We start from the raw sequence: 115343 nt of genomic DNA, 5'->3' as shown, positions 1-115343 counted from the left end.
TCTGGTACATGGCGACCTGGGCGTTGCGCGTGCGCGGCGACAGCGCCCCCAGCACCACGGCGGCGCCGCCGCGCTGGCGCCGGATCAGCTCGGCGATGGCATAGACCTCCTCGGACGAGAAGGCGACGATCGCCGTGCGCCGCGGCAGGCGCGTGAGCTTCTTCTCGCCGGCGAAGAAGAGCTGCGACAGGCGTGGGCGGGAGACGACGTTGACGCCGGGAATGAGCCTCTCGACGATCGGCTTCATGGTGGCCGAGCCGAGCAGCAGCGTCTCGGCCGAGCCGCGCCGGTTGAGGATGCGGTCGGTGAAGACATGGCCGCGCTCGAGGTCGGCCGCGATCTGGATCTCGTCGAGCGCCACGAAGGGCACGTCGAGATCGCGCGGCATGGCCTCGGCCGTCGCCACCCAGTAGCGCGCCCGGTCGGGCTTGATCTTTTCCTCGCCGGTGACCAGCGCCACGAATTCGGCGCCGACCCGCGCCACCAGCTTGCCGTAGACCTCGCGCGCCAGCAGGCGCAGCGGCAAGCCGATGATGCCGGCGCCGTGGCCGAGCAATCTCTCGATCGCCAGATGGGTCTTTCCGGTATTGGTCGGTCCCAGCACCGCCGTCACGCCGCGAGCGCGCATCGGAGGGGGCAGTATGGAAGGCAGCGTCAATGGCGTTTTCTCGGGCGCTTTCTCGGCGATCGTCGCGGGCTTCGTGTCTGCGTTCCCGAACAGGCCGGGCCGCCCGGCCGGGGAACATCATGCGGATCTTCGCCGGACACCCCGCCCCGCGACCTCAAGGAAAGGCCCGCCGGCACGGCCTCGCCTTCTCGCTGGTACCAGACGCCGGGGCGCCTGTCTCGCAATGAAGCATGATATGGCGCCTGGGGGCGCAGAAATTAACCCCTCGAACGAGAATTGAACGGAGCGTGGCCGAATCGGCGCTCGCCCCATCTTCGCGCTCCGTTCTCCCGGCTGCTGCGCAGGGCCTTGGCGGCGGAGGCTCGGCGCATGGCCCCCTTGCAGGCTCGGGACTTCCTGCGGAAAGGCCGCGAGGGGCAGGGTCAGGACTGCCCTGCTCGACCAGGGCCTGTCGTCTCGCTTGCCGCCCTGCCATTCCCTCCCCGCAAGGGAGAGGGAAGGCGGCACGCGTCGCGTTCGTATCGTAAGCTCAACGCATAGGAGACCGGCTGGTTATTGGCGGATGATGCGCCGGTCGCCATGCATCGGGCCGCCGCGACGGTCGTCGCGGTGCCAGCCGCCATGCCAGCCCCGGTCGTGACGATAGCCGTCACCACGCCAGCCGCCGCCATAATAGGCCCGCGGGCGGCGGTCAGGCACGCAGCGCCCCCACGGATTGGGATGACGGCCCGGGCCGCAGCCCCAGCGGACATCCTGAACGAGGGCGTGGCCGCCCTGCTGCGGCGCGGCGGCAGGCATGGCGGAGGACGCTTCGGCCGTCACAAGCAAGCCTGTCGCAGCGAAGAGCACGGCGCAGGCCAGTCGGAATGGGGAGTTCATGTCATATCCTTCTCGAACGCCGATGCCGGAGACCGCCCGGACCGGCGCCCTTGCAGACCTGCCGGCCAATCGTGCTTCCCTCAAGCCGCGGCGCGGAGGTTTGTTCCCTCCCACCCCGCGGTCCCGTTATGGGGCGGCAGGCGGCGCAGCGCGCTCCCCTATCTTAATACCGCGAACGTGGAGGGAACGAAACGCGCCCGAATCGGAAGCCGGCCTCCTCGATCCGTCCGGACGCGGCCGGCGGCGGCGCCGTCCCGAAATGACACGCACCGGGATACCGTCGGCAAAGACCTCGAACGCGGCCGGAACGAAGGGCGCCCGAATCGGCTTTCGCGTTGCGATCCTGCTTTGTTCCGGAACAGCGACGAGCGCGCGCGACGGGGCTCAGGGCTTCTTGTCGATCCTGAGCAGCCGGCCCCTGACCTCGGCCAGTTCGACCGAGATGCGCTTCACCCGCGCCCGCAGGACGGCGGCGACGCGCAGGGCGTTGTCGGGATATTCCTCGAGGGTCCGGCGGAAGATCTGGCGCGACAGGCGCAGCAGCGTCGTCGCCTCGCGGGCGACCGCCGTCGCCGGACGCCTCGTCTCGGTGAACAGCGCCATTTCGCCGATCAGGCCACCGGGCCCGATGACGGCGAGGACGAAATCGTTGTCGATCAGCGCGACGGAGCCGGTCGCCACCACGAAGCTGTATTCGGACAGGTCATCCTTGCGGAACAGCGTATCGCCGGTGCGCAGGTTCCGCATCTCGGACGAGAAGGCGAGCAGGCGAAGGGCATCGCGGTCCATGTCGCGGAACAGGGCGACACGCGACAGCAGAGCCATATCGTCTTCGAGCGCCATTCAAGGCCCTTATGGATTGGCCCGGCCCGCATCGAACGACGATCAGGGTACGAGCTTGTAACCGCCGCCCTCCGTGACGAGAAGCGTGGCGTTGGAAGGATCCCGCTCGATCTTCTGGCGTAAACGATAAATATGCGTTTCCAACGTGTGGGTGGTGACACCTGAATTATAGCCCCAGACCTCCTGGAGCAGCACATCGCGCTGCACCGCCTTCTGGCCGGAGCGGTAGAGATAGCGCAGGATCGAGGTTTCCTTCTCCGTCAGGCGCACCTTCGAGCCCTTCTCCGTCAGCAGCAGCTTGGAGGCCGGCTTGAACACGAAGGGGCCGATGTTGAAGACGGCGTCCTCGCTGGTCTCGTGCTGGCGCAGATGGGCGCGCACCCGGGCGAGCAGCACCGCGAAGCGGAAGGGCTTGACGATATAGTCGTTGGCGCCCGCCTCCAGGCCCAGGATGGTGTCGGCATCCGAATCGTGGCCGGTCAGCATGATGATCGGCGATTTGAAGCCGTTCTTGCGCAGGAGCTTGACAGCCTCGCGGCCGTCCATGTCGGGCAGGCCGACATCCATGATGATGAGGTCGAGATGGTCGCCCTTCGCCGCCTGGACGGCTCGGCTGGCCGATTCAGCCTGCACGATCTCGAATTCGTCATAGAGCGCCAACTGCTCCGCGAGAGCCTGGCGAAGCTCGTTTTCGTCGTCGACGATCAGAATTTTGCGACTGCCGGACATGACAATCCCCAAAGGCAAGGAAAAACGAAAGGAATATACGAGACGGGACGCTTTGCGAGCAGCAGCACGTAGACCATTATGGAAGCATGCGCCATGATTTGTGAGATGCGCGCCGGCGCTTTCGACAGGGAAATTGCCGATTTTGAAGCGGAATATCAGTCTAATTCGCGTTCACGCCGGCCCCGGCGACAGAACGAAGGGGCGGTTGAGCGCCGGAAGCGTCTCCTTCGCCTGCGTGCTCGGGCGCGGCGGCATCCTCGCCGCCAAGCGGGAGGGCGACGGCGGCACCCCCCGCGGCCGCCTGCCGCTGCGATGCCTGCTGCAGCGGACCGACCGGGGGCGGCGCATCCCGAGCCTGCTGCCCTTCCGCGCCATCCGCCCCGAGGACGCCTGGTGCGACGACGTCGCCGACCGGCGCTACAACCGGCTGATCCGGCGCGCGCCCGGCGAGCCCGCCGAGGAGCGCCTGATGCGGGCGGACCGGCTCTACGACATCGTGGTGCCGCTCGGCTGGAATGACGGCCCGATCGTCAGGGGGCGCGGCAGCGCCATCTTCTGGCACGTCGCCCGCGGCAACGGCGCGCCCACCGCCGGCTGCGTCGCCGTGGCGCCCGAGGTGTTCCGCAAGGTGCTGCCGCGGCTGTCGCGGCACGCGGTGATGGTGATCGGGTAGCGGGATGAGGTGAAGCCCCCCGGGACCGCAGGCTTCCAGCCCATAAGCGCTAACTTTAGATTGTTAAACGTGACGTTTGGGCCTTCCCTCCCCCTTGCGGGGAGGGAATAGAAGGGTGGGGATCAGGACAACAATCTCATCGGTCGAGACTATGTCTCGCCCCCCATCCCTTACCCCCCGACATTTCCGCAGGAAATGCGGAGTCCGCAAGGGGGAAGGGAGACCCGAGCGTTGCACCCGTCTAAGTTAAGTGAGCGCCTATGGGCTTCCAGCCTGCATCTTCCGAAGCGTCGAGGTTCCAAGAGCAGGCTGGAAGCCTGCGGTCCCAGCAAGGCCCCTCACCGCGTGCCGAAGATGGCGCTGCCCACCCGCACATGGGTGGCGCCAAGCTCGATGGCCGTCTCGAAATCGCCGGACATGCCCATCGAGAGCAGCGCCAGGCCGTTGCGCGCGGCGATCTTGGCCAGCAGGGCGAAATGCGGCCCGGGTGACTGGTCGGCCGGCGGGATGCACATCAGGCCCCTTATGTCGAGGCCGTGCTCGTCCCGGCAGGCGGCGATGAAGGCGTCGGCCTCCTGCGGCGCGACGCCGGCCTTCTGCGCCTCCTCGCCGGTGTTGACCTGCACGAACAGCAGCGGCGCCCGCCTTTGCCGCGCGATCTCCTTGGCCAGCGCCTGGGCGATCGAGGGGCGGTCGACGGTGTGGATCGCATCGAACAGGGCCACCGCCTCCTTCGCCTTGTTGGACTGCAGCGGCCCGATCAGATGGAGCTCGACATCCGGATGGCTCTCCCTCAGCCCCGGCCATTTGCCCTGCGCCTCCTGCACCCGGTTCTCGCCGAACACGCGCTGGCCGGCCGCCAGCACCGGCTCGATCGCCTCCGGCCCGAAGGTCTTGGACACGGCGACCAGCGTCACCGAGCCGGGCGGGCGCAGCGCGTCGGCCTCGGCGCGGGCGATGGCATGGCGGATATCGGCAAGGCGGGAGGGGGCATCGGACGGGGCAGCGGACATGGCGGGCCTTCCTGGACAAATCACGGTCGCGGCCCCACCTGCGAAGGCCGGCCGGCAGCGTTGTCTATCAGAACCACGCCCCGGCGTGATAGAAGCCGGAACGCCCGCTTCGGGAAAACGGCTCGGCATCAGGAGACCGCAACGATGATCCATTCCATGGCTGCCCGGGGCGCCGCGTCCCTCCTCCTGCTCACCGGGCTCGCCGGCGCGCCCGCCGCCGCGCTCGACCTCGGCCCCCGCATCGTGCCGGTGAAGATCCTCGGCCTCCAACTGCCGATCCCGCTCACCGTCTCGCTCGACATGCATACCGAGGCCGACCGCGTGGCGGTCGACCTCAAGGCCACCGGCAACCTCGCCGCGCTGCAGGCGCATGCGCTGGAGATCGCCCGCCGCCTTCCCCTGCCCGAGGACACCTGCCGCCACAAGGGCGTCAATCTGGTGATCAACTCCATCGACGACGCCCATATCGGCGCCGTCGGCGACACCGCGGTGATCGACATGTCCGGCCACGCCACCGCCTGGGCCTGCGCCAAGGTGCTGGGCGCCAAGGTCAAGACCAAGCTCGTCGCCGACACCGTCTCGATCACCCTGCCGGTGGAACTCTACACGCCGACGCCCCGCCAGGTCGCCCTGCGCGTCAAGGGCGAGGCGACCATCCGCACCGGCAATCCCGACACCCAGGAGGCCGCCGCCGCCATCCTCGGCGACCTCAACGCCCGCCTGACGGCCGCCATCGCCAAGGCCCTCGATTCGGAGAAGGCGCAGGCCGCGGTGCCCGACATCCCCGGCCTCGACGTGACCATCGACAAGGCCGTCTTCGCCGAGGACCATGGCGACCTGCATGTGAACGCCCATGTCGAGGGCCAGGCGACGAGCGAGGCGGTGAACGGGCTGCTGGAGATGATGAGCAAGAAGGGCGGCTGAGGCCTATTCGCCGGAAAGCGCGGCGAAAAGGCCCGGCCGGGGACGGGCGGCAGCGCCCATAAGCGCCGACGTCAGGCCGTCAAACGCGACGCTTGGGCCGCCCTCCCCCTTGCGGGGAGGGAATAGAAGGGTGGGGGTCGAGACAACGATCTCATCGGTGGAGACTTGTGTCTCGCCCCCCATCCCTACCCCCCGACATTTCCGCAGGAAATGCGGAGCCCGCAAGGCGGAAGGGAGACCCTGGCGTCGCATTCGTCACCGTTAAGTGAGCGCCTATGGCGCCGGCGCTTGTGCTGCGGCGAGATGCGGCACCGGGCCGGAACGCCTCGACAGGATCGACGGCTTGCCCCACAGTCGCACCGGTAACTCATCGACCGGGAGGAGCGGACATGGCCGAGCAGGGACCCTGGGAATCGTTTGTCGACGGCCTCGGAAGCGACACGGAATTCGCGCCGGCTGCCTCGGAAGCCGAGATCGCCGCCGCCGAGAAGGCGCTCGGCGTGCGCTTTCCGGCCGAGCTGCGTTCTCTGCTGCTCGAAGGCGACGGCCTTCAGGACGAGGACGGCGCCGGCGCCATCTGGTCCGCCGAGGACATCGCCGAGCAGAACCTGTCCTTCCGCCGCGAGGAAGGGTTCCGCGAACTCTACATGCCCTTCGACAATCTGCTGTTCTTCGCCGATGACGGCACCGGCGACCAGTTCGCCTTCGGCATCACCGCGGACGGCAAGATCGGCAAGAGCGACATCTATCGCTGGGACCACGAAACCGACGGCCGCGAATGGTTCGCCGGCGACCTCAGGCAGTATTTGGAGTTTCGGCTGGATCCTTCTTATTACGAAGAGGAGGAGGAGTGAGGGGGGCTTGAGAGGGGGGAGGCCGAGGGCACAAGCCCGCCGCCTCGACATGTGCATCGACCGCGCCGCCCTAGCCGGGGATGACGGCCTCTTGAGGGCGGAACGTAGAGATGCCGGCGCTCCACCCATACGCGGCCATTGGACAAATTACTTGATGCGGACGTCGCCAGCACGACGCTGAAGGTGGCGGTTGCGCCAGTTGCAGACATTGGCTTGGCGCTCAGCAGCGGACCTTATTGAAACGGCGCACCGCTATCGCTCCCGCCCCGCAGCGGGCATTTGATGGACCCGGCTCTTTCAGTTCACCCAGCGGTCGATCTTCACCCCTTGCGTGACGCCGAACCGCGGGCTATAAACTGAACCAAATGGTTCAGTTTTCGACAGATCGCCTTGATTCCTCCTTTGCAGCGCTCTCGGACGCCACTCGACGCGGCGTTCTGGAGCAACTGGGGAGCGGAGATGCTTCGATCACGGAGCTCGCCGAGAAGTTCCACATGACCCTCACCGGCATGAAGAAGCATGTCGGCGTCTTGGAGCAGGCGGGGCTGGTTACGACGCAAAAGGTCGGGCGCGTGCGGACCTGCAGGCTCGGCCTGCGCGGGCTCGGTGAAGAGGCGGCCTGGATCGAAGGCCGCCGCCAGATCTGGAACGCACGCTTCGACGCGCTGGACGATGTCGTCGAGGCCTTGATACGGAAGGAGAAAGCCGATGGGCGACAGAGCGAGTAACGGCCGCACGGCGGTCGAACGGAGGTCCGAGCGCGAACTCGTCGTGACGCGAACCTTCAACGGCGCGGTTCGCCTCGTATTCGACGCATGGACCAAGCCCGAATTGTTCAAGCTATGGTGGGCGCCGAAGTCGAGCGGCGTGCCTCTGCTGTCCTGCGAAATGGACGTCCGCACCGGGGGGAGCTATCGCATCGCATTCGGACACGATGCCTCGAAGTCCATGGCCTTCTTCGGCAAGTATCTCGAAGTGTCGCCGCCCTCGCGCCTCGTCTGGACCAATGACGAGGGCGAAGACGGAGCCGTCACCACGGTGACCTTCGAGGACGTGGACGGCAGGACGCGGCTGGTCCTGCAAGAACTCTATCCTTCGAAGGAAGCGCTCGACCAGGCTTTCGTCGGCATGGAAGACGCGATGCCCGAGCAGTTCGAGCAGTTGGATGAACTTCTCGTCACCCTGGGCGCGAGCGTGTGACAGCCCCGCCTTGAACGCAATCGGCCTTGAGTCGAACAGGGACGAACCAGGGGAATTGGCGCAGCGTGACCGCTTCCTGAAATCCGCTGTTCGAGGCCGGTTTGATTTTCGCTTTCCACCCAGACCGGCTGGAGGAGGCAGGCATTGTTTTCGCTACGGGAGAGAGCGTGTATGAGCCGATGGTCTGTGAGAGTAGCAGCGATCATGCGACGACCATCGATACTAAATTAAACCTTTCAGCTGTCAAGTGGACAGCAGCGCCGCAACTGAAATCGCCGCGATTGATTATGGATCGACACGAGTTACGACACTATCGACCGCCGTAAGGCCAACATTCAACTGGCTTCTGTTCACCTTCACTTCCGGGTCATTGTGGACCGAATAGTAGTCCTGCCGCATTTTGGAGAGCGGCGTCCCATGATGGGCTGCCACAACCCCAGCCGTATTGAAGTCACGCAGCTCTCCTACATACATAGCGAGAAACTCATCTCGGTTTGAAGCTTGGTGAGCTCGCGGTGAGAATCTATTTGGATTAAGCTTATATTCCGAATATAGCTGATCTGCGGTTGCTTCCGAGAATGCCGCGAAAGCGGCTGCAGCCCCCTTAAATTGTGTGAACCTGTTTCCAATTGCCATATGAACTTGAGGAATCTGCATGCCTCTTTGTGCGGCTTTTGCAGCAAAGGTATAGTTTCCGAAGAATGGGTGCGGTGGATTAGTACCGTGCAGCAGCGCGAATAATGCTTTAACTGCAACCCGTGATGAGTCGTCAGCATTTACTGGAACAAGTATCCGGCTAGCCCCACAGATTGCCAATTCCGTATAGATTGCAAATGATGGATTAGTGTCAAAAAAAACTGTCCACTGCTGATCAAGACCATCAACCATGCGCTTGAAAATCTGATGGACCCATGCCCAGGGGTCGGCAAGGCCAGGAAACGGAGTTCGGCTCGCTTCGTCGTTGATCGCTGGCGCCATCAATTCGAGATTACCATCTCCACTCAGAAGGTATAAATTAGCCGATATTTTGTCATTGATAGCAGACACTTGAACAGAATATCTAGAGAGTACAGGTGTAGATCTATTAAGTATCGCGTCACTTAGATATCCAACTACACTCTTCGGCGTCGCCAACGAACAAAGCTGCAAAAGCTCACTTTCGCCCGCGACACCACCACCAAGCAACAACATAGAACTATTTGCTTGGGGACACATGTCCACGACTAGAACGTTACGACGCGGGTGTAGCTCCGCAAAACGAGACGCTATATGAAATGTTATGGTACTTTTTCCCGTTCCGCCTTTGTTGTTCCAAATTGCGTATGCTTGCATCGCACCAACTCCCAGAATTTATTTATCTCGCCGAATCTTAGAAAATTCAGAGCAGCGCATCTTATGTAAATCCGCGAGAGAAGAAAGACCATACCTGATGACGTGAGAGCAAGGTGTCGAATCGCCGGGACGGGCGGAGCAAGGCCGCCATGTTGCCGCAAAAGAGGTTCGATCAATGCGAATGGCAGCGATCGGCGCTCAAACGTGAGCTTACCGCCCACTCTCCGCATCATTCCGACAGTGCCGACTGTCGCTTTACAACAGTCGAACTAGCATCCCCCATTTCCGCCTAGCGTTCCACCCCTTCCCCCGCTAAAAGCAGGCCTTCCCTAGCCTGTTCCTGTTCCGGGCCTGCCCGGAGCCAGCCTTACCCGAGTCGTTTTCATGACCACCGAGCGCTACAACGCCCGCGATGCCGAGCCCCGATGGCAGAAGATCTGGGCCGACGGAGCGATCTTCGCCACCAGCAACGAGGATCCGCGCCCGCGCTATTACGTGCTCGAGATGTTCCCCTACCCGTCGGGCCGCATCCATATGGGCCATGTGCGCAACTACACCATGGGCGACGTGGTGGCGCGCTACCGCCGGGCGCGGGGCTACAACGTGCTGCATCCGATGGGCTGGGACGCCTTCGGCATGCCGGCCGAGAATGCGGCGATGCAGAACAAGTCGCATCCCGCCCAATGGACCTATGCCAATATCGACAGCATGCGTGCCCAGCTGAAATCGATGGGCCTGTCGCTGGACTGGAGCCGCGAGATCGCCACCTGCGATCCCTCCTATTACAAGCACCAGCAGGCGATGTTCCTCGACTTCCTGAAGGCCGGCCTCGTCGAGCGCAAGGTGTCCAAGGTCAATTGGGACCCGGTCGACCACACCGTGCTCGCCAATGAGCAGGTGATCGACGGGCGCGGCTGGCGCTCGGGCGCGCTGGTCGAGCAACGCGAGCTGGTGCAGTGGTTCTTCAAGATCACCGACTATGCGCAGGACCTGCTCGACGCCCTCGACACGCTCGACCGCTGGCCCGAGAAGGTCCGGCTGATGCAGAAGAACTGGATCGGCCGGTCCGAGGGCCTGCAGATCCGCTTCGCGCTCGATGCAGCCACCGCGCCGACCGGGACGAGCGAGCTCGTGATCTACACGACGCGGCCGGACACGCTGTTCGGCGCCAAGTTCATGGCGATCGCGCCCGACCACCCGCTCGCCCGGGCGGCGGCGGCCGACAATCCGGCGCTCGCCGCCTTCATCGAGGAGGTGCAGCGCACCGGCACCTCGGCGGCGGCGATCGAGACGGCGGAGAAGAAGGGCTTCGACACCGGCATCCGCGCCCTGCATCCCTTCGATCCCAGCTGGAAGCTGCCGGTCTACGTCGCCAATTTCGTGCTGATGGAATATGGCACCGGCGCCATCTTCGGCTGCCCGGCGCATGACCAGCGCGACCTCGACTTCGTCAACGCCTACGGCCTCGGCAACACGCCGGTGGTGTGCCCGCCCGGGCAGGACCCGGCGACCTTCGTGATCGCCGAGACCGCCTATGACGGCGACGGGCTGATGATCAATTCCCGCTTCCTCGACGGCATGACCATCGCCGCCGCCAAGGAGGAGGTCGCCCGCCGGCTGGAAGGCGAGATCCGCGGCAACATGCCTGCCGCCGAGCGCAAGGTGAATTTCCGCCTGCGCGACTGGGGCATCTCGCGCCAGCGCTATTGGGGCTGCCCGATCCCGGTGATCCATTGCGCCGATTGCGGCGTGGTGCCGGTGCCCAAGGAAGACCTGCCGGTGAAGCTGCCGGACGACGTCACCTTCGACAAGCCGGGCAACCCGCTCGACCGCCATCCGACCTGGCGCAACGTCACCTGCCCGCAATGCGGCGGCGAGGCGCGGCGCGAGACCGACACCATGGACACCTTCGTCGATTCGTCCTGGTATTTCGCCCGCTTCACCGACCCCTGGGCCGAGAACGCGCCGACCATCCGCCGGGAAGTCGACGAATGGCTGCCGGTCGACCAGTATATCGGCGGCATCGAGCATGCGATCCTGCATCTGCTCTACAGCCGCTTCTTCGTGCGGGCGATGAAGAAGACCGGCCATGTCGGCCTGGACGAGCCCTTCAAGGGCCTGTTCACCCAGGGCATGGTGGTGCACGAGACCTACAAGGCCGCTGATGGCGAATGGGTGGCGCCGGCCGAGGTGCGCATCGAGGGCGACGGCGACCAGCGCCGCGCCTTCAACAGCCTCACGGGCGCGCCGGTCGAGATCGGCTCGATCGAGAAGATGTCGAAGTCCAAGCGCAATGTCGTCGACCCCGACGACATCATCGCCGATTACGGCGCCGACACTGCGCGCTGGTTCATGCTCTCCGATTCGCCGCCCGAGCGCGACGTGATCTGGAGCGAGGACGGCGTGCAGGGCGCCGGCCGCTTCGTGCAGCGCATCTGGCGCCTCGTCAACGACATCGCCGAGCATGGCCGCTCGGCCGACGGCGACGGCGCCGGGGAGGACGAAGCCCTCGGCGTGCGCAAGGCCGCCCACCGCGCTCTGGCGGCGGTGGAGGGCGACATCGAGCGCCTCGCCTTCAACCGCTGCGTCGCCCATGTCTACACGCTCGCCAACGCTCTCGGCCGCGTGCTCGACGGCTATCGCGACGGCAAGGCGGCGCCGGCGCCAGTGGCGGCGGCCCTGCAGGAGGCCGGGCTCATCCTGGTGCAGCTCATCGCGCCGATGATGCCGCATCTGGCCGAGGAATGCTGGTCGTCGCTGGGCGGGCAGGGCCTCGTCGCCGAGGCGGCGTGGCCGAAGGCCGAACCCGCCCTGCTGGAGGACGACAGCGTCACCCTGCCGGTGCAGATCAACGGCAAGAAGCGCGCCGAGGTGACGGTGCCGAAATCGGCATCGCCAAAGGAAGTCGAAGCTGCCACACTCGCCAGCGAAGCGGTGCAGCGCGCCCTCGAGGGCCGCGCGCCGAAGAAGCTCATCGTCGTGCCAGGAAGGATTGTGAATGTCGTCGCCTGACCAGACCGCGCGCCGCACGGCCCTGCTCGCCCTCGCCCTCCTGCCGGCGCTGATGCTGGGCGGCTGCTTCCGGCCGATGTACGCCACCACCGAGGGCGCCGTCGCGCCGGGGCTGAGCAACAAGCTCGCCTCGATCACCATCGACCAGACGGATGACCGCACCACGCAGATCATCCGCAACAAGCTGTCCTTCTACCTGACGGGCGGCGGCGAGGTGCCGGCGCCGCGCTACAAGCTCACCCTCGTCGCATCCGCCTTCGCCGACACCGCGCTCGTCAATTCTTTCACCTCCACGCCGGAGGTCGACACCGCGACCGTCACCTGCGACTTCACGCTCCGCGACGCGGCGACGGGCAAGGTGCTGTTCAAGGCGAAGGGCAACGCGCGCAAATCCTATGACCGCGGCCTGCAGCGCTACGCCGCGGTGCGCGCCGAGAAGGATGCCGAGGCCGCCGCCGCCGACGTGCTGGCCGACCAGATCCGCACGCGCCTGGCGATCTTCCTCGCCGACCATCCGCAGGGCGCGCCGACCGCCGCGCAATGACGACGATCGAGCGGCGCTCCGTCGACGCCTTTGTCCGCAAGCCCGACGCGCATTTCGTCGTGATCCTCGTCTACGGCCCGGATACCGGGCTGGTCAGCGAGCGCGTGCGCGCGCTGGTCGCCGCCTCGGTCGACGATGCCGAGGATCCGTTCCAGCTCGTGCGCCTCGACGGCGACGAGGTTAGCGGCGATCCCGCGCGCCTCGCCGACGAAGCCTTCACCATCCCGCTGTTCGGCGGCCGGCGGGCCGTGCGGCTACGCGCGGGCTCGCGCAACCTGGTGCCGGCGCTCGAACCCATCCTCGCCGATCCGCCGCCCGCCTGCCGGGTGGTGATCGAGGCCGGCGACCTCAAGAAATCCAACCCGCTCGTCTCGCTGGTGGAGAAATCCCGCGCCGGCGCGGCGATCGCCTGCTTCAGCGACGAGAGCGGCAATATCGGCCAGATCATCGCCGAGGAAGTGGCGAGCGCCGGGCTCACCATCGCGCCGGAGGCCCGCGATATGCTGGCGGGCCTGCTCGGCGGCGACCGGCTGGCGACGCGCAGCGAGCTGCGCAAGCTGACGCTCTACGCCCATGGCGCCGGGCGCATCGAGCCGCAGGATGTGGAAGCGGTGGTCGGCGACGCCAGCGCGCTGGTGACGGACGAGATCATCGACGCCGCTTTCTCCGGGCGCACGGAGGCCCTGGACGCCATCCTGGCCAAGGCCTGGAGCGAGGGCGTCAACGCCTCGGTGCTGGCCGGCACGGCGCTGCGGCATGCCTTGCTGCTGCATCGCCTGCGCGGCGAGGTCGAGAAGGGGCGCCCGGCCGCCGGCGTGGTCGACAGCGCGGGCGGACAGATCTATTTCCGCCGCAAGGCCGGCGTCACCGCACAATTGACGGCGCTCGGCATGGAGCGGCTCGACCGCATCGTCGCCGAATTGTCGGATGCGGTGCTGGAGGCGCGGCGCAACGCCATGCTCGCCGAAGCCCTCGTCTCGCGCGCCCTCATGCGCATCGCCCTGGTGGCGCGGGCGCGCAGGCGATAGGCCGGGACGATCCGCCCGCGTTCGAGAGGGGGGCGGGAGGGGCAATCTCCGATCGCCCGCCTTGGAACGCATCGTCTGGCGGATGGCCAGAAGTCGATCGAAGATCGACCCTCCGAGACTTCGGACCGTCGCCGGGCTGGCCCGCCGCTCCACCCTCCCCTGGAGGGGGAGGGTCGGCCTGAAAGGCCGGGGTGGGGTGAACAGGCGCGACCGGCGAGGTCGGCGCGCGCGATTCCTGCGAAGGAGTCACCCCACCCCGACGCTTCGCGTCGACCCCTCGGCGATATTCGCAAAGCGAATATCGCCGGACCTCAAGGGGAGGGTGGGCGCGTTCATGCCGGCACAACTTGCCGCAAATGGATGGGCGATCTCCTATCGCCCATCTTGGAAATGCCGCGCCCGCCGGAGAGGAAGAAGGTCGATCGGAGATCGGCCCCCTCCCCGCCGCTATTTCAGGATGCGGGTCTGGTCGATGTAGAAGATGCGGTCCGGCGGGCGCGAGGTGGTGTCGAGGCTGGTGATCGTCACCGTGGTGTCGTAGCCCTGCGCGTCGGTGATGGTCCATTGGCGCAGCGTGAAGCTCGGGGCGGGAAAGCTCAGCTGGATGCGGGCGGAGCCGCCGATGGAGGATTTCTCCTCCAGCACCACGCTGACGCCGGCCTGCTCGCGCCCGAGCGCGATCACCCGCGAATCCTGGATGAGGTCGATGCTGTCGGCCAGCAGGAAGCGCAGCGGCGTCTGGCTGATCAGATAGAGGTCCTGCGTGTTCAGCTTGCGGTTGCGCACGGCGACCGAGGTGCCGTCGGCCAGCAATTGCAGCGGCGACGGCGGATCATAGTCGAAGCGCATCCGGCCCGGCTTGGACACCCAGAACGAGCCGGTGATGCGCTGGCCATCGGCGCCGATCTGCACGAACTTGCCGGACATCACCCGGATCGAATTGAAATATTTGTCGATCTGGTCGAGCGTCGCCTTGTCGGCGGGGCTGATCGCCCGCGGATTGACCGGATGGACGTCGACCTCGAGCGGCTGGCCGCCGGAAACGAATTCGGGCGGGGGGGGCACGTCGCCGCCGGTGGGGGCGGCCGGGGCGGGGGCCGGGGCCGCGAGCTGCGCGGGAGCCGCGACCGCCGCGGACTGCGCCGGCGCCGCGATGGGCGGGCGCTTGGGCGGCTCGGGGGGCTCGGCCGGTGCATTCTGCGCGAAAGCCGGACCGGCCATGGCGACGAGCCCGAACAAGGCGAAAGCGGTCCGAATATCAAGCATTGCAAACTCCGGTTTGGCCGGCCGCCCGCGGGACGGCCGCCTCCTGCTCGGCGGGACGGGCTCTCCCGCCGAACCGAGCCTCCTATCGCGCCTCTATGGCCTTTTGGCGGCCTCGCGGCGCCGGGGCGGCGCCCTCACATATGGATGGCGCGCCCGAGGACGGCAAGCGCCGCCTCCTTGACCGCTTCCGACATGGTCGGATGGGCATGGCAGGTACGGCCGAGATCCTCCGACGAACCGCCGAACTCCATGAGCACCACGCCCTCATGGATCATCTCGCCGGCACCGGCGCCGACGATATGGACGCCGAGCACCCGGTCCGTCGCGGCATCGGCGAGGATCTTGACGAAGCCCTCGGTGGTGCGGTTCGCCCTGGCACGGCCATTGGCGGTGAAGGGGAACTTGCCGGCCTTGTAGCTCACGCCGGCCGCCTTCAACTCCTCCTCCGTCCTGCCGACCGAGGCGATCTCCGGATAGGTGTAGACCACCGCCGGAATGGTGTCGTAGTTCACATGGCCATGCTCGCCGGCGATGATCTCGGCGCAGGCGACGCCCTCGTCCTCGCCCTTGTGGGCCAGCATCGGGCCCCGGACGACGTCGCCGATGGCGTAGATGCCGGGCACGCCGGTCTGGAAGCGGTCGTCGATGACCACCCGCCCGCGCTCGGTGGCGACGCCCGCGCCCTCCAGGCCGAGGCCGTCGGTAAAGGGACGGCGGCCGGTGGCGACGAGCACGATGTCGGCGGCGATCGTCTCCTTGTCGCCGCCCGCCACCGGCTCGACCGAGACGACCGCACCGGCGGCGCTCGTCTCCACGCCGGTGACCTTGGTAGCGAGCTTGAACTCGATGCCCTGGCGGGCGAACAGGCGCTGCGCCTGCTTGGCCACCTCGCCGTCCATGCCGGGCAGGATGCGGTCGAGGAACTCCACCACCGTCACCTCGGCGCCGAGCCGGCGCCAGACCGAACCGAGCTCCAGGCCGATGACGCCCGCGCCGATCACCACCAGCTTCTTGGGAACGGCGGGAAGCTCAAGCGCGCCGGTGGACGACACCACCGTCTTCTCGTCGATGGTCACGCCCGGCAGCTGGGCGACGTCCGACCCGGTCGCGATCACGATCGACTTGGCCTCGACCAACTGGGTCGACCCGTCGTCGGCGGTGACCTCGACCTTGCCGGCGCCGAGGATCCTGCCGGTGCCCCGATAGGCGGTGATCTTGTTCTTCTTGAACAGGAAGGCGACGCCCTGGACGTTGGAATCGACCGTCTCCTGCCTGTGCTTCATCATCTGCGCGAGGTTGAGCACCGGCGCCGGCACGTCGATGCCGAAATGCGCGAAGCCGTGGCCGGCCTCCTCGAACAGTTCGGAAGCGTGGAGCAGCGCCTTGGAGGGGATGCAGCCGATGTTCAGGCAGGTTCCGCCATAGGTGGCGCGCTTTTCGACCACGGCCACATTCAGGCCGAGTTGCGCCGCGCGGATGGCGCAGACATAGCCGCCGGGGCCGGTTCCGATAACGATGACGTCGTGGGCCATGGAAAGCTCGCTTGTGGTATTGGCGGACAAGGACGGCCGGAGGACCGGGCTCGCGGATCGGGCCCGGGGCGGGGAGCGCCGGTCGCCGGCCCTCCCTCTTCCGGCGGGATATCAGGCGGCGCGGATCACAGATCCAGCACCAGGCGCGCCGGGTCTTCCAGGCTTTCCTTCACCCGCACGAGGAAGGTCACCGCCTCCTTGCCGTCGATCATGCGGTGGTCATAGGACAGAGCGAGATACATCATCGGACGGATGACGATCTGCCCGCCCACCACCATCGGCCGCTCCTGGATCTTGTGCATGCCGAGGATCGCCGATTGCGGCGCGTTGAGGATCGGCGTCGACATCAGCGAGCCGTAGACGCCGCCGTTCGAGATGGTGAAGGTGCCGCCCTGCATCTCCTCGATCTTGAGCTGGCCGTCGCGGGCGCGCTTGCCGAAATCGGAGATGGTCTTCTCGATGCCGGCAAGGCCCAGCGCGTCGGCATCGCGGATGACCGGGACGACGAGGCCCTTCTCGGTGCCGACGGCGACGCCGATATGGTAGAAATTCTTGTAGATGATGTCCTGCCCGTCGAGCTCGGCATTGACCGCCGGCATTTCCTTGAGGGCCTGGACGCAGGCGCGCACGAAGAAGGACATGAAGCCGAGCTTCACGCCGTGCTTCTTCTCGAACAGGTCCTTGTACTGGTTGCGCAGCGCCATGACGCTGCTCATGTCGACCTCGTTGAAGGTCGTCAGCATCGCGGCATTGGTCTGCGCCTCCTTGAGGCGGCGCGCGATGGTCTGGCGCAGCTTGGTCATGCGCACCCGCTCCTCGCGGGCCGCATCCGCCGCCGGCGAGGACACGCGGGGCGCCGAAGCGACGGGCGCCGGGGCCGCCGCGACGGGCGCAGGCGCGGCCGGCTTCGGTGCCTCGCCGGGGGCTTCGGCGGCCAGCACGTCGCCCTTGAGGACCTGGCCGCGGCGGCCGCTCCCCTCGATCTGCGCCGGGTCGAGCCCGCGGTCGGCGGCGATCTTGGCGGCAGCCGGCGAGGGCGGCATGGCCGAAGGCGCCGCGGCGGGCGCGGCGGCAGCAGGAGCCGCAGGCGCGGGAGCCCGGGCCGGCGCGGCCTGGGGCGCGGCGGCCTGCGGCGCCGCCGCCTGTCCGCCGGCGGTGATCGAGCCGAGCACGGCGCCGACGCCGACCGTATCGCCGGTCTTGGCGAGGATGTCGCCGAGCACGCCGGCGGCCGGCGCATTGACTTCGAGCGTCACCTTGTCGGTCTCAAGTTCCACCACCGGCTCGTCCACCTTGACGGCGTCGCCGGGCTTCTTGAACCATTTGCCGATGGTCGCTTCCGTAACCGACTCGCCGAGGGTTGGTACCTTGATTTCCGTCGCCATTGCATAGCGCCCCGGGGGGCGTCCTCTCTCGAAGGCTCGCGTTGCTTGTGTCTGCCGGCGGACGCTTGCCTGAGCCTGTTGGAAACCGCGCCGCCGATCATCATACTCGTCCGTCGAGACTCACCCGGGGACGAGGGAGGCGCCCGGCGGCCCCTCCTCCGTCCGCCCGATCCTTTTGCCCACCACCGCCTGCATCATGGGCATGATCTCATAGGTGAACCCCATGGCTGCGGTAATGGCCGGATCGGCCGCCGTGATCGCTCTCATCCTGTATTCGTCCTCGACCTCGAAGATGCCCAGGCCCCACGGTCCCCTCGGGTCGCCGACCGGCCCGAACAACAGGGCAGCGCCCTCCTCGCTCAACCGGCGCAGATAGGCGCTGTGCTGCTCCATCACCGCCCGCTCCGACTCCGTCATGTCGAAGGCGAAGCTCGGGCGGGGAGGATTGAGCTTGCAAACGAAGAAAGCCATCGCGTCTCCTTCAGATCGTCAGAGCTTCATCCGTGAAAGCCTGCAACTGGGCCAAATGCTTCGACATCAAGCCGGTGGCGGTGGCCGCCGAGGCCGGCCGTCCGGCATAGGCGGCGCGCTTGGCCTTGGTGCCGGCCTGCCCGAGCACCCATTCCAGATAGGGCTCGACGAAGGACCAGGCGCCCATGTTCTTCGGCTCCTCCTGGCACCACACCACGTCGGCGTTGCGGAAGCGCGAAAGCTCGGAAACCAGCGATTTCAGCGGGAAGGGATAGAGCTGTTCCACCCGCAGCAGATAGATGTCGTCGAGGCCGCGCTTCTCGCGCTCGTCGAGAAGGTCGTAATAGACCTTGCCCGAACACAGGACGACGCGGCGGATCTTCTCGTCCGAGACCAGCTTGGTCGGTGAGGTGCCGTATTGGGCGTCGTCCCAGAGGATGCGGTGGAAGGTGGTGTCCGCCCCGAATTCGGCGAGCTTCGACACCGCCCGCTTGTGGCGCAGCAGCGACTTCGGCGTCATCAGGATCAGCGGCTTGCGGATGTCGCGCTTGAGCTGGCGGCGCAGGATGTGGAAATAATTCGCCGGCGTCGTGCAGTTCGCCACCTGCATGTTGTCCTCGGCGCACATCTGCAGGAAGCGCTCGAGGCGGGCGGAGGAATGCTCCGGCCCCTGGCCCTCATAGCCGTGCGGCAGCAGGCAGACGAGGCCCGACAGGCGCAGCCATTTGCGTTCGCCCGACGAGATGAACTGGTCGAACACCACCTGCGCGCCGTTGGCGAAGTCGCCGAACTGGGCTTCCCACAGCGTGAGCGCCTTGGGCTCGGCGAGCGAATAGCCATATTCGAAGCCGAGCACCGCCTCTTCGGAGAGCATCGAGTTGATGACCTCGTAGCGGCCCTGCCCCTGGCGGATGTTCTTCAGCGGCGTGTAGCGCTTCTCGGTTTCCTGGTCGATCAGCACGGAATGGCGCTGGGAGAAGGTGCCGCGCTCGCAGTCCTGGCCGGACAGGCGCACGCGATAGCCCTCGTCGCACAGGCTGCCGAAGGCGAGCGCCTCGGCGGTCGCCCAGTCGAGGCCCTCGCCGGTCTCGATCATCCGGCGCCGCGTGTCGAGGAAGCGCTGGATGGTCTTGTGGAGGTGGAACCCCTCGGGCACCGTCGTGAGCCCGGTGCCGATGCTCGTCAGCCTGGCGACGTCGACGCCGGTGGCGCCGCGGCGGGGATCGTCGCTGGCGTCGGCGCCGGCCGCCTTCAGGCCCGCCCATTGGCCGTCGAGCCAGTCGGCCTTGTTGGGCCGGTAGCTCTGGCCGGCCTCGTATTCGGCCTCCAGATGGGCGCGCCAGTCGGCCTTCATCTTCTCGACCTCGTCGCGGGTGACGACGCCGGCGGTGATGAGCCTTTCGGAATAGATCTCGACCACGCCGGGATGCTGGCGGATGGTCCGGTACATCAAAGGCTGGGTGAAGCCCGGCTCGTCGCCCTCGTTATGGCCGAAGCGGCGATAGCAGAACATGTCCACCACCACCGGCTTGTGGAAGGTCTGCCGGAATTCTGTCGCCACCTTGGCGGCGAACACCACCGCCTCCGGATCGTCGCCGTTGACGTGGAAGATCGGCGCCTCGATCATCTTCGCCACATCCGAAGGATAGGGCGAGGAGCGCGAATAGCGCGGATTGGTGGTGAAGCCGATCTGGTTGTTGATGATGAAATGCATCGAGCCGCCGGTGCGGTGGCCCTTGAGGCCGGACAGGCCCAGGCACTCGGCCACCACGCCCTGGCCGGCAAAGGCCGCATCGCCATGGATGAGCAGCGGCATCACCGTCGAGCGGGCATTGGTGTCGTCGTGCTGGTCCTGCTTGGCCCGCACCTTGCCGAGCACGACGGGATCGACGATCTCGAGATGGGAGGGATTGGCGGTCAGCGACAGATGCACCCGGTTGCCGTCGAACTCGCGGTCCGACGAGGCGCCGAGATGATATTTGACGTCGCCCGAGCCCTCCACGTCGTCCGGCGTGTAGGAGCCGCCCTTGAACTCGTGGAAGATGGCCCGGTGGGGCTTGCCCATGACCTGCGCGAGCACGTTGAGACGGCCGCGATGGGCCATGCCGAGCACGATGTCCTGCACGCCGAGCGCGCCGCCGCGCTTGATGATCTGCTCCAGCGCGGGAATGGCGGATTCAGACCCGTCCAGGCCGAAGCGCTTGGTGCCGGTATATTTGACGTCGATGAACTTCTCGAAGCCTTCGGCCTCGATCAGCTTGTTGAGGATGGCGCGCTTGCCCTCGCGGGTGAAGGAGATCTCCTTGTCGGCGCCTTCGATGCGCTGCTGGATCCACGACTTCTGCGCCGGATCGGAAATATGCATGAACTCGACGCCGAGCGTCGAGCAATAGGTCCGCGTCAGGATGGCGACGATCTCGCGGATGCTGGCGAATTCCAGCCCGAGCACGTGATCGATGAAGATCTTGCGGTCGAGGTCGCCCTCGCTGAAGCCATAGGTCGAGGGATGGAGTTCCTCGTGGTCGCGCGGCGCCTGCAGGCCGAGCGGGTCGAGGGCGGCGAACAGATGGCCGCGCATGCGGAAGGCGCGGATCAGCATGATGGCGCGCACGGAATCGCGCGTGGCCTGGAGGACGGCGTCGGGCGCGATGGCCGCGCCCTGGGCTTCCGCCTTCGCCTTGATCTTCTCGCCGACCTTCTTTTCGATCAGTCCCCAATTGCCGTCCAGGGCCGAGACGAGTTCGCCATTGGCCGCGATCGGCCAGTTGGGCCTGGCCCAGCTGGCACCCCGGGCATTCTTCGCGACAACCGCCTTGTCGTCGGCCAGACCGGCGAAGAACGCCGCCCACTCGCCGTTCACGGAAGCCGGATTGTCCTCATAGCGGGCATAAAGGTCTTCCAGATAGGCGGCATCGCCGCCATAGCTGAAAGACCGTTCACTCACGTCGTCCTGACGATCCATCGTCTCATTCCTTCGGATCTGAAACCGGAGCCGGAGCTCCGGGTCGGCATCAGCCCCTCAACAGTTCGGCCAGCGTCTTGCCCAGGCGCGCCGGCGACGGCGACACCCGGACCCCGGCAGCCTCGAGCGCCGCGATCTTCGAGGCCGCATCGCCCTTGCCGCCGGAGATGATGGCGCCGGCATGGCCCATGCGCCGCCCCGGAGGGGCGGTGCGGCCGGCGACGAAGCCCACGGTGGGCTTGCTGCGGCCGCGCTTGGCTTCATCCTTGAGGAACTGGGCCGCGTCTTCTTCGGCCGAGCCGCCGATCTCGCCGATCATGACGATCGACTCGGTCGCCGGGTCCGCCAGGAACAGTTCCAAGATGTCGATGAACTCCGTACCCTTGACCGGATCGCCGCCGATGCCGACGGCCGTCGTCTGGCCAAGGCCCTCGTTCGAGGTCTGGAATACTGCTTCATAGGTAAGTGTTCCCGAGCGGGAAACAATGCCGACCGAACCCTTGCGGAAGATATTGCCGGGCATAATGCCGATCTTGCATTCGTCCGAGGTCATCACGCCGGGGCAGTTGGGGCCGATCAGGCGCGATTTGGAGCCCGAGAGCGAGCGCTTGACCTTGATCATGTCGGCCACCGGGATGCCCTCGGTGATGCAGACGATCAGCGGGATCTCGGCGTCGATCGCCTCGCAGATCGCATCCGCGGCGCCCGGCGGCGGCACATAGATCACCGAGGCATCGGCGCCGGTCTTCGCCCGGGCCTCGGCGACGGTGTCGAACACCGGCAGGCCGAGATGCTGCGAGCCGCCCTTGCCCGGCGAGGTGCCACCGACCATCAGCGTCCCGTATTTGATCGCCTGCTCGGAATGGAAGGTGCCGTTCTTGCCGGTGAAGCCCTGGCAGATGACGCGGGTCTGTTTGTTGATCAGGATGGACATCAGTGGGATTCCCGCACGGCCTTGACAATCTTCTGGGCGGCGTCGTCGAGGTCATCGGCGGCGATCACATTGAGACCGGATTCGCGGATGATCGTCTTGCCGAGTTCGACATTGGTGCCTTCGAGCCGCACCACCAGCGGGATGCTCAACCCGACATCCTGCACGGCTGCGATCACGCCTTCGGCGATGACGTCGCATTTCATGATGCCGCCGAAGATGTTGACCAGGATGCCCTTCACATTGTGGTCGGCGGTGATGATCTTGAACGCCGCCGTCACCTTCTCCTTGTTGGCGCCGCCGCCGACATCGAGGAAGTTCGCCGGCTCCTCGCCGTAGAGCTTGATGATGTCGAGCGTCGCCATGGCGAGGCCGGCGCCGTTGACCATGCAGCCGATCGAGCCTTCGAGCGCGATATAGGAGAGGTCGTAGCGGGACGCCTCGATCTCCTTGGGGTCCTCCTCGGTCTCGTCGCGCAGCGACACGATCTCGGGATGGCGGTAGAGCGCGTTGGAATCGAAGCTCATCTTGGCGTCGAGGCAGCGCAGCTGCCCGTCGGTGGAGAGGATCAGCGGGTTGATCTCGAGCAGCGCCATGTCCTTGGCGACGAAGGCGTTGTAGAGCCGGGTGGTGAGGTTCACCGCCTGCTTGGCGAGATCCCCGGACAGGCCGAGCGCCTTGGCCACGGCCATGCCGTGATGGGGCATCACCCCGGTGGCCGGATCGACCGAGAAGGTGACGATCTTCTCGGGCGTCTCATGGGCCACCTTCTCGATGTCCATGCCGCCTTCGGTGGAGACGACGAAGGCGACGCGGCTCGTCTCGCGATCGACCAGGACGGAGAGATAGAACTCCTTCTGGATGTTCGAGCCGTCCTCGATATAGAGGCGGTTGACCTGCTTGCCCACCGGGCCGGTCTGCGCCGTCACCAGCGTGTTGCCGAGCATTTCGACCGCGTTGGCCCGAACCTCGTCGACCGACTTGGCGAGGCGCACGCCGCCCTTGGCGTCGGCCGGCAGTTCCTTGAACTTGCCCTTGCCGCGTCCGCCGGCATGGATCTGCGACTTGACCACATAGAGCGGCCCGGGCAGTTCGCGGGCGGCCTTGACCGCCTCCTCGACCGTGAAGGCGGCGACGCCGCGCGACACCGGCAGGCCGAATTCCTTCAGCACGGCCTTGGCCTGGTATTCATGAATGTTCATCGGTAGGGGCTCCGCCGGGAGGAGGGGGTATCGAAACGCTCAGGCGAGCGAGGGGGCGAGGTTCTTGCAGGCGTCGACGAGCGACTTCACCGCATTGACCGACTTCTCGAACCCGGCGCGCTCGTCCTTGTCGAGCTGGATCTCGACGATGCGCTCGACCCCCTTCTCGCCGATCACGACGGGAACGCCGACATAGAGGTCCTTCACGCCATATTGGCCGTTGAGATAGGCGGCGCAGGGCAGGACGCGCTTCTTGTCCTTGAGATAGCTCTCGGCCATCACGATCGCCGAGGCGGCGGGCGCGTAGAAGGCGGAGCCGGTCTTGAGCAGGTTGACGATCTCGGCACCGCCGTCGCGGGTGCGCTGCACGATCTCGGCGAGGCGCGCCTCCGTCAGCCAGCCCATCTTGATCAGGTCGGTCAGCGGGATGCCGGCGACGGTCGAATAGCGCACCGACGGCACCATCGTATCGCCATGCCCGCCCAACACGAAGGCGGTGACATCCTCCACCGAGACCTTGAACTCGTCGGCGAGGAAATGGCGGAAGCGCGAGGAATCGAGCACGCCGGCCATGCCGACGACCCGGTGCGGCGGCAGGCCGGAGGATTTCTGCAGCGCCCACACCATGGCGTCGAGCGGGTTGGTGATGCAGATGACGAACGCGTCCTTGGCATATTTGGCGATGCCGGCGCCGACCTGCTCCATCACCTTGAGGTTGATGGTGAGAAGATCGTCGCGGCTCATGCCGGGCTTGCGCGGCACGCCCGCGGTGACGATGACGACGTCGGCACCCTCGATGCCCGCATAGGTCTGGGTGCCCGCGAGCTTGGCGTCGAAGCCGTCGACCGGCGAGGCCTCGGCAATGTCCAGGGCCTTGCCCTGCGGTACGCCTTCCATCACGTCGAACAGCACGATGTCGCCAAGTTCCTTCAGACCGGCCAGAAGCGCCAGTGTGCCACCGATCTGTCCCGCCCCGATGAGCGCGATCTTGTTCCGTGCCATAACGTAATGTCCCTGAGATTATCGCCAAAGGTGAGGTCGTCCGTCATCCGATAGCCCCTTTGCCGATGGGGTTCAAGCCAAAGGCAATTTGGCCCCGAGACCGGAGCCGGCAAGGCGCGGCGGCTCGTTTGCCGCCGCGATTATATCTTTTAGGATCAGATATTTAGGCCAAACCTTCTTTCGCTGCACCGCAGCGAAAGCGTGCCTTTTTCGTGGTTACATCTTTCATATTATGTAACATGTAACACACTTTGCGGTGTTCCGCAGGCCGGCTTCGGCGGATCGCTCCGGCCCGCCCGGCGAGGCTCTCCTCTGCGCGAGGCCGTAGCGGCACCGCGTTTCACGCCCTTCCGTCCGCCTCCCCGGCGGCGTCAGGCGAGATAGTCGTGCACGACCTCGCCGAGGCCGAGCGTCAGGTCGGCGACGATATGGGCCCCCGACACGACGCGGCGGACCGGCAGCAGCGCCACCGGCGCCAAGGCATGATGGAAGAGCTCGAGCGCGGCCGGCCCCTCCCACGCTCCCTTGACCGTGACCTCTTCGAGGTAATAGCGCACCAGCTCGCAGATGCGCGGCGTGCAGTCGACATGGGGGATGATCTTGAGCAGGAAGCTCGGCGTCTCCATCGCCGCCTTCACCGCCGCGGTGTCGAGGGCATGGTGCTTGTAGCCCATCGAGCCGGTCGCCACCCTGACGTCGCCGTAATGCAGCGTGCCGAGCAGCACGTCCTTGGCGGCGGCGAGCGTCGGCTGCGCGAGCTTCTTCGGAAAGCCCCAGATCTCGCGGCCGCCGGCGATGGGCGCGTCGTCATCGAGATACATGGAATGGACATAGCCGCCGCGGACGCCGTCGAGCGTCACCGGAATCACCTGGCCCGATTCGGTGTAATTGCCGAAGCCGGTCGAGTCCGGCATGCGGATGAACTCGTATTTGACCAGCGGCTCCTCGACCCGGAGCGGTTCCGGCACCACCGCGCGCAGCGCCTCGATATCGGTCTCGTAGGTGATGATCATATATTCGCGGTTGACGAAGCGATAAGGCCCGCGCGGATAGCTCGGGCTGGTCAAGGGCATGGCGAAGGCTTGTTTGGTAACGGCGGCGATATCCACGGGCTGCAGGCTCCTGATCACGATGCGCGGCACTGTGGCGGGGAAACATTGCCCGCATGCGACAAAGCGACCGTTTCCGGGCGAAGGCATCGACGCGATCGCCCTCATCGTTGGCGATGTGACCGGCCGCGGCCGCACGGGCTGGTCAGTGCCGCGATTGCGGGCTAAAAGGCACGGCCCAAAACTGGAGATCATGATGCGTCCTTCCCGCCGCGCGCCCGACGAACTGCGCCCCGTCTCGATCGAACGCAACGTCGCCCGCTATGCCGAGGGCTCCTGCCTGATCAAGTTCGGCGAGACCCACGTCCTGTGCACGGCGAGCCTCGAGGAAAAGCCGCCGGCCTGGCTCCGCGGCACCGGCAAGGGCTGGGTCACGGCGGAATATTCCATGCTGCCGCGCGCCACGCATGAGCGCACCCGGCGCGAATCGACGTCGGGCAAGCCGTCCGGACGCACCCAGGAGATCCAGCGCCTCGTCGGACGCTCGCTGCGGGCGGTCGTCGACATGGTGCGCCTCGGCGAAAAGCAGATCGTGATCGACTGCGACGTGCTCCAGGCGGACGGCGGCACCCGCACCGCTTCGATCACCGGCGGCTGGATCGCCCTCAACGATTGCTGCCGCTGGATGATCGAACGCCGGATGCTGGCCGTCAGCCCGATCCGCGACCATGTCGCGGCGATCTCCTGCGGGATTTCCAAGGGCGAGGCCGTGCTCGACCTCGATTATGCCGAGGATTCCGAAGCCCAGACCGACGCCAATTTCGTCATGACCGGCGCAGGCGGTCTCGTCGAGATCCAGGGCACGGCCGAAGGGGCGCCGTTCAGCGAGAGCCAGTTCATCGACATGCTGGCTCTGGCCAAGAAAGGCATCGCCGACCTGGTGACCCTGCAGAAGAAGGCCATCGCCTGATGGGCCGCCCGCTCGCCGGACGGCTCGTCCTCGCCACGCACAACAATGGCAAGCTCGCCGAATTCCGCGCGCTGATGGCGCCCCATGGCGTCGATGTCGTCTCGGTCGGCCAGCTCGGCCTGCCGGTGCCGGAGGAGACGGGCACCACCTTCGTCGAGAATGCCCGCATCAAGGCTCTGGCGGCCCTGGAGGCGACGGGCCTGCCCTCCCTGGCCGACGATTCGGGCCTGTGCATCGAGGCTCTGGGCGGCGCGCCGGGCGTCTATACCGCGGATTGGGCGGGCCCGGACCGCGACTGGGACGTCGCGATGAAGAAGGCGCAGGACGAACTGCTCGCCGTGGGCGCCACGCGGCCGGAGCAGCGTCGCGCCACCTTCGTCTCGGTGCTGACGCTGGTCTGGCCCGACGGCCACAGCGAGACCTTCGAGGGCCGCGCCGACGGCACGCTGGTATGGCCGACGCGTGGAACGCACGGCCATGGCTACGACCCGATGTTCCAGCCCGACGGCTCAAACCTGACCTTTGCCGAGATGCCGGAGGCGCAGAAGAACACGCTGTCCCACCGCGCCCGTTCCTTCGAGAAACTGGCGGCGGCCTGCCTGACGCGGGCGTGAAGCGCGCCGGTCTCCGATCGGCGGCGGGTCGCGGACCCGCCCCCTTCGGCTCACTCGGCGGCGATCGCCAGGGGACGGGGATCGAGCCACTCGTCCAGGAAGCCATGCAGCCATTGCTGTACGGCATGATCGTGCTGGTAACGCCCGGCGACCTGCGTGGCGCGGTCCTGCGCGCCCGGCACCGCCAGGTTCTCCCCGCCCAGGGCCGTCCAGCGATACATCATCAGATGCGTGACCTCGGGGTGGAACTGCAGCCCATAGGCCGCCTCCCCCCATCGGAACGCCTGGTTGGCGAAGGTGTCGCCGGTGGCGAGCAGTTCCATGCCGCGGACATGCTCGAACCCCTCGCTGTGCCAATGATAGACATGGCTCGGCCAGTCGAAGGCCCGGCCGGTCATCGCGATGCCCGCCTTGGTCGGCCGGATCGGCCAGTAACCGATCTCGACCAGACCGTCGCGGTGACGCGATACGCCTGCGCCGAGCTGGCGCGCCAGCATCTGGGCGCCGAGGCAGATGCCCAGGAACGGCTTGCCCTGGGCGAGCGGGACGCCGATCCAGTCGATCTCGCGGCGGATCCAGGGTTCATCGTCATTGGCGCTCATCGGGCCGCCGAAGACGACGGCGCCGGCATGCTCATCCATGGTGCGCGGCAGCGGATCGTCGAAGCGCGGCCGGCGGATGTCGAGCGCATAGCCGCGCTCCTGCAGCAGCCGCCCGATGCGGCCGGGCGTGGATTGCTCCTGATGCAGGACGATGAGGATCTTCTGAGCCACGATTCTGTCCGGAAACTGCGTCGTAACCATAATTACGAGAGCGTTATCTAAAAGTTAAGCCACCGCTGCGGCAATGCACAACCGCACATCCGGACCATGCAAGCCTCGTGCCACCGCGGGCCGGCGCTCGAGTTCGCCTGTCAATTCGATCGGCATCCCCCTGTCTTCAACGCGTGACGGCCAAGTCGCTTCACGCCGGCAGATCGCGGCGGCTGCGAATCGGCCTGCCCGGCGCCAGGGCCTGGGCGGCATGGATGATGGCGTTGGCGTCGATGCCATGATGGCGATAGAGATCCTGGAGCGTGCCGGTCTGGCCGAAATGCTCGACGCCGAGCGAGGTCACGCGCTGGCCCCTGACGCCGCCGAGCCAGGCGAGCGCGGCCGGGTGTCCGTCGATCACGGTGACGAGGCCGCATTGGCGCGACAAGGGCGCCAGCAGCCGCTCGATATGGCTCGCCGCCGCCCCTGCCCCGCGCTGGCGGGCGCGCTCGGCCGCCGTCCAGCCTGCATTGAGCCGGTCAGCCGAGGTGACGACGAGGAGCCCGACATCCCGCCGGTCCTCGCTCATCAGCCCGACCGCCTCGATCGCCTCGGGCGTGAGCGCCCCCATGACCGCGACCGCGACCTCGGCATTCGGACCCGGCCGGCGCAGCCAGTAGCCACCATTGATGATGTCCCGCGCAAGGTCCGGCGTCATCATGCGCTGCGGTTGCCCGATCGTGCGGGTGGAGAGCCGGAGATAGACGGAGCCCCCGGTCTCGTCGCGCAGCCAGGTGGTCTCGTCCGGATCTCCCTCGCCGTCCCGCTGCATGTAGTCGAAGGCGAAGCGCATGATCACGGCGAGCTCGTCGACGAAGGCCGGCTCGAAGGCGGCGAGCCCATCCTGGGCGATGCCGATCAGCGGGGTGGCGATCGACTGATGCGCGCCGCCCTCCGGCGCCAGGGTGATGCCGGACGGTGTCGCCACCACCATGAAGCGCGCATCCTGGTAGCAGGCATAGTTGAGGGCATCGAGGCCGCGCTGGATGAAGGGATCGTAGAGGGTGCCGATCGGCAGCAGGCGCTCCCCATTGATCGAATGCGACAGGCCGAGCGCCGACAGCAGGATGAAGAGGTTCATCTCGGCGATGCCGAGTTCGATATGCTGGCCACCTGGGGAGAAGTCCCAGGCGAAGGTCGAGGGGATCTTCTCGCGCCGGAAGACGTCGACCAGTTCCTCGCGGGCGAAGAGCCCGCGCCGGTTGACCCAGCCGCCGAGATTGGTGGAGACGGTGACGTCCGGCGCCGTCGTCACGATGCGGGCGGCCACCGGCAGGTCGGTGGCGGCGAGATCGTTGAGGATGATGCCGAAGCCCTGCTGCGTCGACATCTCGGCCGAGGCGCGGTAGGGCAGCGCCGCAGGCACGGGGATCTTGGCCGCGCCGAGGCGGCGGCGTCCCTTCTGCACGAAGGGCACCGCGTCGAGGAAGGCCCGCATGTCGCCGGCGGAAACCGACAGTCCCTCGAACCGGTCCCATTCGTGGCCGGGCCGGATCGCCATGGCCTGGCGCCAGATCTCCATCTGCGCAGGCGTCATCAGGCCGGCGTGATTGTCCTTGTGGCCCTGGAAGGGCAGGCCGAACCCCTTGATGGTATAGGCGATGAAGCAGGTCGGCCGGTCATGGGCGGACGCCGCCTCGAAGGCGGCGAGCAAGGCTTCCATGTCGTGGCCGGCGAGATTGGTCATCAGCCGGGCGAGTTCCTCGTCGGACCGGCTCTCGACCAGCCTTGTCGCAGGCCCCTGGTCGCCGACATCGTCGAGGAGGCGCCTGCGCCACGCCGCGCCGCCCTGATAGCACAGCGCCGCATAGAGCTGGTTCGGGCAGGACTCGATCCAGCGCCGGAGCGCTTCCCCGCCCGGCTCGCGGAAGGCCGTTTCGAGCAGCGACCCGTATTTGAGGATAACCACGTCCCAGCCGAAATTGCGGAAGATCGATTCGAAGCGCTCCCACAGCCCTTCCCGCACCACCGCATCGAGGGACTGGCGGTTGTAGTCGACGATCCACCAGACATTGCGGATGCCCTGCTTCCAGCCTTCGAGCAGCGCCTCGAAGATGTTGCCCTCGTCCATCTCGGCATCGCCGACCAGCGCCACCATGCGCCCTTCCGGCCAGTCGCCCCACCCCTTCGCCTTGACGTAGTCCTGCACCAGCGAGGAGAACAGCGTCTGGGCGACGCCGAGCCCGACCGAGCCGGTGGAAAAGTCGACGTCGTCGCTGTCCTTGGTGCGCGAGGGATAGCTCTGCGCACCCTTGAAGCCGCGGAAATTCTGCAGCTTATCGAGGCTCTGCGTGCCGAACAGATAATGCAGCGCGTGGTAGATCGGCGAGGCGTGCGGCTTGACGGCGACGCGGTCCTGCGGCCGGAGGATGGCGGCGTAGAGCACCGTCATGATCGTCGCCAGGGAAGCGGAGGAGGCCTGGTGGCCGCCGATCTTCAGGCCGTCCTGTTTGGGACGCAAATGATTGGCATGATGGATCATCCAGGAGGACAGCCACAGCGCCTTGCGCTCGATGGCCGAGAGGAAGGACAGGCGAATATCGGCCATCGCGAAGCTCCGGGAAGGGGGATGCTCGCGAAGATAGCAGAGGGCGAGTGGCGATTTTGATTGAACTTATGCCACGCTCCTGGAATTTTGAGCGATATTCGTCAACATACGTGTGATCACAGCAGGAAATAACCATATGCTGCTCGATGCCATCGATCACCGGATACTCCGCCTGCTGCAGGAGGACGGACGCATGACGATCCAGGCCCTGGCCGAGAAGGTCGGCCTGTCCCATTCGCCCTGCCTGCGCCGCGTGCGCCTGCTCGAGGAGGCGGGCGTGATCCGCGGCTATGTCGCCGTGGTGGAGCAGACCCGCGTGGGCCTGCCCGTCAGCGTCTTCATCTCGATCAAGCTCGAACGCCAGCGCGAGGAGGACCTCGACCGCTTCGACGCCGCCATCGCCCCGTGGCCGGAAGTGCTGGAGTGCTATCTGATGACGGGTACGCGCGACTATCTCCTGCGCGTCGTCTGCGCCGACCTCCACGCCTATGAGCGCTTCATCAAGGAGAAGCTGACCCGCCTCGACGGCCTCGCCTCGATCGAATCGAGCTTCGCGCTGGCGCAGGTGAAATACACCAACGTCCTGCCGATCCGGTGAAGCCCTAGCGGCCTTCCACGAGTTCGATGTAGCGCGCGGCGGAGCGCTGCACGACCGCATGGCCGTCGGTCCTGACGTCCTGCCCCGCAAAGGCGCCGTAGATGCGGTCGAACGCCCACGGCTCCAGCGACGCGGTGACACGGCGGATCTCGTCCGCCGGCAGGGGCATCATGTTGGGATAGCTCCACATGAAGGAGACCCGGCGCGCGCCGGGCGTCACCTGCACGATGTCGCCGGCCAGCAGGACGCCCTCGCCCTCGGCGCCGTCCACCCAATGCAGCACCGTTCCGCCGGGAAAATGCCCGCCGACCCGCACCAGCGTGACGCCCGGCATCAATTCCAGCGCCTCGCCCTCCCAGAACCGGATCGCCGGGGTGGGCCGCACGACCCACGCCCGGTCGGCGGCATGCAGGTGGATCGGGACATCGAAGGCGGCGGCCCAGTCCTGCATCGTGGTGTAGTAATGGGGATGCGAGACGGCGATGCCGACGAGGCCGCCGAGGCCGTGGATCAGTTCCTCGGTGGCGGCATCGAGCAGGGCGATGCAGTCCCACAGGATGTTGCCCGCGGGGGTGCGAAGCAGGAAGGCGCGCTGGTTGATACCGAAGGCGGGCACCGTCTGCACGCTGAGAAGCCCGGCCTCGTGCCGGTGCCAGGCATTGCGGTGGGCGACCGACAATGCCTCCCACGCGGTCCAGGACTGGCCGGAGGCGGGCACATATTGGCGCTCGTCCTCGCAGATCGGGCACCGGGCCGGGGGCTCCGGGGAGGGCGGATAGGACGTGCCGCAGGTGGTGCAGAGAAAGACGGTCATGCTCTGGCTGTCTCCGTCGAATCGGACAGCAACCGAGCCTATACGACGCGAGAAATCGTCGCAGCAGCGATATGCGGTTCAGGCCATCAGGGCCGACACCGCCAGCATCAGCCAGGCGACGATCGAGACGGTACCGCCGATCGGGGCGGCCATCGGAAAGAGGCTCGCGCCCGTGATGGCGTGGAGGGTGACGTCGGCCGAAAACAGGGCGACGGCGGCCGCCAGCACGAAAGCGGCCGGACGCGCCACCAGGGGCCGCAGCAGGCCCGAGCGCAGGGCGATGGCGACGGCGAGAAGCACCGGGGCATGGGCGAGCGTCATCGTCGCCGAATAGTCGATGCTCGGCCACCGGCCATGCGCCGCCAGCGCCATCAGCCCGATGCCGGCCGCCCCGAACAGGCAGGCCAAAGTCGCGAGAACCTTGTCGGCCGTCATACGCTCAGCCCTCCCCGCTCGGCCAGGATCTGCGCGATGGTGCTCCGCAGCACGTCCATGCCGGTACCCTCGCGGCTCGAGGTGACGATCAGTTCCGGAAAGGCGGCGGGCCGGCGGGAGATCTTCTCCTTCGTCTCGGCGACGCGGCGTTCGAGTTCGGCCGCCTTCACCTCGTCGGCCTTGGTCAGCACGATCTGGTAGACGACCGCCGCCTGATCCAGCGTCTTCAGCACGGCATCGTCGGTCGTCTTCAGGCCGTGGCGGGCATCGATCAGCACGAAGACCCGCGCCAGATTGACCCGGCCGCGCAGGTAGTCGTGGATCAGCCGCGTCCAGGCCTTGACCTTCTTGTCGCTCACCGCGGCATAGCCGTAGCCGGGCATGTCGACGAGCGTGAGGGGCGTCTTGCCGGTGAAGAAGATCAGTTCCTGCGTGCGGCCCGGCGTGTGGGAGGTGCGGGCCAGCGCATTGCGGTTCGTCAGCGCGTTGATCAGGCTCGACTTGCCGACATTCGAGCGCCCGGCCAGCGCGATCTCGATGCCCTCCGGCGGCGGCAGGGCCTCAAGCGTGTTGGCGGCGGACCTGAAATCCCAGGCGCCGGCGAACAGCAGGCGCCCGGCTTCGGCATAGTCCGACTGCTCGGCCATCAACTGGATGTCGATGCGGCCTTGCGGCTGAACATTCCCTTCAAATTGTCCCACAATTCGATCTTCACCCCGTTCTTCTTCATGATGAAGGTTTGCTGGAGGATCGAAAGCGAATTGTTCCAGGCATAATAGATCACCAGGCCGGCCGGGAAGGCCGAAAGCATATAGGTGAACACCAGCGGCATGAACCGGAAGAGCTGGGCCTGCACCGGATCGGGGGGCGCCGGGTTGAGCTGCATCTGCACGAACATGGTGATGCCCATCAGGATGGGCCAGACGCCGAGCATGAGGAAGACGGGCGGCGTCCAGGGGATCAGGCCGAAGAGGTTGAAGATCGTGGTCGGATCCGGGGCCGAAAGGTCATGGATCCAGCCGAAGAAGGGCTGGTGGCGCATTTCGATGGTGACGAACAGCACCTTGTAGAGCGCGAAGAACACCGGCACCTGCAGGAGCATCGGCAGGCAGCCGGACAGCGGGTTGATCTTGTTCTCCTTGTAGAGCGCCATCATCGCCTGCTGCTGCTTCATCTTGTCGTCGGCGAAGCGCTCGCGCAGGGCGGTGACCTCCGGCTGCACCTTCTTCATCTTCGACATCGACTCGTAGGAGCGATTGGCGAGGGGGAAGAAGCAGAGCTTGAGGATGACGGTGACGCTCAGGATGGCGAGACCGAAATTGCCGAGCAGATGGTAGAGGAAATCGATCAGGCGGAAGAGCGGCTTGGTGATGAAGAACAGATAGCCCCAATCGATCAGGTTGGAGATCTTCTCGATCTTCAGATCGTCCTCGTAATGGGAGAGCGTCGCCACTTCCTTGGCGCCTGAGAACAGGCCGATGCTGGCCGAGGCGGTGGCGCCGGGCGCGACCGTGACGGCGGGGCTCTCCGAATCAGCCTCGTAGGTCTCCACGCCGTCGACGGTGCCGGTGACGAAATGGCCGTCGAAGGTCGAGGCCTGGTCGGGAATGAGGGCGCTCGCCCAATATTTGTCGGTGAAGCCGAGCCAGCCTTTGGTGCCGTCCCAGGTCTGCGACTTGTCGTCCGTGAGCTTCTTGTAGGTGGTCTCGACGATCGAGCCGCCGAAATTGCCGATCAGGCCTTCATGCAGCACCGAATAGCCGGCGACGGTCGGCGTGCCCATGCGGCGGATGAAGGCATAGGGCGTCAGCTGCAGCGGCGCGGACGTCTTGTTCTCGACGCTCTGGCGGACCGTGAACATATAGCCGCCGGTCGGCGTCTTGTCCTGGGTGACAGGGGCGTCGATCGAGATGGTGCGGTGGAAGACGAGGCCCTGGCCGTTGTCCCAATCAAGTTCGAGAGGCTTGTCGGGCGTCAGCGCATCGGAGGATTTCGCCGTCCATTGCGTGTCGTCGCCGGGGACCTTCACCGCGGAACCGGCCTGCGCCTTCCAGCCGAAGCTGGCGAAATAGGGGCCTTCGTTCTCGACGATGTCGTGGTGGTTGGCGGGGCGGATCGGCGTGCCGAGCGGCGAGAACAGCACGACATTGGGCGAATCGGGCGCCAGCGTCTCCTGGTAGCCCTTGAGGGCGAGGTCATCGATGCGCGCGCCGGTCAGGCTGATCGAGCCGACGAGGCGCGGCGAGTCGATGCGGATGCGCGATCCGCCCGCCACCGCTTCCGCGCGGCTGGCGAATTGCCGCGGCGCACCGGCGCCGCCCTGCAGGGCGGCATTCGTCCCGCCTTCGGCGGCGGGCGCCGGCTTGGGCTGCTGGGCGACCTGCTGCTCGGCAGCATGCTGCTGGGCTTCCAATTGCTGGCGATGCTGCATCGGCGCACCGATGAAGTATTGCCACGCAGCAACGACCACCAGCGTCAGGATGATCGCCAGCATGACGTTCTTGGTGTCTTCTTTCTTCATCGCGCAGCCTCGTCGGCTGAGCGGCTCGTGCGGCGGGGGCTCGAACGCTCCGCATGCACACGTCCGAACGCCGTCTCCAGTTCATTCACGATCGTCGCAAAAGATGCGTCGAGGGCGGGACGCCGCCCGATGATCACATAGTCATAGCCGTCGCGCGCCAAAAGAGCGCCAGACAGCCGCACCGCCTCGCGCAAACGCCGCCGGATCCGGTTCCGCTCCACCGCGCAGCCGGACTTCTTCGTCACGGTGAAGCCGGCGCGCGCGCCGGCCGATGCGTGGGGCCGATCGTCGCTGCGCAGGCGGGCCTGCAAGGAGAGCGTCGCGGCATGCGCCTTGCGGCCGTCGCGGACGAACAGGAAATCCTGGCGCTTGAGCAATCGCTGCATCGAGAGAACACGGGCGAAGGGGCGCCCGCTCGTCTCAAGCCGAAAGACGCTTGCGGCCGTGTGCGCGGCGCGCGGCGAGGACCTTGCGGCCCCCCTTGGTCCCGAGGCGGGCGCGGAAGCCGTGGCGGCGCTTGCGGACAAGCTTGGACGGTTGATAGGTACGTTTCACGGTTTCGTTCTCCGCGGTCGCGGCCGGATGCCGATAGAGTTGAAGGGACGGGACCGCTTCGCGACCCAGGTCGGAAGGCAGTCCCACTTTTATCCTGGCGCATCTTCTCGATCGAAAGTCCGGCGGTGTTCCGCCGGCGCGCCTTCGGTTCTGGAAAATGCTTCGGCGGGCTCTCTAACACCAAAACCGCGCCCCGGCCTTCGCCCTGGGTGCGTCCGGGCCCTGAGGGCGACGCCAAATTCGGGGTGCTTATGGGCGAAGCCGCCCGCGAAGTCAATCAGGACTCGCAGGCGCCGGTCGATCCGCCGACGGAAGGCGGCGCGCCTGCATCGGAATCTCACGTCCCCCGCGGCTTCGCCCGCGTGGTCGGTGCGGCCGCGGCCGGATCTTCCGGCCAGGGATGGCGGGGGTAGCGCCCCTTCATCTCGGCGCGGACAGCGGCGTAGGAGCCCTTCCAGAAGCCGGGAAGGTCCTTCGTCACCTGCACCGGGCGATGGGCCGGCGACAGGAGGTGGATCGCCAACGGCACGCGGCCGCCGGCAATCGAGGGATGGACGGACAGGCCGAACAGTTCCTGGACCCTGACATGGATCGCCGGGCCGCCCTCGGCCTCGTAGTCGATCGCCAGGTTCGAACCGGTCGGCGCCTCGAAGAAGGCGGGCGCCTCGGCGTCGAGGCGGCGCCTCTCGTTCCAGGGCAGCAGGCCGGCCAGGGCGCTCTCCAGCTGGTCAGCGGTGATGGAGGAGAGCCCCCTGCTGCCTTCGATCGCCGCGGCCAGCCAGTCCTCGGCGGTCGCCGCCAGCGCGGCATCGGACAAATCGGGCCACCCGGGCGATCCGCTGGCCCGGAGGAAGGCGACGCGGTCGCGCAGTTGGCGCTGCGCCCTGGTCCAGGGCAGCCGGTCGAGGCCGAGCTGAGCGATGCCGCGCGCGAGCAGCCGGGCCGCCTCGCCGTCGAGCGGCAGGGCCGCCGGCGTTTCCTGGAGCACGAGGCGGCGATAGCGCTTCACGCTGCGCGCCCGCAGGCCGGCCGTCGCCGCGTCGAAACCGACCGAGACCGTCTCGCCGACCCCGGGGAGCGCCTCGACCTCCTGCGCCGTGAGCGGCGCGGCGAGCAGGATGCGGCTCGCCCCGGCGCTGCCCGCGATCTCGGCGATCGCCAGGAAGGGCTCGCGGGCCAGGCGATCATGCGGCTCGACACGGGCGGCGCGGCCGTTCTCCATGGTGAAGGCGCCGGGCTGCCCGCGCGCCACCGCCACCCGGTCGGGAAAGGCCAGGGCCAGGACGGCGCCGGCGCGGGCCGGGTCGCCGGCCCCCTGCGCCTCCCGTCCCGCCTGCCGCGTCACGGTCCGCGCCCAGCCCTGGGCCAGGCGGCGCATGTCCTGCGCCCGCGCGCCGCGATCGCGGCGGAACCGCTCGATCCGCTCGACGAGATCGGTGCCGTCGCCGCCCAGCCCGCGCTCGGACAGCACGGCCGCGATCTCGGCCGCCAGCGGCGCCTCCTCGCCGGCCGCCACGATCATGCGGGCGAGCCGCGGCGGCAGAGCGAGGGCCGAGAGGCGGCGCCCGGCCTCGGTGAGCCGCCCCTCCCCGTCCAGCGCCTCGATGCCGACGAGCAAAGCGCGCGCCTCGATCAGGGCCGGCTTCGGCGGCGCGTCGAGCCAGGAAAGCCTGGCGGGATCGCTCACCCCCCAGGCGGCGCAGTCGAGCAACAGGGGGCTGAGGTCCGCCGACAGGATCTCGGGCCTGGCGAAGGGCTCGAGCGCGCCGGTGGCCGCTTCCTCCCACAGCCGGTAGCAGACGCCGGGCTCGGTGCGGCCGGCGCGGCCGCGGCGCTGGTCGGCGCCCGCCCGGGAGACGCGCACCGTCTCCAGGCGCGTCAGGCCGATGTCGGGCTCGTAGCGCGGCACGCGGGCGAGGCCCGAATCGACGACGACGCGCACGCCCTCGATGGTGAGGCTGGTCTCGGCGATCGACGTGGCGAGCACCACCTTGCGCCGGCCCGCCGGCGCCGGCGACACCGCTTTGTCCTGGTCGCGCGCCTCCATGGCGCCGAACAGCGGGGCGATGTCGACATCGCCGCCGCACCCTTTCTCCGCCAGCACGCGGGCGACGCGCAGGATTTCGCCCTGCCCGGGCAGGAACACCAGCAGCGAGCCGCGCTCGGCGCGCAGCGCCCGCATCACCGCATCGCAGACGGCATCCTCGATGCGCCCGCGCGGATCGCGGCCGACGTAATGCGTCGTCACCGGATAGGCGCGGCCGGCGCTCTCGATGACGGGCGCCGAACCGAGGAGGCCGGCCACGCGGGCGCCGTCCAGCGTGGCCGACATCGGCAGGATGCGAAGGTCCTCGCGCAGGCCCGCCTGGGCGTCCAGCGCGAAGGCGAGGCCCTGGTCGGCATCGAGCGAGCGCTCGTGGAACTCGTCGAACAGCACGGCGGCGATGCCTTCGAGCGAGGGATCGTCGAGGATCATGCGGCTGAAGACGCCTTCGGTGACGACCTCGATGCGCGTGCGGGCCGAAATCCGCGATTCGAGCCGCACCCTGAGGCCGACCGTGGCGCCGACCGGCTCGCCCAGGGTCGAGGCCATGCGCGCCGCCGCGGCGCGTGCCGCGAGGCGGCGCGGCTCCAGAACGATGATCCGGCCCGCGCCGGCCCAGGGCTCGTCCATCAGCACGAGCGGCACGCGCGTGGTCTTGCCGGCGCCCGGCGGGGCGACCAGAACGGCGTTGGGCCGCTCGCGCAGGGCGCGCGTCAGGGCGGCAAGCACCTCGTCGATAGGCAAAGGCTGGTCGAATATCCTCATGGCGCCGATGTGGCCCATCCCCGGCCGCGGCGCAATGTCCGCGGGGCGGAAGCCATCGCGGAGGCGCCGTGGGGTGGGGCGCGCCGTGAATGGGGAATTTCCAGCCCAAGCCCAACGAACCGACGCGGTAGGCTTGTTTGAACCTTGGATCAGAACCACCTAGCATTACAGTTGCGTTTTTTTGCGACTTCTGAATCACTGAGCCACCATGATTCGGAGGTCATGGATGGCGGGTGCATCGATTGAAGCGACGCTTGATCTGTGGGTGTCTGGACTGCGCGAGGCGAAGGCACGGTTGCGGCCTCTGTTCCGTCAAGAGCGCATGGCGGCGTCCGCCGGGTTGTTCCTCGATGGTTTGCTCAGTGAGGAGCGGCGCAAGACCGGATGGATGCGAGCGGAGGCAGCGGGCGACCCGGGGCCCTGGCGCCAGCAGGCCGTTCTGGGACGCGGGCATTGGGATGCCGACGCGCTGCGCGGTGTCGTGCGGGACTATGCCGTCGAGCATCTTGCGGCCGACGATGCCGTTCTGGTGATCGATGAGACCGGCTTCCTGAAGCAGGGCAAAGCATCCTGCGGCGTGGCACGCCAATACACCGGGTCGGCAGGCAAGATCACCAACTGCCAGATCGGCGTCTATGTCTCGAATAAGGGGCATGCCTTCATCGACCGCGCTCTCTACCTGCCCAAAGCCTGGACGGAGGTTGCAGACCGCCTGGCCGCCGCCCATGTTCCAGCCGAGACCGTCCTTTCGACCAAGCCGCGATTGGCGCGGGCGATGATCGAGCGGACGATTGGCGCGGCTGTGCCGTTCGCCTGGGTCACCGCCGACAGCGTTTATGGCGTCGGCGAATTGGAAGACGCCTTGCGGCGCGCCGCATCCTCTACACGGCCAATGCCATCGAGGCTTTGAACTCGAAGCTGCGCCGGGCGGTTCGGGCCAGGGGGCATTTTCCCCATGACGAGGCGGCGCTGAAGCTGCTCTTCCTGGTCTTGAACCGCTCCGAAAAGGAGTGGAAAATGCCCCCGCGCGAATGGGCGGCGGCCAAGGCACAAATGGCCGTCATGTTCGGCGAACGCTACTCAAAGGCGATGAGCGCCTGAGAGTGAACCGCCAGCCCCGCACACGAAATTCCTGATAGTCCGAGGGAGCCCGGCTCTACGACTGGGCCTACTGGGCCTTGGCCGATCTCGATGCCGCCGAATACGATGCGACCAGGACCGGACAATGGACGCGAGGCCTTCTGATCCGCCGCACCATCGCCGATGGCGATCTTGCCTTCTTCTCGACCTGGTGCCCCGCCGGGACCCCTATCGAGACCCTCGTCAGGATCGAAGGCTTCCGCCGGGCTATCGAGGACAGCTTCGAGACCGCCAAGAACGAGCTCGGTCTCGACCACAACGAGACCCGCTCCTGGCACGGCTGGCATCGCCACGTCTCGCTCGTCATGCTGGCCTTCGTCATGTTGGCGGTCATCCGCCACAAGGCCAACGCCATGACGCCCCCAAAAACACCATTGCGAACCGTCAAACGCCCCCACACCTGATCCGCTGGTCCGTCCAGGAGATCCGCCGCATCGCCACTCGACTGGCGCAGCGCCGTATTCAACCCGCCCTCATTATCGCATGGTCATGCTGGCGGCGTGCTCATCAAGCTCACGCTCAACGAGCCCACCTCAAAAGAAGACCGCAACTGTAATGCTAGGCCGATTCGGGTATATCGCGATCCGGCCTAGTCCCCCCATTCTTTCCGCACAAAGGCCTCAATCCGGGAGGTTCGTTCCCGAACCGCAGCCTCGTTCCACTTTGTTCCCATTTCAATTGCTTCGCCTACCGCTCTGGTTGCGATAAGGCCGCAATTCCGATAAGTCGCCGCCTTAACATCGGGCGACTTGTCCTGAAGCATGGAGTTCACCTTCGGGGGAAGCATGGTAAGATTTCCGAGGTGGTGCACGTAGGCTACCCCACTGCTCTGAGGCTTAATATGCTCGATCGACCGCGCTGCGTCATCAGCCCAGATCTTGTTCCATTCCGTCGAATTAAACAAAATTCCTGCGCTCGCTGCCAAATATTCATCGTATCTAAATAATAAATATCGAATCTCCTCGGTCCACCCGTCATAACAATTGAACCAATATTTCGGATCATCGATAACGTCCATCTTGTATTCTTTTCCAATCTCCGTTATATTTGCGTCTATTTCTTCCGAATCTATGCCATTGGTGCCGATTACATATCCTAGCCGGACGTAATCCCCCACCTTATGGCGGGTGTCGGCACCCCCCAGGCCGAAAATACGGAATGTGACACGCTCCCATGTGCCTAGGAGCCGCCTCTCAACATCCGGCTCGAACTTTCGAAGAAGAATAGCCGTAGCAACGAAGCGCGCGTGGGCAATCTTGGTAACAGCTCGCAACCTTACATTTTGATCGAGGGTGTTTACGGCCTGCACGACTGCCTTCAGCCTCGAACCGACCGCGGCGATCGTCTGTGCCTTGGTGCCGGCGACTTTCGCTAGTTCAGTGGCCGCGTCCTCCTGCCCGATGATGCGGTTGGGACGGGACGACAACGCCAAGGTCCCAGCGAAACGAAGCGCCTCATCGCCCAAATCTCCCCTAAGGCCCAAAATGCGATAGATATCCTGCCAGATGACCTGCATCTCGCGAACCGCTTCCGCCCGGGACCCGCCTTCTAGATGCTCGAAGAGCAATGCCATTAACTGACTCTTTAACTTGTCAATCCATTTGACATCCAACCCCCTACTATTGAGAACCTCGAAAACTCGATAGACGGTGGCCTCATCGGAGATCTCGTGGTATATGACAGATAATTGATTACGAATTGTGGCAACAAGATCAATTAATGTTTTGTCCCTGGACCACTCTCGGACGAACGCCTCGCATTCCCGAGCCGCGTCGACTACGTTCAAGTCTGCAGCTGTTTTTGCTTCAGCAAAATTTATCTCACCTTTTCTTATATAATCTGCGAATACACTGCTGCTGTCATGATTTGTTTGCAGAAGTATCAGAGAGTAATCATCGTCTTTAACGAGCAATTCTGCAATTTCTCTTCGAATCTTCTCCTGCTTAGAATCCTGCTCGTCTAAATTTTTCTCGATAGCTTTCAGTAGAATGACAATCGTTGTCACACGCTGTTGACCGTCCACGATCTCGACGGTCCGGTACTCATCCGCCCCGATCAGCCGGTTGTCTTTCGCTAGGGTGACGAGAGTCGCCATGAAGTGCTCCCGCCCGGATCGCTTCACGTCAAGGATGTCGTTGAAAAGATCGACGCGCTGTCGCTTTCCCCAAGCATAGGCGCGTTGGTATTCCGGTATACGGAAAAGGCGCCCGCCCAGCAGGGTGGAGATCTTCAGGTGCATCGGGTTAAGTTGCATCTCGTGCTTCCTACAATCGATTTTTACGTTCTTTATGATCTTTACTGCTCGTTCACGGTAACCAATCGGGGGTAACGCATCAGCTAGAGTAGGCCCGAAGGCGGAGTATCGCGTAGCCAGCCAGTTCCACAATCTAGAAAGAAACTAAGAATGTATAGGGTTTCATGCAACCTGCCTAAGGCGGCACGTGAAAGCCGAATTTTGAGAGATCTCACCAAATGCCTGGCCTTTGCATCGAGGGAGCGCTTGTCGACATGGTCGAGGTTGAGTTATCAATGCCGGCATTCAGACCGAAAAGATTATATAAAAGGTAAATTTATAGTATTAATGCGATATATAACTGAAATAGAAATTATTTTCCGAATTTAAAATGAATATTCTCTACGATACTATTACGATTTCCTGGGCGGAGAATGGCTTATATCATCACCCGCTTCGTCGAAGCGCACCTCTGCTGGATTGACGAAGCGGCGACGCTGTCAAGCGCCTATGCCTGTCCGATGGCTTCTTCCCCGGCCGGTCCGATGCCGCACCGCTCCCTTTCGTGCTGCGGCGCAGGGCGAATGTCGCCGCTTCACACGATCGGAAGTGCGATTTTGCCTCCACTGTGACTTTTTCGTCATGGACGGTCCCGATCCGTTCCGCCATAGCTACCCGCTGTTTGAACGAGGACGAGGCGATGGAACGGCGCGCCTATGAAGCCCCGCTCGATCCCGCCCTCGCGGTTTCGGGCCTCCTGACCCGGCTGGGCCTTTTCCTGCTGGTGGTCTTTTCGCCGTTCGTCGCCATGTTTTCCCGCCGTGCGGTGGCGGTGATGGTGCCGATCGCCACGGCCCTCTTGATCCTCGCGGCAGCGCTGGACGGACGGCTGTTCGCGGCCCTGCGCCGGCTCGGCCGCTTCCTGCTTTCCTACGAGGCGCTGGCGCTGTTCCTGATCCTGATCTGGGCCGCCGTGACCATCCTTTGGACGCCCAAGCCCGCCAACGCCGCCGGCCGCCTGCCGGGCGTCCTGCTGACGATCCTGCTGTTTTCCCTGGCCATCGCCTGCCTGAAGGACCGGGTTCGGCTGAGCGACGTCAATCTCATCCCGATCGGCGTAGCGATCGCGAGCCTGACGCTCGCCCTGGAATTCGTGCCTCATTCGCCCCTGGCGCAATGGGTCGACACCAGCATCGACGATACCGAGAGCCTGCGTGCCGCCATGCTGCTCACCCTGCTGATCTGGCCGGCCACGGGCTCGCTGATGGCGCGCGGACGCAACTGGCAGGCCCTGCTGCTGTGTATCGTCACCATCGCCGCCTTGTGGCTGGTCCACAATCTCATCGTATTCACCGCCTTCCTCGCCGGCGTGGCGGTGATGATTCCCGCCTTGTGGCGTCCGCGCGCCACCGCGCGCGTCGTCTGCGGCATCATTCTCGGCCTTCTCGTCTTCGCGCCGCTGATCGGATGGCTGATGTCGCTTTACGGCGGCTTCCTGCTGCCGGCCGAAGGCGACCAGCTCGTCGGCGTCTGGCGCGACGTCACCCATGCCATTCCCGGCCATTTCCTCGGCGGCTTCGGCTATGATTCGAGCGCGTGGTTGACCCGCGGCGTCGGCGGGCAGCTTCTGGCCTCCCCCCGCAATGCCGCCCTGCAGATCTGGCTGGAACTCGGCGCCGTCGGCGTGGCGCTGAGCGCCCTCGCTTTGTGGGCCTCGTTCCGGGCGGTCGAGCGGCGGGACGACCGCTCGATCCCCGCGGCCGTCGCCATCGGCGCCTCGACGGCGGTGATGATGTTCGCCGGCCTCGCCGCCTGGCAGACCTGGTGGCTGATGTCGCTCGGCCTCACCAGCGTCTCGCTCGCCTTCCTTTCGCGCCTCGGCACGCGCCGCATCGACTGAGGCGTCGCGATCTCCGGTCCCGCTCGGCGCGACCGGCGGCGAACGATTTCACGGAGCGCCCGGAGAAACGCCCGGCGGAAGCGCTTCTTCCCGCCCGAGGAAAATTCGCCGGGGCATGTCACATCCGCGGCCCGCGTCTCGTCTTGTCGGCGTATGCCTCACGGAGACCGATATGAAACCGAGACTGAATGCCGCCGGCGCCGCCCCGGCCGCGCTGAAGCCGATGTATGAGCTCGAAGCCAGCGTGCGCAACAGCGGGCTCGAATACAGCCTGATCGAACTGGTGAAGATGCGCGCTTCCCAGATCAATGGCTGTGCCTTCTGCCTCGACATGCACGCCAGGGACGCCCGCAAGGCCGGTGAAACGGAACAGCGGCTCTACCTCCTGAACGCATGGCGCGAATCGCCGCTCTACAGCGGGCGCGAGCGGGCGGCGCTCGCCTGGACCGAGGCCCTGACGCTCGTGGCGCAGACGCATGCGCCGGATGGCGACTACGAAGAACTCCGACGCTTCTTCTCGGAGGAGGAGATGGTGAAGCTCACCATGCTGATCGTCGCCATCAACGGCTGGAACCGCCTCGCCATCGGCTTTCGCGCCGTCCATCCGGTGGCGGCGGGCGATGTCGCCGCCTGATCCGGCGCAGGACAGGTCGTTCGAGGCCAGCCGCCCCAGGCTCGTGCGGCTGGCCTACCGCATGCTCGGCTCCGTTGCGGAAGCCGAGGATGTCGTCCAGGACGCCTTCATCCGCTGGCACCGGCGGGATCGCGGCGGCATCCGCGATCCCGAGGCCTACCTCATGCGCATCGTGGCCCGGCTCTGCCTGGACGTGCTGAAATCGGCACGCGCCAGGCGGGAGATCTATATCGGCCCCTGGCTTCCGGAACCCGTCGTCGAGTCGCCGGAAGACGAAGCCGATGACATTACGCTCACTTTGATGCTCGCGCTCGAACGGCTCTCGCCGCTGGAGCGCGCGGCCTTCCTGCTGCATGACGTGTTCGGCCAGAGCTTCGACGAGGTGTCGCGCTCGATCGGGCGGACGGCCATCGCCTGCCGCCGATTGGCCGACCGGGCGCGCGACCATGTCCGCGAGGCCCGCCCCCGCTTTCCGGTTGCCGAGGAGCAGGGCCGCAGGATCGCGGCGGCCTTTCTCGCCGCGGCGCGCAGCGGGGACGTCGAGGCGCTCCAATTGATCCTCGCCGAGGACGTCGTCTTCCAGTCGGACGGCGGCGGCGTGCGTCCCGCCGCCCTCAACCCGATCCGCAGCCGCGACAAGGTCGTCCGCCTGCTCGCCGCCCTCGCCCGCAAGCGCGGCGGCGCGTCCCCTCCCGTGCTCGAGGAGGGCCTCATCAACGGGCTCCCCGGCTTCGTCACGCTGGAGGCCGACGGCCTGCCCCAGGCGACGGTCCTGGCGATCGACGGCGGCAGGATCGCCGCCATCTATGTGATCCGCAATCCCGAGAAACTGCTGCGACTGACGCCGTTCCCGGTGCCCGGCGCACCGCCTGCGGGGTGAGCGGCCCGCCTTCGGGTACCCCGGAGGGGCTGCGGCGGCCAGGTGGTCGCCCTCGCGGCGGCAGGCCGCAACACGCGAGGGGCATTGACGAGCCGGCACCTGGCTGGCTAGAAGGTCTGAGCAACCTATCATATAGGTCTCGACGATGCCGGCAGCCGAAACCAGGCGGGAGTCCCACGAAGCGCCACCTCACGGCAACCGGGTCGATGCCGTCGTCCAGGCCGTCAACGGACATATCCGCGCCCACGGCCTGATGCCCGGCGACCTGCTGCCGAGCGAGGGCGTGTTCGCCGGCACGCTCGGCGTGTCCCGCGTGGTGGTGCGCGAGGCCTTCCGTTCCCTGTCGGCCCTCGGGCTGATCGACGTCGGCAACGGCCGGCGGGCCCGGGTCGCCCGCGTCGACAGCGCCGTGCTCTCGATCGTGTTCGAACATGCCGTGCGGACCGACCACGTCTCGATCCAGCAGATCTACGACATGCGCCGCACCATCGAATCGCGGACGGTCGTGCTCGCCGCCCTGCGGCGCGACGACGGCGAGGCGGCCGCCATCAAGGCCCTCGCGGCGGCGATGCGGCGGGACTTCGCCAGGCCGGAGCAGGTGATGGAGCACGACATCGCCTTCCACCAGGCCATCGCAACCGCCTCGCGCAATCCCGGCTTCTCCCTCCTGCTCGAGGCGTTCCAGGGCGTCACGCGCCAGACCTGGCCGACGGGCTGGCGAAGCCGGTCCGCCGACGCGGAGCGCATGGAGTCGATCGCCGCCCACGAGGCCATCGCGGCCGCCGTCGAAGGCCGCGACGCTCGCGCCGCGGAGGCGGCGATGCGCCTGCATTTCGACCACAGCGTGAAGGCGCTCGTCGCGGCGGGCGTCCAGTGAATTTCCATCACCACAGGGATTGGCGAGGCAGGACATGAAGATTACGCAGATCGAGACGATCCGCGCGGAGGAGTTTCCCAACCTCCTGTGGGTCAAGGTCCATACCGACGAGGGCGTCGCCGGCCTCGGCGAGACGTTCTTCATGCCGAGGACGGTGGAGAGCTATCTGCACGAGGTCGCCGCCGCCAAGCTGATAGGCCGCGATCCCCTGGCGATCGACCGCATCGCCAAGGACCTCGTCGGCTATCTCGGCTTCCGCTCGACCGGCGCGGAAGTGCGCGGCAATTCGGCGATCGATATCGCATTGTGGGACCTGTTCGGCAAGGCGACGGGCCAGCCGATCGCCCAGCTCCTCGGCGGCTTCTCGCGCGAGAGCATCCGTACCTACAACACCTGCGCGGGTACCGGCTACATGCGCAAGGCCGGCGGGCAGAAGGTCGCCAATTACGGCCTCCGGGATGGGGAACGCACCGATTACGACGATCTCAACGCCTTCCTCACCAATGCCGGGGAACTCGCCGAGGAACTGCTTTCCGAAGGCATCACGGCGATGAAGATCTGGCCGTTCGACATGGCGGCCGAGAAGACCGAGGGGCGCTATATTTCCGGCGCGGACCTCAGGGGCGCCCTCGAGCCGTTCGAAAAGATCCGCAAGGCGGTGGGTGACCGCATCGACATCATGGTCGAGTTCCATTCGATGTGGCAGCTCCTGCCGGCGATGACCATCGCCAGGGCCCTCCAGCCCTACGGCACCTTCTGGCACGAGGATCCGATCAAGATGGACAGCCTGGCCAGCCTCAAGCGGTATGCCGAAGCCTCGGAGGCGCCGATCTGCGGCTCGGAAACGCTGGGGTCGCGCTGGGCCTTCCGCGACCTGCTCGAAACCGGCGTCGCCGGCGTCGTCATGCTCGACATCGCCTGGTGCGGCGGCCTGTCGGAAGCGCGCAAGATCGCCTCGATGGCGGAAGCCTGGCACCTGCCCGTCGCCCCGCACGATTGCACAGGGCCGGTGGTGCTCGCCGCTTCCACCCATTTGTCGCTCAATGCGCCGAACGCGCTCGTGCAGGAGAGCGTGCGCGCCTATTACCGCACCTGGTACCGCGACCTCGTCACCGCGGTTCCCCAGGTGAAGGACGGAATGATAACGGTGCCGCCCGGCCCCGGGCTCGGCCTCGACCTTTCCCCCGATCTCGACAAGGCCTTCACGGTCACGCGTCGCGTCTCGGATGCTTCCGATCTATGAATGGAGCATGGGCGGCCGCTTGGGCCGGCCCGCAGGAAGGAACATTTGGAAATGGCAACTGCCTCCGGCTCCATTGTGGCCAGTCCCGCCGATCAGGCGCTGATGGACAAGGCCGTCAAATATTTGGTTTCCAATTATAGTCCCCAGAGCAAGCGCGTCGGCTGGCTGATGCTCGCCTCGATCCTGGTCGAGGCATGGGATCTCTATTCGATCGCCTTCGTGATGATCTATCTGAAGGAGATCTTCAATCCGTCCCCGGCGCTGCTCGGCTTCGCCGCGGCGGGCACGCAGGCCGGCGCGGTGATCGGCTCGCTGCTGGGCGGGTGGCTCTCCGACAGGATCGGCCGGCGCAAGGTCTTCCTGTCGACCATGCTGATGTTCATCGTGCTGGCGCTGGCCCAGGCCTTTGCGCCCAACATGGTGTGGCTGGCGGTGATCCGCCTCGTCCTCGGCATTCCCCTCGGAAGCGACATCTCGAACGGCTACACCTACATCATGGAGTTCCTGCCCAAGGGCGAGCGCGAGGTGGTCGGCAATCGCTGGCAGTTCATGTTCGCCCTCGGCCAGGTGGTGACGCTCGCCTGCATCGCCGTCTTCATCATCATCAACCTGCCGCCCGACCTGATCTGGCGTGTCACGCTCGGCCTCGGCGCACTGCCGGCCGCGATCATCTTCCTGCTGCGCCACAATCTGCCGGAGACTGCGATCTGGCTCATCCGCCATGGCCGCTTCCGTGAGGCCAAGCAGGTTGCCGCGGAGATGTATCACGACGGGCTCGACATGCTGCCCGATCGTGACGTCGTCGTCGAGAAGCCGAAATCCTCCGCCTTCCTGGCCCATATCTTCAAGGATCCGATCCGCCGGCGCGCCACCCTGTTCGGCTGGATCGCCTGCGTCGCCCAGGGGCTCGAATTCTCCACCTTCGCCTTCTATATCCCCGTGCTGCTGTTCATGGTGGGCGTGTCCGGCGCGCTCGGCACCAACCTCGTGACCATCGCGCTCTATCTGGTAGCCGCCGTCTCCGGCTGGGTCGGGCCGCTGATCACCCCGAAGATCGGCCAGCGCGGCCTCAGCATCTGGGGCTTCAGCATCGTCCTGGTCGGCCTTCTGGTGGCGGCGTTCGCCCTCTATACCGGCCACACCATCATCCTTCCCTTCGCGGCGGCGGCGGTGCTGTGGGGCCATTACTGGGACGCCGAGAACTGCATGACCATCCCGACCATGGTCGCCCGGCCCGAATATCGCGGCACCGCCTCGGGTTTCGCCTATATCTTCGTCAAGCTGCCGTCCTTTCTCGGCATCTTCCTCTTCCCCGTGCTGTTTGGGGCGATCGGGCAGGCAAACGCGACGCTGGTGACGGCGATCTTCCCGCTGATGGGGCTGCTGGCCGCGATCTTCATCCTGCCGGAAGTCTACGGCTACGAAGACGATTGACGACTCGGTGACCGCAATCGGAACTACGAGGAAACGGCGCGACGGCCTCGGTCGCCGCGCCGCGCGGCATGGGACGGCCGCCAAACAAGCGATCAGGAGGAACTATAGTGACCAAACGCATCATGTTCACCGGCGGCAGCGGCAAGGCCGGCCGACACGTCGTGCAATATCTCGTCGATCACGGCTACGAGGTGCTCAATATCGACACCAGGCCTCTCGACAATCCCAAGGTGCGCACGCTCATCGCCGACATCACCGATTCCGGGCAGGTGTTCAACGCGCTGTCCAGCTATATGGGCACGCATGAATTCGATGCTTCGCTCCGCCCGCAGCCGGTCGACGCCGTCGTGCATTTCGCCGCCATCCCGCGCATCATGATCGTGCCCGACAACGAGGTGTTCCGCATCAACGCCATGGGCACCTACAACGTCATCGAGGCGGCGACCAAGCTCGGCATCCGCAAGATCGTCATCGCCTCCAGCGAGACCACCTATGGCGTCGTGTTCGCGAACGAGCACCGCGACCCCGATTATTTCCCGCTCGACGAGGACTATGACGTCAATCCGATGGACAGCTACGCCCTGTCGAAGATCGTCAACGAGAAGACGGCGCGGGCCTTCTCGCTGCGGGACGGCGCCGACATCTATGCGCTGCGCATCGGCAATGTGCTCATCCCCGAGGACTACACCGAAAACTTCCCCAAATGGTTCGCCGACCCGGGTTTCCGCAAACGCATCGCCTGGAGCTATATAGACGCCCGCGATCTCGGCCAGATCGTCCGCCTCGCGGTGGAGAAGGATGGGCTCGGCTTCCAGGTCTTCAATGCGGTGAACGACGACACCTCGTCCAACCTGCCGACGGCCGAACTGCTGAAGCGCTTCTACCCGAACGTGCCGGTGAAGGGCGAACTGGGCGAATTCGAATCGCTGCTGTCCAACCGGAAGATCCGCGAGGTGCTCGGCTTCAGGGAAGAGCATCCCTGGCGCAACTATGTGAAGGGCTGATCTCCCGGGACCGCCGGCCTATGTCCGAAAGGATGACGGTTCGAGAGCCGGCGGGACGCCGGCGGTCCTGGGGCTATCGGGCCTTCTTCGGCAGGTCCAGGCCGGTGATCTGCGCGATGAGGCGCGCGACGGAGGCATCGTCGTCGCGGCCCATGCCGGCCGCCGCCGTCATCAGGAACATCTGCAGGGCGGTCGCCGCGATCGGCAGCGGGAATTTTTCGGCGCGCCCGATATCGCTGACGATGCCGAGGTCCTTGGTGAAGATGTCGACGGCGCTGCGCGGCGTGTAGTCGCCTTCGAGGATGTGGGGCACCCTGTTCTCGAACATCCAGGAATTGCCGGCGGAGCCCGTGATCACCTCATAGACCTTGTCGAGATCGAGCCCGAGACGCTTGGCGAAGGTGACCGCTTCGCAGGCCGCAGCGATGTGGACGCCGGCGAGAAGCTGGTTCACCACCTTGAACGCCGCGCCCACGCCGGCCTCGTCGCCGAGTTCGTAGACCTTCGCGGCCATGGCATCGAGCGCCGGGCGCGCCCGGGAGAAGGCCTCCGGACTGCCGGAGGCCATGATGGTCAGTTCGCCCTGCGCCGCCTTGGCGGCCCCGCCGCTGATCGGGGCATCGAGATAGAGGAGGCCGAGCGCGGCGGCGCGCGCCGCCAAGCCCCTCGCGATGTCGGGAGCCATGGTGGCGGAGGCGATGATCACCGCACCCGGCTTCATGGCCGCGGCGGCCCCGTCCGGGCCGAACAGCACGGTCTCCGTCTGGGCGGCGTTGACAACGACGACCACGACGATATCGGCCTCCGCGGCCGCCTCCGCCGGCTTGGAAGCGGCCCTGCCGCCCGCCGCGGCCAGCGCCCGCGCCGGCTCGGGGTGAACGTCGCAGCCGGTGACAGAATGCCCTGCCCGCAGCAGGGAGCCGGCCATGCCGAAGCCCATCGAACCCAAGCCGATCACGCCGACCTGCAACCCTTGCTTGCGCTCCATCGAAAATCCGCCTTCCTCGAAATCAGCAGCCGCCGTCGTCACAGAAGAATTCCGGCGACGGAAACCGATGATCTGGTTTATGTTAGCGCTGTCATACGCGACAATGCGAGGTTCTTCGATCGCCGTCAATCGGCTTGCCCTGCGGCGTCTTGCACTTTTCGCGCGGGTACCGGCAAAGATAGCCGGGCCGGAACGGCACAGGGGGACACGGGCTTGCTCGGAGGCAGGAACATCGGCGGCAGGAAGAGAAGTTCGAGGCAGGGCGCCAGCGTCACGCTGGCCGAGGTGGCCGAACTCGCCGAGGTGAGCGAGATCACCGTCTCGCGCATCCTGCGCAACAAGGGGCCGGTCGCCGAAGCGACCCGCAAGCGCGTGATGGCGGCGGTCGAGGCCACCGGCTACGTACCCAACCGGCTGGCGGGCGGCCTCGCCTCCGCCGGTTCCGGCCTGATCGGCGTGATCGTGCCCTCGCTGACCAACATCGTGTTTCCCGAGGTCCTGCGCGGCATCCATGCCGCCCTCGACCGTTCGGGGCTGCAGCCGGTCGTCGGCGTGACCGGCTACGACATGGAGGCCGAGGAGCATCTGGTCGAGGCGCTGCTCGCCTGGAAGCCGCAGGCCATGGTGATCGCCGGCTTCGACCATACCGAGCGGACCCGCCGCATGCTGCAGGCGAGCGGCGTGCGGATCGCCGAGGTGATGGAGATCGATTCCAAGCCGATCGACATCGCCGTCGGCCTTTCCCACCGCCAGGCGGGCTTCGATACCGGCCGCCATCTGATCGAGCGCGGCTACCGGCGTTTCGGCTATGTCGGCCATGACTGGTGCGCCGACCGGCGGGCCAGGCTGCGCTATGACGGGCTGGCGGCGTGCCTGGCCGAGCACGGTCTCGGCCTGGTCGACGAGGCCCTGTTCGAGGGGCCGAGTTCGACCATCGCCGGGCGCGACATGCTGGCGCGCCTGCTGGCGCGCCAGCCGGACATCGACGTCGTCGTCTTCTCCAACGACGACATGGCCACGGGCGGCGTCTTCCATTGCATCGCCGCCTCGATCCGGCTGAAGGAGGACGTCGCCATCTTCGGCTTCAACGGCCTCGACATCGGACAGGCCCTTCCCGTCCCGCTCTCGACCATCCGCTCCAATCGCTTCCTCATCGGCCGGACGGCGATCGAGAGGATCCTGGAGCGGCACGAAAGGCCCGAGGGAGCCACCATCGTCGACACCGGCTACGAAATCGTGATCGGCGGCACCGCCTGAGGGCTGCCGGAGCCGGGTGTCAACGGGGGAAACGCCGTTGACAGCGCTAACACAGGCTTGCGAAACAAGGCGCCGCCGTCCGGCGCGCCGGGCATGAAGGACAGGGCAATCATCATGAGCACAGCAGGCGAGACGGTCGGATTCATCGGCCTGGGATATATGGGCCACGGCATGGCCAAGAACATCGTCGAGAAGGGCTACCCTCTGACGATCATGGGCCACCGCAACCGCGAGCCCATCGAAGACCTGAAGACCCGCGGCGCCCGCGAGGTGGCGACGGCGCGCGAGATCGCGGAGAACGCCTCGGTGATCTTCCTGTGCGTGACCGGATCACCCCAGGTCGAGGCGGTGATCCGCGGTCCCGACGGGCTGAAGGCCGGGCTGAAGCCCGGCTCGATCGTGGTCGACTGCTCGACCTCGGATCCGAACTCCACCCTGGCGCTGGCCGCCGAACTCGGGGCGATCGGCGTCGACTATGCCGACGCGCCGCTCGGACGCACGCCGAAGGAAGCCTGGGAAGGCACGCTCGACACCATGGTCGGCGCGAGCGAAGCGGTGTTCGCCCGCCTGAAGCCCGTCCTCGAAACCTGGGCTGGCCGCATCGTCCATATCGGCAATGTCGGCGACGGCCACCGCATGAAGCTGCTCAACAATTTCCTGTCCCTCGGCTATGGCGCGCTCTATGCGGAAGCCATGACGCTGGCGCAGAAGGTCGGCATCTCGCCGCAGCGCTTCGACAGCGTCATCCGCGGCGGGCGCATGGATTGCGGCTTCTACCAGACCTTCATGCGCTACACGTTGGAGGGGGACCGCGACGCCCACAAGTTCACGATCAGCAACGCCTTCAAGGACCTGACCTATCTGGAATCGATGGCCGACGCGGCCGGCCTCGTCAATCTCGTCGGCAATGCCGTCAAGAACTCCTTCGGCGTGGCGATGGCGGCCGGCGGCGCGGGCGACTATGTGCCGATGCTGCCGGACCATGTCGCGAAGCTGAACGGGACGAGCTTGAAATCCGGCTCCTGAGCGGAGCGGCTGCAATCCCTTCCTCCCGGCGAACCTGGCCGGGAGGAAAGGCGATCGTCAGGCCGCATGCCGCGGTTCGATCGATGCCAACTCGGCGGAAAGTTCCTTCTCGCCGACAAATCGTACCGCCGTCAAGCCACAGCCTTCGCCACCACGCCTTCCAGATTGGCGAGCGCACTGGAAAGCGTATCGTCGCGTTTGGCGAAGCACAGGCGCACCACGGACGTCACGGGGTCCTGCGCATAGAAGGCCGACACCGGAATCGCCGCCACCTTGTGCTCGATGACCAGCCGTCTGCAGAAGCCGATATCGTCCTCCTCGATGCCGCTGGCGGCGAGGTCGATGTTGATGAAATAGGTGGCTTCGCTCGGCAGCGTCCGGAAGCCGGCCTGCGCGAGGCCGGCGGCGAACATGTCGCGCGAGCGCTGGAAGCCCGCCCGCATGCCGCTGAAATAGGCCTCGTCCTTGCCGAGGCCGTAGGCGACCGCCGCCTGGAGGTTGGGCGGGGTCGTGAAGGTGAAGAACTGGTGGGCCTTGGCGATCACCCTGAGGATCGGCGCGGCGGCCATGACGAAGCCGACCTTCCAGCCGGTAAGCGAGAAGATCTTGCCGGCCGAGCCGATCTTGACCGTGCGCTCGCGCATGCCGGGAAAGCCGATCAGCGGCTTGAAGCGGCGCCCGTCGAAGACGACATGTTCCCAGACCTCGTCGCAGATGGCGACCGCGTCATGCTCGACACAGAATTCGGCCAGGAGGGCGAGGTCCTCGTCCGAAAAGACGACGGCGGCCGGGTTGAGCGGATTGTTGAACAGCACCGCTTTCGTGCGCGGCGAGAAGGCCGCCTCCAGGGCTTCGCGCGTCAGGCGCCAACGCGGCGGCGACAGGTTGACGAAGCGCGCGACACCGCCGGCGCGCCGTACCAGCGGCAGATAGGCGTCGTAGCAGGGCTGGAACAGCACGACCTCGTCGCCCGGCTCGACCAGCGCCATCAGCGTGTCGGCGATCGCCTCGGTCGCACCCGAGGTCACCATCACCTCGCTGTCGGGATCCAGCGTGACGTCCTGGAAGCGCTGGTAGTGGGCGGCGACGGCGCGGCGCAGCTCCGGCAGCCCCATCATCGGCGGATATTGGTTCCAGCCGGACAGGACGGCCTCGGCGGCCTTGCGGCGCACGTCCTCAGGCCCGGGATCGTCCGGAAAGCCCTGGCCGAGATTGATGGCGCCGGTCTCCCGCGCAAGCAGGGACATGGCCTCGAAAACGCTGGTCTGCAGGTCGGCGAAGATCTTGTTCATGCGCTTGTTCGATAGACCAAGACGGGTTTGAAGGCCAGAGCGGAGGATTTGAGCAGGATGACCGTAGAGCCATCTTCGTCAAGGTTTAAGCCCTCATCCCCCTGCCGGGACCTTCTCCCGACACGGGAGAAGGCGCCATATTCACTCATCTCGGCGCGCGGAAGTTCGAGCCCTCAGAACTTGAACTCGTCGACGTTCTTGGGCGTGACGATCTGGGCCGGGCCGAGCACGACCTCGCCATTCGCGCCGACCTTGTACTCGCCGAGGCGGCCGGCCTTGAAGGTCTCGCCTTCCTTGCCGGTGATCTTGCATTGGGCGAGGGCCTGGGCCGCCTGATAGGTCAGGTAGCCGAGATCCTTCACGTTCCACCAGATGTCCTGCACGGTGCCGTTCTGGATGTATTTCTTGATCAGGGTCGCCGGGGCGAGGCCGGTGAGCTTGATCTTGCCGAGCGCGCCGGACTGTTCCAGCGCGCGGGCGGCGGCAGGCAGGCCGATGCCGGCTGGAATGATGATGCCCTTGAGGTTCGGAAACGCCTGGACGAGGGCGAGCGCCTGCTGCTGGTTGATCTGCTCGCTCTCCTGGCCATAGGCGACCTGGACGAGGTTGAGCTTGGCGTATTTCGGCTCCTTCAGGCGGGCCTTGATGAAGTCGATCCAGGCGTTCTGGTTGGTCGCCGTCGGCGTCGAGGACAGGATGGCGAAATCGCCGTCGTAATTGGTCAGCTGGCCGAGACTTTCCAGCATCATCTCGGCGAGGCTGTCGCCCTTGGCCTGGTTGAGGAACAGCGAACGGGCGCTCGCGGCGACGTCGGAATCATAGGAGACGACGCGCACGCCCTGCTTGGCGGCGCGCTTGAGGGCCGGGGCCACCGCATTGGCGTCATTGCCGGAAATGGCGATGACGTCGACCTTCTGCGATACCAGATTGTTGATGAACTCGATCTGCGCCTCGGCAGTGGCCTGCGAGGGCGCCTGCTGGATGACGGTGCCGCCGATCTCGCCCTGCGCCTCGTCGGCGCCGGTCTTGGCGACCTGGAAATAGGGGTCGGTATCGAGCTTGGGCAGGAAGCCGACGGTGGCCGGCCCGCTCTTGCAGGTCTGGGCCAGGGCGCCGGTGCTGCCGAGCAGCGAAGCGAGCAGCAGCGCCGCGAATGCGGCGCCGGTGCGTGAAATAGCCTTCATCGACATCTCCTCCTTATTCCGCCGGGCTCGCGGTTGATGGTGCCGGCGGACCGCCCCCGTCGTGATCGCCGGTTTCGGGAATGCTGCGTCTGGCATGGATGGCGGCAAGCGCGGATTGTATGAGGTTGCTGAGCAGGAGCGACAGGATCAGCAGCAGGCCGATGACGGTGCCCTGCGCGTCGCCGCCGATCTGGCTGAGGCCGAGCACGTTGCGCAGCGTCGCGATCAGCAGCAGGGCCCAGAACACGCCCGTCAGCCGGCCCCGGCCGCCGAAGACCGAAATGCCGCCGAGCAGCGCGATGGTGATGACGTCGAGTTCGAGGCCGAGCGCATTGTTGGCCCGGGCATTGGCGAGGCGCGCCGTGAAGACGAGGCCGGCGACGGCGCAGACGAGGCCCGAGACCACGAACAGGCCGAAGCGGATGCGGGCGGTCCTGACGCCGGCATAGAGCGCCACGCTCGGATTGCCGCCGAGGGCATAGATGCGCCGCCCGGTGGCGCTCGCCTGCAGGACGAAGACGAACACCGGGGCGAGAGCCAGGAAGGGGAGGATCGTCCAGGGAATCGGGCTGTCGCCGAGCGTGTCGATGCCGAAATCGGTGACGCTGTCGGGAAAGTCGTTGACCGAGCCCGAGCCGAGGATGATGTAGCCGATGCCCCGGTACATCGCCATCGTGCCCAGCGTCACCACCAGCGAGGGCAGGCCGAGCCGGGTCACCAGCAGTCCGTTGAAGGCGCCGCACAGGGCACCACCGGCCAAGGTGAGCGCGATGGCGGCCGGCAGCGGCCAGCCGGCCTCGACCATGATGCCGAACAGCACGCTGGTGAGCGCCAGGATGCTGGCGACCGAGAGATCGATCTCGCGCGCGATGATGAGGAGAACCATCGGCAGCACGATCAGCGCCCGCTCGGAGACGCCGGCGATCGCCTGGGAGATGTTGAAGCCGGTGGCGAAATTCGGCACGCGCAGAAGGGCGAAGGCCAGCGTCGCCAGCGCCAACAGCGCAAGGAAATTGTCCCAGGTGGCGAGACGGTCGAAGAGGGAACGCTTCATCGCGCCCCTCCCCCGGGCAGCCGGGCCCGATGTGCCACGGCCGCGTCAATGCCGATCGCCATCAGGATGATCAGGCCGTAGACGCCGTCGAGCCAGAGCGGGTCGACGCGGACCAGCGTCAGCCCGTTGCGGATGACGAGCAGCGTCAGGGCGCCGAGCACGATGCCCGGAACGGTGCCGGCGCCGCCGCGCAGCGCCACGCCGCCGACCACGACGGCGGCGATCACCGTCAGCTCGAAGCCCGAGGCGACGCGGGCGTCGACGGTGGCGTAGCGCGAGGCCCACAGCGCCCCGTCGAAGCCGGCGAGGAGCCCGGCCACGGCGAAGGCGCCGAGCACCAGCCAGCGCGAGCGGATGCCCATCAGCGCCGCCCCCTCCGGGTTGGAGCCGACGGCGTAGAGTTCCCGTCCGAGCGGCAGGCGGCGGAGGAACCAGGCGACGACCGCCAGGGCGGCGATGGCGATCAGGATGACGGCGGGCACGCCGGCGAAGCGCGCGCTGGTCATGTCGAGCCAGGCCTGCGAGACTTGGTCGGCGCTGATCTGCCGGCCGCCGGCCCACAACGAATTGGCGCCGCGGAACACCGCCAGCGTGCCGAGGGTGACGACGATGGAGGGCACGCGGCCGAGCGTCACCACCGCCCCGTTGAGGAGGCCCGCGGCGAAGCCGATCAGGCAGGCGACGGCGACGCCGGCAACGACCGGCATCGACGGATGCTCATGCATGAAGCTGGCGGAGCCATAGGCGGCGAGGCCGATGACGGAGGCGACCGACAGGTCGATGTTGCGGGTGAGCATGACCAGCATTTGCGCCGCCGCGACGATCATCAGCAGGCCGGCATCCATGGCGAGCGCATCCAGGTTGGCGGCACCGAGCATGCGCGGATTGAGCACCGAGACCGGGATGACGACGGCCGCGATGGCGGCGACCAGGCCGGCCTCGCGGCGCGCCACCAGCCGGCGCAGGAAGGAAGGGCCGCCCCGCGCTGCGGTTCCCGTCGGCAGGAGCCCCGCCTCCGGTACGGCCGGCAGGGCGACCGGTGGCGGCGCGGTGCCGTCGGCATCGGTGGCTGCGCGGATGACCCGTTCCTGGTCGACGTCGCCGCCGTCGAACTCGGCCGTCATCCGGCCTTCGCGCAGGACGAGGATGCGGTCGCACATGCCCAGCAGCTCCGGCAGTTCGGAGGAGATCAGGATGATGGCGAGGCCCTGGCGCGCGAGCTCGGCGATCATGGCATGGACTTCGGCCTTGGTGCGGACGTCGATGCCCTGCGTCGGCTCGTCGAGGATGAGGATCTTCGGGTCGGTGGCGAGCCATTTCGACAGCACCACCTTCTGCTGGTTGCCGCCGGACAATGTCTTCACCGCCTGGTCGAAGCTGCGGAACTTCAGCCGCAGCCGCTCCAGATGCGGGCCGACCAGCGCGACCTCGCGCGGCCGCCACACCATGCCGGCGATGGTCGCCTGCCCGATCACCGGCAGCACTGCATTGGACAGGATGGAAAAATCCATCACCAGGCTCTGGCCGAGCCGGTCCTCCGAGACATAGGCGATGCGGGCCGCCATGGCTTCGTCCGGCGAGGCGAAGCGGCGGGGCGTGCCCTCGACCAGGATCTCGCCCGCATCCGGCTGGGTGATGCCGAACAAGGCGCGGGCGATCTCGGTCCGCCCGCTGCCGACGAGGCCGCCGAGGCCGAGGATCTCGCCGCGCCGGACCTGGAAGGATATGTCGCCGAACTCGCCTTCGCGCGAGAGGCTGCGCACGTCGAGCGCCACCTCGCCCCGGACGGCCTCCCGCGCCGGAAAGATCGAACTCAGCGTGCGCCCGATCATCATCCGCACTGCCTTGTCGCGGTCGAGGTCGCGCGCGGCCTCGACACCGACGAGATGGCCGTCGCGCAGGACCGCAATGCGGTCGGCCACGCGATAGATCTCGTCCATGCGATGGCCGACGAACATCATGGCGACGCCGCGCGCCCTGAGATCGGCGACGACGGCGAACAACCGCTCGACCTCGCGCTGCGACAGCGAGGCGGTCGGCTCGTCCATGATGAGCACGCGGGCCCGCATCGACAAAGCGCGGGCGATCTCGACCAGCTGCTGCTCGGAGGTACGCAGCCGGTCCAGCCTGTCGTCCGGCCGGCAGCCGAGACCGACGACCTCGATCAGGGCGGCCGTCTCCCGCTCCATGCGGGCCTGGTCGACACCGCCGAGGAAGCCCCGCGGCATATGGCCGAGGAAGACGTTCTCCGCGACGGTGAGATCGGCGAAGAGGCCCGGATGCTGGTGGATGACGGCGATGCCGTGCCGGCGCGCGTCGAGGGGCGAGCGCCAGTCGACCGGCTTGCCGTCGAGGGTGACGGCACCGCTGTCGGGCCGGTAGACGCCGGCCAGCAGCTTGACGCAGGTGCTCTTGCCCGCCCCGTTCTCGCCGAGGAGCGCGACCACTTCTCCGGCCCGCAGGTCGAAACTGGCATCGGTGAGGGCGACGGTTCCCCCGAAGCGCTTGCCGGCATGCGCCAGCCCGATGACGGCCGTGCCGCTGGCGGCAAGGCGCGACGGCGGTGGACCTGCCACCGCATCCATCAAGACAGCGCTCCGACCGGCACCGGGCCGGCCGACGTCACATCTGGCGGCATGGGCGTCTTCCTCGCTTCCGATCCCTGCGGCCGTCCGGCCGCCGGGACGCATCTTCTGCGGATGCGGCCCGCCATCATTGCGCCTTTGCCGGGGAAATCAATGCCGCTTCGGCCGCGGGGCGGATTTTCCGCCCGGCGCGCCGGGCGGACGGTATCCCGATGCGCGGAGCCACCTTTGCGTTTTCGCATCGAGCCCCTAGATAGGAGGGATACCAACGAGGTCTCCATGAATTTCCAGCAATATCCCGTGCAGGACACCGGCCCGCGCTCGCCCTTCCATGCCACCACCATCCTGATGGTGCGCAAGGGCGGCAAGGTCGTCATCGGCGGCGACGGCCAGGTCAGCCTCGGCCAGACGGTGATCAAGGGCAATGCGCGCAAGGTCAGGCGGCTGGGGCGCGGCGACGTCATCGCCGGCTTCGCGGGCGCGACGGCGGATGCTTTCACGCTGTTCGAGCGGCTCGAGGCCAAGCTCGAGCAATACCCCTCCCAGCTGACGCGGGCCTGCGTCGAGCTCGCCAAGGACTGGCGCACGGACCGCTATCTGCGCCGCCTGGAGGCGATGATGCTGGTGGCCGACAAGACCGCCGGCCTCGTGCTCACCGGCACCGGCGACGTGCTCGAACCGGAAGGCGGCGTGATGGCGATCGGCTCGGGCGGCAATTATGCGCTCGCGGCGGCGCGGGCGCTGGTCGACATCGACATCGACGCCGAAGCGATCGTGCGCAAGGCGATGGGCATCGCTGCCGACATCTGCGTCTACACCAACCACAATCTCGTCATCGAAAGTCTCGACGCCTGAGCCTCCGACGATGCATGATGGCATGAGCCGGCCGGACAATTCCGGTCCGGCGATCCCCCTCACGTCGAAACAAGGCAGCGTCCATGAAGGTCGTCATCGCGGTCGTCTTCTCCGCCCTGGTCCTGGCAGGCTGCGCGGCGGAGCCCGCGACGCCCGTCGCCGAGAGCAGCTCGAACAATCCGCTGGAGACCCAATGCCGCGCCGAGGGCGTGAAATCGGGTCCGGACATGGCGACCTGCATGCGCCGGCACGCCGCCGCCGGCATTGCCCGCGACACCTGTGAACGCAAGGGCCTCAGGAAGGCCTCGGCGCCGATGGATCAATGCGTGAAATACGAGGCGCAGTTCATCGAGGCCACGCAGCAATGCCTGTCGGGCGGCGTGAGCGCCAGCGACGGGCCCCTGCTCAAATCATGCATCGCCGGCAAGGCCCCGGAAGCCGCCGCCTATAAGGGAATCAAGGCGGGAGGATAGGCGCGCGATTGCGCGCGAGCGCTGGGATAGCTCGATCCCGCGCTCAGCCCACCGCCTCCTCGAGCTTGGCCAGCGGCGTCGCCCAGCCGACGATGGCGCCCTGGGCGACGATCATCTCCACGGCCGAGGCCTTGAACTGCGGAAAATAGCTTTCGGTCGCGTCTTCGATCAGCAGGCATTCGAAGCCGCGGTCGTTGGCCTCGCGCATCGAGGTCTGCACGCAGACTTCCGTCGTCACGCCGGCGAAGACCAGATGGGTGATGCCGAGTTCGTCCAGCCTCGCATGGATGTCCGTATGCCAGAACATGCCCTTGCCCGGCTTGTCGACGACGATCTCGCCCTCGACGGGCGCGCAGGCGTCGATGATGGCGTTACCCGGCTCGCCGCGCACCAGGATGCGGCCCATCGGCCCGGCATCACCGATGCGCAGGGTCCCGCCGCCGCGCAGCCTCTTGGCCGGCGGGCAGTCGCCGAGATCCGGGTCGTGGCTTTCGCGGGTGTGGATGACGGGCCAGCCCTTGCGGCGGAACAGGGCGATGAGGCCGGCGACGGTCGGGATGATGGCTTCCAGCCGCGTCACGTCGTTGCCGAGCGCGTCACCGAAGCCGCCGGGCTCGATGAAGTCGCGCTGCATGTCGATGACGACGAGGGCGGTGCGGCCCGGCGGGAGGGCGTAGGGATAAGGCCTGGCCTCGATCTCGATCATGGCGTCCTCAATGCCCGGCCATGTGGCGGCCGATGGTGGTGCGGTCGGTTTCGCCGACCGGTGCGACGTAGGAAATCCTGCCCTCCGACATCACCGCGACGCGGTCCGCCAGTTCGAGGATCTCGTCGAGGTCCTCCGACACCAGCAGTACCGCGGCACCGCGGTTGCGCTGGTCCATGATCTGGGAGCGGATCTCGGCGACGGAGGCGAAGTCGAGACCGAAGCAGGGATTGGCGACGATGAGGACGTCGACGTCGCCCGAGAGTTCGCGCGCGAGCACGGCGCGCTGGACATTGCCGCCGGACAGCGTCTCGATGGCGGAATCGGCGGAGACGGTCTTGACCTTGTAGCGCTCGATCAGCTCGGCCGCCCTGGCCCGCATCGGCGAGGGCGACAGCCACCACCCGAAGCGGGCCATCGGCGCCTTGTCGAAGCTGCGGAACGCCATGTTCTCGGCCACCGACATGCGGGGCACCGTGGCGTTCTTCAGCGGCTCCTCCGGCAGGCCGAAGACGCGGAAGCGGTCGAAATCCCGCCGCACCGGCTCGAACGGCTTGTCGCGGATGAAGATGCGGCCGTCGCGCATCGGCCTTTGGCCGCCGAGAACCTCGATGAGCGCCGCCTGGCCGTTGCCCGACACGCCGGCGATGCCGACGATCTCGCCGGCGCGGACCTTGAGGCTGACGCCGTTGACGGCCGGCAGGCCCTGCTCGTCGTCGGCAAAGAGGCCGGCGAGATCGAGCACCGTGCGGCCGTCCTCATGAGCGAGGCGCGCTGCGCGCTCGCGGATCTTGGTGTCGCCGATCATCATCCGCGCCATGCGGTCGGGATCGAGATCCTTGACGTCGCCGCCGCCGGTGCGCGCGCCGCGGCGCAGCACCGTCACCGCATCGGCAAAGGCCATGACCTCGCGGAATTTGTGGCTGATCATCAGCACGGTGAGTTCGCCGCGCTGCGTCATGCCGCGCAGCAGCCCCAGGATCTCGTCCGCCTCGTCCGGCGTGAGCACCGAGGTCGGCTCGTCGAGAATGAGGAAGCGCTGGTCGAGATAGAGCAGCTTGAGGATTTCGAGCTTCTGCTTCTCGCCGGCCGACAGCGAGGCGACGGGGGTGTCGAGCGGCACCCGGAACGGCATGCGCGCCATGAAGGCGTCGAGATCGGCCTTCTCCTTGCGCCAGTTGATCACGGCGGGCGCGTCGGCACGGCTGATCACCAAATTCTCGGCGGCCGTCAGCGACGGCACCAGGGTGAAATGCTGGTAGACCATGCCGATGCCGAGGGCGCGGGCCTCGCGCGGGTTCCTCACCGTCACCGGCACGCCGTCGACGAGGAGCGATCCCTTGTCGGGCTGGTAGAAGCCCATGATGCACTTGACCAGGGTCGACTTGCCGGCGCCGTTTTCGCCGAGAAGGACGTGGAACTGCCCGGCCGGAACGTCGATGGAGACATCGTCGAGGGCGGTGAAGGATCCGAAGATCTTGGTCATGCCGCGCGTGGAGAGCGCGATAGCGCGCTTGCCGGCCGCGGTCATGGCAGGCCCGCCAGGAATTGCGGCGAGGAGGCCACCGCGCCGAAGACGCCGCCCTGCATCTTGATCATCTCGAGGGCGGCGAGATGGTTGCGATGGTCGGTGGCGCCGCAGCAATCCTCCAGCAGGAGGCATTCGAAGCCGCGGTCATTGGCTTCGCGCATGGTGGTGTGCACGCAGACATCGGTGGTGATGCCGGTGAGGACGAGGTTCTCGATACCCTTGAGGCGCAGGATGAGTTCGAGGTCGGTGGCGCAGAAGGACCCCTTGCCCGGCTTGTCGATGATCACCTCGCCTTCGAGGGGGGCGAGTTCCTCGATGATGTCCCAGCCCGGCTCGCCGCGCACGAGGATGCGCCCGCACGGGCCGGGATCGCCGATGCCGGCACCGATGCGCTGCGAGCGCCAGCGCTTGTTCGCCGGCAGGTCGGCGAGATCGGGCCGGTGGCCCTCGCGCGTGTGGATGATGGTGTAGCCGCGCGGCCGCAGCGCCGCGAGCAGGTTCCCGATCGGCTCGATCGGCGCGCGGGTGAGGCTGAGGTCGTAGCCCATCGCGTCGACATAGCCGCCCTTGCCGCAGAAATCCGTCTGCATGTCGATGATGATGAGCGCCGTGTTGTCCGGCCTGAGCTTGCCGTTATACGGCCAGGGATAGGGCTCGGCGGCGATGACGGTCGTGGCATGCGCGTTCATGGCGTTCTCACTTGGTTATCGACAATTCGCCCGGCGCCGCGAGCGACCGGCTGGAATTGGAGGAGGCGATCATGATGAGGAGGGTGAGGATGTAGGGAGCGGCGTTGAAGAGATAGTAGCCCTGGGTGACGCCGACCGATTGCAGCGCCGGGCCGAGGGCGCCGGCGGCGCCGAACAGCAGGGCCGCCAGGAAGCAGCGCACCGGATCCCAGCGCGCGAAGATCACCAGCGCCACGGCCATCAGGCCCTGCCCCGACGACAGGCCCTCGTTCCAGGATCCCGGGTAATAGAGCGACAGGAAGGAGCCGCCGACGCCGGCGAGGAAGCCCCCTGCCGCGGTGGCGAGGAAGCGCACGAGATCGACGGAGATGCCCATGGCGCGCGCCGCCGCGGCGCTGTCGCCGGTCATGCGGACGATCAGGCCCCAGCGGGTGTTGCGCAGCGCCCAGGCCATCGCCAGCGCGACGGCGATGCCGACGAAGAAGAGCGGGTTGACGTCGAGCGCGACGGCGAGCTGCTTGTTCTCCAGCCAGGCGCCGAGCGGCACCGAGGGCAGATGCGCCGCTTCCGGCTGGATGTAGGCCTTGCCGAAGAAGAAGGCGAGGCCGGTGCCGAGCGACATCATGGCGATGCCGATGGCGATGTCGTTCACCTTGGGCAGCTTGCACAGATAGCCGTGCAGGCCGCCGAGCAGCGTGCCGGCGCAGCCGGCGGCGAGCACGCCGAGCCAGGGCGATCCGCTCTGGTAGCAGACCGCGTAGCCGACCATCGCCCCAAGCACCAGCGTGCCTTCGAGCCCGAGATTGATGCGGCCGGACTTTTCCGTCAGGCATTCGCCGAGCGCGACGAACATGAAGGGCGTGGAGACCCGGATCGCGCCGCCGAGCATGGCGATGAGGACCGTCAAGAGGGGATCGTTCATCGCATCCTCACGGCTTGAAGAGCTTGAAATGGCCGTAGAGCGTCTCCGACGTCAGCAGGACGACGAAGATGAAGCCCTGCAGCACCAGGATCGTCGCGTCGGGCATGCCCATGCGGCGCTGGATAAGCCCGCCCGCCGCCGCCAGGCCGCCGAACAGGATGGCGACGGGGACGATGGCGATCGGATTGTGGCGGGCGAGGAAGGATACGAGGATGCCGGTGAAGCCGTAGCCGGCGGCGAGCGAGGCGTTGGCCCGGCCCTGGATCGCCGCCACCTCGAAATAGCCGGCGAGGCCGGCGCAGGCGCCCGCGATCATGCAGGAGGCGAGGATCAGGCGGCCGACGGGCAGGCCCTGCGCCAAAGCCGCCCTGAGATTGCCGCCGGTGATGCGGGCGGCGAAGCCGAAGGTCGTGCGCGCCATCAGGATGTAGAGCGCGACCGCCAGCACGACGCCGCAGACGATGCCCCAATGCACGCCGAGATCCGGGATGAGGCCGACCTTGTAGGCCTCGCCGATCGGCAGCGTCGAGGCCTTGTTGGGCTGGGCCGGGTCGCGCAGGACGCCCTCGACGAAGAAGTTCATGATGGCGATGGCGATATAGGACAGCAGCAGCGAGGCGATGGTCTCGTTGACGCCGCGCCGGTAGCGCAGATAGCCGGCGAGGCCGAGCCAGAGCGCGCCGGTCAGGCCCGCCGCCAGGACCATCAGGGGCATGACGATCCAGGCGGTGAGGCCGCTGCCCACGAAGGGGACGGCGATCGCCGCAGCCACGAAGCCGGACAGGACGAGCGCCCCCTCGCCGCCGATCATCACCAGGCCGAGGCGGGCGGGAATGGCGACCGCCAGCGCCGTGAGGATCAGGGGCGAGGCGCGCTGCAGCGTGTTCCGCCACGAGAAGGCCGTCCCGTATCCGCCCGTCCACAGGAGTTCGACGAACGTCAGCGGAGACTTGCCGATCAGGAGGAGGAAGGCGGAGAACAGGATGAAGGCGCACAGCAGCGCCAGCAGGGGAATCGCGACATATTCGGCGCTGACGCGCAGGCGCGACAGCGTATCGGCGCGAAACGGCACGGTCCGGTTCTTGTCTGGAAGGCTTTTGGCGATATCGCTCATCGGGCTCACCTGTCGCGAAGGAGGAGGAGCGGCGGGGAAGGCCCGCCGGCCTTCGAGCTCAGCTGGCCGATCCGATCACACCGTCGACGAGATAGGTCATGCCGTTGAGGACCGGCGCCATGTTGTCATAGGAGGCCTCGGGCAGGACGACATTGCCCTTGTTGTCCTTGATGGGGCCCTTGAAGATCGGTGCCTTCGCCTTGAGGGCGGCGATCGCGGCGTTGGTGACCTGGATGGTCTTCTCGTCCGCCCCGGCTCCGAACGGCGTGTTCTGCACCATGTCGAGGTCGTAGCCGCCGAAAGTGACGTTGGGCAGCGCCTCGCCCTTGGCGAGGGTGGCGGCGAACTGCTTGTAGATGGTCTCCCACTTGTATTCCGCGCCGGTGACGAAGCCCTTGGGCGCCAGGCTCGCCTGCGAGGCATTGTGGCCGCAGGTCTTGACGCCGCGTCCCTCGGCGGTCTGGATCACCACCTTGGGGCCGTCGACATGGCAGGTGATGAGGTCGCAGCCCGCATCGACGAGGGCGTTGGTGGCCTCGGCCTCGCGCACCGGCAAGGACCAGTCGCCGGTGAAGATCACCTGCACCGTCGCCGCCGGATTGACGGTGCGTGCCCCGGTCAGGAAGGAATTGATGTTGCGCAGCACGATACCGATCGGCTTGGCGGCGACGAAGCCGAGCTTGCCCGACTTCGAGGTGGCGCCGGCCGCCACGCCGTCGATGTAGTGGGCCTGGTCGAGGAAGGCGAAATAGCTGCCGGCGTTCTTGGGATCCTTGTCCTTGTCCCACAGCGGCGCGGCGTGGCGGAAGGTCACGTCCGGATATTTGCGGGCCATGTCGACGACGAAGGGGGAGTAATAGCCGAAGGAGGTCGCCAGGATCAGCGTCGCGCCGTCGAGGTTGATCATCGATTCCATGGTCTTGGAGACGGCATCGGTCTCCGGGACGTTCTCTTCCTCGACGACCTTGACGCCGGGGACCCCCTGCAGCGCCTTCACGGCCACCGCATGCGCCTGGTTCCAGCCGAAATCGTCGCGTGCGCCGACATAGACGACGCCGATGGTGAGGTCTTCCGCCGCCCTCGCACCGAAGGGCAGTCCGCCCAGCGCCACGCCGCCGAGCGCCGCCGTACCCTGCAGGAAGAGCCGCCTGGAAATCCGGTCACCCGATATGTTCGTCATGTTCCACTCCGCCTATGCCATTTGTTTGTTCAGACTTGCCCGGCCGCCTGCGGCACGACAGTGCCGGTTTGGTCGTCGGATCGGTTTACGCAAGCTTCGTGCCAGCCTGGAAGGGAATGAAGGGCGGAACGAAAGAATCTAAAAGTTTCTGTATTTCAAATACATAGCTTCGATCTCCATCGAGCCGGAGTCGCGCTCTATCGCCAGCGGTGGCCCTCTTGTATGCAATACGCGCCTTCCTGCTCATTAATGCATCAGACGAGATTTACAGTTTGACGCGCCGGGCCTCGGGCGTGCGCGTGACCACGTCGACCTGGTCGCGGACGATGACGATATGGGAGCGCATGTCCCGCGCCGCGCCTTCCGCATCGCCCCGCTGGATCGCCAGCGTGACGCGGCCATGCTCGAAATGGGACTTGGCGAGCCGGCCGAGGGTTTCGAACTGCGCGCGGCGGAAGGGCTGGACGCGCTTGCGGACGGAAAGGGCCATGTCGGCCAGGAACGCGTTGTGCGCGCCCTTGTAGATGGCCTCGTGGAACTGGTTGTTGGCCTCGATATAGGAGGCGCGGTCGCCGTCGGCGACGAAAGCGCCGCTCGCCTCATGGATCTCCTGCAGATGCCGCCTCTCGGCGGCGGTCATCCGGACCGCGCACCAGCGGGCGCACCAGGCCTCGATCTCCGCCATGACGTCGAACATCTCGTCGAGCTGCCGGCCGGTGACGTCGGCGACCACGGCGCCGCGCCGCGCCCGGGCCTCGACGAGGCCGATCGCCTCGAGCTGGCGCAGGGCCTCGCGCGTCGGCGTGCGGGACACCCCGTAGGCGGCAGCGAGCGCGGTCTCGTCGAGCGCGACCCCGGGCGCGAGCCGTCCGTGCACGATGTCGTCGGCGATGGCCTGAACCATCGTTTGGGCCTTGGTCAGTTTCGTCAAGACAACGCCTTTCACATGCCGAGCGCGGCAGGATATCAGGTCCCGGCGGGCTCGAGGCCATTCTGCATGAAGGCTCGCCAGCCGCCCAGCGGCGAGATGTCGAGCGCGCCCTCGACCGCCCGGCTCTCGCACAGGAAGCCCTTGGCGCCGGTCCCGTCGGCGAGACGGACGGTGCCGATGCACAGCGGCGAGGGAACGGCCGAAACGAAGCGGCCAAAGCCCTCGACCGGCAGGGCCCAGACCTCGACGGCGATGGCGGCCCCCTCCCCTTCCCCGACGCGCAGCAGGCCCGGGCGCTTCGGCGCCGGACCCGGCAGGGCGAAGAGCCTGTAGTCGCACGCCGTCCTCGCCTCCCGCAGGAAGCGCCCGCCCGCCGCCACCAATTCGTGGTTGAGCGCCATGCCGGACAGGTGCGCCCCGACGACGACCAGCTCGACCTCGCCGGGCGAGGTCTGCACCGGACGGTCGATCACCAGAGGCTGCGGCACGTCCGTCGCGCCGAGCGGCACGTCGGCCGCCCGGTGGAAGCGGGCGGCGAGTGCCGCCGCAAGAGCATCCCGCCCGGCCGGGGCGATGAAGGTGACGCCCGCCGGCAATCCGTCGAAGCGGAACGGCCCCGGACTCGCAACTGCACATAAATTAAGCAGATTGACGAAATTTGTATACAAGCCGGACTTGCTGTTCGGCCCGATCGGATCCGCATCGAGATCCGCCCGCGAATAGGGCCTCGGCAGCGTCGGCACCGCCAGCGCCTGCACCCGGGTCCAGAGCTTCTCGGTCACCTGCCTGAGTTCGGCCAGCCGGTACAGTCCGGCGAAGGCATCGGCGGCGGAATGGCGGGTGGCGCCGCCGATGATCTGCCGCGTCACCGGCAGGAGCGCCTCGGGGGAGGCCTCGATGAAGGGGCGGATGGCGGCATAGCGCTCGGCGACCCAGGCGCCTTCATAGAGAAGCCGCGCCACGTCGAAGAAGGGGCCGAGATCGGTCTCGACGAGGTGCAGGCCCATCGAGGCGAGCAGGTCGAGCGAAGCGTCGAAGGCCTTCTGCGCGGCGGCGTCGCCGAAGAAGATGCGGCCGCGGGCGTCCGGCACCGCGACGGCCATGCGCGGCGGCAGGACCGCCGGCTCGCCGAGGGCGATGCGGCGCGACCAGGGATCGCGTTCGTCCGGGCCCGCCATCGCCTTGTACGCGGCCCAGCCGTCCTCCACGGTCAGGGCGAAAACCGACACGCAGTCAAGGCTCTTGCAGGCCGGCACCACGCCGTGGACCGGGATGGCGCCGAGGCTCGGCTTGATGCCGACGATGTTGTTGAGGCCGGCGGGCACGCGCCCCGAGCCGGCGGTGTCGGTGCCGAGCGCGAAGCTGACGATGCCGCGCGCCACCGCCACCGCGGAGCCCGAACTCGACCCGCCCGGCACCAGGTCCGGATCGAAGCTGTTGCGCGGCACCGGATAGGGCGTGCGCACGCCGACGAGCCCGGTCGCGAACTGGTCGAGATTGGTCTTCCCGACCAGGATGGCGCCGGCGCGCAGCAGGCGCTCCACCGCCGCGGCCGTCTCCTGGGGCTGGTAGGCGAAGGCCGGGCAGGCCGCCGTGGTCGGCAGGCCGGCGACGTCGATATTGTCCTTGACCGCGAAGGGGATGCCCCAGAGCGGCCTGGCGACGGGATCGAACGGCCCGAGCGCCGCCGCCGCCCGCATCGCCTCTTCCTCCTCGACCAGGCAGATGAAGATGCCCGGGTCCGCGGCGGCCCGATGCCGCGCATGGACCTCGGCGACCACCGCGACGGGACTGAGCCCGGCGCGGTATGAATCATGCAAGGAGGCGATGTCGAAAGAGACGGGAACCATCGTTCAACCTACGAATCGGAATGAGAGACATGACTTCCAAGCAAGCGGCCAAGCAAGCGGCGCGCCAGTTCGAAAAGCTCCTCCCCGGCCTGTCCGCCGACGACCCGGATGTGGTGGCGGAGGTCGAGGCCGTCTTCGCCCGCTATGAGACGGCGCTCATCGAAAACGACCTCGCGACGCTCGGCGAGCTCTTCTGGGAGGACGAGCGCACCATCCGCTTCGGCATACAGGAGAATCTCTACGGCGCGGAGGCCATCGCCGCCTTCCGGGCGACCCGCCCGTCGATCGGCCTCAACCGCCGGCTGGCGCAGACCGCGATCACCACCTTCGGCCGCGACGTGGCGACCGTCTCGACGCTGTTCTATCGCGACGACGCCCCGGGGCAATGCGGACGGCAGATGCAGACCTGGCTGCGGACGGAAGCCGGCTGGCGGATCGTCGCCGCCCATGTCAGCCTGATCGCCGATCCCCGGCAGGCGGGATAGCCGTCCTTCGGTTCGGCCGCCGGCGCGGATCCGGGGGGCCGCGCCGGGCGCGGATTGGACAGGCACATCGCCCCGGGGGGAAGCGGCGAAAGCGACCTGCGCCTTGCGAACGCTTGCCGCTGCCGCGATGATCCACGGGCTCGGGTCGGGATTCATCGTCGACCGGCGCCGGCCGGGAGTGGATTTTCTCCGCGCCGCCATTATGTAGCAGTTTTACCTCTCTGCCCGAGTGCCAATGTCCAACTTCTCCCCCCGTGAAATCGTTTCGGAACTCGACCGGCACATCGTCGGTCAGCATGACGCCAAGCGCGCGGTCGCCATCGCCCTGCGCAACCGCTGGCGGCGCCTGCAGCTCGACGAGACGCTGCGCGAGGAAGTCATGCCCAAAAACATCCTGATGATCGGACCGACGGGCGTGGGCAAGACGGAGATCTCCCGCCGCCTCGCCAAGCTCGCCAATGCGCCCTTCCTCAAGGTCGAGGCGACCAAGTTCACCGAGGTCGGCTATGTCGGGCGCGACGTCGAGCAGATCGTGCGCGACCTCGTCGATATCGGCATCGCGCTGGTGAAGGTGGAAAAGCGCAAGGAAGTCCAGGCCAAGGCCCATCTGGCGGCGGAGCAGCGGGTGCTCAACGCCCTGGTCGGCGCCACGGCCAGCCCGGCGACCCGCGACAACTTCCAGAAGAAGCTGCGCGCCGGCGAGCTCGACGACAAGGAAATCGAGGTCGAGATGAAGGACACCTCGGCCCCGACCTTCGAACTGCCGGGCATGCCGCAGGGCCAGATGGGCGTCGTTTCCATCGGCGACATCTTCGGCAAGGCCTTTTCCGGCCGCACCAAGACCAAGCGCACCACCGTCAAGGACAGCTACGACCAGTTGATCCAGGAGGAGGCCGACAATCTCATCGACCAGGAGGCCATCGTGTCCGAGGCGATCCGCCAGGTCGAGAACAACGGCATCGTCTTCCTCGACGAGATCGACAAGATCTGCGCGCGCGACGGGCGCGCCGGCGCCGATGTCAGCCGCGAGGGCGTCCAGCGCGACCTGCTGCCCCTGATCGAGGGCACCACCGTCTCGACCAAGCATGGCGCGGTGAAGACCGACCATATCCTGTTCATCGCCTCGGGCGCCTTCCATGTCGCCAAGCCGTCGGACCTCCTGCCCGAACTGCAGGGCCGCCTGCCGATCCGCGTCGAGCTGCAGGCGCTGACGCAGGACGATTTCCGCCGCATCCTCACCGACACCGAAGCGAGCCTCATCAAGCAATATGTCGCGCTGATGGGAACGGAGGACCTCACGCTGTCCTTCACGCCGGACGCCATCGATGCGATCGCGTCGATCGCGGTGCAGGTGAACTCCACGGTCGAGAATATCGGCGCCCGCCGCCTGCAGACGGTGATGGAGCGCATCCTCGACGACATCTCCTTCACCGCGCCCGACAAGGGCGGCGAGAGCGTGACGATCGACGCCGCCTATGTCCAGCGCACGGTGGGCGACCTCGCCAGGAACGCCGACCTCAGCCGCTTCATCCTGTAACCTTCGCGGAACGGCCTCTACCCCCGGGAGCGCGTGCTTCCAGCCTGCTCTTCCTGCAGCCCGCGCGTTTCCAAGAGCAGGCTGGAAGCCTGCGGTCCCGGGGAAAAAACTACTTCTTTGCGGCCTGCAGCCCATAGCCGCCGAAGACGTCGACCACTTCGGCGATCTCGGTGTCCGGCAGCAGCTGGGGACCGCCGATCAGCAGCGTGTGGTAATATTGCCTGGCGAGGGTCTCCAGCTCGTGGGCGAGCCACATCGCCTTGTCGAGATTGGCGCCGACGGCGATCATGCCGTGATTGGCCAGCAGGCAGCCATTGCGGCCCTCGAGTGCCGCCAGCGCATGGGCCGACAACTCCTCCGTACCGAAGCGCGCATAGGGGGCGCAGCGGATTTCGGGGCCGCCGAAGGCCGCGATCATGTAGTGGACGGCGGGTATCGGCCGGCGTGCGATGGCCATGACCGTGCAATAGGTCGCATGCGTGTGCACGACGGCGCCGGCATCGGGACGGCTCTTGAGGATGTCCAGGTGGAAGCGCCACTCGACCGAGGGCTTCAGCGGCCCGTCCCAGACCTCGCCGTCGCCGTCGAGCGGCATGGAGGCGATCATCTCGGGCTCCATCGAGTCATAGGGCGTGCTGGTGGGCGTGATCAGCATCCTGTCGCGGTAGCGGGCGGAGATGTTGCCGGACGTGCCCTGGTTGAGGCCGTGGTCGTTCATCCAGCGGCACTTCGCGATGATGTCGCGGCGCAGCTGCACTTCTTCTTTCTTCATGGCGTTTCCTGGCAGGCAAGAGCGCCCGGACACGGGGGCCGGCCGGGCGGGTGGGAGAGGCCGGAGGGGGACCGGCAAACAAAAACCCGCCGGCATCGCTGGCGGCGGGCTTCCATGACCGTTCGAACGGCGAGGCGATCAGCGGCGGCGCATATTGCCGCCGCCGCGCTGGGGCGGACGCGGTCCCGACGAGGCGCGTTCGTCCTTGTGGCGGAAGATGATGCGGCCCTTGTCGAGGTCGTAGGGCGACATCTCGACGGTAACGCGGTCGCCCTCGATGGTCTTGATGCGGTTCTTCTTCATCTTGCCGGCCGTGTACGCGATCATCTCGTGCCCATTGTCGAGCTTCACGCGGAAACGGGCATCCGGCAGCACTTCGGAGACCGAACCCTCAAATTCCATCAATTCTTCTTTTGCCATTGCTTAGTCCCGTTGAGTTCTTTGTCGGTTCAAGACGAAGGAGAGGCCTTGCATCACGCCGCGCGGCGCTGGGTGCTGCGCCCGCCACCGCCGCCCGGACGGCGCGATTTCGCGCCCCGCGGCTGGCCCTGCGGGGGTTGGGGACGCGGCCCGCGCTCGCTGCGCTGGTCGGCCTCGAGGCCCTGGATCGGCGCGGCCACCTGGAGGGGTTTCTTGGTCAGCCTCTCGATCGCCTTGAGCTCGTCACGCTCGTTCGGATCGCAGAACGAATAGGCGATGCCGCTGCGGCCGGCCCGCGCCGTACGGCCGATGCGGTGGACATAGCTCTCGGCCTCGACCGGCATCTCGAAATTGATGACGTGGCTGATGTCGTCGACATCGATGCCGCGCGCCGCGATGTCGGTGGCGACCAGGATGCGCGTCGCGCCGCTGCGGAAATCCTCCAGCGCCTTCTGGCGGGCATTCTGCGACTTGTTGCCGTGGATGGCGGCGGAGGGGATGCCGGCGCGGTCGAGGTGATCGGAAACGCGGTTGGCGCCGTGCTTGGTCCGGGTGAAGACGATGACGCGGCTCATCGCGGGATCGTTGAGCAGATGGATCAGCAGCGAGCGCTTCACCGAGGCCGGCACATGGAAGACGTGCTGCTCGATCTTGTCGACGGTCACCACTTCCGGCGTCACTTCGACATGGACGGGATTGTCGAGGATCTCGTCGCCGAGTTTCTTGATCGTCTTCGGCATGGTCGCCGAGAACAGCAGGGACTGGCGGTCGAGCGGCGTCTCGTCGACGATCTTCAGCACGTCGCGCGAGAAGCCCATGTCGAGCATGCGGTCGGCTTCGTCGAGGACGAGGACCTCGACCTTGTCGAGACGCACCTTGCGCTGCTGGATGAGGTCGAGCAGGCGGCCCGGGGTCGCGACGAGGATATCGACGCCGTCCGACAGCGCCTTGACCTGCGGGAGCTGGCTGACGCCGCCGAAGACCACGGCGGTGCGGAAGCGGAGGTTGGCGCCATAGGTGCGGAAGCTCTCCTCGATCTGGAGGGCGAGTTCGCGGGTCGGCGCGAGGATGAGGGCGCGCACGCCCTTCGGCCCGGCGCCGTGGCGGGAGGCTGAGAGGCGCTGCAGGATCGGCAGGGCAAAGGCCGCCGTCTTGCCGGTGCCGGTCTGGGCGAGGCCCATCATGTCGCGCCCTTCGAGGAGGGCGGGAATCGACTTGCTCTGGATGGGGGTCGGGGTCGTGTAGTTGGCGGCGTCGAGCGCACGCAGAAGCGGCTCGGCGAGACCGAGCGCTGCGAAACTATTATCGGAAGTCACATCAAATCCTTCATGCCACGCCCATCGTTCAGACGGCAGCGCGCCACCGTCGGAGTCCGCGATCGCGGCAGCCGCAGTCAAGCGGTGCAACGATATCGCGACCCACGCGCGGATGGGGGCAGCGGAGAGTTGGTTGGAAACGCCCAAAGGATGAGGCACTGCTTCTCAAGAGAGCAAAAACCAGCGCGCCGCGCGAACCAAGGGCGATCGATACAGATGCTAGCTGCGCTTTTCGTCGAGGGAAGTCAAGGAAAAAGCGAAAAGCGGCACGGCAATCGCGCCTCCGCCAGCGCGGATCCGGCCTTCGCCGCCGCGGTGGCGGGGGGATCGCAGGGCCGGTCGAGGCCGCGGTGGCCGCCTGCCGGCGCTGCGACGAGGCTCTTCCCGGCCGCGGCGATTCGAGATGAGCCCTTTCGGCCGTCCTGACAAGCGAGGCGCCGCATTCGCCCGTTCGGGAGGCGGGCGCCGGGCACCAGCCGGGCAGGCAACCCCTGTCCGCCGCGCTCTGGGGCCCCGCCGGCTGCCGCATCCGGCACAGGTGTTCCGCGGGGGCAGGAAACGCGGTATTGGAGAACCTCTGCATGGGCTGTCGGGGGACTGCCGCACATGATCGAACGGGTATTGCTGCTGTTCGCCTTCCTGACATCGGCCACGGCGCCGCCGGCCTTGACGCCCGGCCCGGACGCCTGCCGGAAAGCCGGTCCGGACGAAGCCGTCATCGCCTGCACCGACGTCATCGACCTCGCGGGCATGGACGATATTCGCTTGGCCCAGGCACTCGTCCGGCGCGGCGTCGTCTATCGGGAGGCCGGCCGGTTCACCCGGGCCATCGCCGATTTCGACAGGGCTGCGGCTCTCAAGCCCGATCTTACCGACAGCCTCTACAATCGCGCCCTCACCTATCGCCGATCCGGCGACAGCCAGCGCGCCATCGCCGATTTCACCGCGACGATCGCGATCGAGCCCGCTGCCGTCGACGCCATCATCAACCGGGCGCTCGTCTTCCTCGACGAGGGGGATTTCAGCCGCGCCTTCGCCGATTTCGACCGGGCGGTCGCGCTCGAGCCGGACCTCGCCGCGGCCTATGACGAACGCGGCGCTGGCTATGAGCGCAAGGGCGACCTCGACAAGGCCATGGCGGATTTCGACACGGCGATCGGGCTGGACGCCCAGAACGGCGACGCCTACCTGGGGCGGGGCATCCTCCGCCGGGAGAAGAATGATCTCGACGGGGCGATCGCCGACGACGACAGGGCCGTCGCGCTGGCTCCCGCGGACGCCAACGCCTTCTTTCAGCGCGGCCTCGCCTATGACCTGAAAGGAGACGGCGACAGGGCGCTCGCCGACTATGACCACGCCATCCGCCTCGACTCGCGCCAAGCCTACGCTTGGCGCAATCGCGGCATGATCCGCGCCACCCGGGGCGATTTCGATGGCGCCATCGCCGATTACGACCGGGCGCTGAAGCTCGTTCCCGACGACCTGACCGCCATCCGCAACCGCGGCGCCGCCTATGGTGCCAGGCAGGATTTCGACCGCGCCCTCGCAGCCTTCCGCGACGCGCTCGCCATCGACGGCAAGGATGCCGCAACGTTCATCGAGCGCGGCATCGTCGAGCGGGCCATGAAGGACGCCGGCGCGGCCATTGCCGATGACGAGAGGGCGGCGACGCTGGAACCGAACGCGTCGGAGCCCTATTTCCAGCTTGGGCTGGATCATGATCTCGCCCACGACCTCGACAAGGCCATCGCCGATTATACGAAGGCCGTGGCGATTTGGCCGGAGGACGTGGCGAGCCTCAACAATCGCGGCCTCGACCGCTTCGCCCTGAACGCGTTCGACGAGGCCATCGCCGACTTCGGCCGTGCCCTGTCGGTCTCCTCCCTCGAAACCAAGGTGCTCGGCAATCGCGGCCGGGTCTTCGTGGCCAAGGGCGACCTCGACCGCGCGCTGGCGGATTTCGACCAGGCGCTGGCGGTCTCCCCGGACGATGCGGACCGTCTGACGGACCGCGGCAAGGTCCATTTTTCGCAGCGGCATTACGATCTCGCGCTGGCCGACTTTCGCAAGGCCGTCGCGCTGGACCCGACGCAGGGCGAAGCGCTGCTGTATCTCGGCATGACCTATTATTTCACCAACCGGCTGGACGCGTCCATCGCCACCTACGGAACCTACATCAACCAGAATCCAGGGGATTGGGTGGGGCGATTCGATCGGGCGCTGTCCTCCGAAAAGGCAGGCCGCATCGCCGACGCTCTGGAGGACCTCGACAAGGCGATCGAACTGAAGCCGGACTATGTCGAGGCTTTGGCGGAACGGGGAATTTTGTTCGCCCGCCGGGGCGAATTCACCCGTGCCATCGCCGATTACAGCCGGGCCCTGCAATCGGCTCCGCGCAACGCATCGATCCTGCACAACCGCGGTATCGCCTATGCGGGCTCGGGAAAAAAGGATCTCGCCCTCGCCGATTACGACAAGGCGCTCTCAATCGCCGCCAACGATATCGACACCGTCCTCGACCGCGCCGCTGCGCTCGCGGCCACCGGCTCGCCGGATGCCGCGGTCGCCGATTACGACCGCATCCTGCAACGCCAGCCGGGCAATGCGACCGCTTACTACGGACGCGGCCTCGCCCATTCCGCGCAGCGGGACACCTATCGCGCCCTCGCGGATTTCGATCGGGCGATCGCGATCGCCCCCGGCTATGCCGAGGCCTTCATCGACCGTGGCAATCTCTATCTCGACAGAGAAAAACTCCGTGAGGCGCTGTCCGACTACAACGAGGCGATCAATCTCGATCCGGCGAATGCGCGAGCCTTCTACAGTCGCGGATTGATCTCGCTCACCAAGGAGAATTGGACTACCGCCGTCCAGGACTTCACCACGGCCATCGATCTCCGCCCGGGCTTCATGGAGGCATTCGGCAGCCGCGCCTGGGCCCACCTGAAAGAGAACCAATTCGAGCTGGCCATCGTCGACTATACCAGGGCGATAGACCTCAATCCTGCTCTGGAGAGCATGTTCATCGGCCGCGGCATCGCCTATCGTCGCAGCGGAGCCTATGACAAGGCCATCGCCGACTATACGACGGCAATCGGCCTGAAGCCCGCCAGCGAGCCGGCGTACAGGGACCGTGCCATTGCCTATCGCTACAAGGGAGACTACGGCGAAGCCATCAGGGATTATACCAAGGCGATCAGCCTGTGGCCGTATGACGAAAATGCCTTCTTCGGACGCGGCATCGCTTATCGCCGCGAAGGTGATTTCGATCGTGCTCTCTCCGATCTGGAGCATACGGTGGCGCTGAAGCCCTACGATACGGACGCGCTCGTCGAGCTGGGTTTTCTCTACAGGGAGAAGAACGATTTCGACCGGGCCGTCGCAAGCTACGGCAAAGCCCTCGAACTCGATGCGACGAACTACGACGCGCTGGTCGGCCGCGGCCTCGCCTATGCGGGCAAGAACGACCTCGCGGGCGCGCTTCGGGACTATGAGGTGGCGATCCAGACCAAGCCGGGCGAAGCGGCGGCCTTCCTGGATCGCGGCATCGTCCGTGACCGGTGGAAGGAATTCGACAGCGCGATCGCCGATTTCACCCAGGCCTGCCGGTTGAAGCCGAGCGCGCCCGAAGCCTTTTACCGTCGCGGCACCGTGTATCTGGAAGAGAAGGATTTCGACCGCGCGATCGCGGATTTCGACGAGGCCGTCCGCCTCGACCCGCATGACAAGGAGGCCATCGACGCACGCCGCCGCGCTTACCTGAAGAAGGGGCTCGTCCCGCCCCTTCCATAGGGATGAACCTGAAGCCGCCGCGTTCGCCGCACTTTACGGCCGCGCCGTCCGTCTCGCCGGCAGCCATTTCTTGGCGATGCGGCAGACCATGGTGTAGGCGGGATCGAAGACGTTGCCGACGTCGTAGCGCACCACCTGCCCCATCAGGTGGCTCGCCGCCGTCGCCGACAGGCCGTAATCGCTCGTCAGCCAGTTCAGCATGTCGGTGGTGGCGTGCTGGAGCGCCTGGTCGAGCGGGCGGGCATTGCCGACGGAGAAGATGTCGGTCGCCGTCTCGCCGCGCGGCCACACCAGCTTGCGCCCCTTCTCGATGCTGAGCCTCACCTCGACCTCGAACGTCGTCTCGATGCCGGTGCCGACGATCTCGCCGTCGCCCTGCACGGCATGGCAGTCGCCGAGGCTGAACAGCGCGCCGGGAACGGCGACCGGGAACCACACCGTCGTGCCGGGGCCGAAACCGCGATAATCCATGTTGCCGCCGTTCTCGGCGCTGGTGGCATTGGAGAAGGCCTGGCCCCCGCGCGGCGCCACCCCGAAGCAGCCGATCATCGGCTCGAGCGGCAACACGAAATGCTCGAGCCCCGCCGGCGGGTTCTCCAGCCGCACCGTACTCGCCTGCCGATCGATCAGCCAGGTGACGCGCTGGGGCGGCGGCAGGGAGCGGACGGCCTCGGGATCGACGACATTGGCGGCGAGCACGTCGAAGGTCCAGCCGGTGTCGCGCGTCGGCGTCATGCGCAGGATCTCGACCCGCAGCGCATCGCCCGGCTCGGCGCCCTCGACATGGATCGGACCGTTGGTCGGGTTGGGCCGCTGCGCCCGGGCGACGCCGTCCCGGTCATAGCCGATGGCATCGATCGTCTCCGTGATCACGGTGTCGCCGTCGGCGCAATGCAGCACCGGCGGGAAGGAGCCGAGCGCATTGTACCAGAGGGTGGGTTCAAGCCGATGGGTCGCCATGCGAGATACTCTGGGTTGGGCGGAGGAGGGTCGTTCCCCGCTCGTGGGAGAGGGCGCCATCCGCCCTTCGCCACGGAATCGTCGAACGGCCGAATTCTGCGACAGTTCGGGCGGCCCCGCCAGGGTCCCGCAGCGACATTTTCACCCACGGCCGGCGGAGCGTGCCGGCCGCCCTCTTCCGCAACGGCAGCCAGGATCGCTGATCGCTCGCCGGCATGACCACAATGTTGCGCGATGCACGCCCGGGTTGTCATCCCAGCTTCATGGATGCCACCTATGGCTCGCCCCGGGTTTTCCATGCGGGGCATTTCGATGACGGACATCACTTCCAGCCAAAGCGGAGTTCATCCGCTCGAAAAACCGAGTTCGCTGGGCCAGTGGCCCAATCTCGCGGTGGCGGCCATTCTCCTCGGCGGCCTCGGCTATATCTGCTACGCGCTGGCCGCGGACCTGACCGGGGCCGTCGCCGTGCCGTGGATCCTGCTGGGCCTCGCTCTGCTGATCGCGCTCGGCTTCGAATTCGTCAACGGATTCCACGACACCGCCAATGCGGTGGCGACGGTGATCTACACCCATTCCCTGCCGGCCGAGGTGGCCGTGATCTGGTCGGGCTTCTTCAACTTCCTCGGCGTGCTCACCGCCAGCGGCGCCGTCGCCTTCGGCATCATCTCGCTGCTGCCGGTCGAACTGATCATGCAGGTCGGTTCCGGCGCCGGCATGGCCATGGTGTTCTCGCTGCTGGTCGCCGCCATCCTGTGGAACGTCGGCACCTGGTATCTCGGCCTGCCGGCATCGAGCTCGCACACCATGGTCGGCTCGATCATCGGCGTCGGCCTCGCCAACCAGTTCCTCGCCCCCTCGGGCTCGGCGACGAGCGGCGTCGACTGGTCCCAGGCGAGCAATATCGGCATGTCGCTCCTGGTCTCGCCGCTGTTCGGCTTCTTCCTCGCCGGCGCCCTGCTGCTGGTCATGAAGGTGGTCGTCCGCAACAAGACGCTCTACCAGGCGCCGACCACCAACGCCCCGCCGCCGCTGTGGATCCGCGGCCTGCTGGTGCTGACCTGCACGCTCGTCAGCTTCTTCCACGGCTCCAATGACGGCCAGAAGGGCATGGGCCTGATCATGCTGATCCTCATCGGCGTGGTACCCACCTCCTTCGCGCTGAACCGCACGCCGGACATCAACTATCTCAGCACCTACAAGGCGGCCGCGGCCGATGCCGGCACGGTGCTCGGCAACTATGCCAAACAGGGTGTCACGGTCGCTCCCGCCGACGCCAAGACCATCGTCGGCGACGCCGTCAAGCATCGCACCTGGACAGACCAGACCACGATCGCCCTGAAGACCTTCATCGACCAGACCAATGCCGAGATCTCGCCCTACGGCTCCGCCTCCGCCGTGCCGGCCGGCCTCGTCACCAACACCCGCAACGACATGTACCTGATCGGCGAGGCCCTGAAGCTGATCGACTCCAAGAAGCTGCTGCCGGTGACGGACAGCGACATGAAGACGATCAAGGCCTACCACGCCGCCACCGACAAGACGACCAAGTTCATCCCGACCTGGGTCAAGGTGGCGATCGCCCTCGCTCTCGGCCTCGGCACCATGGTGGGCTGGAAGCGCATCGTCGTCACCGTCGGCGAAAAGATCGGCAAGACCCATCTCAGCTACGGCCAGGGCGCCGCGGCGGAACTGGTGGCGGCCGCGACCATCGGCGCGGCCGACTATATGGGCCTGCCGGTCTCCACCACCCATGTGCTCTCCTCCGGCGTCGCCGGCACGATGGCCGCCAACGGCACCGGGCTGCAGATGTCGACGGTGCGCAACATGATCATGGCCTGGGTACTGACGCTGCCGGTCTCGATGGCGCTGTCCTTCACCCTTTTCGTGATCCTGCGCCAGTTCGTCTGAGCCGCCTCCGAAAGGGCGGCCTGCCGCCCTTTCCCTCCCACGAAGACCATCGGAACGGCCGCGGAAGCGGCCGTTTTCATGCGTGCCGCCCGGCCTCCCCCGCCTGCCCGGCGATGTCGCCGTCCCAATAGGGCGGCCTGCCGAAACGCTCGACGAAGAAGGCGAGGAAGGCCCGGACCTTGGGCGAGACCGTCTTCTTCGGCGGATAGACGCCCCAGATGGCCCGTTCCGGCCCCGGCGCGATCGACCACTCCCATCCGGTGAGCAGAGGCACCAGCCGCCCCTCGCGGATGTCCTCGCCGAGAAGCCATGTCGGCAGCAGCGCGATGCCCATCCCGAGGCGCGCCGCGCATAGCAGCGCCTCGGAATCATTGGCCCGCAGCGAGCCGCGGATGCCGATCTCGGCAAGCTCCGCCGCACCGGGCCGGCGCCAATACCAGGCATCGGTGGGCTGCAGCGCGAAGAGCAGGCCTTCATGCTCCGCGAGATCGCCGGGGACGGCGGGCGGGCCGGCCTTCCGGACATAAGCGGGGCTGGCGACCAGGAGGCGATGCTGCGGCGCCAGGCGCCGCGCCACCAGATTGGAATCGGCCAGCGCCCCGATGCGCACCGCGATGTCGGCGCCGCTCTCGATCAGGTTGACGGTGACGTCGGTCAGGGTGACGTCGAGCCTGAGTTCCGGAAAGGCGGCACGGAAATCGGCCAGATGGGGCATGATGTGCCGGCGGCCGAACGCGCCGGGAATATTGACGCGCAACAGGCCGCGCACGGCGGCGTTGAGCGACATCGTCGCCGAACGGGCCTCCTCGACATCGGCGAGAACCGCCATGGCGTGATCGTAGAAGGTCGTTCCCGCCTCGGTCAGATGGAGCCGCCGCGTCGAGCGGTTCAGCAGGGCGACACCGAGGTCGGCCTCGAGCGCGCCGACATAGCGCGACACCGTCGAAACCTTGACGCCTTCCTCGATCGCCGCCTTCGAGAAGCTGCCGAGATCGACGGCCCGCACGAAGGCCCGCATCGCCGCGAGATAATCCATCGGCCCATCCTGCCCTTTTCCGCAAAGATCATTTGGCCGCAGGGGCGTTTCGCCGGCAAGACCGCAATGCCATCCTCGCGGCGATTTCAGGGGGACGGCGCCCCCCGCCTCCCCTGCCGCATCGAGAAAGACCATGATCCTGGCCATCTTCATCCTGATCGGCTGCGACTTCGCCGGCGACTGGCTGCGCGCCATCCTGCATCTGCCGATACCCGGCGCCGTGCTCGGCATGCTGCTGCTCGCCGCAGGCCTGGCCCTGCGCGGCGGCGAGGCGGATGCGAGCCGATCCCCTTCGCCGCTCGACCGGACGGCCGATGCCCTGCTGGCGAATATGGGCCTGCTGTTCGTGCCGGCCGGCACCGGCATCCTCGCCCAGGCCGACCTGCTGCGCGGGGAATGGCGGCCGGTGGCGATCGCCGTCATCGGCTCGACCCTCGTCGGCCTGGCGGTGACCGCCCTGGTCATGCACAGGTTCGGCCGGGTGCAGGCGGAAAGCCTGCCGCCTGCGCTGACGCCGGAAGGAGCCGCGTCGTGATCCATTCCGCCGCCCCGTCCTCTACCGACATCTCCTCGGCCTCCCCTGTCGCCTCGCCCTTGTTCTGGCTCGCCGTGACGCTCGCCGCCTATCTCGGCGCGCAGCGTCTCCAGCGCCTGTGCAGGGGTTCCCCTCTCGCCAATCCCGTGCTGGTCGCCATCCTGATCGTGGCGGCCGTCCTGCTCGGCACCGGCACGCCCTATGCGACCTATTTCGATCAGACCCGGCCGATCACCTTCCTGCTCGGGCCGGCGACCGTCGCCCTCGCCGTCCCTCTCGCCCGCAACCTGCATCATGTCCGCTCCAGCCTTCGCGGCATCGTCCTGGCCGTCGCGGCGGGGTCGGTGGCCTCGCTCGCCACCGGCATCGTCCTCGTCCAGCTCTTCGGGGGTTCGCGCGCCGTCGCCCTGTCGATGGCGCCGAAGGCGGCGACGACACCGATCGCCATGGCGGTCTCGCAGGAGATCGGCGGCATTCCGGCGCTCACCGCCGCGCTCGCCATCGTCGGCGGCATCGTCGCCGCCATCGTCGGGCAGCGCCTTCTGGGCTGCCTGCGGATTTCGGACTGGCGGGTCCACGGCCTGGCGGCGGGCGTCGCCGGGAGCGGCGTCGCAGCCGCCCATGTGGCGGGCATGGACGGCCTGGCTGCCGCCTTCGCCGCCCTCGGGATCGCTCTCAACGGCGTGATCACCACGCTCGTCGCCCCTCTCGTGCCGCTGCTCTGGCCGTAGCCCCCCAGCCGCGGCGCTTGTGCGGCGACGCTCGAAATGCGATCTGCGGACGATCGGCCGTCCGGCCGCGACCGGCGGCGCCCACGACCGTTCTCCAGGAAGACGACGCCATGCGAAACTCTGCCGATGCCCGCCGGAACGTCGTCGCGGTGGCGCTGGGCAATGCGGTGGAGTTCTTCGATTTCGGTTCCTACGCCACCTTCGCGGTGATGATCGGGCACACGTTCTTCCCGTCGAAAAGCGCCTTCATCAGCCTGCTCCTGTCGGTCTCGGTGTTCGGCCTCGGCTTCGTCGTGCGCCCGCTGGGCGCATTGCTGATCGGCGCCTATGCGGACAGGGCCGGGCGCAAGCCGGCGATGATGCTGACGATCGTCATGATGGCGGCGGGCACCGGGGCCATCGCCGTCCTGCCGGGCTACGGCACGATCGGCATCGCGGCGCCCATCCTGCTCGTCGCGATGCGTCTGGTCCAGGGCCTCGCCTGGGGCGGCGAAGCAGGGCCGGCGACCACCTATATCCTCGAATCCGCGCCGGCCGACCGGCGAGGCGCCTATGCCTGCTGGCAGGTCGCGACGCAGGGCTTCGCGGCGGTGGCGGCCGGGCTGACCGGCTATGGCCTGACGCAAGTGCTGTCCGAACCGGACCTGGACGCCTGGGGTTGGCGCATCCCCTTCCTGTTCGGCCTGCTCGTGCTGCCGATCGGCATCCATATCCGCCGCCGCCTGGCGGACACCATCGACAGCACGGATGTCCCCACCTCCACGACGGCGATCCTGGCGGAACTCGAATCCCGGCATCGCCGCCCGATGATCATGGGCCTGCTGATCCTGCTGGGCAGCACGATCACGCAATATTTCCTCAACTACATGACCACTTTCGCCCTGACAGACCTGCACATGCCCGGCTCGACCGCCATGCTGGCGACGCTGGTGACCGGCGCCGCGCTCGCGGTGTTCTCGATCTGGGGCGGCCATCTGTGCGACCGCTTCGGCCGCCGTCCCGTGCTGATCTGGCCTCGCGTGCTGCTGCTCGTCCTGATCTTCCCAGCGCTGCAGTTGATCGTGTCGCAGCCGACGCCGGCCATCTTCCTCGTCACCGTCGGCGTCCTCTCCGCCCTGCATGGCATCAGCGGCGCGGCCCTGATCGTGCTGATCGTGGAGAGTTTTCCGGCGCGCGTGCGATCGACCGGCTTTTCCATCGTCTACGCTGTCGCCGTGTCGCTGTTCGGCGGGACGGCGCAGGTGATCATCACCTGGCTCATCGGCACCACCGGAAACCCGATGTCGCCCGTCGGCTACCTGCTGATCGCCAATGCGATCTGCATCGGCGCGGGTTTCCTGGCGAGGGAGACGCTGCCCGCGCGCGGGACCGGGAACGTCGTCCCGCTCCGAAGGGCGTGACGTCGGAAAGAGCCCGGGGGTCGGTCACCGATCGACCTCTTTCCTTCTGCGAACGCGACGCCGCATGTCGATCGGTGATCGACACTCCAAGCGCGGTTTGGCACCCTCCTGCGCAAAATCCAGGCATCGACCCTTGCTCCACGCCGCCCGTTCTGCTGGATAGGCGCGCGCACCTCTTTCGATCCGAACCGGCAGGCCCTCGATGACAAAAGCAAATACGAGCCCGACAGGTGCGACCGTCCCGCTTCCCGGCACGGGTCCAAGAGCATCCGTCGTCGAGGCCGGCGCCATCTCGGCGCGGCTCGACAGGCTGCCGCAGACCGCCACGGTGTGGAAGCTGATCATGCTGCTGAGCCTCGGCTTCTTCTTCGAGCTCTACGACCTGCTCTATACCGGCAACATCGCGCCGGGCCTGGTCAGGGCCGGCATTCTCACGCCGACGACGCCGGGCCTGTTCGGCAACAACGGCGTGGCGAGCTTCGTCGCCGCCCTGTTCGCCGGCCTGTTCATCGGCACCATCGCCTGCGGCTTCCTCGCCGACCGCTTCGGGCGGCGCGCCGTCTTCACCGGCTCGCTACTGTGGTACACGGCGGCGAATGTGGTGATGGCCTTCCAGAACACCGCGTTCGACCTCAATCTCTGGCGCTTCGTCTCCGGCCTCGGCCTCGGCGTCGAGATGATCGTCATCGGCACCTATCTGTCGGAACTGGTGCCGCGGGAGGTCCGCGGCCGCGCCTTCGCCTGCTGCCAGGCCGTCGGCTTCACGGCGGTGCCGGTCGCCGCCTTCCTGTCCTATTGGCTGGTGCCCCATGCGCCCTTCGGGCTCGACGGGTGGCGCTGGGTGGTGCTGGCCGGCGCGAGCAGCGCCATCGTCATCTGGTGGCTGCGCCTCGGCCTGCCGGAAAGCCCGCGCTGGCTGGCGCAGCAGGGCAGGGTCGACGAAGCCGACCGCATCATGACCGACCTCGAAAGACGGGTGGAGGCGGAGTATGGCCGGCCGCTGCCGCCGATCGGGGCGCCCGAGCCGGCGGCGCCGCACAGCCGCATGCGCGACATGTGGGTGCCGCCCTACCGCAGCCGCACCCTCATGATGATCCTCTTCAACGTCTGCCAGACCGTGAGCTTCTATGGCTTCCTCAACTGGGTGCCGACGCTGCTGATCAAGCAGGGCATCACCGTCACCAGCAGCCTCTATTATACCGCCATCATCGCCCTGGCCGCGCCGCTGGGGCCGCTGCTCGGCCTCGTGATCGCCGATCGTTTCGAGCGCAAGAGCGTGCTCGTCGTCGTCGCCCTGGCGATCGTCGTCTGCGGCCTCGCCTTCAGCCAGGTGACGGCGCCGGCCGCCGTCATCCTGCTCGGTGCCTGCCTGACGATGGAGAACAACATCATGTCCTACACCTTCCACGCCTATCAGCAGGAGCTGTTCCCGACCGGCATCCGGGCGCGCGCCGCCGGCTTCGTCTATTCGTGGAGCCGGTTCTCGGCGATCTTCACCGGCTTCATCATCGCCTTCGTGCTGCAATATTCCGGCGTGACCGGGGTGTTCGTCTTCATCGCGGCGGCGATGATCGTGGTCTCCCTCGCCATCGGGCTGATGGGGCCCCGCACGCGCGGCCTCGCGCTCGAGAAGATCTCGAACTGAGCTGCGGTGTGCCGGCCTTCGGGCCGGCATGGAAACGTGGCGTCTGAAGCATGGGAGAGGCGGACAGTGTCTGCGGTCCGTCAATGCACCTCGAATTCCACCCGGCGGTCGAAGGCATAGAGTTCGTCGCGGCTGTATTTCGAGCGGTCGTCGGCGGCGAAGGGCTCATGGTCGCCATGCCCCTCGATATCGATGGCGATGGCCAGCCCGCGCCGCTGCAGGGCCATAGCCACCGTCGTCGCCCGCGCCTTCGACAGGGCCATGTTGTGCGGCGCCGAGCCGCGTTCGTCGGTGTGGCCGACGAGGACGAGCTGCCCGATCGACTGGGTCTTGAGGTAGTTGTAGAGGTCGTCCACCGCCTTCTCCCCGTCCGGGGTCAATGTCGCCTGGTCGGTGTCGAAGCGGATCGGCACGGGCACGGAGACGGCGGTGAAGTTGCGGAAGGTCGGCACCATCACGCCCTCCGGCTCGCCGCGGAAGCCGCGCGAGGCGATATAGGTCGGCGCGAGCGACTTGGCCTGGTAGGCGCGCTTGGCGAGATATTCCTCGGTCTGGCGCGAGGGCGCCTTCGGCACCCGCTTCGCGTCGCGGATGTCGTTGATCGCCGCCTCATAGGCCTCCACCGCGGCCGGATAGTTCTTCGCCTCGTAGTCGAGGTCGCCCAGCGCCATGGCGACCTGCCAGGGCCGGGCGATCTTGGCGGCGCCGACGACATAGTCCGGACCGTAGCTGCCGTCGGGCTGCTCGCCCGCCAGCATATAGGCGAGCGCCATGTTGCGACGCGCGACGTCGACATAGGCGCTGTCGCAGGAGGTATCCCGGGCGATGGCGTCGGCGAGGGCCGGCAGGGTGGAGGGATTGCCGGAGGCGATGGCGGCCTTCACCGACGCATCGAGGCTCGCGCAGTCGGCGAGGGCCGGCAGCGCCGCCGCGAGGCAGAAGCCGGCAGCCGCCAGCGGCATGAGAAAGGCGCGCATCATCGTCCTGCCCTCACTGAACCGGGATGACGATCGCGGTGGAGGCGACCGAGCGGCGGGCCGCATCCGGGGCGCCGGAGGCGACCTTGCCGCCGGCGGCGCCCGCGATCTTGGCGAACTGCGCATCCTTGCGTCCGTCCGCATCGAGGGACGAGGCCTCGTCACGCGCCTCGTTCGATTCGACGATGATCTGCCGCGTCAGGCCCCGGTCGAAATTCGGGATCTCGGCGAAGCTGCGGTGCTGCGGATCGATCTCGGTGCCGGCGATCTCGCGCGTCGCATTGTTGACGCGGCAGACCGCCACCACCTTCTCCTGCCCGATGTCGGCCAGACGGAACTTGAACTTCGAGCCAGGCCCGCCGAGCACCACCGCCTGCCCCGCCTTCACGGCATTATCGGCCTGGAACTTGTTGGGGAAGATCACCGTGCCCGTGCCGCTCTTGTCGACATTGACGACGAAGAGGTTGCAGTCGCGCGTCGAGACGACCTGGAGCACCGCGGCGTCGTTCTGCCGGTAGACGCTCTTGTCGGCCGTGAGCTGCAGGTCGAAGGATCCGCCCGAGCTCGGCTTGAAGATGGGCTCGGCCACCTTCTGGGCGCCCTCCAGGCTGGAGACGTCGATCACCCGATCCTCGGTGGCGCCCTCGACGAATTTGATGAACAGCGCCTCGAACTGGTCGCGCGGCACGATGCCCTGGTCGAGGCGGCGCATCAGGGCGATGGCTTCCGGGCCGGCCTCGATGAAATGCTCCTTGAAGGCGTCGGGCTGGAAGCCGTATTCGGCGGCGGCGCGGCGCAGCGAGAGGTCGTCCTCATAGCGCTTGAACAGCGCGTTGGTCATCTCGACGCCGGCGAGCTTGAGGGTGGGATCAAGACCGGCCCGCTTCATGGCGGCGTTGAAGCGATCGAAGTCCTCGCCGATGAGGGCGTCCATCCTGTCGTTCTCGGGATAGAGCGCGGCGACGGTCTCGCGATCGTCCTTGGAGAAGGAATGGTCGGCGAGCACGGCCTTGCGCACCTCGTCCTTGGCCTTGCGCAGGCCCTGGTCGTGGCATCCCATGCAGGAAATGCCGTTGGTCACCGCGAGATCGCGCCGCGAGGGATCGCGCACGATCTGCGTCGGCCCCTTGTCGAGGCGGGTGCCGTCCGATTTGTTGAGGTAATAGGCCTGGAAGCCGTTCGGCAGCGAGAAGATGGTTTCGCCGCCGGCATGCCGGAAACCGTTGTCGCCGCCGGGGCCGAGCGGATGCAGGAACAGGCTCTGGAAGCCCTTGGATTCGGAAAAGTCGTAGGACGTCCAGAAATAGCCGGTGGCGATCGGATGGCGCTCGATCAGCCGATTGTTCTGCGACACGCCCGACTTCTGGAAGCCGGCGCGCTGGGCGACGAATTTCGCGATATCGGAGGCGATGTCGACGCCGAGCTTGTCGGCCAGGCCGGGATAGTCGGCCGGAAGCTGCAGCAGCGTGTCGTAGAGCGGCGGCTGCGAGGCGGTGAAGCCGAACCAGTCGGCACGGACATAGGGCAGGACGGTACCGGTCTGCTGCGCGACGAAATCAAACGCCTTGACGTCGGGCTTGGTCGCGTAGGGATAGGCGGCCAGCACGGTGTTCCAGTCGCCCTCGCTCCAGCCGAGATCGTCGAGATTGACGGCGACGATCGTCTCCTCGGGATCGATGGTGGTGAGCCTGATCACGTCCGAGCGGCGGTCGAAGCCGTTGAGCAGCTTGACGAGCCCCTGGCGATAGACCTTCATCGCCTCGTCGGTGGCGCAGGCGTTGTAGAGGTTGGTCAACGTGAAATAGCGCATGCCGCGCACGCGGTGGTCGGGCTGCTTCTGCAGGTCGGCCGCGATGTCGCCGACGATGTCCCCGGCGGTGACGAATTTGCGGCCCGAGCAGGCGGCCGCCTCCTGGTCGCCCGTCGACTTGATCCAGGTCCGGAGCGCGTCGATGTCGGCGGCGGTCACTTCCGGCTTGGTCGTGTCGAACTCGTAGTTCACGTCGTAGGGCATCTCCTTGTTGATGATCTGCTGGAACAGCTTCGAGCCCTCGGGATTGCCGGCCTGGATCAGGTGAGGATCGGCGGCGATCTCGTCCAGCTTCATGATGTTGCCGAAATTCTTGGCCGGCTTCTCGCGCGCCGTCAGCATGCCGGCCTGGTGGCAGCGCGAGCAATGCTTTTCGAGGACGTCGAAGGCGGCCTTGGCGATCGGATCCCCCGGCACCTTCACGTCGGCCGGGACGGCGACGGCGGCCGGTGCCGCGGCTTGCACGGGCTCCGGCGTCGCCGCTGCGGGCGCGGCGGGAGCCTGCGCGGCAGGGGCGGCCGGTGCGGGATCGGCGGCAGCCGGCACGGAAGCCGCCGGCTTGGCGCCGTCGGCGACCGCCGCGGCGGCCAGCGGGCCGGAACCCGTCAACAGGCTCGCCGCGACCATCAGGCCCGCGATGCGCATCGAATTGCGGTGGATCATGACGGTCTCCCTGGAGCGTCTGGCGATAGGACGGTAGCGGCGGGAATTGAAAAACACGTCGAAACAAGGGGGTAGAGCAAAAGGGCCGTTTGCGCAGGCGCGCAGGCCGCCCTAGGGCGTTTTGTGTTTTGACGGGATCGGCAAAACGCAAAGACGCGTCGAAAAACAAAGAGCTAGAGCAAAGCGCCGCTTCTGCCTGAACGCGCTTTGCTCTAGGGGACGATCTCGTAGCGCAGCGTGGCGACCGACCGCCCGACCGCCTTGGCGTTGGCCTCGACGCCATCGGCATGGGCGGGCGCGGCAAGGCTCTGGGCGAGTTCGGGCAGCACGGTCGAGTTCACTTCGTCCTGCGGAATCACGTCGATCCGCCGCGTGACGAAGCCTTGCGGCAGTTTCAGAGGATCGATCGCAACCAGCGCCAGCACTGTACCTTTCGTCACAGAGGTCGCATCGAAGCGGATGCCGTAGCTGGAATCGGGCACCGTGATCGGGCGCCCGGCCAGGATGCGCCCGTCCTTGCCGTGGGCGGCCGCGATGGCGTTCGGGAAGAGCTGCACCACCTCGCCGTCGTCGGAGACCGAGAGCAGCACGAGGAAGCCGTCCTGCGACGACGTCACCCGGAAATGCATGTCCCGCGTGCCGAGCCGGACCGGCGAGGCGGGCAATTGCTCGAGGCGGATGTCGTCGGCGAGCCTGGCGCCGAGGATGTCGAGGATCTTCTCGGCGCTCGGCCGCCCCTGGTTGAGCGGACCGGCGGCGCCGGTGGCGGAAGCGGCGACGTCGAGGGCGGCGCCGGCGCCCGACAGGATCGGCGTCAGCCCCATCGGGCAGCGGTCGGCATGGCCGGCGCAATAGGCGGAGGATCGCCCGCGGACATAATCGAGCAGTTCCTGGTTGGAGATCACGCCGTTGCGATTGGCGTCGGCCAGGCCCTTTTCGATGCCGTCGGCGAAGGCCGTGGTGAACACGCCGCGATAGCCGGGCGCGGCATCCTCGTCGATCAGGGCGACCTGGGACGGCGAGACCGCCTCCCATTTGACGAGGTCGAGCCCGGGCGGCAGCCCATGCCCGCCTTCCTGCCCGAGCTGGGGCTCGACCACGATCGAGCGGGTCCGCGCCTCGAGCTGCGGCGAACGGGCCGCCGGATTGCCGCCGGCCGCCTCGACCACGATCGACCGGGTGACCGCGCCCGAATGGCTGGAATCGATGACTTCCGTGACGTGGCGGCCCTGCAGCCGGCCAAGCAGCGCGTCGATCCGGCTCTCGCCGAGGCTGTTGCCGACGGTGACGGCACCGTCCCTGCGCTCGATCGTGGCATCGACGGGCAGGATGGTATCCTCGCGGTTCGGACCGTCCCCGATGAAATGGCCTTCGCCGGCGAAATAGAAGAACACCCGCTCGCCCGGCCCGGCCTGCGACAGCCAGCCCTGTAGCCCGTCGACAATGGCGGCGCGGCTCGCCTGACCGTCGAGCAGCAGCCGGACGTCATCCGGCCCGTAGCCCAGCGCCCCGGTCAGCAATCCCCGCATGCGGAGGGCATCGGCGCGGGCGGCGCCCTTGAAATCGGGTGAAAGCGAGCCTTCCCGGTAGCTGTCCACGCCGATGACGAGGGCGCGATCGGCCCAGGCTGCCGAAAGCGGGATGAAGCCCGCCACAACGGCGAGGCAGGCCGATCCGAAGCGGGTGAGAAGCGCTCTCAGGCGCGGTTTGGGCACCGTGGCACCGACGAACGATGGGGATCCGTGACGCGGGGTGGCATCCCTCCCCCTGGATCCCTTTCCGTCGCCGCCGCGCGGCTCGCCGGGAATGGCGGGCGTTCGGATGATGGAGGTTCTCAAACGGACTGTCATGGCCCACCGCTCGTGAAGATGTCGGCGATGCCGACCGTGACGGTCTTGCCGCTCAGCGCGTTCTTCAGCGTGTCCGGCAGGACGGTCGCCGCATCCGGCCTGCTCAGGCCCTGGAGCGCCGTCTGCAACTCGTCGAGGGGCTGGTCAGAAAGCAGGGCCACCAGATGCTCGGCGCCGAACGGGGGATCGCGGACCTGCAGCGGCAGGGAGAAGGCCCTGCCCTTCCAATCCTCGTCATGTTCGGCGGGCGATGCCGGGTAGAGGAACTCGACCTTGCCGTCGGGCGGCAGGTTGAACAGCGTCATGAAGCGATGGCTCGACGCGCCGAGGCCGACGGTCAGCCTCTCGCCGCGCAGGAAGGTGCGCGAGCCGCCCGCGACCTCGAAAGGCTGGATCGCGCCTCCGGCATAGGCCTGCAGGAAGGCGATGGCGCGCCATTTGGCGACCACGCCCGCCAGGCCCGACGGCGCCACATCCTCGGCGACGATGCCGGCGACCCGCTTCTCCACGGTCTGCTTCGCCACGTCGTAGACGAGGTCGGCCCCGGCCTCGTCGGCGACGATCTCCGCCCCGGCCACCGCCGAAGGCCCGTCGCCGTTGCGAAAAGCGAGGCGAAGCGGCGCGTCGGCCACGGCCTGCTCGGCGACGGCGAGCAGATCCTGGGCGGAAGGCGTGTCTGCCGTCGCCGTCTTCGCGCCGAAGACGGGAATGTCCCGGCTCACGGTCGGGAAGGATTGCGAGACCTGCTGGCTCTGCGTCGACTGCAGGACGGAGGCCCGGACGAAGGAGACGAGCTCCTTCTCGGTGGTCACGCCGTCATGGTTGGCGTCGGCCTGGCCTTCGAGCGCCCGGGCGAAGGCGAAGGAGAGCGCGCCGCGCTGCCGGCCGCCGATCGTCACCTCCGGCACCAGCTTGTCGTCGGCGACGCCGGCAAGGAAGGTGAAACGGTCGTTCGGGTCGACCTTCACCGACACGTTCGGGGCGGGAGGAGCGAATTGCAGCAGTTCCGCCCTGTCGATCTGCGGCTTGGGCGCGACGCGGTAGGTCAGCCCCATCGAGACCGAGCGATACATGGTGCCGGAGTGGCAGGCGTCGGTGACGACGACGGCATAGACCTTCTTGTCTTCGGCCTCCTTCAGCCAGACCGCCATTTCCTTGTCGACGATGCGGTCGGCGAGCCCCGGTCCCTTCAGGGCGAAGTTCACCAGCGGCAGGTTGTCGTCGAGCCCGTCCGGCTCGTCCGGATCGTCGGCGGCGGCCGGCTCCTGCGAGCCGTGGCCGGCATAGGTGAAGTAGATGGTATCGCCCGCCTTCGCCTGGCCGAGAAGGCTCTCCCAGGCCGCCACCACGGCCGGCTTGGTCGCTTGGCCGTCGGTGAGGAGGACGAGTTGCCGGACGCCCGACATGCGGAGGGCCTGCGCGATGTCCTCGGCATCGTTCACGGCGCCGTGCAGCGCCGGGATCGGTGCCGTATAGGCGTCGATGCCGACCACGAGGGCGTAGCTCTCGGCCGCCAGCGCAGGCGCCGGGGCCAGCGCAGCCGACGCCAGTCCCGCCATCGGCAGGACGGCCCGCAGCACGGTCGAGACAGCCGATGATCCCACCTTCTCCTCCTCCATCTGCCCGCAGCCAGCCGGTTTCGGACCAGGAGCGGCACGGCTGGCGGGGCGTGCGCTCAGGATTTCTTCGGCGGCGCCTTGCCGGGAACCGGCGGCAGCGTCACCAGATAGGCGGCCATTGCCTTGCGATCGGCATCGCCGAGGCGGCTGGTGTTCTGGATCACCTCGGCCATGCTGCCCCCGGCCGAATCGAAGTCCGGCGTCAGGCCGCTCTTGAGGAAGTCGGCAATCGCGTCCTGCGACCAGCTTGCGATGCCGTCGGCGTGGCGGGTGATGTTGGGCACCCAACCCTTGCCGTCGGGATTCGGGGCCCCGGAGAAGCGCCTGTCCGCTTCAATAGCGCCGAGGGCGTTGCGAGGGCTGTGACATTCGGAACAGTGCCCGGGCCCCTCCACCAGATAGGCGCCGCGATTCCATTCGGCGCTGCGGCTCGGATCGGGCACGAACGGCTTGTCATCGAAGAACAGGAACTTCCAGCCCCCGAGCAGGCGGCGGATATCGAAGGGAAACCCGATCTCATGCGGCTTGGAGGGCGTATCGACGGCGGGCAGCGTCTTGATGTAAGCGAAGAGATCGCGCACGTCCTCGATCTTGAGACGGGCATAGGATGTGTAGGGTAGCGCCGGGTAGAGGTGCTCGCCCTGCCGGCCGACGCCGCGCTGCAGCGCATTGACGAAGTCGAGCTCGCTCCAGCCGCCGATGCCGTTGACGGGGTCGGGCGAGATGTTGGGCGCGTGGAAGGTGCCGAAGGGCGAGCCGAGGGCGAGGCCGCCGCCCAGCTTGAGCCTGTCGTCCTGGCCCGGCGACTGGTGGCAGGCCGCGCAGCCGCCGATATTGAACATCGTCTCGCCATTGGCGAGGTCGGGCTTGTAGTCGGCTGCCAGGGCCGATGCAGGCAGGGTGGAGGGCGCGGTGACGAACCAGAACACCCCGAAACCGACCGCAGCAAGCACGACGAGCCCGCCGATGATTTTTCTGATGCGCATCCCGGAAAGCCCCCTTCCACCCGGCTCGTGCCCGGTGCCTCAGATCCTGAACACAGGTTGCAGCCCTTTTATTCGAAGGGCCTCCCCCGGGAACGCGGGCAGCCCCCTGCCATCGATGCCGGAACGGAGGGAAGGCTGCGATCTTGTCCTGCCCGGGCTTGTCCCGGCGATGACAAAGTTCAAACCGTCGCCTCGAAAACGATCTTCTCTCACCATCCCGGGGCGTCTCCGCCCGCTCCTGGCAACATCCCGACGCAGGATGAGAGGACGCGGACGGGATGCCGCGTCCCCGAAAACCTCAGCCCTTCTTGACGCGATAGACGCCATGGCAGGCGTTGCAATTGGACGCGATCACGCCGAAGGCCTTGGCGAAGCTGGCCTGGTCGGTCGCGGCCATCGCCGCCGTCGCGTCGGCGCCGAGCTTGTCGGCATGGGCCTTGAAACCGGCCATGTCTTCCCAGATCTTCGGCGAGGCCGTGGTCGGATCGGTGCCGCCGGTCTTCGAATCCTCGGGGAAGAGCGTCGGCAGCTTCGCCGCGCCGTCGACATAGACCTGCAGGAGAGCCTTGACCTTGGCCGCATCGAAGGGCGTCGTCCCCTTGGCGTAGCCCGCCGCTTCCTTGGTGGCGCCGGCAATGCCCTTCATCAGCGCCTGCCGGTCCTCGATCGGTCCGGCAAAGGCGACGCTGACGCCGAAGGAAACCAGCGCGGCAGCGATGGCGAAACGTTTCATGAGAATATCTCCGTGATCCCTACAGAACGACGCGGCGCCGAATAGCATCGTGTTTTCGGACCGATCGCAAGTGGGTAGCCTTGAATTATTCCAATGAAATCCCCGATTTTGAACTTGACCTTCCCGGCTTTCACGACAGCTTCACGGTATCGCCGCGGAGGTAAGAAAAGGTTCACGGTCTGTGCCGTAGGGTGACCGCCAGACGATAGTTCGCGGCGTTCGAGTGTCTTCATGGATTTTCCCCAGCTTTCGCGTTTGTTCCGGGGGCCGGCATTCGGGCAGCCGCCATCCGTCCGTGCGGAAGAAGGGCGCGGGCGCCTCGCCGTCTTCCTGGGCCTGCTGGCCGCCTTGGCGATCGGATCGCCAGCATGGGCGGACGACCAGCCGAACTATTCGCCCCGGACCTACGATCTGACGCTGAGGGCGATCTCCGATTACGAGGAGATCGCCGGCAATGGCGGCTGGGTGTCGCTTCCGCCCAGCGCCCAGGGCCTCAGGCTGGGCGCCCGAGGCAAGGTGGTGCTCGCGCTCCGCAAGCGGCTCGCGATCACCAGCGACCTCGACCCCGCCTTGCCCGCCAGCGACCAGTTCGATGATGCCGCCCGGCAGGCGCTCGAACATTTCCAGGCCCGGCACGGGCTCAGCCTCACCGGTTCGGTCGGCCGGCTCACGCTGGCGGCGCTCAATGTCCCGGTCGAGGAAAGGCTGCACCAGCTCGACGCCTCGGCGACGCGGCTCGCCGCGCTGAAGTTCAAGTTCGGCGAGCGCTACATCGTCTCCAACATTCCCGCCGCCAGCCTTGAGGCGGTGGAGAACGGCGTCGTCAGCCGCACCTACACGACAGTGGTCGGCAGCCCCGACCGCGCCTCCCCGACACTGCAGACCAGGGTCACCGCCGTCAACATCCTGCCCTATTGGAACGTGCCGCAATCGATCATGAAGGCGGACATCATGCCGAAGATGGTGAGGGATCCGAACTACCTCGCCGAGAACCATATGCGCGTCTATCGCGGCGGCCGGGAGATCGATCCCGCCACCATCGACTGGACGGGGGCGAAGGGCACCGACTTCCTCGTCAAGCAGGATCCGGGCGTCTATAATTCGCTCGGCTTCGTGCGCATCGACATGCCCAATCCCGACGCCGTCTACATGCACGACTCGCCGCATCGCGACCTGTTCCGCTACGATGTCCGCTTCCAGTCCTCCGGCTGCACGCGCGTCGCCGGGGCGCAGGATCTCGCGGCCTGGGTGCTCGAAGGCACCGAATGGACCGGCCAGGCGATCCAGGACCAGATCGATTCCGGCCAGCCCAAGACCATCAAGGTGCCGAAGCCCGTGCCGGTGGCCTGGGTGTATCTGACCGGATGGGGCAGCCCCGACGGCAGCGTGCAGTTCCGCCCGGACGTCTACAGCATCGATTCGCCGACGGTGCAGGGGCCCGCCACCAGCGGAATGGCGACGGCCGACGTGAGCGACCGCACCGCCTCCGTCCCCGTCACGGCCGTGCGGGCATCCGCCGCGATCGCCGCCACGCCCAATTGAGGCGGCTTTCCATCGCATCGCTCTTTCCTCCCGCCGTCGGCACTTGCCGGATGGGCCAAACTCCTGTTTGGTCCGCGGCATGTCATCCGCGCATCCGCCCCCTTCCGCCACGCAGACCCTGCCGCAGCTGCTGATCACCCCCGGCTTCGCCGACTACCGGCTGGTCGACTGCGGCGAGGGCCGCAAGCTCGAACGCTTCGGCCGCCTGCTGGTCGACCGACCCGAGCCGCAGGCGATGGGCTCGCGCCGCCAGCCCGCCGCCTGGGACAAGGCCGACGCCGTGTTCCTCGGCATGAACGCCGAGGACGAAGGCTCGGACGGGCGCTGGAAGTTCGCCGGCCGCCCGGTCGAGACGTTTCCAGTGTCCTATCGCGGCGTCTCCTTCCATGGCCGCTTCACGCCCTTCCGGCATCTCGGCTTCTTCCCCGAGCAGGCGCCGCACTGGGACTTCATGATCGAGCGGCTGCAGGCGCTCGGCCGTCCGGCGCGGGTGCTGAACCTGTTCGGCTATACGGGCGTCGCCTCTCTCCTCGCCGCCCGTCACGGCGCGCAGGTCACGCATGTCGACGCCTCCAAGAAATCGATCGGCTACGCCCGCGAGAACCAGGCGCTGGCCGGCCTCGCCGATGCGCCGATCCGCTGGATCGTCGACGACGCCATGAAGTTCACGGCCCGGGAGCAGCGGCGCAATTCGCGCTATGACGCCATCCTGCTCGACCCGCCCAAATATGGCCGCGGCCCCAATGGCGAGGTGTGGGACCTCTTCCGGGACCTGCCGGCCATGCTCGACCTCTGCCGCGGCGTGCTGACGGACAAGCCCGCCTTCGTCATCGTCACCGCCTATGCGATCCGGGCCTCCTTCGTGGCGGTGCACGAACTGACCCGCGAAATCCTCGGAGGCCTCGGCGGCGAGATCGCCTCCGGCGAGCTCGTGGTCTCGGAGGAAGGCTCGGGGCGGCTGCTGTCGACCTCGCTCTATTCGCGATGGAGCACCGCATGAAGCGCCGCTTCGAGCGCCCGCGCCCGCCGGTGCCCGCCCAGCCCGTCTCGCGGGTGGTCACCAGCCTGACCAACCCGCTCGTCAAGGACATCCGGGCGCTGGAGATGCGCAAGGTCCGCCAGGAGGCGGGCTTGTTCGTCGCCGAGGGCCTCAAGCTCGTCGCCGACGCCATCGAGGCCGGCTGGCCGATCCGCATCCTCGTCCACCGCACGGGCGAGGACAAGCCGATGCTGGCGCGCGCCGTCCGTGCGACCCGGCAGGCCGGCGGCGAAGTGCTCGAGGTCACCGGCGAGATCCTCGAAAAACTGTCGCGGCGCGACAATCCGCAGACGGTGATCGGTGTGTTCGGACAGAGGCTCGAACGCCTCGCCGAGGTCGAGATCGGCCGGGACGAGATCTGGATCGGACTCGACCGAGTGCGCGACCCCGGCAATCTCGGCACCATCGTCCGCACGGCCGACGCGGTCGGCGCCACCGGCATCATGCTGATCGGCGACACCACCGATCCCTTCGGCATCGAGGCGGTGCGCGCCACCATGGGCTCGATCTTCAACGTCAGGCTGGCGGCCGGCAGCGCGCAGGACTTCCTCGCCTGGCGCCGGCGCTTCGGCGGCCTCGTCGTCGGCACCCATCTTGCGGGCACGCATGACTACCGCGAGGTCGACTATGCCGGCCCCTGCCTGCTCCTGATGGGCAATGAGCAGCAGGGCCTGCCCGACGATCTCGCGGCGGCCTGCAGCCGGCTGGTCAAGATCCCGATGCGCGGCAAGGCGGATTCGCTCAACCTCGCCGTCGCCACGGCGGTGATGCTGTTCGAGATCGCGCGGCCGCGGCTCGCACTGGACTGAACGGCGGCCGCGGATGCCGGGCGCCCCGAACGGAGACAGGATGGCCCGGTTCGCCTCGATCATCGGCCGGAGCGTGCTGGCGCTGCTGCTGGTCGCCGCCTCCGCCTGGGGATTGCTGGCCCTCGGCTACCGGCTCGACACGGGCGCGCCGCTGCGCGGCATCGCGCAGGCGCTGTGGCTGTCGGCCTTTGCCCTCGCGCTGTGGGCGCTGGTCCGCCGGCGGCCTTTGCTCCTGCTGCCCTATGTCGCCGCCGGCATCGCGCTCATCGCCTGGTGGTCGGCGCTCGAACCCCGCAACGACCGGGACTGGGCGCCGGATGTCGCGCGCACCCTGACGGCACGGATCGACGGGCATGTGGCGCATCTCGCCGATGTCCGGAATTTCGACTGGCGCTCGGACAGCGACGCCACCGAGCGCTGGGAAGACCGGACCTATGATCTCGACACCATCGAGGCCGTCGATCTGATCAATTCCTACTGGGCGGGCCCCGCCATCGCCCACACGCTGGTGAGCTTCGGCTTCGCCGACGGCAGCCATATCGCGTTTTCGGTCGAGGTGCGGCGCAAACGCGGCGAGGTCTATTCGGAGCTGTCCGGCTTCTTCAAGGTGAACGAACTCGTCGTCATCGGCGCCGACGAACGTGACATCGTCCGCGTCCGCTCCAATGTGCGCGGCGAGGATGTGCAGCTCTTCCACGTCAAGGTCACGCCGCAGCAGGCGCGCGAGATGTTCCTGGAAGTGCTCGCCGAAGCCAACGACCTCGCCGCGACGCCGCGCTTCTACAACACGCTGACGGCCAACTGCACGACGGTGCTGTTCCGGCTCGCCCGCCGGCTCGCCCCGTCGCTGCCGCTCGACTGGCGCATCGTGCTGACCGGCTATCTGCCGGACTATGCCTATGACCACGGCCTGCTCGACCGCGACGTCTCCCTCGCCGAGCTGCGCGAGCGCGGGCGGATCACGGCGCGCGCCCGCGCGGCGGACGCCAGCCCGGATTTCTCGCGCCTGATCCGCATCGGCGTGCCGGGGCCGTGAGGCGGGGTTTACATCCGGCTTGAAAGGTGGCCGATCCAGCCGCCCCTCACCTTCATCCTCTCCCCGCAAAGCGGGGCGAGGGGGCCTCGACGTCGCGCCCTTCCGGTGATGCGATCATCTCGCCCGTCCCTTTCAAGGCGCGAGGCCAGCCGCTCCTTCTCCCCCGACTTCGGGGGAGAAGGTAAGGTTGAGGGGCAGCGTCGCCCGGGCCGGCTATCCAGCCGGATGTCCGATAATCCAACATCCCGCTGCCGAGGCCTCTATCCCCTCAGCGTCCAAACGCTCGATTTCTTGATGTCGAGATCCTCGAGTCGGCGTGCCGGGGCCGTGAGGAAAGGCTTCACATCCGACTTGAAAAGTGGCCGATTCAGCCGCCCCTCACCTTCATCCTCTCCCCGCAAAGCGGGGCGAGGGGGCCTCGACGTCGCGCCCTTTCCGGTGATGCGATCATCTCGCCCGTCCCTTTCAAGGCGCGAGGCCAGCCGCTCCTTCTCCCCCGACTTCGGGGGAGAAGGTAAGGTTGAGGGGCAGCGTCGCCCGGGCCGGCTATCCAGCCGGATGTCCGATAATCCAACATCCCGCTGCCGAGGCCTCTATCCCCTCAGCGTCCAAACGCTCGATTTCTTGATGTCGAGATCCTCGAGTCGGCGTGCCGGGGCCGTGAGGAAAGGCTTCACATCCGGCTTGAAAGGTGGCCGATCCAGCCGCCCCTCACCTTCATCCTCTCCCCGCAAAGCGGGGCGAGGGGGCCTCGACGTCGCGCCCTTTCCGGTGATGCGATCATCTCGCCCGTCCCTTTCAAGGCGCGAGGCCAGCCGCTCCTTCTCCCCCGACTTCGGGGGAGAAGGTAAGGTTGAGGGGCAGCGTCGCCCGGGCCGGCTATCCAGCCGGATGTCCGATAATCCAACCCCCCACTGCCGAGTGCCTCTATCCCTTCAGCGTCCACACGCTCGATTTCTTGATGTCGAGATCCTCCAGGTCGCGGGAGACGGGCACCTCATAGGTGGCGAGCAAAGACAGCTTGTCCTTCGGCAGATAGGTCCGTCCGGGATCGCCGATGAGGACCGCCACGCCGCGCTCGCGCCAGCCTTCGAGCCAGGCGAGCACCTCGGCCGCGATGTCGCGGTCATAGAAGATGTCGCCGGCGAGGACGATGTCGATCTCGATGTCGAAGCGGCCGAGCACATTGTCGGCGACCGGGGTCACCGCGACGCCGTTGGCCGCGGCGTTGAGGGCGATGGCATCGAGCGCGAAGCCGTCGATGTCGGCCGCATCGACCGAGGCCGCGCCCGCCATCGCCGCCGCGATGGCGACCAGCCCGGAACCCGCGGCGAAATCGAGCACGCGCTTGCCCGCCACCGCGCCGGGACGGTCGAGGAGATAGCGCGCCAGCGCCTGGCCGCCGGCCCAGGCGAAGGCCCAGAAGGGCGGCGGCAGGCCGATGCGCCCGAATTCGTCCTCGGTCTTCTGCCAGAGCGGCGTCACCTCGTCGGCGACGTGCAGGCTGATCTCCGGCGCGTGGGGCACCGGCAACAGGCGCGTATTGGCGCGGATGAACGCCTTGCGATCGGCGATCACAGCGAGAGCTTGCGTTCGTAGAGGTCCGGCAGGTCGTTCTCGATCAGGACGGCGTCGCCGGGCTTCAGATTGGCGCCCATCCAGGCCTGGGCCTGCGCGAAGCCGGCGCATTCGATCACTTCGCCGCCGGGCCTCGCCGCCTTGTAGGCATCGACGAAATCGCGGATGCGATCCGGCGCCACGGCGAGGAGGATGTCTACCGCCTCGCCGGCCTTGGTGCCGAGCTTGCGATGCTCCTCGGCATGGGCCTCGCCGAGTTCGACCATGCCGGGCGTCACCAGGATGCGCCGCCCTTCGCCGGAGGCCAGCAGCGGCAGGAGATCGAGCGCCGAGGCGAAACCGACCGGGTTGGAATTGTAGCCGTCGTCGATGATGGTGGTGCCGTCGCCCTGCCGCCTGACCTCGAGGCGATGGCTGATCTGCGGCGTCGACTTCATGGCGATCAGCGCCGTCTCGGCGTCGATCCCCATCGCCAAGGCGGTGACGAAGGCCAGCGCCATGTTGCCGCCGTGATGGAGCCCGTAGAGCGGGGCGAACAGCGTGTAGTCCTCGCCGCGAAAAGTGAGCTGCACCGTGAGCCCGTCGCGGCCCTGGGTGACGCTGCGGACCCTGGCGTCGCTGCCCTCGCCCTGCCCCACCAGCACCATCGAGGCACGATGGTCGTCGGTGAACGCCTTGGCGTCGGCAAAGGCGAGGACGGCATCGTTGATGATCGCCTTGCCGTTGCGGGCGATCGCCGCCGCCGGCAGCTCGAACTTGGTGCGGGCGACGCTGTCGAGCGATTTGAAACGTTCGTAATGCGCCGGACCGACGGCGGTGACGACGGCGATGTCCGGCGGGGCGAGGCGGCAGAGCCGCTCGATCGAGCCGGGGCCGTAGGCGCCCATCTCGACGACGAAATGCCGGTGATAGGGTTCGAGCCGCTCGCGCACGATGCGGGCGATGCCCATCGGCGTGTTGACCGAGCCGGGCGTGATCAGCGCCGAGCCGGCGCTTTCGAGCAGATGGCCGAGAATATGCTTGGTCGAGGTCTTGCCATAGGAGCCGGTGACGCCGACGACGACGGGGGCGAGGCGCCTGAGCTTCTCATGCGCCTCGCGCCAGAAGCCCTGCTGGATGCGTTTTTCCTGCGGCTGCAGGATCCTGACCGCCGCCACCGGGGCGAAGGGGATCGCCTGCACCAGCACGACGATCCAGGCCGGGTGCAGCGAGAGCGCGATGCCGAGGATGCCGATGGCGAGCAGGAGGGCGGCGGCGACCCGGGCGATGCGGGTGGCGCGCTCTGTCATCGCCAGCTTCTTCTTGCCGACCTTGCGCGGATCGGCCTCGCGATAGGCGGAAAGGAGGAAGACCACGGCGATGAAGAAGGCGAGCACGATGGACGGCGCCGGCACCAGCTTCGACAGCAAAGCGAGCACGACGATGGCCAGGCTGACGCGGGTATCGAGCGAACCGCTCTTGATCATCCAGCGCAGGAAGCGCGGGCCGTCATATTCTTCCTGCTGGAAGATGTGCAGATAGGTGAGCAAGCGCTTCCAGGCGAACGGGGCGAAGCCGGCAAAGGCGAGCAGGAAGGCATAGGGGGCGGTGGCTTCGAGCATCCGTCAGCCCTCCAGCATGTTCGAGACGGCATAGGCGATCTGCGGACCGCCGTCGGTGAGGATGGTATGGTGGTCGAGCCCCGGCAGGATGCTCAGCGTCGCGCCGGGAATGAGCTGCGACAGGCGCTCGCCGATCTCCGGCGGCGTCGTGTCGTCCTTCTCGCCATAGAACAGCGCCACCTTGCAGCGGATCCGGCGGGCGACCTCCGTCTGATCCTCGTTGACCACCTTGACCAGGATGGGACGCATCGCGCCGGCATTCTGATAGTCGGCCGAGCCGAAACGCGACTTCCAGGCCGCGACGTCGACGCCGGCGCGCTCGAGCAGCTTGAGCGCCTTGAACAGGCGGATGCGGATTGAGAATCGGAGCTTCTCGGGGAAGCCGCGCCGACGCTGGAGCCCGGCGGCGGCGGCCAGCACCATGGCGTCGATCGCCTCCGGATGCCGCGCCGCAAGCCTGAGGCCGACGCGGCATCCGAAGGAATGGCCGACCCAGATCCGCCGCCCGCGCGGCAGCGTCGCCAGCCATTCGGCGACGGCGTCGGCATAGTCGGCGGTGTCCCAGGCCTCCGCCGGCGGCGGGCTCAGGCCGAAGCCGGGAAAATCGATCAGGGTGTGATGGGCCGCCCGTTCCAGCGACTGGGCGAGCGCCAGGAAGGCATGGTGGTCCTGCCCCCAGCCATGGGCCCAGATCACATGCGGCGTGTCCGCGGCGAGCGGCTTGCCGAGCGCGGCGAAGGCATGCGCCGTGTGCTTGGCGGTGAAGGTCGAAAGCGTCAACATGGTCCTTCCGGCAGGTCGGTGGTTCCATACCACGCGGCCAGGGGCGCATGGGGCGAGCCTCCATCCTGCAAAGTCAGGACATGGAGCTGCGTTCCGTAATCGAAATGCCAGAATTCGTACGCGTAGTTGGTGAATCCCGCGTTAACCATCGCATTGACGAGGATGCGGCGGTTGAGGAGGCGCGGGTCGTCGGCGGCAATCGCACCGCCGCCCAGCAGCCGCTCATAATGGTCGGTGAAGGAACGCTCATGCGCCTCGTCGAAGCCGGCGCCGTGGTCGAGCATGGCGCCGCTCGCGGCATCGACCAGCACCACGTCGACGGAGCCGCCGGTCGAGTGGATCGGCCAGCTCGTCTCGTCGTCCCGGCTGAAACGGCGTGGGTCCGACACGAAGGTGCGCACGATCGCCTCGCGCTCGGCGTTCGAAAGCTCCGGCCGCTCGGCGGCGAGCTTGTCCTCGAAGAAGGCCCACAACCCGGCCTGCGTCTCCACCGGGCGAAACGCGTCGAGCACCTTGAGGCGCAGGCCGTGCGCGCCCACCATCGCGTCGGCCCTTCTGAGCAGCCCGGCGACGCTGCGGCGGGCGGCGACGACCGCCACCGCCCCGGCGATCGGCCGGTGATAGGGCGCATTGCCGCCGTCGGTGCGGGCATACCAGCTTTCGGTGAGCAGCCCCTCGGCCGCGAGGTCGACGAGCGGCTCGCCCCAGCGCGGATCGGCGCGGTCGAACGGAATCGCGCCGTAGCCGGACGCCGTGGCGGCAGCCGCGCCGCGAAGGGGAACGGGAGCGAGGAGATCAGGCATGGACACCCCGGAAGCGCGGGCATCCCGCCCGCCCTTGAAACGCATCGTCAACAGGATAGGAAAGAAGCGGGCGGGACGAGGGCGTATCACATGCAGGAAGCACTCGAATATCGCCAAGCTCCGGCATCGCAAGACAAGCCCGCCTTGACCGGGTTTTCTTCGATATAGAAACGAGCATCCTCGAAATGGCGCTCGCTGCGGATCTTGCGGTCAAAATATTCCTCGAACCAGACTTTTCCCGTTCGATTGAGAACAGCATTGATCTGTTTGGCTGTGAAAGACTTCCAAGTATGGACGATGCGCGAAAGGGAGTGATCGAGCATCGGCGTGAGGAGAGCATGAACGTGGTTCGGCATGACGCACCAAGCATGTAACCGATATCGCTCGCCATCAAAATACAACAAGGCGCTCTCGACGACTGGACCGATCGCCTCCGTCGCCAGGAAGGCCTCTCCATAGCCCGCATCGAGTGCGGCTTCCATGCGTTTTCTGCGCTCCTTTGCCATGACTTCGGCAGGCGTGTCGCGCAGTTCGGCCGCCCAACGCTCCCGGACAGCCCCTCGGCAATGAATCGGCCAGACGAAAGAACAAAGCCTGCGGCGTTTCGCCTGCTTCCCAATGCGGCAGATAGCCCCGCGAATGCCATTCCTTCACCGGCTTCAAGGGTGAAGATCGCAGATCGTCGGTCATAGCCTTTTCCCGGGTGCGCGGACGTCCCGTCCGCCTCTTCGTCCTTAAAACGTTGTGATTCCAGAGGCGGACAGGACGTCCGCGTACCCGGGAATCTACAAGAACTTGCGCGCCGCCTTGCCGTGCGCTTCGCGCAGCGCGGCGATGTCGAGGCCGACCGGCAGGCCGTCCGCCACGCGCCAGCGTCCGGCCACCATCACGCGGTCGGCGCGATGGGCGCCGCAATGCACCAGCGCGGCGATGGGATGGTGGGCGCCGGAGAAGCGCAGTTCGTCGAGCGTGAACAAAGCGAGGTCCGCCTCCAGCCCGGCGCGGATGGCGCCGATATCGTCGCGCCCGAGACAGCGGGCCGAGCCTTCGGTGGCCCAGCGCAGGCAGTCGCGCCAGGAGACCGCTTCGGCGCCGTGCGACAGGCGGTTGATCATCAGTGCGTGGCGGACCCCTTCCATCAGGTTGGAGCTGTCGTTGGAGGCCGAGCCGTCGACGCCGAGCCCGACGGGGGCGCCGGCCGCCTCCAGCGCCCCGGTTCGGCAGAAACCCGAGGCGAGCACGGCGTTGGAGGTCGGGCAGTGGCAGATGCCGACGCCATGGCGGCCGAGCGTCGTGCAGTCGTCGGCGCTGAAATGCACGCCGTGGGCGAGCCAGGTGCGCGGCGACATCCAGCCCACCTCCTCGAGCAGTTCCACCGGCCTGCAGCCATAGACCTGGGCGCAGAAGCGATCCTCGTCCTCGGTCTCGGCGAGGTGGGTGTGCAGCCGGCAGTCGAAGCGCTCGGCGAGGTCCGCGGTCTCGCGCATCAGCTGCCGGGTCACCGAGAAGGGCGAGCAGGGCGAGAAGGCGATGCGGATCATCGCGCCGGGGGCGCGGTCGTGATAGGCGGCGGCGACGCGCTCGCAATCGGCGAGGATGACGTCGGCGTCCTGCACCACCGCGTCGGGCGGCAGGCCGCCATCCTTCTCCGACAGGTTCATCGAACCGCGCGAGACCGTCATGCGGAGGCCGAGGGCGCGGGCCTCCTCGACCTCGATGTCGACGGCGTCCTCCAGCCCCTTCGGGAAGACATAATGGTGGTCCGCCGCGGTGGTGCAGCCGGACATCAGCAGTTCGACCAGCGCGAGGCGGACCGAGAGGCGGAAGCTTTCGGGATCGAGCCGCGCCCAGACCGGATAGAGCGTCTTCAGCCAGGGAAAGAGCGGCATGTCGCAGGCATCGGGATGGGCCCGCGTCAGCGTCTGGTAGAAGTGGTGATGGGTGTTGACGAGGCCGGGCAGCACGACATGGCGCGAGGCGTCGAAGACGGCGTCGACCGGCGCCGACGGCTCCCGGCCCGCCGCCACGCATTCGACGATGCGCGAGCCTTCCACGACAATGCCGCGCCCGGCGCCTTCGGCGAGGATGGCGAGGGGATCCTTCAGCCAGAGGCGCATGGCACATCCCGGATGCGCGGGCGTCCCGCCCGCTGTTCAGACAGTTGGGAGGCGGTGGGAGGAGCGGACGGGAACGTCCGCGCGCCCGGGGAAGGTTAGAAGAAGGCCTGGATGCCGGTCTGCGCCCGGCCGAGGATGAGGGCGTGCACGTCATGCGTGCCCTCATAGGTGTTGACGGTCTCCAGGTTCTGCGCCACGCGCATGACGTGGAACTCGTCGGCGATACCGTTGCCGCCATGCATGTCGCGGGCGGCGCGGGCGATATCGAGCGCCTTGCCGCAATTGTTGCGCTTCATCAGGCTGATCGCCGGCGGCGCCGCGGTGTGGGCGTCGAGCATGCGGCCGAGCTGCAGGGCGCCGAGCAGCCCGAGCGCGATCTCGGTCTGCATGTCCGCCAGCTTCTTCTGGACGAGCTGGGTGGCGGCGAGCGGACGGCCGAACTGCTTGCGGTCGAGCGTGTATTGGCGGGCGCGGTGCCAGCAGAACTCGGCCGCGCCCATGGCGCCCCAGGCGATGCCGTAGCGGGCCTTGTTGAGGCAGCCGAACGGCCCCGAGAGGCCCTTGACGCCGGGAAGGAGATTGGCCTCGGGCACCACGGCGCCCTCAAGCACGATCTCGCCGGTGATCGAGGCGCGCAGGGACAGCTTGCCCTCGATCTTCGGGGTGGAGAAGCCCTTGGTGCCGCGTTCGACCACGAAGCCGCGGATCACGTCGTCGAGCTTGGCCCAGACCACGGCGATATCGGCGATCGGCGAATTGGTGATCCACATCTTGGCGCCGGTGAGCTCGTAGCCATCGGCGACCTTCACCGCGCGCGTCTTCATCGAGCCGGGATCGGAGCCTGCGTCCGGCTCGGTCAGGCCGAAGCAGCCGATGAGTTCGCCCTTCGCCAGCTTGGGCAAATATTTGCGGCGCTGGTCCTCGCTGCCATAGGCGAGGATCGGATGCATGACGAGCGAGGACTGCACCGACATCGCCGAGCGGTAGCCCGAATCGACCCGTTCCACCTCGCGGGCGACGAGGCCATAGGAGACGTGGCCGAGGCCGGCGCCGCCATAGGCCTCCGGCACGGTGGCGCCCAGGAGCCCCAGCTCGCCCATCTCGGTCATGATGGCGCGGTCGAAGCTCTCTTCGCGATAGGCCTTGAGCACGCGCGGCATCAGCCGGTCCTGCGCATAGTCGCGCGCCGTGTCGCGCACGAGGCGCTCCTCCTCGGTCAGCAGCGATTCCAGGTCGAGGGGATCGGTCCAATCGAAGGCATCGCCCGCCTTCCTGAGCGCTTCGCCGGCTTCATGAAGCTTGATCGCGGCGTCTGCCATGGTCATACCCTCTATATATATTCGACTGCGGCGACATTGGTCGCGGCGGGTTCGAGCGTCAAGACAAGAGTGGCGGCGATGAGCGTGATGGAACATGGCGGCAATCTCGGCGAAGCGCGCCGCCTGTTTCCGCGGGCGCCCGACCTCGAGGCGGCCATGCCGTGGATCGACCTGTCGACCGGCATCAACCCATGGCCCTATCCGGTTCCGGCGATCCCGCCCGGCGCCTGGACGGCCCTGCCCTCGCCCGATGCGGTGCGCGACCTCGAGGACGCCGCCGCCCGATGCTACGGCGCGACGTCGTCGTCCTGCGTCGTCGCGACGCCGGGGACCCAGGCGGCGATCCAGTGGCTGCCGCATCTGTTTCCGGCCGGCACGGTCGCCGTGCTCGGCCCGACCTATGCCGAGCACCTGCGCAGCTGGCGCCGGGCCGGCCACCAGGTCGGCGAGACCGCGGATATCGAGGCGCTCGGCGCCGCCGACATCGCCGTGATCGTCAATCCCAACAACCCCGACGGGCGCCTCGCCGACCGGGATATCCTGCTGCGCCTCGCCGCCGAGAAGCACAAGCGCGGCGGCGCGCTCATCGTCGACGAGTCCTTCGCCGAGGTGATGCCGCAGATCAGCCTCGCCGACATGGCCGGCACGCCCGGCCTGGTCATCCTGCGCTCCTTCGGCAAGTTCTTCGGCCTCGCGGGCCTGCGCCTCGGCTTCGTGCTGGCCGAGCCGGCCTTCACCGGCACGCTGCGCGAGGCGATGGGGCCGTGGGCCGTCTCCGGCGAGGCCCTCGCCATCGGGCAGGCCGCGCTCGCCGACATCCTGTGGCAGAACGGCACCCGCACCTATCTGCGCACCGCCCGCCAGGCGCTCGATGCCTGCCTGGCGCCGGTCATGACCGTCGCCGGCGGCACCGATCTCTACCGGCTCGTCGAGACGCCGAACGCACCGCTGGTGTTCCAGCGCCTCGGCACCGCCGGCATCTGGGTGCGCCGCTTCGGCGCCCAGCCCCATTGGCTGCGCTTCGGCCTGCCGCCGAACGAGGAAGCCTATCGCCGGCTGCAAGCCGCGCTCGGCGACCCGGCGGGCCCGAAAGGCCGGCCGGTCTGACGCGGAAGGCGGTCCATAAAGGGGTCTCCCGGGCTTGCCGTTCCCGCGCTCACCGCTCCTCCTTCCGGAACGGCCGCAGCAGGGCCGCCGGCGCCACGGCGTTGCGCGACATCAGGGCCATGGCGACGATGGTGAGGAGGAAGGGCAGCATCAGGAAGGCTTCATAGGGGATATGCCCGAGCCCGCTCGCCTGGAGGCGCAGCTGCAGGGCATCGACGAAGGCGAACAGCAGGGCCGCGCCGGCTACACGCCACGGGTCCCAGCGGCCGAAGACGACGAGCGCGATCGCCACCCATCCCCGCCCGGAGACCACGCCGAAGGTGAAGGCGTTGAATTGCGCGATGGTGAGGAAGGCGCCGCCGAGGCCCATCAGCGCCCCGCCGAGGATGACGGCCTGGAAACGCCGCGCGATCACGTCGACGCCCGCCGAATCGGCGGCGCGCGGGTTCTCGCCGACCATGCGCAGCGCCAGCCCCCATGGCGTGCGGTAGAGGACGAAGGCCGACAGCGGCACCGCGATCAAGGCGAGATAGACGAGCGCGAACTGGTCGAAGAGGATCGGGCCGATCACCGGGATCGAAGACAGGCCGGGGATCGGCGCGGTGCGGAAGGCGGTGATGGTCGCCGGCGTCGCCTGCTGGCCGAAGAGGAGGCGATAGAGGAAATAGGCCAGGCCCGAGGAGAGCAGGGTGATGCCGATGCCCGAGACATGCTGGCTGAGCCCGAGAGCCACGGTGAAGACGGCATGGAGAGCCGCCATCGCCGCTCCCGTGGCGACGGCCGCGGCGACGCCGACCCACAGGCTGCCGGAGCCGTAGGCGGCGGCGAAGCCCGTCATCGCCGAGAGCAGCATGATGCCCTCGATGCCGAGATTGAGCACGCCGGCCCGTTCCGAGACGAGCTCGCCGAGGGTGGCGAAGATCAGAGGCGTCGCGATGCGCAGGACGGCGGCGAAGAAGCCGACCTGCAGGAGCTGCTCCAGGATCACGCTCATGCCGCCCTCCCGCCGAAGCGTATGCGATGGGTGGTGAACAGCAGGGCGGCCAGCATGGTCAGCAGCGCCGTGCCCTGGATGACGTCGGCGAGGAAGACGGGCACGCCGGTGGCGCGCGACATCGCCTCGGCCCCGGTCATCGCTGCGGCGAAGAAGATGGCGGCCGGCACGACGCCCAGGGGGTTGAGGCGGGCGAGCATGGCGATGACGATGCCGCTGTAGCCGAAGCCCGGCGATAGGTCGCTCATCACCTGGTAATGCACGCCGCCGACCTCGCCCACCCCGGCGAGCCCCGCCAGGCCGCCGGACAGCAGCGCGGTGGCGACGAGGATGCGGTCGACGCGGATGCCGCCATAGCGGGCGGCCTCGGCATTCTCGCCCGTGACGCGGATGGCGAAGCCGAGCGTGGTGCGGGTGATCAGGAACCACACCGCCACCGCGGCCAGCAGCGCCGCAAGGACACCGAGATGCAGCCGGGTGCCTTCGAAGAACACCGGGAAATTGGCGCTGTCCTCGATCGGCGGCGAGATCGGATAGCCGCTGAGCGGATCCTTCCACGGCCCTTCGATCAGCGCCATCACCGCGAAATAGATCACCGAATTGAGCAGGAGCGAGGAGACGACGTCGTCGACCTTCAGCCTGACCCGCAGCAGCGCGGGGACGAGCGCGGTCAGCCCGCCTGCGGCGGCGCCGGCGAGGGCCATGGCGGCGATGCCGAGGGGGCCGGCCATCGGAAAGCCGCCGACGAAGCAGCTCGCCACCGCGCCGGCCATCAGCTGCCCCTCCGCGCCGATGTTCCAGAACCGGGCCCGGAAGGCGACGGCGACCGCAAGGCCGGTGAAGATCATCGGCGCGGCCTTCACCAGCGTCTCGGTGACGGCGTAGAAATCGCCGAAGGCGGCGACGGCCATGATGCCGTAGGCGTCGGCGACGTTCGCGCCGGCCATCGCGATCAGCCCGCTGCACAGGACGATCGCCGCGGCGACGGCGAGGAGCGGCAGAGCGAGGTTGAGCCAGACGGGCGTCGATTGGCGGGCTTCGAGCCTCATCACGCCGCTCCGCTCATCAGGAGGCCGAGACGCTCGATGCTCGCTTCCCCCGCGGCGAGGATGCCGGCGACGCGGCCCTCATAGAGCACGGCGATGCGGTCGGACAGGATCAGCAATTCCTCGAGGTCCTCGCTGATGACGAGGAGGCCGCAGCGCCGGGCGCGCAGGTCGAGGAAACGCTCGTGCACGAAACGCGCCGCGCCGATGTCGAGCCCGCGCGTCGGCTGGGCAGCGATCAGCACCCGGGGATCGAAGGCGAGCTCGCGGGCGAGCAGCGCCTTCTGGAGATTGCCGCCGGAGAGCGAGCCGGCCCGTGCCATCGGGCCGGGGCAGCGTATGTCGAAGGCGCGGATCTGCGCCTCCACGAAGGCGGTGATCGCCGCGGGCTTCAGGAGGCCGCGGGCGCTGAAGGCGGGCGTGCCGATGCGGGGCAGCACCATGCTGTCGGCGAGCGGCAGGCTGGTGACGAGGCCCTGCGTCATGCGGTCCTCGGGGATGCGTCCGAGCCCCATCGCCTGCACGCGGCGCGGGCCGTAGGGCTCGACCGCCTCGCCGGCGATCAGGAGGCGGCCCCGGCTCGGCGCCAGCATGCCGGCGACCACGTCGGCGAGGGCCCGCTGCCCGTTGCCGGAAACACCGGCGACGCCGAGGATCTCGCCCTCGCGCACGGCGAGATCGACGTCGGTCAGCGCCATGCCGCCCTGCGGCGGGGTCGAGACGTTGTCGAGCTGCAGCACGACGGCGCCGGGCGCCGAAGGCGGCTTGGTCGGCGGCACGATCTCGTGGCCGCACATCAGCCGGGCCATCTCCGCGGAGGTGGATTTGGCGGGTTCTGCGATCGAGGCGACCATGCGGCCATGGCGAAGCACGACACAGCGATCGGTCAGGCTGCGCACTTCGGTCAGCTTGTGGGAGATGAAGATGATGCCGAGCCCCTGCGCCGCCATCGCCCGCAGAGCCTTGAACAGGCCTTCGGCCTCGTCGGGCGCCAGCACCGCCGTCGGCTCGTCGAGGATGAGCAGCCGCGCGCCGCGGAACAGGGCCTTGACGATTTCGAGCCGCTGCTGCTCGCCGACCGCGAGCGAGGAGACCAGGCGGTCGGGCTCGAGCCGGAGCCCGAAGCGGGCGGCGATGTCGTCGAGGCGGGCAAGGCCGCCGGCCCGGTCGAGCCGTCCGCCCCGGCCGGGCAGGCCGACCAGGAGGTTGTCGAGCACCGTGAGGCGCGGCGCGAGGTGGAAATGCTGGTGCACCATGCCGATGCCCGCCGCGAGCGCGTCGGCGGAATTGCGGATGCGCACCGTCCTGCCGCCGATGAGGATCTCGCCGGAATCGGGCGCATAGCCGCCGAACAGGATGTTCATCAGCGTGGTCTTGCCGGCCCCGTTCTCGCCGAGCAGGCCGACGATCTCGCCGGGCCGCACCGTGAGGTCGACCGCCTCATTGGCCTGCACGGCGCCGAAGCGCTTGGAAATGCCGCGCATCTCGACGACGGGAACGGGATCGGCCATCGGTATCGATCCGGGAATGGGGCGGAAGAGGACGGGCGCGCCGGCGGACGGGCGGTCACAGACCCGCCCGTCGACCGAAGATCGGCACGCCCTGGGGGAACCCGTGACCGATCAGTCGGAAACCGGGGTGTTCTCGTCGACGTCGACGCGGAAATTGCCGTCCATGATCTCCGCCTTGCGCTTCTCCACGAGGTCCTTGACCTCGGCGGGCAGCGTCCCGTCGAATTTGTGGTAGGGCGCGAGGAAGGAGCCGCCCTTGGCCATGCGGGAGAAGTCGCCATAGTCCTGCGCGGTGAAGACGCCGGCTCGCACGAGCTTGATCGCCTGCTCCACCGTCGGATACATGTCCCAGACCGGACCGGTGATGACGGTGTCCGGGCCGAGATCGGCCTGGTCCGACATGTTGGAGATGGCGAGGATCTTGCGCTCCCGGGCGGCGTCGATCACGCCGAAGCGCTCGGCATAGATGACGTCGACGCCCGCATCGATCTGCGCGATCGCGGCCTCCTTGGCCTTGGGCGGATCGAAGAAGGACCCGATGAACGCCACCTTCTTCCGCACGGCGGGATTGGCTTCCTTGGCGCCGGCGAAGAAAGCGTTGACGAGGCGGTTGACCTCGGGGATGCCCATGGCGGCGACGGCGCCGACGGTGTTGGTCTTGGTCATCTTGCCGGCGATCAGGCCCGACAGATAGGCCGGCTCGTGGATCCAATTGTCGAACACGCCGAAATTCGGCTCGGCCGGCCCGGCGCCGGAGCCGAACAGGAAGGCGGTCTTGGGAAACTGCTTGGCCGTCCTGCGGGCCTCGCGCTCGGCGGCGAAGGCGTCGCCCAGCACGAGCTGGTAGCCGCCCTGGGCATATTCGCGCATGACGCGGCTGAAATCCGCGGCCTGGACCTTTTCGGAGAATTTGTACTCGACGTCGAGTTCCTTGGCGGCCCTGAGCAGCGCTTCGTGGACCTGATGGTCCCAGGGCTCCTCGATCGGCGTGGCGAAGATGGCGGCGACCTTGATCTTCTCGCCGGCAGCCGCGGCCGGCCGGGCGAGGCCCGCCGCCGCGAGCCCGAGCGCCCCGATCTGCACGAAGCGACGGCGGGAGACGCCGCTCTTCGCCGCTTGCGTCCCGATGCCTTCCGATCCGTTCCTCGTCATCGCATGCCCCCTCTGCATTGTTTCTTCGCCGCACCCGGCCCGACTGTGGTCCGGCTTTCGCCGCTTGTCCAGAAGCAAGCTCCCCGCTCAGCCCTTCGGTGCGTAGCTCGCCGGATCGACCGTCGCCGGCCGTCCCGGCAGGTCGAGCCGGGCGAAGCGCGGCGGCGTGCGCGCGATGATCCTGCCGCGGCGCACCACCGCCAGGCGCGTCGCGCGCAGGCGCACCGCCTCGATGGTGTCCTTCGCCTGCAGGAGGACGAAATCGGCGTTGCATCCCTTGGCGAGGCCGTAGCCTTCGAGGCCCATCACCGCCGCGGGCACCTCGGTCACCGCCTCGAAGGACCAGCGGATCGCCTCGCGGCTGGTCATCGGCGCGGCGTGGACGGCCATATGGGCGACGTCGAGCATGTCGGCGCCGCCGAGGCCGTACCAGGGATCCATGACGCAGTCCTGGCCGAGTGCGACGGGAATGCCGAGGGCGCGCATCTCGGGAATGCGCATCAGGCCGCGCCGCTTCGGATAGGTGTCGTGGCGGCCCTGCAGCGTGATGTTGATGAGCGGGTTGCAGACGGCGAAGAGCCCGGATTCCCGGATCAGCGGCAGCAGCTTGGAGACGTAGTAGGAATCCATCGAATGCATCGAGGTGAGATGCGAGCCGGTGGCGCGCCCGCCGAGGCCGAGGCGGTGCGTCTCGGCGGCCAGCGTCTCGACATGGCGCGACAGCGGATCGTCGCTCTCGTCGCAATGCAGGTCGATCCTCAGGCCGCGCCTTGCGGCGATGGCGCAGAGCGCCTTCACCGAGGCGGTGCCGTCCTCCATCGTGCGCTCGAAATGCGGGATGCCGCCGACGACGTCGACGCCGAGGTCGAGCGCCCGCTCCAGGTTGGCCGCCGCCGCGGCGGAGCGGAAATAGCCGTCCTGCGGGAAGGCGACGAGCTGGAGGTCGAGATAGGGCTTCACCTTCGCCTTCACCTCCAGCAACGCCTCGACGGCGAGGAGGCGGTCGTCGCAGACATCGACATGGGTGCGCACGGCGAGCAGGCCCTGGCTGACGGCGAGGTCGCAATAGCGCAGCGCCCGCTCGATCACCGCCTCATGGGTGAGCACCGGCTTGAGCTCGCCCCACAGGGCGATGCCCTCGAGCAGCGTGCCGGACTGGTTCAGGCGGGGAATGCCGAGCGAGAGCGTCGCGTCCATGTGGAAATGGCAGTCGACGAAAGGCGGCGCGACGAGATGGCCGCCGGCATCGATCGTCTCCCCGGCCTCGCCGTCGATCGCCGGCTCGACCGCGACGATGCGGCCGCCGGTAACGGCGATGTCCTGCCCCGTCCGCCCATCCGGCAGCGTGGCGTTGCGAACGACGAGATCGAGGACCATGACGCGACTCCGTGGCGATTGCCGCCATCCGAACAGGCAAGCGCGCGATGCGCAAGCCCCTCCCCGCGCGGACGGCCCGACAGGGCGATGGCGAGCTTCGGCTTGACTCCTGAATTTTGTGATCACAAAATCACGCCATCGTCCCTCCGAGCATGGACATCAAGCTTGCATCAGACGAACATGACGACCGCCCAGCTGCGCGCGCTCGATGCCGCGCACCACCTCCACCCCTTCAGCGACACGAAGGGCCTCAATGCCGAGGGCGTCCGCGTCATCGTCAAGGCCCAGGGCGTGCATCTGTGGGATTCGGACGGCAACAAGGTCATCGACGGCATGTCGGGCCTGTGGAACGTCAATGTCGGCTATGGCCGCGAGGAGATCGTCGAGGCGGTGGCGCAGCAGATGCGCGAATTGCCCTTCTACAACACCTTCTTCAAGACCACCCACCTGCCGGCGATCGAGCTCTCGCGCCTGCTGGCGGAAGTGACGCCGGCCCCGTTCAACCACGTCTTCTTCACCGGCTCGGGCTCCGAATCGAGCGACACCATCATCCGCTTGGTGCGCCATTACTGGGCCGCGCGCGATCGCCCTGACAAGGCCGTCATCATCGCGCGGCGCAACGGCTATCACGGCTCGACCATGGGCGGCGCCTCGCTCGGCGGCATGGGTCTCATGCACGCCCAGGGCGGCCTGCCCATCCCGGGCATCGTCCACATCGCCCAGCCCTACTGGTATGGCGAGGGCGGCGACCTGTCGCCCGACGAATTCGGCCTGTGGGCGGCACGGGAGTTGGAGCGGGCGATCGACGAGATCGGCGCCGACAGCATCGCCGCCTTCTATGCCGAGCCCCTGCAGGGCGCCGGCGGCGTCATCATCCCGCCCGCCACCTACTGGCCGGAGATCCAGCGCATCTGCCGGGACCGCAACATCCTCCTCGTCTCGGACGAGGTGATCTGCGGCTTCGGGCGCACGGGCGAGTGGTTCGGCTGCCAGTATTTCGGCTATGAGCCGGACATCCTGTCGATCGCCAAGGGCATCTCGTCGGGCTACCTGCCGATCGGCGGCGTGATGGTGTCGGACAAGGTGGCCGAGACCATCATCAATGCCGGCGAATTCCACCACGGCTACACCTATTCCGGCCATCCCGCCGCCTGTGCGGCCGCTGTCGCCAATATCCGCATCCTGCGCGCCGAAGGCATCGTCGAACGCGTCCGTGACGACATCGGGCCCTATA

General features: G+C 67.3%; 97 protein-coding genes and 3 pseudogenes (2 of these 100 cut by a window edge). 39 read left to right on the top strand and 61 right to left on the bottom strand.

The genetic code is table 11. From position 1 onward, the window contains the following. The 4 genes from J3R73_RS11030 to J3R73_RS11015 all read right to left on the bottom strand — a co-directional run. Positions 1-628, bottom strand: the 5' portion of a protein-coding gene (locus tag J3R73_RS11030; protein ID WP_307437273.1) for a DEAD/DEAH box helicase. It extends 2948 nt beyond the left edge of the window; only the first 628 of its 3576 coding nucleotides appear in the window; its start codon is at positions 626-628; the stop codon falls past the left edge of the window. Positions 629-1180: 552 nt separating this feature from the next. Beyond that, entirely contained in the window at positions 1181-1507 is a 327-nt protein-coding gene (locus J3R73_RS11025) for a GCG_CRPN prefix-to-repeats domain-containing protein (protein ID WP_307426295.1), read from the bottom strand. Positions 1508-1891: 384 nt separating this feature from the next. Continuing rightward, positions 1892-2350, bottom strand: a complete 459-nt coding sequence (locus tag J3R73_RS11020) for a cyclic nucleotide-binding domain-containing protein (RefSeq protein WP_307426293.1) — start codon at positions 2348-2350, stop codon at positions 1892-1894. A 42-nt stretch (positions 2351-2392) separates the two neighbouring features. Further along, a complete protein-coding gene (locus J3R73_RS11015; RefSeq protein WP_307426290.1) occupies positions 2393-3079 on the bottom strand; it encodes a response regulator transcription factor in 687 nt (228 codons plus the stop codon). 205 nt (positions 3080-3284) lie between these two features. Between J3R73_RS11015 and J3R73_RS11010 the strand changes: the two genes are divergently transcribed. Beyond that, positions 3285-3752, top strand: a complete 468-nt coding sequence (locus J3R73_RS11010) for a L,D-transpeptidase family protein (RefSeq protein ID WP_307426288.1) — start codon at positions 3285-3287, stop codon at positions 3750-3752. Between the two features lie 338 nt (positions 3753-4090). Here the strand turns inward: J3R73_RS11010 and J3R73_RS11005 are convergent, their stop codons facing one another. Then, entirely contained in the window at positions 4091-4765 is a 675-nt protein-coding gene (locus tag J3R73_RS11005) for a YggS family pyridoxal phosphate-dependent enzyme (protein ID WP_307426285.1), read from the bottom strand. Positions 4766-4909: 144 nt separating this feature from the next. Here J3R73_RS11005 and J3R73_RS11000 point away from each other — a divergent pair, with 144 nt between their 5' ends. The 4 genes from J3R73_RS11000 to J3R73_RS10985 all read left to right on the top strand — a co-directional run bounded on the left by J3R73_RS11000 (position 4910) and on the right by J3R73_RS10985 (position 7743). Further along, positions 4910-5689 (top strand): hypothetical protein, encoded by a 780-nt coding sequence (locus J3R73_RS11000; RefSeq protein ID WP_307426283.1) that lies wholly within the window; start codon positions 4910-4912, stop codon positions 5687-5689. Between the two features lie 389 nt (positions 5690-6078). Next, the gene (locus J3R73_RS10995) at positions 6079-6543 is read left to right on the top strand and encodes an SMI1/KNR4 family protein (protein WP_307426280.1); all 465 of its coding nucleotides are present in this window, start codon (positions 6079-6081) and stop codon (positions 6541-6543) included. 365 nt (positions 6544-6908) lie between these two features. Then, the gene (locus J3R73_RS10990; RefSeq protein WP_307426278.1) at positions 6909-7271 is read left to right on the top strand and encodes an ArsR/SmtB family transcription factor; all 363 of its coding nucleotides are present in this window, start codon (positions 6909-6911) and stop codon (positions 7269-7271) included. After that, a complete protein-coding gene (locus J3R73_RS10985) occupies positions 7252-7743 on the top strand; it encodes an SRPBCC family protein (protein ID WP_307426275.1) in 492 nt (163 codons plus the stop codon). The genes J3R73_RS10990 and J3R73_RS10985 overlap by 20 nt, the downstream gene beginning before the upstream one ends. A 285-nt stretch (positions 7744-8028) precedes the next feature. Here the strand turns inward: J3R73_RS10985 and J3R73_RS10980 are convergent, their stop codons facing one another. Continuing rightward, positions 8029-9075, bottom strand: a complete 1047-nt coding sequence (locus J3R73_RS10980; RefSeq protein ID WP_307426272.1) for a ParA family protein — start codon at positions 9073-9075, stop codon at positions 8029-8031. Between the two features lie 384 nt (positions 9076-9459). On the opposite strand from J3R73_RS10980, the gene leuS reads away from it, so the two are divergent. Genes leuS through holA form a run of 3 tightly spaced genes read left to right on the top strand, consistent with a single transcriptional unit; the run spans position 9460 to position 13659 of the window. Continuing rightward, positions 9460-12087 (top strand): leucine--tRNA ligase, encoded by a 2628-nt coding sequence (gene leuS, locus J3R73_RS10975; RefSeq protein WP_307426269.1) that lies wholly within the window; start codon positions 9460-9462, stop codon positions 12085-12087. Then, positions 12074-12631: an LPS assembly lipoprotein LptE gene (locus J3R73_RS10970; protein ID WP_307426267.1), complete on the top strand. Its 558-nt coding sequence runs from the start codon at positions 12074-12076 to the stop codon at positions 12629-12631. The genes leuS and J3R73_RS10970 overlap by 14 nt, the downstream gene beginning before the upstream one ends. Next, positions 12628-13659: a DNA polymerase III subunit delta gene (gene holA, locus J3R73_RS10965; protein ID WP_307426264.1), complete on the top strand. Its 1032-nt coding sequence runs from the start codon at positions 12628-12630 to the stop codon at positions 13657-13659. Before J3R73_RS10970 ends, holA begins: the two co-directional genes overlap by 4 nt. A gap of 447 nt (positions 13660-14106) precedes the next feature. Here the strand turns inward: holA and J3R73_RS10960 are convergent, their stop codons facing one another. From J3R73_RS10960 to J3R73_RS10920, 9 genes are all read right to left on the bottom strand, one after another. Beyond that, a complete protein-coding gene (locus J3R73_RS10960) occupies positions 14107-14925 on the bottom strand; it encodes a LolA family protein (RefSeq protein WP_307426261.1) in 819 nt (272 codons plus the stop codon). Positions 14926-15059: 134 nt separating this feature from the next. Continuing rightward, on the bottom strand, positions 15060-16457 hold the full coding sequence (gene lpdA, locus J3R73_RS10955) for a dihydrolipoyl dehydrogenase (RefSeq protein WP_307426259.1): 1398 nt from the start codon (positions 16455-16457) through the stop codon (positions 15060-15062). 125 nt (positions 16458-16582) lie between these two features. Further along, the gene (gene odhB / locus J3R73_RS10950) at positions 16583-17842 is read right to left on the bottom strand and encodes a 2-oxoglutarate dehydrogenase complex dihydrolipoyllysine-residue succinyltransferase (protein WP_307426256.1); all 1260 of its coding nucleotides are present in this window, start codon (positions 17840-17842) and stop codon (positions 16583-16585) included. A gap of 120 nt (positions 17843-17962) precedes the next feature. Further along, entirely contained in the window at positions 17963-18313 is a 351-nt protein-coding gene (locus tag J3R73_RS10945; protein ID WP_307426252.1) for a YciI family protein, read from the bottom strand. A 10-nt stretch (positions 18314-18323) separates the two neighbouring features. After that, positions 18324-21275: a 2-oxoglutarate dehydrogenase E1 component gene (locus J3R73_RS10940; protein WP_307426249.1), complete on the bottom strand. Its 2952-nt coding sequence runs from the start codon at positions 21273-21275 to the stop codon at positions 18324-18326. 49 nt (positions 21276-21324) lie between these two features. Beyond that, positions 21325-22209 (bottom strand): succinate--CoA ligase subunit alpha, encoded by an 885-nt coding sequence (gene sucD, locus J3R73_RS10935; RefSeq protein WP_307426246.1) that lies wholly within the window; start codon positions 22207-22209, stop codon positions 21325-21327. Further along, positions 22209-23408: an ADP-forming succinate--CoA ligase subunit beta gene (sucC, locus tag J3R73_RS10930; RefSeq protein ID WP_307426243.1), complete on the bottom strand. Its 1200-nt coding sequence runs from the start codon at positions 23406-23408 to the stop codon at positions 22209-22211. Before sucC ends, sucD begins: the two co-directional genes overlap by 1 nt. Positions 23409-23447: 39 nt before the next feature. Further along, positions 23448-24410, bottom strand: coding sequence for a malate dehydrogenase (mdh, locus tag J3R73_RS10925; protein ID WP_307426240.1), 963 nt, complete (start codon positions 24408-24410; stop codon positions 23448-23450). A gap of 371 nt (positions 24411-24781) precedes the next feature. Beyond that, positions 24782-25519 carry an acetoacetate decarboxylase gene (locus J3R73_RS10920; protein WP_307426237.1) on the bottom strand — a complete coding sequence of 246 codons (738 nt, stop codon included), beginning with the start codon at positions 25517-25519 and terminating at the stop codon, positions 24782-24784. 196 nt (positions 25520-25715) lie between these two features. Between J3R73_RS10920 and rph the strand changes: the two genes are divergently transcribed. Further along, entirely contained in the window at positions 25716-26429 is a 714-nt protein-coding gene (rph, locus tag J3R73_RS10915; RefSeq protein ID WP_307437270.1) for a ribonuclease PH, read from the top strand. Beyond that, the gene (gene rdgB, locus J3R73_RS10910) at positions 26429-27043 is read left to right on the top strand and encodes an RdgB/HAM1 family non-canonical purine NTP pyrophosphatase (RefSeq protein ID WP_307426236.1); all 615 of its coding nucleotides are present in this window, start codon (positions 26429-26431) and stop codon (positions 27041-27043) included. Before rph ends, rdgB begins: the two co-directional genes overlap by 1 nt. Positions 27044-27093: 50 nt before the next feature. On the opposite strand, the gene J3R73_RS10905 is transcribed toward rdgB, so the two are convergent. After that, the gene (locus J3R73_RS10905; protein WP_307426233.1) at positions 27094-27846 is read right to left on the bottom strand and encodes a glutamine amidotransferase; all 753 of its coding nucleotides are present in this window, start codon (positions 27844-27846) and stop codon (positions 27094-27096) included. A 160-nt stretch (positions 27847-28006) separates the two neighbouring features. Then, positions 28007-30403 (bottom strand): thiamine pyrophosphate-binding protein, encoded by a 2397-nt coding sequence (locus tag J3R73_RS10900; protein ID WP_307426231.1) that lies wholly within the window; start codon positions 30401-30403, stop codon positions 28007-28009. Positions 30404-30539: 136 nt separating this feature from the next. Here J3R73_RS10900 and J3R73_RS10895 point away from each other — a divergent pair, with 136 nt between their 5' ends. Then, positions 30540-31001: an Lrp/AsnC family transcriptional regulator gene (locus J3R73_RS10895; protein WP_307426229.1), complete on the top strand. Its 462-nt coding sequence runs from the start codon at positions 30540-30542 to the stop codon at positions 30999-31001. Between the two features lie 4 nt (positions 31002-31005). On the opposite strand, the gene J3R73_RS10890 is transcribed toward J3R73_RS10895, so the two are convergent. The 7 genes from J3R73_RS10890 to hrpB form a co-directional block, all read right to left on the bottom strand. Continuing rightward, positions 31006-31815, bottom strand: coding sequence for an MBL fold metallo-hydrolase (locus J3R73_RS10890; RefSeq protein ID WP_307426227.1), 810 nt, complete (start codon positions 31813-31815; stop codon positions 31006-31008). A 78-nt stretch (positions 31816-31893) separates the two neighbouring features. Beyond that, positions 31894-32250, bottom strand: a complete 357-nt coding sequence (locus J3R73_RS10885; RefSeq protein ID WP_307426223.1) for a DUF423 domain-containing protein — start codon at positions 32248-32250, stop codon at positions 31894-31896. After that, positions 32247-32897, bottom strand: coding sequence for a ribosome biogenesis GTP-binding protein YihA/YsxC (gene yihA / locus J3R73_RS10880; RefSeq protein WP_307426220.1), 651 nt, complete (start codon positions 32895-32897; stop codon positions 32247-32249). The genes J3R73_RS10885 and yihA overlap by 4 nt, the downstream gene beginning before the upstream one ends. Continuing rightward, positions 32897-34771: a membrane protein insertase YidC gene (gene yidC, locus J3R73_RS10875; RefSeq protein WP_307426217.1), complete on the bottom strand. Its 1875-nt coding sequence runs from the start codon at positions 34769-34771 to the stop codon at positions 32897-32899. Before yidC ends, yihA begins: the two co-directional genes overlap by 1 nt. Further along, complete coding sequence (gene rnpA, locus J3R73_RS10870; protein ID WP_307426215.1) at positions 34768-35157, bottom strand: ribonuclease P protein component; 390 nt, start codon at positions 35155-35157, stop codon at positions 34768-34770. Before rnpA ends, yidC begins: the two co-directional genes overlap by 4 nt. 34 nt (positions 35158-35191) lie before the next feature. Further along, the gene (gene rpmH / locus J3R73_RS10865) at positions 35192-35326 is read right to left on the bottom strand and encodes a 50S ribosomal protein L34 (protein WP_307426214.1); all 135 of its coding nucleotides are present in this window, start codon (positions 35324-35326) and stop codon (positions 35192-35194) included. Between the two features lie 337 nt (positions 35327-35663). Beyond that, entirely contained in the window at positions 35664-38135 is a 2472-nt protein-coding gene (gene hrpB / locus J3R73_RS10860; protein WP_307426211.1) for an ATP-dependent helicase HrpB, read from the bottom strand. Between the two features lie 208 nt (positions 38136-38343). Here hrpB and J3R73_RS10855 point away from each other — a divergent pair. The 3 pseudogenes from J3R73_RS10855 to J3R73_RS10845 form a co-directional block, all read left to right on the top strand. Next, positions 38344-39015 (top strand): annotated as a pseudogene (locus J3R73_RS10855) (IS701 family transposase); the annotation flags it as partial. Continuing rightward, positions 39000-39236: pseudogene (locus J3R73_RS10850) on the top strand (transposase); the annotation flags it as partial. The pseudogenes J3R73_RS10855 and J3R73_RS10850, both read left to right, overlap by 16 nt. A 41-nt stretch (positions 39237-39277) precedes the next feature. After that, positions 39278-39679 (top strand): annotated as a pseudogene (locus J3R73_RS10845) (IS701 family transposase); the annotation flags it as partial. Between the two features lie 185 nt (positions 39680-39864). Here the strand turns inward: J3R73_RS10845 and J3R73_RS10840 are convergent. After that, on the bottom strand, positions 39865-41529 hold the full coding sequence (locus tag J3R73_RS10840; RefSeq protein WP_307426208.1) for a DUF262 domain-containing protein: 1665 nt from the start codon (positions 41527-41529) through the stop codon (positions 39865-39867). Positions 41530-42208: 679 nt separating this feature from the next. On the opposite strand from J3R73_RS10840, the gene J3R73_RS10835 reads away from it, so the two are divergent. From J3R73_RS10835 to J3R73_RS10805, 7 genes are all read left to right on the top strand, one after another. Beyond that, on the top strand, positions 42209-43408 hold the full coding sequence (locus tag J3R73_RS10835) for an O-antigen ligase family protein (RefSeq protein WP_307426205.1): 1200 nt from the start codon (positions 42209-42211) through the stop codon (positions 43406-43408). 172 nt (positions 43409-43580) lie between these two features. Beyond that, on the top strand, positions 43581-44042 hold the full coding sequence (locus J3R73_RS10830; RefSeq protein ID WP_307426202.1) for a carboxymuconolactone decarboxylase family protein: 462 nt from the start codon (positions 43581-43583) through the stop codon (positions 44040-44042). After that, positions 44029-44922: a sigma-70 family RNA polymerase sigma factor gene (locus tag J3R73_RS10825; RefSeq protein WP_307426199.1), complete on the top strand. Its 894-nt coding sequence runs from the start codon at positions 44029-44031 to the stop codon at positions 44920-44922. The genes J3R73_RS10830 and J3R73_RS10825 overlap by 14 nt, the downstream gene beginning before the upstream one ends. Positions 44923-45067: 145 nt before the next feature. Continuing rightward, positions 45068-45799, top strand: a complete 732-nt coding sequence (locus tag J3R73_RS10820; protein ID WP_307426193.1) for a FadR/GntR family transcriptional regulator — start codon at positions 45068-45070, stop codon at positions 45797-45799. A 34-nt stretch (positions 45800-45833) separates the two neighbouring features. Next, positions 45834-47042: a mandelate racemase/muconate lactonizing enzyme family protein gene (locus tag J3R73_RS10815; protein ID WP_307426190.1), complete on the top strand. Its 1209-nt coding sequence runs from the start codon at positions 45834-45836 to the stop codon at positions 47040-47042. A gap of 51 nt (positions 47043-47093) precedes the next feature. Next, positions 47094-48476 carry an MFS transporter gene (locus J3R73_RS10810; RefSeq protein WP_307426188.1) on the top strand — a complete coding sequence of 461 codons (1383 nt, stop codon included), beginning with the start codon at positions 47094-47096 and terminating at the stop codon, positions 48474-48476. Positions 48477-48583: 107 nt separating this feature from the next. After that, positions 48584-49480, top strand: a complete 897-nt coding sequence (locus tag J3R73_RS10805; RefSeq protein WP_307426186.1) for an NAD-dependent epimerase/dehydratase family protein — start codon at positions 48584-48586, stop codon at positions 49478-49480. A 73-nt stretch (positions 49481-49553) separates the two neighbouring features. On the opposite strand, the gene ltnD is transcribed toward J3R73_RS10805, so the two are convergent. After that, a complete protein-coding gene (ltnD, locus tag J3R73_RS10800) occupies positions 49554-50510 on the bottom strand; it encodes an L-threonate dehydrogenase (protein ID WP_307426184.1) in 957 nt (318 codons plus the stop codon). Positions 50511-50681: 171 nt separating this feature from the next. Here ltnD and J3R73_RS10795 point away from each other — a divergent pair, with 171 nt between their 5' ends. Both J3R73_RS10795 and J3R73_RS10790 read left to right on the top strand, forming a co-directional pair. Continuing rightward, the gene (locus J3R73_RS10795; protein ID WP_307426181.1) at positions 50682-51725 is read left to right on the top strand and encodes a LacI family DNA-binding transcriptional regulator; all 1044 of its coding nucleotides are present in this window, start codon (positions 50682-50684) and stop codon (positions 51723-51725) included. Between the two features lie 114 nt (positions 51726-51839). After that, complete coding sequence (locus J3R73_RS10790) at positions 51840-52751, top strand: NAD(P)-dependent oxidoreductase (RefSeq protein WP_307426179.1); 912 nt, start codon at positions 51840-51842, stop codon at positions 52749-52751. Between the two features lie 131 nt (positions 52752-52882). Here the strand turns inward: J3R73_RS10790 and J3R73_RS10785 are convergent, their stop codons facing one another. The 4 genes from J3R73_RS10785 to J3R73_RS10770 form a co-directional block, all read right to left on the bottom strand. Then, positions 52883-54043: an aminotransferase gene (locus J3R73_RS10785; protein ID WP_307426177.1), complete on the bottom strand. Its 1161-nt coding sequence runs from the start codon at positions 54041-54043 to the stop codon at positions 52883-52885. A gap of 173 nt (positions 54044-54216) precedes the next feature. Then, positions 54217-55227: a rhamnose ABC transporter substrate-binding protein gene (locus tag J3R73_RS10780; protein ID WP_307426173.1), complete on the bottom strand. Its 1011-nt coding sequence runs from the start codon at positions 55225-55227 to the stop codon at positions 54217-54219. A gap of 13 nt (positions 55228-55240) precedes the next feature. Beyond that, entirely contained in the window at positions 55241-56281 is a 1041-nt protein-coding gene (locus tag J3R73_RS10775) for an ABC transporter permease (RefSeq protein ID WP_307426171.1), read from the bottom strand. Next, positions 56278-58866, bottom strand: coding sequence for an ATP-binding cassette domain-containing protein (locus J3R73_RS10770; RefSeq protein ID WP_370879887.1), 2589 nt, complete (start codon positions 58864-58866; stop codon positions 56278-56280). The genes J3R73_RS10775 and J3R73_RS10770 overlap by 4 nt, the downstream gene beginning before the upstream one ends. A 279-nt stretch (positions 58867-59145) precedes the next feature. Between J3R73_RS10770 and hslV the strand changes: the two genes are divergently transcribed. Further along, positions 59146-59721 (top strand): ATP-dependent protease subunit HslV, encoded by a 576-nt coding sequence (gene hslV / locus J3R73_RS10765; RefSeq protein WP_307426164.1) that lies wholly within the window; start codon positions 59146-59148, stop codon positions 59719-59721. 83 nt (positions 59722-59804) lie between these two features. Beyond that, a complete protein-coding gene (locus J3R73_RS10760; RefSeq protein WP_307426162.1) occupies positions 59805-60194 on the top strand; it encodes a hypothetical protein in 390 nt (129 codons plus the stop codon). A 43-nt stretch (positions 60195-60237) separates the two neighbouring features. Here the strand turns inward: J3R73_RS10760 and J3R73_RS10755 are convergent, their stop codons facing one another. From J3R73_RS10755 to atzF, 8 genes are all read right to left on the bottom strand, one after another. Next, on the bottom strand, positions 60238-60900 hold the full coding sequence (locus tag J3R73_RS10755) for a cysteine hydrolase family protein (protein ID WP_307426159.1): 663 nt from the start codon (positions 60898-60900) through the stop codon (positions 60238-60240). A 7-nt stretch (positions 60901-60907) separates the two neighbouring features. Further along, positions 60908-62431 (bottom strand): ABC transporter ATP-binding protein, encoded by a 1524-nt coding sequence (locus tag J3R73_RS10750; RefSeq protein WP_307426155.1) that lies wholly within the window; start codon positions 62429-62431, stop codon positions 60908-60910. Next, a complete protein-coding gene (gene biuH, locus J3R73_RS10745; protein WP_307426150.1) occupies positions 62428-63120 on the bottom strand; it encodes a biuret amidohydrolase in 693 nt (230 codons plus the stop codon). The genes J3R73_RS10750 and biuH overlap by 4 nt, the downstream gene beginning before the upstream one ends. Positions 63121-63127: 7 nt before the next feature. Then, positions 63128-64042: an ABC transporter permease gene (locus tag J3R73_RS10740; RefSeq protein WP_307426148.1), complete on the bottom strand. Its 915-nt coding sequence runs from the start codon at positions 64040-64042 to the stop codon at positions 63128-63130. 7 nt (positions 64043-64049) lie between these two features. Beyond that, positions 64050-65156, bottom strand: a complete 1107-nt coding sequence (locus J3R73_RS10735; protein ID WP_307426146.1) for an ABC transporter permease — start codon at positions 65154-65156, stop codon at positions 64050-64052. A 58-nt stretch (positions 65157-65214) separates the two neighbouring features. Continuing rightward, a complete protein-coding gene (locus J3R73_RS10730) occupies positions 65215-66327 on the bottom strand; it encodes a BMP family ABC transporter substrate-binding protein (RefSeq protein WP_307437267.1) in 1113 nt (370 codons plus the stop codon). A 274-nt stretch (positions 66328-66601) separates the two neighbouring features. Continuing rightward, positions 66602-67267: a GntR family transcriptional regulator gene (locus tag J3R73_RS10725; protein ID WP_307426144.1), complete on the bottom strand. Its 666-nt coding sequence runs from the start codon at positions 67265-67267 to the stop codon at positions 66602-66604. A 35-nt stretch (positions 67268-67302) separates the two neighbouring features. Then, entirely contained in the window at positions 67303-69117 is a 1815-nt protein-coding gene (gene atzF, locus J3R73_RS10720; protein ID WP_307426143.1) for an allophanate hydrolase, read from the bottom strand. Positions 69118-69206: 89 nt separating this feature from the next. Here atzF and hpxZ point away from each other — a divergent pair, with 89 nt between their 5' ends. Further along, positions 69207-69602 carry an oxalurate catabolism protein HpxZ gene (gene hpxZ, locus J3R73_RS10715; RefSeq protein WP_307437263.1) on the top strand — a complete coding sequence of 132 codons (396 nt, stop codon included), beginning with the start codon at positions 69207-69209 and terminating at the stop codon, positions 69600-69602. Between the two features lie 235 nt (positions 69603-69837). Next, on the top strand, positions 69838-71139 hold the full coding sequence (gene hslU, locus J3R73_RS10710) for an ATP-dependent protease ATPase subunit HslU (protein ID WP_307426141.1): 1302 nt from the start codon (positions 69838-69840) through the stop codon (positions 71137-71139). 109 nt (positions 71140-71248) lie between these two features. Here hslU and J3R73_RS10705 read toward each other — a convergent pair whose 3' ends face one another. From J3R73_RS10705 to J3R73_RS10695, 3 genes are all read right to left on the bottom strand, one after another. Continuing rightward, the gene (locus tag J3R73_RS10705) at positions 71249-71911 is read right to left on the bottom strand and encodes a class II aldolase/adducin family protein (protein WP_307426139.1); all 663 of its coding nucleotides are present in this window, start codon (positions 71909-71911) and stop codon (positions 71249-71251) included. Between the two features lie 138 nt (positions 71912-72049). Beyond that, on the bottom strand, positions 72050-72331 hold the full coding sequence (gene infA / locus J3R73_RS10700) for a translation initiation factor IF-1 (RefSeq protein ID WP_149253648.1): 282 nt from the start codon (positions 72329-72331) through the stop codon (positions 72050-72052). Between the two features lie 53 nt (positions 72332-72384). Next, positions 72385-73647 carry a DEAD/DEAH box helicase gene (locus J3R73_RS10695; RefSeq protein WP_307426133.1) on the bottom strand — a complete coding sequence of 421 codons (1263 nt, stop codon included), beginning with the start codon at positions 73645-73647 and terminating at the stop codon, positions 72385-72387. 606 nt (positions 73648-74253) lie between these two features. Here J3R73_RS10695 and J3R73_RS10690 point away from each other — a divergent pair. Then, the gene (locus tag J3R73_RS10690) at positions 74254-77439 is read left to right on the top strand and encodes a tetratricopeptide repeat protein (RefSeq protein ID WP_307426130.1); all 3186 of its coding nucleotides are present in this window, start codon (positions 74254-74256) and stop codon (positions 77437-77439) included. A 33-nt stretch (positions 77440-77472) separates the two neighbouring features. On the opposite strand, the gene J3R73_RS10685 is transcribed toward J3R73_RS10690, so the two are convergent. Further along, the gene (locus J3R73_RS10685; RefSeq protein WP_307426129.1) at positions 77473-78399 is read right to left on the bottom strand and encodes an acetamidase/formamidase family protein; all 927 of its coding nucleotides are present in this window, start codon (positions 78397-78399) and stop codon (positions 77473-77475) included. A gap of 312 nt (positions 78400-78711) precedes the next feature. On the opposite strand from J3R73_RS10685, the gene J3R73_RS10680 reads away from it, so the two are divergent. Next, complete coding sequence (locus J3R73_RS10680) at positions 78712-80310, top strand: inorganic phosphate transporter (RefSeq protein ID WP_307426126.1); 1599 nt, start codon at positions 78712-78714, stop codon at positions 80308-80310. A gap of 76 nt (positions 80311-80386) precedes the next feature. Here J3R73_RS10680 and J3R73_RS10675 read toward each other — a convergent pair whose 3' ends face one another. Next, entirely contained in the window at positions 80387-81346 is a 960-nt protein-coding gene (locus J3R73_RS10675; RefSeq protein WP_307426123.1) for a LysR family transcriptional regulator, read from the bottom strand. A gap of 133 nt (positions 81347-81479) precedes the next feature. On the opposite strand from J3R73_RS10675, the gene J3R73_RS10670 reads away from it, so the two are divergent. The 4 genes from J3R73_RS10670 to J3R73_RS10655 all read left to right on the top strand — a co-directional run bounded on the left by J3R73_RS10670 (position 81480) and on the right by J3R73_RS10655 (position 85657). Next, positions 81480-81881 (top strand): CidA/LrgA family protein, encoded by a 402-nt coding sequence (locus J3R73_RS10670; protein ID WP_307426121.1) that lies wholly within the window; start codon positions 81480-81482, stop codon positions 81879-81881. Then, a complete protein-coding gene (locus J3R73_RS10665; RefSeq protein WP_307426119.1) occupies positions 81878-82612 on the top strand; it encodes an LrgB family protein in 735 nt (244 codons plus the stop codon). The genes J3R73_RS10670 and J3R73_RS10665 overlap by 4 nt, the downstream gene beginning before the upstream one ends. Before the next feature lie 110 nt (positions 82613-82722). Next, entirely contained in the window at positions 82723-84012 is a 1290-nt protein-coding gene (locus tag J3R73_RS10660; protein WP_307426116.1) for an MFS transporter, read from the top strand. 202 nt (positions 84013-84214) lie between these two features. After that, on the top strand, positions 84215-85657 hold the full coding sequence (locus J3R73_RS10655; protein WP_307426114.1) for an MFS transporter: 1443 nt from the start codon (positions 84215-84217) through the stop codon (positions 85655-85657). Positions 85658-85737: 80 nt separating this feature from the next. Here the strand turns inward: J3R73_RS10655 and J3R73_RS10650 are convergent, their stop codons facing one another. From J3R73_RS10650 to J3R73_RS10625, 6 genes are all read right to left on the bottom strand, one after another. Further along, complete coding sequence (locus J3R73_RS10650) at positions 85738-86637, bottom strand: OmpA family protein (protein ID WP_307426111.1); 900 nt, start codon at positions 86635-86637, stop codon at positions 85738-85740. Between the two features lie 10 nt (positions 86638-86647). Further along, positions 86648-89107, bottom strand: coding sequence for a DUF4384 domain-containing protein (locus J3R73_RS10645; protein ID WP_307426109.1), 2460 nt, complete (start codon positions 89105-89107; stop codon positions 86648-86650). A 212-nt stretch (positions 89108-89319) separates the two neighbouring features. After that, entirely contained in the window at positions 89320-90822 is a 1503-nt protein-coding gene (locus J3R73_RS10640) for a DUF4384 domain-containing protein (RefSeq protein ID WP_307426108.1), read from the bottom strand. A gap of 131 nt (positions 90823-90953) precedes the next feature. Beyond that, positions 90954-92561: a caspase family protein gene (locus J3R73_RS10635; RefSeq protein ID WP_307426105.1), complete on the bottom strand. Its 1608-nt coding sequence runs from the start codon at positions 92559-92561 to the stop codon at positions 90954-90956. A 71-nt stretch (positions 92562-92632) separates the two neighbouring features. Continuing rightward, positions 92633-93562 carry a c-type cytochrome gene (locus J3R73_RS10630; RefSeq protein WP_307426102.1) on the bottom strand — a complete coding sequence of 310 codons (930 nt, stop codon included), beginning with the start codon at positions 93560-93562 and terminating at the stop codon, positions 92633-92635. Between the two features lie 298 nt (positions 93563-93860). Continuing rightward, on the bottom strand, positions 93861-94295 hold the full coding sequence (locus J3R73_RS10625; RefSeq protein WP_307426100.1) for a c-type cytochrome: 435 nt from the start codon (positions 94293-94295) through the stop codon (positions 93861-93863). Between the two features lie 231 nt (positions 94296-94526). Here J3R73_RS10625 and J3R73_RS10620 point away from each other — a divergent pair, with 231 nt between their 5' ends. The 4 genes from J3R73_RS10620 (at position 94527) to J3R73_RS10605 (ending at position 98721) form a co-directional block, all read left to right on the top strand. Further along, positions 94527-95837, top strand: coding sequence for a L,D-transpeptidase family protein (locus J3R73_RS10620; protein ID WP_307426098.1), 1311 nt, complete (start codon positions 94527-94529; stop codon positions 95835-95837). 79 nt (positions 95838-95916) lie between these two features. After that, complete coding sequence (locus J3R73_RS10615; RefSeq protein WP_307426096.1) at positions 95917-96837, top strand: class I SAM-dependent methyltransferase; 921 nt, start codon at positions 95917-95919, stop codon at positions 96835-96837. After that, a complete protein-coding gene (locus tag J3R73_RS10610) occupies positions 96834-97685 on the top strand; it encodes a TrmH family RNA methyltransferase (RefSeq protein WP_307426093.1) in 852 nt (283 codons plus the stop codon). The genes J3R73_RS10615 and J3R73_RS10610 overlap by 4 nt, the downstream gene beginning before the upstream one ends. A gap of 40 nt (positions 97686-97725) precedes the next feature. Beyond that, positions 97726-98721 (top strand): Lnb N-terminal periplasmic domain-containing protein, encoded by a 996-nt coding sequence (locus J3R73_RS10605; RefSeq protein WP_307426090.1) that lies wholly within the window; start codon positions 97726-97728, stop codon positions 98719-98721. Positions 98722-99648: 927 nt separating this feature from the next. Here J3R73_RS10605 and J3R73_RS10600 read toward each other — a convergent pair. From J3R73_RS10600 to J3R73_RS10570, 7 genes are all read right to left on the bottom strand, one after another. Continuing rightward, on the bottom strand, positions 99649-100299 hold the full coding sequence (locus J3R73_RS10600; protein WP_307426085.1) for a class I SAM-dependent methyltransferase: 651 nt from the start codon (positions 100297-100299) through the stop codon (positions 99649-99651). After that, positions 100296-101900, bottom strand: a complete 1605-nt coding sequence (locus J3R73_RS10595) for a Mur ligase family protein (RefSeq protein ID WP_307426082.1) — start codon at positions 101898-101900, stop codon at positions 100296-100298. Before J3R73_RS10595 ends, J3R73_RS10600 begins: the two co-directional genes overlap by 4 nt. 3 nt (positions 101901-101903) lie before the next feature. After that, positions 101904-102683 carry an alpha/beta fold hydrolase gene (locus tag J3R73_RS10590; RefSeq protein WP_307426078.1) on the bottom strand — a complete coding sequence of 260 codons (780 nt, stop codon included), beginning with the start codon at positions 102681-102683 and terminating at the stop codon, positions 101904-101906. Continuing rightward, entirely contained in the window at positions 102677-103486 is an 810-nt protein-coding gene (locus J3R73_RS10585) for a M15 family metallopeptidase (RefSeq protein ID WP_307426075.1), read from the bottom strand. Before J3R73_RS10585 ends, J3R73_RS10590 begins: the two co-directional genes overlap by 7 nt. An 86-nt stretch (positions 103487-103572) precedes the next feature. Next, the gene (locus tag J3R73_RS10580; protein WP_307426073.1) at positions 103573-103968 is read right to left on the bottom strand and encodes an REP-associated tyrosine transposase; all 396 of its coding nucleotides are present in this window, start codon (positions 103966-103968) and stop codon (positions 103573-103575) included. A 303-nt stretch (positions 103969-104271) separates the two neighbouring features. Further along, positions 104272-105603, bottom strand: coding sequence for an 8-oxoguanine deaminase (locus J3R73_RS10575; RefSeq protein WP_307426071.1), 1332 nt, complete (start codon positions 105601-105603; stop codon positions 104272-104274). 95 nt (positions 105604-105698) lie between these two features. Next, positions 105699-106922, bottom strand: a complete 1224-nt coding sequence (locus tag J3R73_RS10570; RefSeq protein WP_307426069.1) for an acyl-CoA dehydrogenase — start codon at positions 106920-106922, stop codon at positions 105699-105701. Positions 106923-107000: 78 nt separating this feature from the next. On the opposite strand from J3R73_RS10570, the gene cobD reads away from it, so the two are divergent. Continuing rightward, positions 107001-108029 carry a threonine-phosphate decarboxylase CobD gene (gene cobD, locus J3R73_RS10565; RefSeq protein WP_307426068.1) on the top strand — a complete coding sequence of 343 codons (1029 nt, stop codon included), beginning with the start codon at positions 107001-107003 and terminating at the stop codon, positions 108027-108029. A 49-nt stretch (positions 108030-108078) separates the two neighbouring features. Here cobD and J3R73_RS10560 read toward each other — a convergent pair whose 3' ends face one another. The 5 genes from J3R73_RS10560 to J3R73_RS10540 all read right to left on the bottom strand — a co-directional run bounded on the left by J3R73_RS10560 (position 108079) and on the right by J3R73_RS10540 (position 114109). After that, positions 108079-109023: an ABC transporter permease gene (locus J3R73_RS10560; protein WP_307426065.1), complete on the bottom strand. Its 945-nt coding sequence runs from the start codon at positions 109021-109023 to the stop codon at positions 108079-108081. Continuing rightward, positions 109020-110075: an ABC transporter permease gene (locus J3R73_RS10555; protein WP_307426063.1), complete on the bottom strand. Its 1056-nt coding sequence runs from the start codon at positions 110073-110075 to the stop codon at positions 109020-109022. The genes J3R73_RS10560 and J3R73_RS10555 overlap by 4 nt, the downstream gene beginning before the upstream one ends. Next, positions 110072-111580: an ABC transporter ATP-binding protein gene (locus tag J3R73_RS10550; protein WP_307426061.1), complete on the bottom strand. Its 1509-nt coding sequence runs from the start codon at positions 111578-111580 to the stop codon at positions 110072-110074. Before J3R73_RS10550 ends, J3R73_RS10555 begins: the two co-directional genes overlap by 4 nt. Before the next feature lie 111 nt (positions 111581-111691). Next, positions 111692-112732 (bottom strand): BMP family protein, encoded by a 1041-nt coding sequence (locus J3R73_RS10545; protein WP_307426059.1) that lies wholly within the window; start codon positions 112730-112732, stop codon positions 111692-111694. An 87-nt stretch (positions 112733-112819) separates the two neighbouring features. Beyond that, a complete protein-coding gene (locus J3R73_RS10540; RefSeq protein WP_307426057.1) occupies positions 112820-114109 on the bottom strand; it encodes an amidohydrolase family protein in 1290 nt (429 codons plus the stop codon). Between the two features lie 180 nt (positions 114110-114289). Between J3R73_RS10540 and J3R73_RS10535 the strand changes: the two genes are divergently transcribed. After that, positions 114290-115343: the 5' portion of an aspartate aminotransferase family protein gene (locus J3R73_RS10535; protein WP_307426055.1), read on the top strand. Its footprint extends 314 nt past the window's final position; the window shows 1054 of its 1368 coding nt (coding positions 1-1054); its start codon is at positions 114290-114292; its stop codon lies beyond the right edge, outside the window.

This window comes from Labrys monachus (assembly GCF_030814655.1).
GTDB classification, from domain to species: Bacteria; Pseudomonadota; Alphaproteobacteria; order Rhizobiales; family Labraceae; genus Labrys; species Labrys monacha.
The sequence above is the reverse complement of the archived record's forward strand: the minus strand, read 5'-3'. Positions and strand labels throughout refer to the sequence as shown.

What these genes read in the sequence shown, in the direction of transcription:
- infA (WP_149253648.1), bottom strand. Translation starts at nt 72,331, where the DNA reads ATGGCAAAAGAAGAATTGATGGAATTTGAGGGTTCGGTCTCCGAAGTG.
- J3R73_RS10735 (WP_307426146.1), bottom strand. Translation starts at nt 65,156, where the DNA reads ATGAGCGATATCGCCAAAAGCCTTCCAGACAAGAACCGGACCGTGCCG.
- J3R73_RS10775 (WP_307426171.1), bottom strand. Translation starts at nt 56,281, where the DNA reads ATGAAGCGTTCCCTCTTCGACCGTCTCGCCACCTGGGACAATTTCCTT.
- J3R73_RS10905 (WP_307426233.1), bottom strand. Translation starts at nt 27,846, where the DNA reads ATGGTTACGACGCAGTTTCCGGACAGAATCGTGGCTCAGAAGATCCTC.
- J3R73_RS10685 (WP_307426129.1), bottom strand. Translation starts at nt 78,399, where the DNA reads ATGGCGACCCATCGGCTTGAACCCACCCTCTGGTACAATGCGCTCGGC.
- J3R73_RS10670 (WP_307426121.1), top strand. Translation starts at nt 81,480, where the DNA reads ATGATCCTGGCCATCTTCATCCTGATCGGCTGCGACTTCGCCGGCGAC.
- J3R73_RS10940 (WP_307426249.1), bottom strand. Translation starts at nt 21,275, where the DNA reads ATGGATCGTCAGGACGACGTGAGTGAACGGTCTTTCAGCTATGGCGGC.
- J3R73_RS10900 (WP_307426231.1), bottom strand. Translation starts at nt 30,403, where the DNA reads ATGGCCGATATTCGCCTGTCCTTCCTCTCGGCCATCGAGCGCAAGGCG.
- J3R73_RS10620 (WP_307426098.1), top strand. Translation starts at nt 94,527, where the DNA reads ATGGATTTTCCCCAGCTTTCGCGTTTGTTCCGGGGGCCGGCATTCGGG.
- J3R73_RS10705 (WP_307426139.1), bottom strand. Translation starts at nt 71,911, where the DNA reads ATGAAGAAAGAAGAAGTGCAGCTGCGCCGCGACATCATCGCGAAGTGC.
- J3R73_RS10755 (WP_307426159.1), bottom strand. Translation starts at nt 60,900, where the DNA reads ATGATCGAGATCGAGGCCAGGCCTTATCCCTACGCCCTCCCGCCGGGC.
- J3R73_RS10545 (WP_307426059.1), bottom strand. Translation starts at nt 112,732, where the DNA reads ATGACGAGGAACGGATCGGAAGGCATCGGGACGCAAGCGGCGAAGAGC.
- J3R73_RS10945 (WP_307426252.1), bottom strand. Translation starts at nt 18,313, where the DNA reads ATGGCTTTCTTCGTTTGCAAGCTCAATCCTCCCCGCCCGAGCTTCGCC.
- J3R73_RS10675 (WP_307426123.1), bottom strand. Translation starts at nt 81,346, where the DNA reads ATGGATTATCTCGCGGCGATGCGGGCCTTCGTGCGGGCCGTCGATCTC.
- hrpB (WP_307426211.1), bottom strand. Translation starts at nt 38,135, where the DNA reads ATGAGGATATTCGACCAGCCTTTGCCTATCGACGAGGTGCTTGCCGCC.
- J3R73_RS10835 (WP_307426205.1), top strand. Translation starts at nt 42,209, where the DNA reads ATGGAACGGCGCGCCTATGAAGCCCCGCTCGATCCCGCCCTCGCGGTT.
- J3R73_RS10815 (WP_307426190.1), top strand. Translation starts at nt 45,834, where the DNA reads ATGAAGATTACGCAGATCGAGACGATCCGCGCGGAGGAGTTTCCCAAC.
- J3R73_RS10790 (WP_307426179.1), top strand. Translation starts at nt 51,840, where the DNA reads ATGAGCACAGCAGGCGAGACGGTCGGATTCATCGGCCTGGGATATATG.
- J3R73_RS10810 (WP_307426188.1), top strand. Translation starts at nt 47,094, where the DNA reads ATGGCAACTGCCTCCGGCTCCATTGTGGCCAGTCCCGCCGATCAGGCG.
- lpdA (WP_307426259.1), bottom strand. Translation starts at nt 16,457, where the DNA reads ATGGCCCACGACGTCATCGTTATCGGAACCGGCCCCGGCGGCTATGTC.
- rdgB (WP_307426236.1), top strand. Translation starts at nt 26,429, where the DNA reads ATGGGCCGCCCGCTCGCCGGACGGCTCGTCCTCGCCACGCACAACAAT.
- J3R73_RS10650 (WP_307426111.1), bottom strand. Translation starts at nt 86,637, where the DNA reads ATGATGCGCGCCTTTCTCATGCCGCTGGCGGCTGCCGGCTTCTGCCTC.
- J3R73_RS10895 (WP_307426229.1), top strand. Translation starts at nt 30,540, where the DNA reads ATGCTGCTCGATGCCATCGATCACCGGATACTCCGCCTGCTGCAGGAG.
- J3R73_RS10615 (WP_307426096.1), top strand. Translation starts at nt 95,917, where the DNA reads ATGTCATCCGCGCATCCGCCCCCTTCCGCCACGCAGACCCTGCCGCAG.
- J3R73_RS10820 (WP_307426193.1), top strand. Translation starts at nt 45,068, where the DNA reads ATGCCGGCAGCCGAAACCAGGCGGGAGTCCCACGAAGCGCCACCTCAC.
- J3R73_RS10625 (WP_307426100.1), bottom strand. Translation starts at nt 94,295, where the DNA reads ATGAAACGTTTCGCCATCGCTGCCGCGCTGGTTTCCTTCGGCGTCAGC.
- J3R73_RS10770 (WP_370879887.1), bottom strand. Translation starts at nt 58,866, where the DNA reads ATGGATGCGGTGGCAGGTCCACCGCCGTCGCGCCTTGCCGCCAGCGGC.
- J3R73_RS10550 (WP_307426061.1), bottom strand. Translation starts at nt 111,580, where the DNA reads ATGGCCGATCCCGTTCCCGTCGTCGAGATGCGCGGCATTTCCAAGCGC.
- sucD (WP_307426246.1), bottom strand. Translation starts at nt 22,209, where the DNA reads ATGTCCATCCTGATCAACAAACAGACCCGCGTCATCTGCCAGGGCTTC.
- J3R73_RS10760 (WP_307426162.1), top strand. Translation starts at nt 59,805, where the DNA reads ATGAAGGTCGTCATCGCGGTCGTCTTCTCCGCCCTGGTCCTGGCAGGC.
- J3R73_RS10980 (WP_307426272.1), bottom strand. Translation starts at nt 9,075, where the DNA reads ATGCAAGCATACGCAATTTGGAACAACAAAGGCGGAACGGGAAAAAGT.
- J3R73_RS10890 (WP_307426227.1), bottom strand. Translation starts at nt 31,815, where the DNA reads ATGACCGTCTTTCTCTGCACCACCTGCGGCACGTCCTATCCGCCCTCC.
- J3R73_RS10570 (WP_307426069.1), bottom strand. Translation starts at nt 106,922, where the DNA reads ATGGCAGACGCCGCGATCAAGCTTCATGAAGCCGGCGAAGCGCTCAGG.
- J3R73_RS10595 (WP_307426082.1), bottom strand. Translation starts at nt 101,900, where the DNA reads ATGCTCGAAGCCACCGCCCCCTATGCCTTCCTGCTCGCCTTTGCCGGC.
- J3R73_RS10750 (WP_307426155.1), bottom strand. Translation starts at nt 62,431, where the DNA reads ATGACCGCGGCCGGCAAGCGCGCTATCGCGCTCTCCACGCGCGGCATG.
- odhB (WP_307426256.1), bottom strand. Translation starts at nt 17,842, where the DNA reads ATGGCGACGGAAATCAAGGTACCAACCCTCGGCGAGTCGGTTACGGAA.
- J3R73_RS10660 (WP_307426116.1), top strand. Translation starts at nt 82,723, where the DNA reads ATGCGAAACTCTGCCGATGCCCGCCGGAACGTCGTCGCGGTGGCGCTG.
- yidC (WP_307426217.1), bottom strand. Translation starts at nt 34,771, where the DNA reads ATGAAGAAAGAAGACACCAAGAACGTCATGCTGGCGATCATCCTGACG.
- rph (WP_307437270.1), top strand. Translation starts at nt 25,716, where the DNA reads ATGCGTCCTTCCCGCCGCGCGCCCGACGAACTGCGCCCCGTCTCGATC.
- holA (WP_307426264.1), top strand. Translation starts at nt 12,628, where the DNA reads ATGACGACGATCGAGCGGCGCTCCGTCGACGCCTTTGTCCGCAAGCCC.
- J3R73_RS10580 (WP_307426073.1), bottom strand. Translation starts at nt 103,968, where the DNA reads ATGGAAGCCGCACTCGATGCGGGCTATGGAGAGGCCTTCCTGGCGACG.
- biuH (WP_307426150.1), bottom strand. Translation starts at nt 63,120, where the DNA reads ATGAACGCGCATGCCACGACCGTCATCGCCGCCGAGCCCTATCCCTGG.
- J3R73_RS11020 (WP_307426293.1), bottom strand. Translation starts at nt 2,350, where the DNA reads ATGGCGCTCGAAGACGATATGGCTCTGCTGTCGCGTGTCGCCCTGTTC.
- J3R73_RS10990 (WP_307426278.1), top strand. Translation starts at nt 6,909, where the DNA reads ATGGTTCAGTTTTCGACAGATCGCCTTGATTCCTCCTTTGCAGCGCTC.
- J3R73_RS10960 (WP_307426261.1), bottom strand. Translation starts at nt 14,925, where the DNA reads ATGCTTGATATTCGGACCGCTTTCGCCTTGTTCGGGCTCGTCGCCATG.
- rnpA (WP_307426215.1), bottom strand. Translation starts at nt 35,157, where the DNA reads ATGCAGCGATTGCTCAAGCGCCAGGATTTCCTGTTCGTCCGCGACGGC.
- J3R73_RS10680 (WP_307426126.1), top strand. Translation starts at nt 78,712, where the DNA reads ATGACGGACATCACTTCCAGCCAAAGCGGAGTTCATCCGCTCGAAAAA.
- J3R73_RS10690 (WP_307426130.1), top strand. Translation starts at nt 74,254, where the DNA reads ATGATCGAACGGGTATTGCTGCTGTTCGCCTTCCTGACATCGGCCACG.
- J3R73_RS10885 (WP_307426223.1), bottom strand. Translation starts at nt 32,250, where the DNA reads ATGACGGCCGACAAGGTTCTCGCGACTTTGGCCTGCCTGTTCGGGGCG.
- J3R73_RS10560 (WP_307426065.1), bottom strand. Translation starts at nt 109,023, where the DNA reads ATGAGCGTGATCCTGGAGCAGCTCCTGCAGGTCGGCTTCTTCGCCGCC.
- leuS (WP_307426269.1), top strand. Translation starts at nt 9,460, where the DNA reads ATGACCACCGAGCGCTACAACGCCCGCGATGCCGAGCCCCGATGGCAG.
- J3R73_RS10655 (WP_307426114.1), top strand. Translation starts at nt 84,215, where the DNA reads ATGACAAAAGCAAATACGAGCCCGACAGGTGCGACCGTCCCGCTTCCC.
- J3R73_RS10590 (WP_307426078.1), bottom strand. Translation starts at nt 102,683, where the DNA reads ATGTTGACGCTTTCGACCTTCACCGCCAAGCACACGGCGCATGCCTTC.
- J3R73_RS10540 (WP_307426057.1), bottom strand. Translation starts at nt 114,109, where the DNA reads ATGGTCCTCGATCTCGTCGTTCGCAACGCCACGCTGCCGGATGGGCGG.
- J3R73_RS11000 (WP_307426283.1), top strand. Translation starts at nt 4,910, where the DNA reads ATGATCCATTCCATGGCTGCCCGGGGCGCCGCGTCCCTCCTCCTGCTC.
- J3R73_RS10825 (WP_307426199.1), top strand. Translation starts at nt 44,029, where the DNA reads ATGTCGCCGCCTGATCCGGCGCAGGACAGGTCGTTCGAGGCCAGCCGC.
- mdh (WP_307426240.1), bottom strand. Translation starts at nt 24,410, where the DNA reads ATGGCACGGAACAAGATCGCGCTCATCGGGGCGGGACAGATCGGTGGC.
- J3R73_RS10780 (WP_307426173.1), bottom strand. Translation starts at nt 55,227, where the DNA reads ATGAAGGCTATTTCACGCACCGGCGCCGCATTCGCGGCGCTGCTGCTC.
- J3R73_RS10995 (WP_307426280.1), top strand. Translation starts at nt 6,079, where the DNA reads ATGGCCGAGCAGGGACCCTGGGAATCGTTTGTCGACGGCCTCGGAAGC.
- J3R73_RS10575 (WP_307426071.1), bottom strand. Translation starts at nt 105,603, where the DNA reads ATGCGCCTCTGGCTGAAGGATCCCCTCGCCATCCTCGCCGAAGGCGCC.
- J3R73_RS10645 (WP_307426109.1), bottom strand. Translation starts at nt 89,107, where the DNA reads ATGATCCACCGCAATTCGATGCGCATCGCGGGCCTGATGGTCGCGGCG.
- J3R73_RS10970 (WP_307426267.1), top strand. Translation starts at nt 12,074, where the DNA reads ATGTCGTCGCCTGACCAGACCGCGCGCCGCACGGCCCTGCTCGCCCTC.
- J3R73_RS11025 (WP_307426295.1), bottom strand. Translation starts at nt 1,507, where the DNA reads ATGAACTCCCCATTCCGACTGGCCTGCGCCGTGCTCTTCGCTGCGACA.
- hslV (WP_307426164.1), top strand. Translation starts at nt 59,146, where the DNA reads ATGAATTTCCAGCAATATCCCGTGCAGGACACCGGCCCGCGCTCGCCC.
- sucC (WP_307426243.1), bottom strand. Translation starts at nt 23,408, where the DNA reads ATGAACATTCATGAATACCAGGCCAAGGCCGTGCTGAAGGAATTCGGC.
- J3R73_RS10605 (WP_307426090.1), top strand. Translation starts at nt 97,726, where the DNA reads ATGGCCCGGTTCGCCTCGATCATCGGCCGGAGCGTGCTGGCGCTGCTG.
- J3R73_RS10740 (WP_307426148.1), bottom strand. Translation starts at nt 64,042, where the DNA reads ATGAACGATCCCCTCTTGACGGTCCTCATCGCCATGCTCGGCGGCGCG.
- yihA (WP_307426220.1), bottom strand. Translation starts at nt 32,897, where the DNA reads ATGGCCGAGCAGTCGGACTATGCCGAAGCCGGGCGCCTGCTGTTCGCC.
- hslU (WP_307426141.1), top strand. Translation starts at nt 69,838, where the DNA reads ATGTCCAACTTCTCCCCCCGTGAAATCGTTTCGGAACTCGACCGGCAC.
- J3R73_RS10840 (WP_307426208.1), bottom strand. Translation starts at nt 41,529, where the DNA reads ATGCAACTTAACCCGATGCACCTGAAGATCTCCACCCTGCTGGGCGGG.
- J3R73_RS10830 (WP_307426202.1), top strand. Translation starts at nt 43,581, where the DNA reads ATGAAACCGAGACTGAATGCCGCCGGCGCCGCCCCGGCCGCGCTGAAG.
- J3R73_RS10785 (WP_307426177.1), bottom strand. Translation starts at nt 54,043, where the DNA reads ATGAACAAGATCTTCGCCGACCTGCAGACCAGCGTTTTCGAGGCCATG.
- J3R73_RS10985 (WP_307426275.1), top strand. Translation starts at nt 7,252, where the DNA reads ATGGGCGACAGAGCGAGTAACGGCCGCACGGCGGTCGAACGGAGGTCC.
- J3R73_RS10585 (WP_307426075.1), bottom strand. Translation starts at nt 103,486, where the DNA reads ATGCCTGATCTCCTCGCTCCCGTTCCCCTTCGCGGCGCGGCTGCCGCC.
- atzF (WP_307426143.1), bottom strand. Translation starts at nt 69,117, where the DNA reads ATGGTTCCCGTCTCTTTCGACATCGCCTCCTTGCATGATTCATACCGC.
- J3R73_RS11015 (WP_307426290.1), bottom strand. Translation starts at nt 3,079, where the DNA reads ATGTCCGGCAGTCGCAAAATTCTGATCGTCGACGACGAAAACGAGCTT.
- cobD (WP_307426068.1), top strand. Translation starts at nt 107,001, where the DNA reads ATGAGCGTGATGGAACATGGCGGCAATCTCGGCGAAGCGCGCCGCCTG.
- J3R73_RS11005 (WP_307426285.1), bottom strand. Translation starts at nt 4,765, where the DNA reads ATGTCCGCTGCCCCGTCCGATGCCCCCTCCCGCCTTGCCGATATCCGC.
- J3R73_RS10630 (WP_307426102.1), bottom strand. Translation starts at nt 93,562, where the DNA reads ATGCGCATCAGAAAAATCATCGGCGGGCTCGTCGTGCTTGCTGCGGTC.
- J3R73_RS10610 (WP_307426093.1), top strand. Translation starts at nt 96,834, where the DNA reads ATGAAGCGCCGCTTCGAGCGCCCGCGCCCGCCGGTGCCCGCCCAGCCC.